Raw genomic sequence first — 99673 nt, 5'->3', positions numbered from 1 at the left:
CGGAAGCTAAGACTCGCAGCGCCGATGGTACTGCAGGGGGGACCCTGTGGGAGAGTAGGACACCGCCGGACAAACATTACGAAGAGCCGCCCACCACGTGGGCGGCTCTTCGCCTTTAACACGAACCGCGTTCAACGCGAACCGCGTTCGACACGAGCCGCGCAGCGCCCATCCCGGGCAGCTGGGCGGCTCTTCGCCGTTAACACGTGAGCACGTACCCTGAAGGCATGGGCGTTCGTCTCGCCGACGCCGTGAGCCCCTACCTCCGGGCCCACGCGGGGAACCCCGTCGACTGGTTCCCCTGGGGAGACGCGGCCTTCGCGGAGGCCCGCCGCCGAGACGTGCCGGTTCTGATCTCGATCGGGTACGCCACCTGCCACTGGTGCCACGTGATGGCCCGCGAGAGCTTCAGCGATGCGTCGACGGCGCACGAGCTCAACGCGCACTTCGTCGCGATCAAGGTCGATCGCGAGGAGCATCCCGATGTCGACGCGAGCTACCTCGCCGCGGCCTCCGCCTTCACCCGCGAGCTCGGATGGCCACTCACCGTCTTCGCGACCCCCGACGGCCGCGCGTTCTACGCCGGCACGTACTTCCCGCCGCTCCCGCAGCGGGGGATCCCGTCATTCCGGCAGGTGCTGGCCGCGGTCGGCGAGGCGTGGCGCGATCGACGCGGGCAGCTCGAAGAGATGGCGGCGGCCGTGTCGACGGCTCTTGCCGCGGCCTCGGTCGCGCAGACGGCCGGGCCGTTGCCGGGCGACGATGAGCTGCGCTCTGCGTTCGCCGGCCTCGCAGCCGGCGAGGACCACGTGCACGGTGGATTCGGCGGGGCGCCGAAGTTTCCGATCGCTCCGGTGCTCGGCTTCCTGGCGCAGCTGCCCGGCGAGGGTCGCGCGCTGGCACGCCGCACCCTCCTCACCATGGCGGCCTCGCCGCTGCGCGATGCCGTCGACGGCGGCTTCTTCCGCTATTCGACGCAGAGCGACTGGAGCGAGCCGCACTACGAGCGGATGTTGACCGACAACGCGCTGCTGCTCGACGTCGCGGTCGACCTGGTGCGAGGGGCGAGCGCCGGCGACGAGGTCGTCGCGGTCGGTCGTGGCATCGCCGGCTTCCTCGTCGAGACGATGCAGCTGCCCGGTGGCGGCTTCGCCTCGGCGCAGGACTCCGAGAGCATGGTCGACGGAGTGCGCACCGAAGGCGGTTACGCCACCGCCGACGCCGAGCGGCGACGCACGCTCGAGCCCCCGCCGCTCGACGAGAAGGTGATCACCGGCTGGAACGGGCTCGCGATCGGTGCCCTGGCGCGGGCATCCGCAGCATTCGACACACCCGATGCGCTCGTCGCGGCTCGACGTTCCGCGGGCTTCGTGCTCGCCGAGCATCTCGCCCCCGGCGGCATCGTGCGCCGGGCCTCGCGGGAGGGGATCGTCTCGTCGGCGCACGCCGCGCTCGAGGACGTCGGGATGCTGGCCGAGGGGCTTCTCGACCTCGCACTCGTGACCGGTGCGGCCGAGGATGCGATCGTCGGCCGTACCCTCATCGACGCGGCACTCGACGCGGCGCCCGTCCGGCCGGGTGCCGCACCCTCGGTCTTCGCGGTGCCCGGCGGTGCCGACCCGGTGCTCGCCGCGCGGGGCCTCGCCCTGCCCACGGATCCGGCCGAGGGCGCGGCGCCGTCCGGGATCACCGCGTGCGCGACGGCGGCCTGGAAGCTCTGGCTGCTCGGAGCGGGGGACCGCTACCGCGTTGCGGCTGAACAGGCGATGCGACAGCTCGCTGGCGCTGCGATCGAACGACCCATCGCCTTCGGCGCTGCACTCGGACTCATGGCCCGGTTCGCAGCGCCGGTGGTGCAGCTGGTCGTCGTGGTGCCCGAGCGGGATGCTTCGGGTCGGCCGCGCGGCGGCGACGAGCTCGTCGGCGCGGCGCGGGCGGCAGAGGCATCCCTCACGGTGATCGTGACCGAAGCGGAGGCGACGGCCTTCGCCGACGCCGGCTTCGAGCTGTTCGCGGGTCGGCGGCTGCACGACGGGCGGGCGTCGGCGTACCGCTGCCGCGAGTTCGTCTGCGAGCTGCCGGTCGCGAGCGCGTCGGCGCTCGACGCGCTCGGGCAGTGATCCGCACTGACCGGTTACATTCGAATGCGAGTTCGAACAGGTGTGGATAAGCCTGTGGAGAACGTCAGGACGCCGACGAATCGCGCTGCGTCTCCCACTCGCGACGGAGCAGCCCGTAGATCGAGCTGTCCTGCCAGCCGTCGTCCCAGACGTCCTCGAGGAGCGTCGCCTCGAGGCGCATGCCGAGCCGTCGGCAGAGCGCCGCGGACGCGAGGTTGCGCACGTCGACGTGGGCATTCAGTCGATGGGGATTCAACACCTCGAAGGCGAACGACACGACCTCGCTCGTCGCCTCCGCGGCCAGGCCGCGCCCCTGGAACGCCGGGTGCAGCACCCAGCCGAGCTCGAGCTGGGCGTGCTGGGTGCTCGAGATGCGCAGCATGACGTCGCCGACGACGCGATCGCGGTGGCCGTACTCCTCGACCCGGGCCATCGACCGTTCGCCGCGCAGCGCCATGACGAAATGGAACGCGTCGCCGTCCTCGGCGAGTCGGCGCATGCCGGCCCGCTTCAGCGTGTGCACGTGGGCCTCTTCGCGGTCGCGCACCGGCCAGGGGATGTAGCGCAGCACCTCGGGCAGGCGCTGGTACTCCCAGATGTCGTCGCTGTCGCCGGGTTCGATGGGTCGCAGCGTCATCCGCTCGGTGCTGAGCGGGGAGGCGAGCGAATCGGCGTCGAAGGGGAGCGCCATGGCGGGCGCAAGTGTCGCGCCGGCGGCGGGATCATCGGTCATGCTCCGACGCTAGCGGCTGCGCGCGCGGCTCGGGTCGGCCCGCGAGCGAATCGTGCCGAACTCAGCCGGCGAACGGCGCGGTGCTCGCGCGGATCACGAGGGAGGCGTCGACGTCGGTCGAGGCGGGCGGCGAGCTCGGGTCGTCGATGCGGCGCAGCAGGTGCTCGACCGCGAGTGCCGCGATCACGCCGAACGGCTGGGCGACGGTCGTGAGCGCCGGGCTGCAGTACGCCGCGAGTGCGATGTCGTCGACCCCCACCACTGAGACGTCTTCTGGCACGCGCCGACCGAGCTCGTGCAGCGCGCGGATCGCGCCGAAGGCCATCTCGTCGCTCGCGACGAACACGGCGGATGCCTCGGGGATGCGGCCGAGCAGGAGGCCGGCCTGGTAGCCCGACTCGGGCGACCAGTCGCCGTGCAGCAGCGGCGGCACCTCGCGACCGGCCTCGTCGAGCGCGGCGCGCCAGCCCGCGGCGCGGCCTGTCGAGTCGAGCCATTCGTCGGGTCCGGCGATGTGCCAGACGGTCGGATGACCGAGCTCGAGCAGGTGCCGGGTGGCGAGGCGGCCGACCTCGAACTGGTCGATGGCGACGACCTCGCTCGACACGGTGCGGGAGCCGTCGATCGTGACGGTGGGGATGCGGCGGGCGATGGCCTCGACGGCGTCGGTGCCGGTCGGCACCGGGACGACGAGGACGATGCCCTCGACCGACTGCTCGTCGAGTCGTGTCATCGCCGCGGCGATCGCGGCCGGGTCGAGCGAGCTCGCGGTCGAGACGTTCACGGCGTAGCCGGCGCGGCGGGCGGCGGACTCGACGCCGTGAGTGACCGCCGCACCCGAGTAGTCGACGGTCGGCAGGACGACGACGCCGATCGTGCGGGTGCGACCCGACGAGAGCGCCCGGGCGGCGCTGTTCATGCGGTAGCCGAGCTCGTCGACGGATCGCAGGACGCGGTCGCGCGTGGCGGGCTGCACGTTCGGGTGCCCGCTCAGCACGCGCGAGACGGTCTGGGCGGAAACGCCGGCATGGTGCGCGACGTCGGCCATGCTCGGCGATCGCGTGCGGCCGCTCGCATCGAGCCGCCGGGTGTTGGTCATCTCGGGACCCTCCTACAGTGGTAGCGGAAACATGCTATCGCCAATCGTCCCGAGTTCGCAGTAGGTGGGACCGTGAAACTCGGGCTTGTTATCGGTAACAACATGTGGCACCATCGGAACACGCCCCGCGGAGCCCGCACCCGAGACCGCGACGGCCTGATTCGTTTGCACGACGCATTCCGAGCTCATTCAAAGGAGAGGCAGCAGTGAAGAAGACAGTCATGCGCACGGTAGGCATCACCGGCGCGTTGGGCCTCGGCCTGGCGCTGGCGGGATGCTCCGGAGCGGCCGAGCCCGCGGCATCCGGCCCCGCCGAGGTCACGTTCTGGGGCTGGGCCCCGGGCTACGCCGACGCCGTCGACGCGTTCAACGCCTCGCAGGACGACGTGGTCGTCACCTACGAGGAGGTCGCCCCCGGCGCGAAGGGCGGCTACGACAAGATGCTGAACGCGGTCACCGCGGGCAACGCCCCCTGCCTCGCGCAGGTCGGCTACGAGACCCTCACGAGCTTCGCCGCGCAGGGCGCCCTCGAAGACGTGTCCGAGTTCGCGAACGCGAACGAAGACGAGTTCACGCCCGCCACCTGGTCGGCCGTCTCGATCGGCGATGGTGTCTACGGAGCCCCCGTCGACCAGGGCCCGATGGCGCTGTTCTACAACAAGGCGGTGTTCGACGAGCTCGGCATCGCCGTGCCGACCACCTGGGCCGAGTACCAGGCCGCCGGCGAGAAGCTGAAGGCCGCGGGCAAGTCGCTCTCGGCGAGCTACCTCAACTACGACTACGCCGGCTTCGACTGGCAGGCCGAGGCCCCGTGGTTCTCGGTCGACGGCGACAGCTGGAAGGTCTCGATCGACTCGCCCGAGGGCCAGAAGGTCGCCGACTACTGGCAGGGCCTCACCGACGCCGGGCTCATCAGCCAGGCCCCCATGTGGGACCAGTCCTGGTACACCGGCCTCGGTGACGGCTCGATCGCGACGCATGTCGGCGCGGTCTGGATCGCCGGCGTGCTCAAGGGCAGTGCGCCCGACGGCGCGGGCAAGTGGGCCGTCGCGCCCATGCCGCAGTGGGAGGCCGGCGACGACAAGGTCGGCAACGTCGGCGGTTCGGCCACGGCCGTGCTGAAGGGGTGCGACAACCCCGAGGCCGCATGGGCCTTCGCGCACGCGATGAGCACCGACCCCGACATCTACACGGGCCTCATCGAGGCGGCGGCGCTCTACCCCGCAGCCACCGAGCTGCTCGACCTGCCGGCGCTCGGCGAGCCCGACCCCTACTTCGGCGACCAGGTCATCTTCGACGTCTTCGCCGAGGCCTCGCCGCTCGTCACCACCGGCTGGACCTGGGGTCCGAACATGCCCGAGACCGTCGGGTTCCTCGACGACGGGCTCGGCAAGGCCTGGTCGGGCAAGAGCACCTTCGCCGACGCCCTGACGAGCACTCAGCAGCAGACCGTCGACGCGCTCGAGGCGCAGGGGCTCTCGGTCGCGGAGTAGCCGCCGAGGGTCCGGTCGGGGCGGCGCATCCCGTCGCCCCGACCCGGCCCCGAGGCATCCCGCAGCCTCGTCCAGACCGGCCGCTCGCACCGGCCCAACCACCATCGCACCAAGCAGGACGACATGCACACCTCATCGACTCGGGCGGTCACCACCGCCGACAGCGGGCGCCGCGGCCTCGGCCGCACGGGCGCCGGCGCCCCGGCACCCGGCGGCACCGCGCGCCGCTCCGGCGGACGCTGGCGCACTCCGCTGCTGTTCCTGCTGCCGTTCGGCGTGCTGTTCATCGCGATGTACCTCGTGCCGATCGTCTTCGCGTTCGTGCAGAGCCTCTTCACCCTCCAGCGCTCTGGCCTCGGCCTCGAAGCCCCCACGCTCGACTTCACGCCCCTCGCGAACTACACCCGACTGCTCGGCGACACCGAGTTCCTCGCCTCGCTCGGCCGGGTGGCGCTGTTCGGCCTCGTGCAGGTGCCCGTGATGCTCGGCCTCGCACTCCTGCTCGCGCTGCTGCTCGACTCGCGCTCGGCTCGCGGCAAGGGCTTCTTCCGCCTCGCCGCCTTCCTCCCGTACGCCGTTCCCGGCGTCATCGCGGCCGTCATGTGGTCGTTCCTCTACTCGCCCGTGACGAGCCCGATCAACACCCTGCTCGAGCGGGTCGTCGGCACCGGCATCCCCTTCTTCGCCCCCGAGATCGTGCTGTGGGCCGTCGCGAACATCGTGACCTGGGGATGGACCGGGTACAACATGCTCATCATCTACTCCTCGCTGCAGACGATCCCCGCCGAGACGATCGAGGCGGCCCGGCTCGACGGGGCGGGTCCTGCCCGCATCGCGTGGAGCATCAAGATCCCGATGGTGCGCCCCGCGCTCGTGCTCACCGCCGTCTTCTCGATCATCGGCTCGGCGCAGCTCTACAACGAGCCCAAGGTGCTGCAGACGATCTCGGGCGGCGCGATCAGCAACACCTTCACCCCGCTCATGGCGGCGCAGGCGCAGGTCACCGCGCAGAACTACCCGTACGCGGCCGCGCAGTCGGTCGTGCTCGCGCTGCTCGTGGGCGTGCTCTCGTTCACCTTCTTCAAGCTCACGAATCGAGGCGAACGATGACCGCACCGACCCTGGAGTCGGCCACGCGCCTTCCGCGCAGTGACCGACCGGATGCCTCGCGCCCCCGCCGCTCGAACCGCGAGGCCAACCTCGCGAGCCGTCTGGGCGTGTTCGCCCTCCTCGGCCTGTCGGCCTTCTACTTCATCATGCCGATCTGGTGGCTCGTCGTCGCGTCGACGAAGCCCGCCGGCCACCAGTTCTCGGAGCCCGGCCTCTGGTTCGACGGCTTCGGGCTGTTCGAGAACATCGCGCTCGTCTTCGCCGAGTCCGACGGCATCTTCGGCCGTTGGATGCTCAACAGCGTCTTCTACGCGGGGGTCTCGGCCGTCATCGGCACGCTGCTCTCGGCGCTGGCCGGCTACGCCCTCGCGAAGTACGAGTTCCGCGGTCGCGGGGTCGTCTTCGGGGTCATCCTCGCCGCCGTGCTCATCCCGAAGGTGATGTTCACCCTGCCCCTGTTCCTGCTCTTCAACCAGGTGGGCCTGCTGAACAACCCGCTCGCGGTGCTGCTGCCGAGCATCGTGAGCCCCTTCGGCGTGTACCTGGCCCGGGTCTTCGCCGCCCAGTCGGTGCCCGACGAGCTCATCGAGGCGGGGCGCATCGACGGTGCGGGGGAGTTCCGCATCTTCTTCTCGATCGGCGTGCGCATCATGTCGCCGGCGCTCGTGACGATCTTCCTCTTCCAGTTCGTCGAGGTCTGGAACAACTTCCTGCTGCCGCTCATGGTGCTGAACGACAGCGCCCTGCAGCCGGTCACCGTCGGCCTCGTCGGCTGGGCGGGCAGCAACGGGCAGGTGCCCGCCGGCACCGTCGTGGTCGCCGCGCTGCTCTCGGTGGTGCCGCTGATCATCGCGTTCCTCGGCCTGCAGCGCTTCTGGCGCGCCGGCCTCACGGCGGGGGCGGTCAAGTGAGCGGGGCGACCGCGACCGCGAGCGTCGCCACCGGGGCGAGCGCGCTCTCGATCGTCGACGGCGGGTTCGTCCGTGACGGCCGGCCGCATCGCATCCTCTCGGGGTCGATGCACTACTTCCGGGTGCACCCGGCGCAGTGGCGCGACCGCCTCGAGCGCCTCGTCGCCCTCGGCCTCAACACGGTCGACACCTACGTCGCATGGAACTTCCACGAGCGTCGCCGCGGCGAGCCCGACTGGAGCGACTGGCGCGACCTCGAGCGCTTCATCGCGCTCGCCGGCGAGCTCGGGCTCGACGTCATCGTGCGCCCCGGGCCGTACATCTGCGCCGAGTGGGACAACGGCGGGTTCCCCGCGTGGCTCTCGGGCGTGCCCGGCATGCGGTTGCGGTCGAGTCATCCGGCCTATCTCGACGCGGTCGACCGCTGGTTCGACGAGCTGCTGCCGCGCCTCGTGCCGCTGCAGGCGGCGCACGGCGGGCCGATCGTCGCCGTGCAGCTCGAGAACGAGTACGGCAGCTACGGCGACGACGCCGACTACCTCGCCTGGCTGCACGAGCGCCTCGTCGCGGGGGGCATCACCGAGCTGATCTACACGGCCGACGGACCGACCGAGCTCATGCAGGACGGCGGCAGCGTGCCCGGCGTGCTCGCGACGGCGACCTTCGGCTCGCGTGCGGCGCAGGCGGCGGCGATGCTGCGCGAGCGCCGCGACGGCGAGCCGTTCGTCTGCGCCGAGCTCTGGAACGGCTGGTTCGACCACTGGGGCGACCCGCACCACGTGCGCACCCCGGCGGGCGCGGCGGGCGTCGTCGCCGACATCCTCGCCGAGGGCGGATCGCTGAGCCTCTACATGGCCCACGGCGGCACGAACTTCGGCCTCCGGTCGGGCGCGAACCACGACGGCGCGCGCCTGCAGCCGACGCAGACGAGCTACGACTCGCACGCGCCCGTCGCCGAGAACGGCGCGATCACCGAGAAGTTCCGGCTGATCCGCGAGGTGCTTGCGGATGCAACGGGGCAGGTGCCGCCCGAGGCATCCCCGACCCCGCCCGTGCTGCCGGCCGCCACGTTGCCGCTGCGCCCGATCGCCGGGCTCCTCGAGGTCGTGCGTGGCGCGGGCCGCGAGGTGCGCAGCGCGATGCCGCCGAGCTTCGAGGAGCTCGGGCTCGACGCGGGGCTCGCGCTGTACCGCGCCGAGCCGATCGTGCCGCGCGGCGGGGCGCTGCTCACCGTGCGCGGACTCCGCGACCGCGCCGTCGTCTTCGTCGACGGTGCGCGCGTCGCCGTGCTCGACGCCGAGCAGGCTGCGGCCGGCGTGCGGATCGGCGGGGAGGGGCGCGCCGTCGTGCTGGAGCTCCTCGTCGAGAACCAGGGGCGCATCAACTACGGCCCACTGCTCGGCGAGGGCAAAGGCATCCTCGGCGGGGTGCAGCTCGACCGCCGGCTCGTGCAGCGCTGGTCGACGCGGGCCCTTCCCCTCGACGAGTGGGGCGAGCGTGAACTCGCCGGCGAACCGCAGGGTTTCAGGAGATCGGACGCGATTCAGGACGGTTCGGCCGCTTCCGTCCTGACGAGCGAGCGTTCTCCTGAAACGGTCGACCGCTCGGGGCTCGCCTCGGCGACGCTGACCGTCGATGATCCGGCCGACGCCTTCCTCGCCCTTCCCGGCTCGGTCAAGGGCTTCGTGTGGGTGAACGGACTCCTGCTCGGTCGCTACTGGGAGATCGGCCCGCAGCTGACGTACTACGTGCCCGCGCCACTGCTGCGCGCGGGAGAGAACACCATCACCGTGCTCGAGCTCGAGCGCCTCGGCGACGCCGTCGAGCTGCGCGAGCAGGCCGAGCTCGGACCGGAACAGGAGTACATCGAGACCTTCGACTGAACTGCGCCGTCGGCGCGGGTCGATATGGACGCGTCGACTCGACGCGGGAATGGAGACGAAGATGCCTTCATCACGCCCACCGGGCCGCCTCTGGCGCCTCGGCATCGCGTGCGCGGTCGCGAGCGGAATGCTCGTACCGCTCGTGGCGACGCCCGCCGCCGCGGCCGAGGCCGCAACGGCCGACGGGTTCACCGCCCCCGCACCTGGCGCCTCGTTCGGCCTGCGGACGGGCGACCTCGCCGTGACCGCCGACGCCGGGTTCCCTCAGGTGATCGCGTACACCGACCGGGACTCGGGGGCCGTGATGCACGGCAACGACGTCACGATCGCCGCCGTCACGATCAACGGCACGGCCCAGCCCGTCGAGGTCGTCTCGCAGGCCGACGGGGGCAGCGCGGTCGACTACGTGCTCACGCCCACCGCGCTCGCCGGGGTCGCGATCGAGGCGCGGCTCTCGGTCAAGCGCAACGTCGTCACGATCGAGGTCACGAAGATCACCGACCCCGACGGGGTCGTGAAAACGCTGCAGATCCCCGACCACCGGCTCGTCACCGTCTCGTCGGCGGAGGCGGGCGCCGCGATCGCGGCGGCGAACCTCTCGGTCGACCGCGGCGCCTCGGGCGACGTGTTCCTGCCGGTCACCGCCGGCACGCCGCTCGACTCGGCCCCCAAGGGATCGAACACGATCATCGCCGACACGGGCGAGCTCGCCGCCGCCTTCGCGACGAACGCGCTCTACGACTCCTCGTCGGGGCCGAGCTCGAAGGACTCGGGCAACTTCTGGCGCCAGGCGGTCGCCGCAGACGGCGGCGTCGAGGTCGGCGTCGCGAGCGGACCGTGGCTCTACCGCGCGCAGGGGCAGGACGGAACGGAGGAGCTGCCCTGGGTCAAGGTCGCGATCACCCCCGACGCCAATGGCGACGAGGTCGTCGACTGGCAGGACGGCGCGATCGCGATGCGCGACATCCGCATCGCCCCCTTCAAGGGCGAGCAGACGCCCGAGAACGTCATCACCCACATCCCCTTCAACTTCGCCTCGCAGGCGACGCACCCGTTCCTGCGCACGCTCGACGACGTGAAGCGCATCGCGCTGAACACCGACGGGCTCGGCCAGGTGGCCATGCTCAAGGGCTACACGAGCGAGGGGCACGACTCGGCGAACACCGACTACGGCGACAACTTCAACGAGCGCGCCGGCGGCCCCGCCGAGCTCAACGCCGCGGTGAAGGCCGGCAAGAAGTGGAACGCCAGCTTCGGCGTGCACATGAACGCCACCGAGATCTACCCCGAGGCGAACTCGTTCAGCGACGAGATCGCGAACGAGAACGCCAAGGGCTGGAACTGGCTCGACCAGTCGTACTACATCGACCAGCGCTACGACCGTGCCTCGGGCGAGCTCGACCGGCGAATCGGCGAACTCGCGGAGGCGACCGACGACAACCTCGACTTCGCCTACATCGACGTCTACTACGAGCACGGCTGGCTCGCGCAGTCGCTGCAGGACTCGCTCGTGAAGCACGGCTTCCGCGTCGGTTCGGAGTGGGCCGACAAGCTCGCCGAGAACAACACCTGGTCGCACTGGGCCAACGACGAGAACTACGGCGGTTCGTCGAACAAGGGCGTGAACTCGCAGATCCTCCGCTTCGTGAACAACACGGAGGCCGATGTCTGGAACCCGCACCCGCTGCTCGGCACGAGCCACATCGTCGAGTTCGAGGGTTGGACGGGCCAGAACGACTTCGACGCGTTCCTCGAGAACGTGTGGACCGCGAACGTCCCGGCCAAGTTCCTCCAGCACCACGAGATCGTGCGCTGGGCGCCTGAGCGGATCGACCTCGAGGACGGGGTCAGCGTGACCGGCACCAGCGCCGCGGACCGCTCGATCACGGTCGACGGCGCCGAGGTGCTGCGCGGCGGCACCTACCTGCTGCCATGGTCGTCGAAGCCCGGCAATGACGCCGACAAGCTGTACCACGTCAATCCGGCGGGCGGGCAGACCACCTGGCAGCTCACCGACGACTTCGCGGATGCCACGTCGCTGCAGCTGTTCGCGCTGGGCGACGCCGGGCGCACGAAGGTCGCCGACCTGCCGGTCGTCGACGGTGCCGTCACGATCGACGCCGAGGCGGGTCAGCCGTACGTGCTCGCCGCGGGCACGAAGGCGACCGCCGCCTCGACGCTGCCGAAGAAGGCCTCGTTCGGCCAGGGCACGCAGGTCGTCGACCCCGGCTTCAACGGGCAGGATCTCGACGCATGGAACCCCGTGGGCGCGGCGAGCATCGAGCGCGACGATCGCGGACGCCGCGCCGCGGTGCTCGGCGCCGGCGAGTCCTCGATCAGCCAGCGGCTCGGCGAACTCGAGCCCGGCACCTACGCGGTCTCGGCCGACCTGGGGATCGCAGCCGGACAGACGCGCGCGACGACGCTCTCGGTCGACGTGCGCGGCGAAGACGGCGAGGACGCCTCGACGAGCATCGACAGCTCGGGCGCCGTCAACCTGATGGCCGCCGACGAGTGGCGCGACACGACCCTGCAGCGCCTGCGGACGTACGTCACGGTGACCGAGGACACGCGGCCGACGCTCACGATCGCTGCCGCCGAGGGCGACGCCCCGGTGCGCATCGACAACGTCCGCGTCGTCGCGAGCGACGACCCGGCCTCGGGCGACGACGTGCTCGTCGACGAGGACTTCGAGCAGGTCGACCAGGGCTGGGGCCCGTTCTTCAAGGGCGACGCCGGCGGTTCGACCGACCCGCGCACGCACATCGCGAAGCGCAACGAGCCCTTCACCCAGCAGGGCTGGAACGGCCGCAAGTTCGACATGGTGCTCGGCGGGGACTACTCGCTGATGGCCCACGAGGAGAACCGGGGTCTCGTGTACCGCACCAGCGAGTACACCGTGCCCTTCGAGGCCGGTCACCGCTATCGCGTCTCGTTCGACTACCAGAGCGGCGTCGCGGGCGCCTACTCGTTCGTGACCGGCGTCGACCAGATCGCCGCCGGCGCATCGAAGGCCGTCGACCTCACCTCGACCGAGTTCGGCGCCGTGCACGAGACGACCGAGTTCGTGCACGAGTTCGACGCACCCGCGTGCGGCGACCCGTTCGTCGGCCTCCGGCGCAACGCGGTCGGCGGCACCGGCTCGGACCTCATCCTCGACAACCTCCGCATCGTCGACCTCGGTGAGAGCGAGACCGCGGGTGCCTGCGCACGTCTCACCCTCGCGGCGCCGGTGAGCGGACTCGTGCCGGGCGAGGCGAACACCTTCACCACGAGCTTCACGAACCACGAAGCCGAGGCCGCGACGCAGGTGGAGACCACGCTCGTCGCGCCCGAGGGATGGACGGTCGCCCCGGTCGGCGCAGCCGAGTTCGCCTCGGTCGCGCCGGGCGCCACGGTGAAGACCACGTGGCGAGTGTCGGCCCCGGCCGACATCGAGCAGGGCGGCTACGAGATCTCGGCCGCCGCCGGTTACACCGTCGCGGGCGGAACGCGGAGCGTCGAGGCATCCGTCTCGGTGCCGACCCTGCCGCCGGGGCTGATCCCGCAGTCGCGACTCGCGATCGCGGGCGTGAGCGACGCCGAGCCGGGCACCGGTGACGGCAGTGCGCGCGCGGCGATCGACGGCAATGCGGCCACGATGTGGCACTCGGCCTGGTCGCAGGTGAACCCCGACACGCCGTACCCGCACTGGATCTCGCTCGACCTCGGCGACAGCTACGCCGTCGACGGATTCGACTACCAGGTGCGGCGCGGCAACGGCTCGATCAAGAAGTACGAGCTGTACCTCAGCGCCGACGGCACGAACTGGGGCACCCCGGTGAAGACCGGCGAGTTCGCGAGCACCGCCGAGGTGCAGCACCTGTCGTTCGCCGCGACGGACGCGCGCTTCGTGAAGCTCGTCGGCCTCAATGCGATCAACGGGGCGGCGTTCGCCGGCGCGAACGAGCTCAACGTCTGGGGCACCCGGGCTGCTGCACCGACGCCGTTGCCGAAGGACGCGATGACGGTCGTCGACGCCGACTCGGAGGAGACGGAGGGCGAGGACGGCGCCGCCGCGAACGTGATCGACGGCGACTCCGCGAGCTGCTGGCACAGCGAGTGGCTGAACGCCTCGCCGGCCTACCCGCACCACGTGTCGGTCGACCTCGGCGGCGCGCAGGAGCTCCGCGGCATCTCGATCCAGCAGCGTCCGGGCTCGGAGCCCAACGGCCGCATCAAGGGCTACGAGGTGTACGTGAGCGCTGACGGTACCGACTGGGGTTCCCCGGTCGCGTCCGGCGAGCTCGGAACCGGCACCGCACCGCAGCCCGTGATGTTCGACGCGCCGACCTCGGCGGGCTTCGTCAAGGTGGTCGCCACGAGCTCGCACAACGGGCAGCCGTGGGCCTCGATCGCCGAGCTGGAGTTCTTCGGCGTCGAGTGAGCGACCGGTGCCGGGCGGGCGGCCGCCCGCCCGGCGCCAACGGTGCGAGCGCCCCCGCGATCCTCACCGCGGGGGCGTTCGTGCGTCTAACCTGTGGGTCATGCACTCCGAAGGCGGATTCTTCGATCGGTTGCCCCTGCCTCCCGAGCCGGCGGCCCAACCGCCGATGCCGCCGTGGTGGCAGCCGCCGTCCGGCGAACTGCCGGGGCGGCTCGTGCTCGACGAGGTGCTCCATCGCGACGGCCGGCTCGTGATCGTGCTGCGCGAGCTGCGTCGCTTCTCGAACGGTCTCGAGGTGCGGTTCGGCTGGATGATGCGCCGCCGCGAGCTCGATCGCAGGGAGTGGAACGACCTGATGCTGCGGCGAGTGCACGAGCCCCCGGGTTCCGCGCCGACGGATTCCAGCTCGGCCTGCTCCTCGACGGCGGCACCCCCGTCTTTCCGCTCGGGTTCGCCGGAATCGAGCCGCGCGCGGATCCGACGCCGCCGACGCTCAGTGCGAACCACTCCGGCGGCGGAGGTGATGAGCAGGAGTACCGGGGAAGCTTCACCGGCTGGGTCTGGGCGCCCGCCGGGCTGCCCCGCTCGTCGCAGCTCGTGGTCGAGTGGCGGGACTTCGGGGTACCCGAGGTACGCCGGGTGCTCGAAGCTTCGCTCATCGACGCGATTCCCGAGGCACGGCGCCTCTGGCCCGACGACGAAGCGTAGCTACCGGCGGTGCCCCCTGCGGAACTGCGCAGGGCCGACGCCGACACGCTGGGTGAAGAGGCGCGAGAAGTACGCGGCGTCGTCGTAGCCGACGCTTGCGGCCACGGCCTGCACGGACAGCCCGGTGGACGCCAGCAGGCCGCAGGCGCGGTCGATCCGCGTGCCGATGACGAGCTCGTTGGGCGTGCCGCCGGTGACCTCCCGGACGTGCGCGCGGAGCGTGCTCACGCTGACGCCCGCGAGCGCGGCGCGGGCCGCGACATCCAGGTGCAGCCCGGCGTCGGCCTGCACCGCCGCGACCGTCGCCTCGCTCGCGGTCGACGAAGCGCGACCGGCGACCGAGTCGGCGAGGAGCCCCTGCGCGAGCATCGAGGCGTCGACGGCGGCCCGCCAGCCCGGGCGTCCGAGCGCATCATGCAGTGACGTGAAGCGGTCGAGCAGATCGTCGGGCAGCCGTGCACCCGGTTGCACGGGCCGGCGCCGGTCGAGCACGCCCATGCCCTCGAACGCGGCGGCCGTCGCCCCGGAGTAGAGCACCCAGTGCTCGGTCCAGCCCCGCGGCGAGGCGTAGTCGTGCGGGCGCTTCGGGAACACCTGGATCGTCGCCGGCGCCTCGACCTCGATCGTGCCGACGAACGGATCCCGGTAGACCCCCGATCCGCTCGAGACGAATACGACGGCGTAGTCGCCGAGACGACGCCGACCGCCCGAGAACCCCGGAGACGCGCCCTCGTGCCGACCGGCGCCGAGGCAGGCGAAGCCGTGCTCGACCAGGAGCGGATGCGACTGCGAGTAGATCGCCCAATCGGTCATGAAAGTCCAATTCTGTGCTGTCAGGAGTCTATTCCGCCTACTCTCGCCCGGGATCATGATGGATCCATGCTGACGTCGAACGGATACGTGCTCGAAGAAACTCCATCACGCCTGGGTGGACTCGAGCCCGTGCCGATGGATGAACGCGGCGACCGCGAGGCGCTGTGGACGCGGCTGCGGCGCGACGGCTACCTCTACCTCACCGGGCATCTCGCGCCCGAGGACGTGCTCGAGTTCCGCCGCTACTACTTCGAGGCGCTCGCCGAGGCGGGCCTCATCGCCGAGGGTTCCGACCCGGTCGACGGCATCGCCGCACCCCACGACGTCGACCGGGCCTCGTATCGGCGCATCCTCTTCGACGAGATCGTCCCGGGTGCGCAGTACGAGGCGCTCTGCCGGTCGCCGCGGATCGCCGAGTGGTTCGCCTGGCTGCTCGGCGACGACGTGCACCTGCACCGGCGCAAGATCATCCGCCACACCAAGCCGGGCGAGCAGGGGATCGGCACCGCCACGCAGGCGCACTACGACCTCGTGTACCTGCGGGAGGGCAGCGACCGGGTGCTCTCGATGTGGATCCCGCTCGGCGACATCCCGCTCGAGCGCGGCGGCCTGGCCTACCTCGAGGGCAGCCACCGGCGGGTCATGGCGCAGGAGGCGGCGGGCGAGCTCCGCCACCCGGCGGCCTCGATCACCGCGGACCTCCCCGGCCTCGCCGACGAGTACGACACGCGCTGGCTCGTCGCCGACTACGCCGCCGGCGATGTCATGGTGCACTCGGCGCACATCGTGCACGCCGGCCTCGACAACGTCGACACCGAATCGCGCATGCGTCTGTCGACCGACATCCGGTACCAGCGGATGTCGGAACCGATCGACTGGCGCTGGCAGAACCACTGGCACCTGGACGACGGGCTGTGAGCGGGCCGGGCCAGGGCTCCCGCGAGCGGTCCACGAGCCCCGCCCCGCCGCTCGTGCTCATGCCGGACTGGGGCAGCGACCTCGGGCAGTCCGAGCTCCCGGCGGCGGCCGTGGCGGCGGGATACGACGGCGTCGAACTGTGGTGGCCAGCCGGTCGCCGGGCGCAGGGCGAGCTCGCGGAGGCGGTGGCCGCGTCGGACGCCGCGCTCGCGCTGCTCGTCACGAGCGCCGCCGACGATCCGGCGGCGCACGCCGACGAGATCGAGCAGCAGATCGACGAGATCGACCGGTCGGGGCTCCCGGCCGAGCACGTCACGCTGCACCTCGGGCGGGACCACTGGGACGTCGCGCTGCATCACGAGCTCGCCGTGCGGGTCGTCGGCTGGCGGCGTCGCTTCGGGCGCAGCATCCTCGTCGAACTGCACCGTGGTCGGATGCTGCACTCGGCGCACCACTCCCTCATGCTCCTCGTCGAGCATCCCGAGCTGCGCGTCACGTTCGACATCTCGCACTGGATCGTCGTCGCCGAGTCGATGCTCGACGATCAGCAGGCCGCCGTCGACCTCGCGATCGCGCGCGCCGATCACATCCACGCGCGCATCGGGCACCCGCAGGGACCGCAGGTGACCTCGCCCGAGGCGATCGACCCGGCGATCGTCGAACGCCACTTCGCCTGGTGGGGGAGGATCGTCGATCGCATCAGGAGCGAGGGACGCAGGCCCGGGCTGCTCGCGGAGTTCGGCCCGGTGCCGTACGCGCCGGCGGGGCGCGATGGACGGGCCGTCGTCGACCCGTCGCGGTCGAACCGCTGGATCATGGGGGAGACGCGCCGCAGGTTCTGAGCCGTCGCCCCACGCCTGCTCGCGGTCGAGTGAGGCGGGTCAGTGCAGCTCGTCGGCGCGCACGCCGAAGACCGCCTCGAGCCCGTCGATCCAGGCGCGCTGCTCGCCCGAGCGCGCGTACTCGCGCGAGCGCACCATCGGGGTGTGCAGGAGCACGCCGGCCATATGGCGCAGCGCCGCCTCGACGCGCTCGTCGGTCGCGGCGTCGCCGGTGCTGCGCGAGCGCGCACGGGCGATCTCGGCGTCGAGCACGCCCTGCACGTGCGAACGCAGCGCGACGACCGAGGGGGCCAGGTCGAGCTCTTCGCCGACGGCGCCGAAGTTGCGGGCCGCCCGGTCGACGATGATGCGGGCGTCGTCGGTCGCGCCGAGCTCTTCGAGCGGGGCATGGCGGCGGATCGTCTCGAGGTCGAGGAGTTCGACGCCGTCGACCTCGACGACGTCGGTCGCGACGTTGCGCGGCATGCCGAGGTCGATGACGAGTTGGCGCGCATCGTGCGCGGCCTCGGGCGCAGGGCACCAGGCGCGGAACTCCGCGAGCACGGCCGAGGATGAGGCATCCGGTGCCGTGTGCGAGGCGGCGAGCGTCGCGCGGCCGCCCTCGAGCAGCACCCCGTCGACGACGTGGTGATCGGCCGTCGTGCACGTGATGATGACGTCGGCCGCCGCCGCGGCGACCGCGTAGCCGGCGTGCGACACCGCGGTGATGTCGTGGTTGCGGGCGAACTTCGCGGCTCGCCCCGACGGGGAGTAGACGCGCACGTCGTTCGCACCGCGGTCGCGGAGTGCGGCGAGCGTCGCACCCGCGTACTGGCCGGTGCCGACGAGCAGCACGCGCGCGGCCGACCAGTCGCTGACACGGCTCGAGGCGAGTTCGAGCGCGAGACGCACGAGCGAGCGGCCGGCGCCGCCGACGCCGGTCTGGTTCTTGACCCGGCGCGAGGTCTGCGAGGCGCGCTGGAACAGGCGCTCGAGCTCGGGGGTCGTCGTGCCCTCGGCGCGGGCGCGCTCGAGCGAGCGGCGCACCTGGCCGGCGATCTCGCCCTCGCCGACGACGACCGATTCGAGCCCGGAGGCCACCGAGAAGAGGTGGCCGGCGACGGCGTTGCCGTGCACGAAGCCGAAGGTCGCGCGCAGCTCGTCGGGCTCGAGGCCGGCGACGTCGCTCACGGCGCGGATGGCCTCGTGCACCGCGGGAACGGGGGAGTGGCCCTCGGGGGCGTCGAGGTCGAGGTAGGCCTCGAAGCGGTTGCAGGTCGCGACGACGACCGCGCCCTGGAGCGTGTCATGACGGTCGAGGATGCGCGGCGCGGCGGACTCCGCGTGCGCCGACAGACGCTCGAGTGTGTCGAACCCGGCGTTCTTGTGGCTCGCGGTCAAGCAGATGAGCACTCGTAGATTCTACCCGCGGTCGAAGGCGAGGATGACTCGTGACGTCACCGCTGCCGATCCGCCGCGCAGCGCAGCCGCTCGGGCCCTAGCGGACCCCGGCGTAGATCTGCCCCGGACGGATCACGGGGATCGCCCCCGTCACGGGCGGCGGCTCGATGCCCTCGGCGCGCAGCGCCTCGCGATGCAGGGCCTTCCAGCTGCGGAGGAGCGCGTAGAACGGTGCGTCTGTCATGGCGTACGCGCCCGGGCGCGGGTCGCTCAGGATGATGGGGAGCTCGGCGCTCGTGCCGCCGCGGCGCACCCGAAGCACGAGCACCGACACGACCGCGCCGCCGACGACCATCGAGTCGCTGCGGATGTTGCGCACCTCGCGCCAGGGGAAGAGGGCGGCACGGCTCGGGCGGCGGCCGCCGTTCCAGAACGCGACCCCGAGTTCGTCGACGACGATCGAGTAGCGCGCGGCGAGGCGGATCTGGTGCGGCTCGTCGTTCCGCAGCTCGTTGAGCTCGGCCACCAGCATGCGCGTGCGGATGCCGGAACTCACCTGCCCGCGGACGCTCGCCTCGAGGGCGCGGCGACGAGCTCGGCAGCGCGTGCCCTGCGCGATGCGGACGAGCAGCCAGACGGCCAGGCCGACCGCGACGCCGGCGGCGACCGCGACCGCGGCGTCGCCGTTCGGGACCGCGGGAAGGAGCGGCACGAGTCGTTCGAGGCGGCCGGCGCCGAGCACGAGACCGGCGACGACGAGCGCCGCGCAGAGTGCGATGAGGGCGGTGAGCTTGCCGCGATGCGGGGCGGCGGCGTTCATCGGATGCCTCGCGGGCGACGGGGGGCGCGACGGGCGGGCGAGAGGGGCATGACGGACGACAGTGTTCGGGACATGGATTCTCCGTGGGGGCGGAGGCGCATCGCCGCGCGACGCGTCGTCGTGCGTGGGTGGCGCACAACGACTCCGACCTTAGCGCGCGGCACGCGCCGGTGGGAAGCGTCTGTGAGCATTCCTTCCTCTCGGCCCCGCCACCGCCGGGCGGGAGCCCGGAGGCCCCGCTGGTGCCCTCCCACGGGAGCCGGACCGCACCGGCTACGCTCGAATGCGGGGGAATCGCACCGCATTCGGCCGGGGGCCGGGTGCCGTTCGGCGATCGCGGCGGTTCCCCGCGACGCGCATGGGGGGAATGTGAACGGGAGCACCAGTCAGCCGACCGTCTACGTACGGTCGAGCACGGTGGCCGAGGTCCATATCGACGGAGAGGTCGAGCAGGTGATCGCGTCGAGCCGCGATGCGCTGACCGATCGCATCGTCGAGGCGGTCCGACTGCGGGCGGCGTCCGCGGGGAGCCCGCTGACGGCGCAACTCGTCGACGGCGCCCGGAGTTGGCCGCTCGTCATCCACCCGGACGGCTCGGTGACGATGCCCGACGCCGCGCCGGGGCATCCGCAGCCGGCCGCGACCGTCTCGGACACGGTGCCGGACGCGATCCCGCCCGCCCCTGTCCCCGTCCCCGCGCCTGCGCCGGTTCCAGCGGCGCCCGTCCGATCCGCTGCGGCCGAGCTCGGCAAGCCGACCGTGGACGACCTGCTCAACAGCCGCAGCCGCCCGCGTCGCGACCGGGCGACGACCGGCTGGCGAGGCGCCGTGCGGAAGGCGACCCGGGGCGCGATCTCACCGGCGCCCAGCCGCGCCGAGCGGTCGCGACTCGAGCGCGAGCGCGCGGTGCAGCGTCGCTTCGGCGGGCCGCGCACGATCGTCATCCTGAACCCCAAGGGCGGCGCCCACAAGACGACGAGCACCCTGCTGCTCGCGGCGACGTTCGGAACGCTCCGCGGCGGCTCGACCCTCGCCTGGGACAACAACGAGACCCGCGGGACGCTCGGGTGGCGCGCGCAGCACGCGCCGCACCATCGCACCGCGGTGGACCTGCTGGGCGACCTGCCGAGCTTCACCGATGCGGATGCCTCGAGCCTCGCCCGCCTCGACGCGTACGTACGCACGCAGGTCGACGCCCGCTTCGACGTGCTCGCGTCCGACGAGGATGCCACCGCGTCGTCCACGATCGATGCGGCCGCGTTCGACCGGCTCCACGATGTGCTGGCGAAGTACTACCGGATCATCCTCATCGACACCGGGAACAACATGCGGGCGTCGAACTGGATCGCCTCGGTCGCCGCGGCCGACCAGCTCGTCATCGTGTCGACCGTGCGCGAGGACACGGCGGCCAGCGCCGCGTGGCTCCTCGACGGGCTTCGGGAGAAGGGCTTCGGGCAGAAGGTCGACGAGGCCGTGACGATCCTGGCTGCGCCGTCGGCCCGCCCCGACCCCGAACTCGTCGCCCGGCTCGAGTCGCACTTCTCGCAGGTCACCTCCGCCGTCACCCGGGTGCCGTTCGATCCGGCGCTGGTCGACGGCGGCCCGATCGACTTCGAGGCGCTCTCGGACAGCACTCGCGACGCGTGGCTGTCCGCGGCCGCGGTGATCGCGGAGCGGCTGTAGCCGCAAGCCGTCTCCGAGCCCGGCCACAGGGGCGCCGAGCGTCCCGAAGTTCCTCCCAGTCCGATGCGAGACAATGTCGGGCGTGATCCTCTCCCCGCAGCATCCGCTCTCCGCAGGCCTGACCTCCGACTCGCGACTCGTGCGGGCCTACCGCGGGGAACGCGCCGACACGACCCCCGTCTGGTTCATGCGTCAGGCGGGCCGCTCGCTGCCCGAGTACCGCGACCTCCGAGTCGGCACGCGCATGCTCGACGCCTGCCTCGACCCGGCGATGGCGAGCGAGATCACGCTGCAGCCGGTTCGCCGTCACCAGGTCGACGCGGGCATCTTCTTCAGCGACATCGTCGTGCCGTTGAAGCTCGTCGGCGTCGACGTCGAGATCCAGCCCGGCCGCGGCCCCGTCTTCGGCAGGGGCTACGCGGATGCCTCGGCGGTCGCCGAGTTGACGGCGATCGACCCGGCACGCCTCGACGAGGCATCCGGACCGATCGCCGAGGCGGTCGCGCAGACGATCGCCGAGCTCGCGACGACCGACAACGGCTCGGGCACCGCGACGCCGCTCATCGGCTTCGCCGGAGCGCCCTTCACCCTCGCGGCGTACCTCACCGAGGGCGGCCCCTCGAAGGACCACCTCGCGGCCCGCACCCTCATGCACGCCGACCCCGGCGCCTGGCGCGCGCTCATGGAGTGGACCGCCGAGCTCACCGGTCGGTTCCTGCGCACCCAGGTGCTCGCGGGAGCCTCCGCCGCACAGCTCTTCGACTCGTGGGCCGGCGCGCTCTCGCTCGCCGACTACGAGGCGCACGTCGCGCCCGCATCGGCGAAGGCGCTCGCGCACGTCCACGACCTCTCGTACGAGGTCACGGATGCCGCGGGGCGGACCCAGCCCGCCCGCCCGGTGCCCGTCGTGCACTTCGGCGTCGGCACCGGCGAGCTGCTCGGTGCCATGAAGGAGGTCGGGGTCGACGTGGTCGGCGTCGACTACCGGGTGCCGCTCGCGGTCGCGGCCGAGCGGGTCGGGCCGGGGGTGCCGCTGCAGGGCAACCTCGACCCCGCGCTGCTCGCGGCGCCGTGGCCGGTGCTCGAGGCCGCCGTGCGCGAGGTGCTGCGCCAGGCCGAGGCCGCCCCCGCCCACGTCTTCAACCTCGGACACGGCGTGCCGCCCGAGACCGACCCGACCGTGCTCACCCGCGTCGTCGAGCTCGTGCACGAGGCGGGCGCGGCGTGAGCGACGCGGTGCCCGCGGAGGTCGAACGGCGCTCGGCCGTCGTCGTCGTGATCGGCGGCGGCGTCGCCGGCATGGTGGCGGCACTCGAGTGCGCGAAGATCGGTCTCGCCGTCACGATCGTCGAACGCCGCGACGAGCTCGGCGGATGCGTCGGTCGCATCGAACTCGACGGGCTCACCCTCGACTCGGGCGCCGAGTCGTTCGCGACGCGCGGCGACGGCGTCGCCGAGCTGCTCACCGCACTCCGCCTCGACGACGAGGTGGTCGACCCGAACCGCGCCGGCGCATGGCTCGTCTGGGGCGATGGCAGCGGCCTCGACGCGGCACCGCTGCCGAAGACGGGCGTGCTCGGCATCCCCGCGAACCCGCTCGGCGACGACGTGCGCCGCATCATCGGCTGGAGCGGGGCGACCCGCGCCTACGCCGACCGGCTCAAGCCGATCCTGCGCATCGGCCGCGCGCACAGCCTCGGCGAGCTCGTGCGCTCGCGCATGGGCCAGGCCGTGCTCGACCGGCTCGTGGCCCCGATCTCGTCGGGCGTGTACTCGGCCGATCCCGAGCTGCTCGACCTCGACCTCGTCGCTCCGGGCCTCAACGAGGCGATGACCCGCACCGGTTCGCTCTCGGGCGGCGTCGGCCAGCTCGTGGAGCAGCGCAAGGCGGGCGGGGCCGTCCGCGGCCTGCGCGGCGGAATGCACACGCTCGTCGATGCGCTCGCCCGCGAGCTCGAGCGCTTCGGCGTGACCGTGCTGACCGGGGTCGAGGTCACCGGGCTCGAACGCGACGCCGCGGGCTGGACGGTCCGCGGCGACCGAATGATCGCCGCCGCCGACGCCGCCGCCACCGCCGTCGCCGCGGACGCCGACGCCCGGCCCGAGCGCGTCGAGCTCGGCGCGCCCGACGTCGTGATCGCCGCCGCGGCGCACACCTCGCTCGGCCTCCTCGAGGCGGCCGTCGAGGGGTGGGAGGCGACGACGGACTGGCCGCAGGGGGCATCCATCGAACTCGTGACCCTCGTGCTCGACGCGCCGGCGCTCGACGCCGCGCCCCGTGGAACCGGGGTGCTGGTCGCCGCCGACGCGCCCGGGGTCGCCGCGAAGGCGCTCACCCACTCGACCGCGAAGTGGTCGTGGCTCGCCGAGGCCGCGGGTGGACGCCACGTCGTGCGCCTCTCGTACGGTCGCGCCGGTCAGGCGAACCCGCTCGACGGGCGCGGCGACGAGGAGGTCGCGGCACTCGCGCTCGCCGATGCGAGCGCCCTGCTCGGCGTGCCGCTCGAGGCGGGGATGCTCCGTGCCGCAGGCCGCACCGTCTGGCGCGACGCCGTCTCGCACGCCGCCCTCGGGCAGCTCGACCGGGTGCGCTCGCTCGAGGAGACGATCGCGGCCGAGCCGGGCATCGAGGTCACCGGTTCCTGGGTCTCGGGCACGGGGCTCGCGTCGGTCGTCCCGCACGCGAAGGCGGCGGCGGCGCGCGTGCGGCACCGCCGCGTGGCGCCCGACGGCACTGCATAGCCGAAACGGAATATTTCGTCGCAACCCCCTTGCGCGGCTCCGTGCGGGGTCTACGCTGGAGGGGTCGCTGCATGCGCCGCAGTGCGGAAAGTCGGGGGTGCACATGAAGGGCAAGGTCCTCTTCGTCGTCGGACTCGGGGTCGGGTACGTGCTCGGCACCCGGGCGGGTCGTGAACGCTACGAGCAGATCAAGCGCGCGGCCGAGGGGGTCTGGAACACCCCGGCCGTGCAGCAGGGCGTCGACACCGTGAAGGGTTTCGCCGCAGACAAGGTCGGCGACCTCTCCGACAGCGTGCTCGACGGCGTCAAGACGCTCATCGGCAACGCGACCCGCGGCTCCGGTGCCACCAAGCGCGACGTCTCCGACGCCGCAGCCAAGGCCCGGCAGGGCGTCTCCGAGGGGGCGCGTGCGACGAAGTCGGCGGTCGACAACGTGGCCGACACGTTGAGCGAGGCGATCGACTCCGCGGCCGACGTGGCCGAGAGCGCCGCGAAGCCGTCGAAGACGACGAAGCCGACGACCAAGGCCGCTCCGAAGCGGGGCAGCACGTCGCGCGGCGCCTAGCCCGCGGCATCCGACTCACAGAATCGAGGTGACCGCGCGATGGCCGCACCGACGAACGACGAACGCTCGCTCTTCACACTGATCGGCGAACTGCCCGACACGATCTCCAACCTCGTACGCGCCGAGATCGACCAGATCAAGGCCGAGGTCAGCTACAAGGTCAAGCACTTCGGCATCGGCTCGGGCTTCTTCGTCGTCGCCCTGGTCGTCCTGCCGTTCCTGATCTTCACCCTGCTCGCCGCCGCGATCTTCGCGCTCGCACTCGTCATGCCGGCCTGGGCGGCCGCGCTCGTCGTCTCCGGGGTGCTGCTGCTGATCATCGCCGTGCTCGTGTGGATCGGCATCGTGAACTTCAAGCGGGGCTCGGAGCCCCTCGAATCGGTCGAGAGCCTGAAGGCCGACCTCGACGCCCTGAAGGGAACGGGTGACTATGACCGCCGCTACTGACGCCCCGCGCCCCTCGAAGCGCGAGGCGGCCGAACGCCGGCGCAACCTCACCCGCGTCGAGGCCCGCGCCGCCTCGGCCAGGGCGCGCGCCGAATTCGCCGGCACGCTCGACGCCCTCGAAGACAAGCTCAACGTGCCCAAGCAGGTGGGCCTCCGGGTCGACCGGGCGAAGGTGTCGCTGAAGGCGTTCTACGACGAGCAGCCGGGAGTCGCGATCGCGGCCGCGGTCGGCGTCGCGGCTGCGGTCGGCGGCCTCGTCTGGCTCATCGTGCGATCGAAGCTCGGCGACTGAGCGGCACGAGACGAGAGGATGCCCCGGTGTCGCCGCACTCCGCTGACACCGCCGTCGAACGGGTGGCGGAGGCGCTGCGCGCCGAGATCCTGAGCGGCACGGTCGCGCTCGGATCGCCGCTGCGCGAGGAGGCCGCAGCCGAACGGTTCGGGGTGTCGCGCCACACGGTGCGATCGGCGTTCCAGCGGCTCGTCGCCGAGCGGCTCGCCGTGGCCGAGGCGTACCGCGGGGTGCGGGTCGTGAGCTTCGACCCCGACGAGATCGTGGCGCTGCAGCAGTTGCGGGCGGCGCTCGAGGGCGAGGCGGTGCGGATCGCCGGCGAGCGTCACGGGACGACGTGGCCCGATGCGGCGCTGGCCCCGGCCGTCGCCGTGCTCGAACGGCTCGAGGAGATCGCCGAGGCCGCGCCCGGGGCGCGGCCGCCGGCCGTCGACGCGGGCGCGGGCACGAGCAGCGGCACGGATACCGGCGACGGTATCGACTGGCTCGAGGTGGAGCGACTGCACGCCGACTTCCACCGCGCGGTCGTCGCGGCCTCGTCGAGCCCCCGCATCGTCGAGGCGCACGACGCGCTCGGCAGCGAGCTGCTGCTGTTCCTGCTGCACGTGCGGCCGCACTACACGCTCGAGGGGCTCATCGCCGAGCATCGCGAACTGCTCGGAGCCGTGCAGCTGCGCGGCGCGGAGGCCATGCGCGAGCACCTCGCCCACTCGACCGAGCTGCTGCTCCGGAGCTGACGCTTGCCCGGTCCTCCCGGTCGAGGAGGATGCGGACCCACCGCGATTTCTCCGAATGCCTGGCGGTGCAGTGGGCGACGGGCCGGCGACGGGGCCGGTGCGGCTACGCGGTGATCGCGGCGTACCAGATGAGCAGCATCGTCACGAGGAAGCCGACGACGTAGTTGATTGCGAGGAAGCGGCGCCATCCCGCGTTCGCGCTGCCCGAGTCGTCGTCGCTCAGGGCCGAATACGGCAGCGCGGCCGCGAGATAGGGCACCACGAGGAACGCTGCGAGCGGGCCCGGCCAGTCCGTCGCGAGCATGAGCAGTCCGGCGACCGTCCAGGCCGCGATCGCGAATCGCACCGTGCGCCGCGCCCCGAGCACCGTCGCGATGGAGGCGATGCCGCCCGCCCGATCGGGCACGATGTCCTGCACGGCGCCGAAGGCGTGGCTCGCGACGCCCCACGCGAGGAACGCCGCGAGCAGCGCGACGAGCGGCGGCGTGAACGTCGCGCCCGCGAGCACGAGCCCGTAGACGGCCGGGCTCACGAAGTGCACGCTCGAGGTCAGCGAGTCGAGGAACGGCACCTCCTTGAAGCGGAGCCCCGGCACCGAATATGCCGCGACCGCGAAGAGGCTCACGGCGAGCACCGCCCAGGAGGCGGGACCGCCGAGCAGCACGAGCGCGACGACGAACGGCACGCACAGGCCGACCGCGGCGACGATCGTCAGCCGGTGCCGGCCCGGCTCGAGCAAGGCGCCCTCGACGCCGCCCTTGCGAGGGTTCGCGGCGTCGGAGGCGTAGTCGAAGACGTCGTTGATGCCGTACATGGCGAGGTTGTACGGCACGAGGAAGAAGAGCGTGCCGATGACCAGGGCGGGGTCGATCTCGCGGGTCGTCAGCAGGTAGGCGGCCGCGAACGGGAAGGCCGTGTTCACCCAGCTCAACGGGCGGGAGGCGGTGAGGAGCTCGGCGGCGACGCCGCGCCGGGTGTCAGTCGGCATGATCGGCCTCCGTGGGGGCGAGGAGGTTCCAGAGTCCGCTGAGCAGGAGCACGCCCGCGATCGGGTAGGCGAAGTCCTCGATCGGGGCGAGGCCGATGCGCACGCCCCAGATGCGGGCATCGCTGTAGCCGAAGAGCCCGGTCGCGATCATGATCGTGTCGAACACCGCGGTCAGCACGACGAGGGCGATCGCGGTGAGCACCAGAGCGCGGAGATGGCCGCGGGGAGCGCGGCGCCAGCCGAGGGCCGCGACGAGAGCCGCGACCGCGAGGAAGGGGAGCGAGAGCAGTGCGTAGCTCATCGTCGCACCTCCCGCGCGGCGGGCACGCGCAGTGCGCCCGTGTAGAGCACGAGCGTGAGATAGCCGAGGAACACGAGGAAGACGAGCTCCTCGAGCGGCAGCTCGGGTGCGAGCAGCACTCCCGTGCTCACGGGGTTCTCGCCCCGGTGGAAGATGCCGAGTCCGATGCCCGCGAGATCCCAGAGCAGGAAGAAGGCGAGCCCCAGCGCGAGCACGAGGGCGGCGCGCCACGCCCGGCCCGGCGCCGCGAACACGAGCCGGAACCGCAGGTCGAGCAGCACCATGCAGGCGAGGCCGCCCGCCAGGATCGCGAGGTACGCGAAGCTCATGCCGGCACGCTCCGCACCGTCGGCTCGGGCAGCGGGCCGCTGCCGCGCTCGCCGCGGACGGCCTTCAGCACGAGCTCGGCGCTGATGAGGCACATCGGCAGTCCGATGCCGGGCACCGTCGTCGCCCCGGCGAAGTACAGCCCCTCGACCGTCGGTGAGGCGGTGCGGCCGCGGAAGAACGCGCTCTGCCGCAGCACGTGCGCGGGCCCGAGCACCGAGCCCCGCCATGAGTTGAAGTCGTCGGCGAAGTCGGCCGGGCCGACCGTGCGGCGCACGACGATGCGTTCGGCGAGATCGGTCTCGCCCGTCCACGCGGCGATCTGCGCGATCGCGGCATCGGCGACGCGCTCGACCACGGGGTCGCCGGCGCCGCCGGTTCCGCCGTGGCCGAGGCGGGGGTCGGCGGGCACCGGCACGAGCACGAAGAGGTTCTCGTCGCCCTCGGGAGCGACCGTGGGGTCGCTCGCGCTCGGCATGCAGACGTAGAGCGACGCCGGGTCGGGCACCGACGGCGAACGGCCGAAGATGCTCGCGAAGTTGCCCGCCCAGTCCTCGGTGAAGAGCAGGTTGTGATGCGTCAAGCGTGGGAGCCGCCCGCGCACGCCGAGCATCACGAGCACCGCGCCCGGCCCGGGATCGGCGCGTCGCCACGACGCCTCCGAGCGGCTGCGGTGTTCGGGCGGCAGCAGGGCCTGCTCGGTGTGATGCAGGTCGGCCGCGGAGACGACGAGGTCGGCCTCCGCCGTGTGCTCGGCACACGAGGCGTCGAGGTGGCGGATGCCCCGGGCCGCACCCGACTCGACGACGATGCCGGTCACCCGTGCCTTCGTGAGGATGCGCGCCCCGGCCCGTTCGGCGAGCCGGCCGATGCCGTCGATGAGCTCGCGGAAGCCGCCGAGCGGGTAGCGCACGCCGTCGTCGAGGTCGAAGTGGCTCATCAGGTGGTACATGCTCGGGGCCGCCTGCGGCGAGGTGCCGAGGAACACCGCCGGATAGCCGAGCACCTGGCGGAGCCGCTCGTCGCGGAACCCCGCCGCGACGAAGCGGTCGAGCGGCTGCAGCAGCAGGCGGGTCAGTCGCCCGAGGCGGCGGAGCACCTGCGGCGCGACGAGCGCGCCGGGCGAGGAGAAGTCGGTGTAGAGGAAGTGATCGATCGCGAGGCGCGCCGTCTCGCCCGCCGAATCGAGGTGGCGTTCGAGCGCCCGCCCCGCGCCCGGCTCGATCGTCTCGAACGTCGCGACCGAGCGTGCCCGGTCGGCGCCGAGGTCGACGGGGTCGGGCCGGCCCTCGAAGAACACCCGGTAGCCCGGATCGAGGCGCACGAGCTCGAGCTCGGCGGCGGTCGTCGTGCCCATCAGTCGATAGAAGTGCTCGAACACCTCGGGCATGAGGTACCACGACGGCCCGGTGTCGAAACGGAAGCCCGAGGCATCCCAGCGGCCCGCGCGACCGCCGATCTCGTCGCCCTGCTCGTAGACGGTGACCTCGTGGCCGTCGCGGGCCAGGAGCGCCGCGGTCGCGAGCCCCGCGATGCCCGCGCCGATCACGGCGACGCGCATCACGCCGTCACCTCGTGAGCGTGCGCGTGCGCCGGCGCGACAGGATGCGCCCGTGAGGCCGCGGCACGGACGAGCAGCAGCAGCTTGCGCGTCGTCGGCACGCTCACCCGGGTCGTCAGCAGCTCGTCGGCGGGGGTGCGCCGCAGGCGCTCGGCGAGGGCGGAGAAGAGCGCGTGCGCAGCGGCGACGGCCCGGCGGCATCCGCCCGGCAGTTCGCCGACGACCTCGCCCGCGATCGCGAGGTCGCGATCGATGTCGTCGAGGAGGCGGTGCTTCTCGGCCTCGCCGAAGTGCCGCGGGTCGACGCCGGGGAAGTACCGGCGGTCGAGGGCGCCGACGTCGTCGGCGAGATCGCGCAGGAAGTTGACCTTCTGGAAGGCGGCGCCGAGGTGGCGGGCGCCGCGCTGCCAGCGCGCGTCGCGCTCGGCGTCGGCGGGGAGCCCCTCGCTGAAGGCGCGCAGGCACATGAGGCCGACGACTTCGGCCGAGCCGTAGACGTAGTCGCGCAGCTCGGCCTCGTCGAACGAGACCTGGTCGAGGTCGCGACGCATCGAGGCGAAGAAGGGGCGCGTGAGCTCGGGGCCGAACCCGGTGGACCGCGCGGTCTGCGCGAAGGCGTGCACGACGAGGTTCGAACTGTACCCGCGGGCCGTCGCGGCCTCGGTCTCGGCCTCGAGGGCGTCGAGCAGCTCGCGGCGCTCTGCGACGTCGAGCCCGGCCTCGGCGGCGGGGCCGTCGACGATCTCATCGGCGATGCGCACGAGGGCGTAGAGGTCGGCGAGGTGCGTGCGGATCGCGGGCGAGCAGAGCCGGCTCGCGAGTCCGAACGAGGTCGAATAGCGCGAGATCACCTGCGCGGCGCTCTGCCTGGCCGTGCGGTCGTAGAGCGCGAGGCCGGTCGGTGCGGCGGCGCTCATCGCGCACGCTCCACGCAGCGGCGGGCCGTCGCCGTGAGCGACGCCGTCAGCCGTGGGGGCAGCCCCGCCCGCTCGACGGCGGCGACCGCGTCGGCGCAGCGCTCGTCGATGAGCCGTTCGACGCGGTCGCGCGCCCCGCTCGACTCGATCACGCCCCGCAGGCGGGCGGCGCCCGCCTCGTCGAGCTCGGGGAGGCCGAAGTCCGCGGCGACCGAGTCCCACGCCGCGTGCTCTCGGGCGTAGGCGATGAGCAGGGTCTCCTTGCCCTCGCGGAGGTCGCCGATCACCGACTTGCCGGTGACGGGGGCGGCGCCGAACACGCCGAGCACGTCGTCGCGCAACTGGAACGCGACGCCGAGGTGGCGGCCGATCGCGCCGAGCTCGAGCACCGCGTCGGCGGGCGCTCGACCGAGTACCGCGCCCGCCTGCAGCGGGGCGCTGAACGAGTAGGAGGCCGTCTTGTGCTCGATCATCGCGAGGATGTCGCCCTCGCCGGGCGCGGCGCCCGACTGGCCCACGTCGGCGTGCTCTCCGGCGGCCGCCAGGAACACGCACTCGTCGAGGATGCCGAGCAGCAGCTCGCGCACCCCGACGGGGGCGTCGAGCCCGGCGACGACGCGGTGCGCGCCGCTCAGCAGCAGGTCGCCCGCGAGGATCGCCGACGCCTCGCCGAGTTCGTTGGCGCGGGTGCTCGAGAGGCCGCGTGCGAGGCCCTCGATCGCGAAGCGGCCGGCGACGTTCGGTGCACCGCGGCGCACGAGATCGTGGTCGATGACGTCGTCGTGCATGAGGAAGGCGGTGTGCAGCAGTTCGAAGGCTGCGGCGAGGCGCACCGCTTCGACCGAAGTCGAACCGGTGAAGGCGGCGTGGGCCTCGAGCACGAGCGCGGGTCGGATGCGCTTGCCGCCGGCGGCGCCGTCGCGGGCGGCCTGCCACAGCAGCACGTAGTCGCGGCCGTGCCCCGTCGCCCGATCGAGACGCTCGGTGAACCATCGGTCGAGGTACTCGTCGACGGCCGCCCGGTCGTCGACGGTGCGGTCGAGCGTCGCGCCGATCATGAGGCGATCGCCTCGCGCGCGACGTGGGAGCCGCTGAGGAACGGCAGCAGTCTCGCCTGCAGGACGAACCACGGACTGAACGCCCAGGGGGCGTGCTCGATGGCGAGGGCGAGTCGCTCGAGTTCGACCCAGCGGTAGTCCATCACCTCGCCGGGGTGCGGCTGGGGCGTCGAGGTCGTGGTCGCGGTGTAGACGGGGCACAGCTCGTTCTCGACGACACCGGAGGCGTCGGTCGCGCGGTAGTGGAAGGTCGGCAGGACGGGCTCGATGCGATCGAGGGCGAGCCCGAGCTCGAACTCGCCGCGGCGTCGGATCGCATGGACCAGTGTCTCGGCGGGCGCGGGGTGGCCGCAGAACGAGTTCGTCCACACCCCGGGCCAGGCCTGCTTCGCGAGGGCGCGCCGCGTCACGAGCAGCTCGCCCCGGTCATTGAAGACGTGGCACGAGAAGGCGAGGTGCCTGGCGGTGTCGGCGCCGTGCACGCTCGATTTCGGCGCCCGCCCGATGGGGCGATCGTGCGCGTCGAGCAGCACGACCTCTTCGATGTCGTCGGGACCCATGCTCGCTCCATCCCTCGATGACCGCGCACTCGCGATCATTCACCTGCTTTGGCTAGTAATTAGCTTAGCAAGAATAACGCCGACTGCGCTAGAATCACTCCATGGCAGAAACGGGGGAGCCGGCGCACGACGTCCGAGCGGCGATGCACGACCCCCGGGTCTTCGACGCCGGCGGAGAGCTCGTCGACCGCACGGGTCTCGACGACGTCGAGATCGACCAGATCGTGCGGGTCATGCAGAGCCTGCGCGAATGGCACGACGCGGCGCGGCGGATGAGCGAGGCCTCGAGCCGCTACATGAAGCTCAACGAGACCGACATGCGGGCCCTGCGCTTCCTCATCGCCGCGCGCAACCAGGGCGAGATCGCAACGCCCGGCGCGCTCAGCGACTACCTCGGCATCTCGAGCGCCTCGATCACGAAACTCCTCGACCGTCTCGAACGCGGCGACCACATCACCCGCGCTCCGCACCCGAGCGACCGTCGCGCACTCGCCATCACCGTCACCGATGAGACCCGGGCGGTCGCCCGCGAATCGGTCGGCCGCCTGCACGCACGGCGATTCGCGGCGGCCGCGGCGCTCGCCCCCGCCGAGCGCGAGGTCGTCATCCGCTTCCTCGACGCACTCAGCGCGACCGAGCTCGAGCTCGAGCTCGAGCACGAGGGCTGAGGCCGGCCGGCGCTCAGGCTTGGGGGCGTGCCCGCTCCCACGGGGCGACCGGCCCCTCGACCACCGAGAACAGCGGATGCGGCTCGGGAGCGCCCACCACGGCCCAGCGCAGGGCGAGTTCGGGGCTGCGTGCCTCGAGCTTCGCCATGAGGTGCCGCCACTCGAGGCTCAGCTGCCCGGTCGCGACCTCGATCGTGACGGGTCCGGCGCTGCGTCGATGCACCTTGCTCGCGTCGAAGCGGTAGCCGCGCTCGCCGGCCTCATCGGCGACGCCCGCGAGATAGTCGCCGATCGCACCGAGCGGGTCGGGCAGTTCGCGGAAGCGCTCGAGCTGCGGGTGGTTCGTGTACCCGCGGGTCGCGCCCTCGAGCACCGCCTGCGCGAGCAACGTCTCGCGCCAGCAGGCGGTGAGGCCCTGCCGGTCGAGGTAACGGGGATGCACCGACCAGATCCGCATGGCAGGCAGCCTATGCCGAGCAGCCCACGACCCGCGGCCCGCCGAACGAGCGGCGCGGGCGCGAGGCATCCGCATCGCTTTTGGCCGTTCGCGCGGAAAGGGGGAGACTGGAGGCATGTCTTCCCCCGCTGCCGAAGCGGCAGCCGACGCGTTCCAGAACAACTCCGATGCTGCAGGGGCCGACGGCCAGCAGTCACCAGAGGGCTACACGGTCTTCGCGGTGCTCCGTCGTGACCCCGCCCGCCCCGACGACTTCGACGGGCACGACGTGCGCCGCGTCGTCGAGGAGCTCGACGGCGTGATCTCGCTCGTCGAGAACGAGGGCGTGACCCTCCGCGGCATCTACGACGTCTCGGGCCTCCGCGCCGACGCCGACGTCATGCTGTGGCTGCACGGCCCGACCGCCGAGGGTCTCCAGTGGGCGCTCCGCGAGCTGCGTCGCGCTCGCCTCCTGAAGACGCTGCTGCCGACGTGGAACGCGATGGGCGTGCATCGCGACGCCGAGTTCAACAAAGCGCATGTGCCCGGCTTCCTCCGCGGCCTCGAGCCGAAGACCTGGATGACGGTCTACCCCTTCGTGCGCAGCTACGACTGGTACCTGCTCGACCCGGCCGAGCGCAGCCGCATGCTCGCCGAGCACGGCCGCAAGGGCGCCTCGTTCCGCGGCGCGATCGCGAACACGGTCAGCGCCTTCGCCCTCGGCGACTACGAGTGGCTGCTGCCGATCGAATCCGACGAGCTCACAGAGCTCGTCGACATGATGCGCGAGCTCCGCGCCACCGATGCCCGCATGCACGTGCGTGAAGAGGTGCCGTTCTACACCGGTCGACGCATCACGACCGCCGAACTCGTGGAGGTGCTGCAGTAATGGCCGCCACCAACCTCGGGTCCACGGGCGCTGAGGGCGCCGCGCCCGCTCGTGGCCGCAAGCCCGGCCCCGCGGCATCCGCACCCTGCGTGCCCGGCGCGATCGTGCCCGGCGCGACCCCTGCCGCCCAGCAGGGCGCCGAGCACGTCACCGAGCCGGTCGCGTACGACGCGATCCTGCTCGCCGGCTTCGGCGGCCCCGAGGGGCAGGACGACGTGATCCCGTTCCTCCGCAATGTGACGAGCGGGCGCGGCATCCCCGATGAGCGCCTCGAGGAGGTCGCGCACCACTATCGCCACTTCGGCGGTGTCAGCCCGATCAACGAGCACAACCGCGAGCTGAAGGCGGCCCTCGAGGCCGAACTCGCGAGCCGCGGCGTCGAGCTGCCCGTGCTCTGGGGCAACCGCAACTGGGATCCGTATCTCAACGACGCGCTCGCCGAGGCGAAGGCCGCAGGTCACACGAAGCTCATCGCCATCGCAACGAGCGCGTACAGCTCGTACTCGAGCTGCCGCCAGTATCGCGAGGACTTCGCCGACGCGCTCGCCGACACCGGGCTCGGCGACGTGATCCAGATCGACAAGGTGCGCCAGTTCTTCGACCACCCCGGCTTCGTGCAGCCCTTCGTCGAAGGGGTGCGCGACGGCATCGCGACGCTGCTCGAGCAGAACCCCGACCTCGAGCGTTCCGGCATCGAGGTCCTCTTCGCCACCCACTCCATCCCCTCGACCGACGCCGCGAAGTCCGGCCCGGCCGACCGCGGCTTCGGCGAGGGCGGCGCGTACGCGGCGCAGCATCGCGCCGTCGCCGAGGTCGTCATGCGCGAAGCGGGCGCCGACGACGTCGCATGGCAGCTCGTCTACCAGTCGCGCTCGGGGCCCCCGTCGATGCCGTGGCTCGAGCCCGACATCAACGACGCGATCGCCGAACTCCCGGCGGCGGGCCGATCGGCCGTCGTGATCGTGCCGCTTGGCTTCGTGAGCGACCACATGGAGGTGCTCTGGGACCTCGACAACGAGGCACTCGAGACCGCAGGCGAGCACGGGCTCGCGGCGGTGCGCGTGCCGACCCCCGGCACGCACCCCGCGTACGTCGCCGGCCTCGTCGACCTCGTGCTCGAGCGCGTGAACGGCACCCCGGTCGCCGAGCGCCCCGCGGTCACCGAGCTCGGCCCCTGGTACGACGTGTGCCGCCCGGGCTGCTGCGAGAACGTGCGCCTCGGGTTCCGTCCCGCCCTCGCAGGGATCGCGCCGTGAGCACCGTCATCCGGGTCGGCACCCGCGGCAGCGCACTCGCGATGGCGCAGACGCGCCAGATCTCCGAGCGGATCGCGAAGGCCGCCGGGGCCGAGATCGAGCTCGTGCCGATCACGACCCAGGGCGACACCTCGCGCGCCTCGCTCGCCTCGATCGGCGGCACCGGCGTCTTCGCCGCGGCGCTCCGCGAGGCGCTGCTCGCGGGGGAGTGCGACCTCGTCGTGCACTCCCTGAAGGACCTGCCGACGGCCGAGCACGAGGGACTCCGCCTCGGCGCCGTGCCGAAGCGGGTCGACGCCCGCGACGTGCTGTGCGCCCGCGACGGGCTCACCCTTGCAACGCTGCCCGAGGGCGCGCGCGTCGGCACCGGTTCACCGCGGCGGATCGCGCAGCTCGGCGCCGCACGCCCCGACGTCGTCGCGGTCGACCTCCGCGGCAACATCGACACCCGGCTCGGCAAGGTCGAGTCGGGCGAGCTCGACGCGGTGCTGCTCGCCGCCGCCGGGCTCGGCCGCCTCGGGCGGCTGGATGCCGCGACCGACCACCTCTCGCTCGGCGACTGGCCGACCGCGCCGGGCCAGGGCGCCCTCGCCATCGAGGTGCGGCGCGAACGCGGCGACCGCGACCTCGAGCGGGCCCTCGAGGCGATCGACCACGCCGCCACCAGGGCCACCGTGCTGGCCGAGCGCCTCGTGCTCGCCGGACTCGAGGCGGGATGCGCGGCCCCCGTGGGCGCGACCGCGTTCATCGAGGACGAACTTCTGTTCCTGACGGCGAGCGTGTACAGTGCCGACGGGACGCGGCGACTCACCAGCTCGCACGCGGCCACCCCCGAAAGCCGCTCGGCCGCCGATCTGGCGGATGCGGCACGCGACGTCGCAGACCGCGCCGTCGACGAACTCCTCGGCAACGGCGCCGCAGACCTCGTTCCCCCTGAGGAGCAGCCGTGACTGAATTCGAACCGATGACGGGCGCCATCAGGCTGCCCGCGTCGGGTGGTGCCGCCAAGCCGCTCGCCGGTTGGCGTGTGCTCGTGCCCCGTGGTGGGCCCTGGGGCGACGGTGTCGCCGCCGCGCTGCGTTCGCGCGGAGCCTCGCCGATCGTCGCGCCCCTCATCAACTTCGCGCCCGCCGACGACCAGCCGGCGCTCGAGGCCGCCCTCGCGAAGCTCGCCGGGGGCGGGTTCGACTGGCTGACCATCACGAGCGCGACGACGGTCGACGTGCTCTCCTCGTACGGTGCCGTGATCCCCGAGACGACGAAGGTCGCAGCGGTCGGCGAGACCACCGCTGCCGCGCTCGTCGCCGCGGGCTACCACGCCGACATCGTGCCCGCCGAAGACAACTCGGCGCGCGGCATGCTCGAGGAGTGGGAGGCCGCGACCGACGGCGCCCCCGGCCTGCGGGTGCTCGCTCTGCGTTCGGCGATCGCGAAGCAGGTGCTCTCGATCGGGCTCGAGCGCATGGGCCACCACGTGGAGGCCGTCGTCGCCTACCGCACGGTGGGCGTGCCGGTCACCGAGAAGGTCGCCGCCGACGTGCGGGCGGGTCTCGTGCACGCCGTGCTCGTCACCTCGGGCAGCGTCGCCGAGCAGGTGCAGAACCAGCTCGGCCCCATTCCCGAGTCGACCCTCGTCGCCGCGATCGGCCCGCAGACCAAGAAGGACGCAGGCGCGGTCGGCCTCCGCGTCGACGTCGTGGCGCGCGAGCGCTCGGCCGAGTCGCTCATCGACGCGGTCGTCGACGCGGCGACCGCGCTGGCCTGACGGCGCTCTTCGCCCGCCCGACCCGGCACCCGCCCCGCCCCGCCCCGCCCCGCGCCGCGCCCGCCCCCGCCGCCCGCGCCCGCGGAGACCCATTCCGGGGGTCGAATCCCGTCACTCGCACGTGCTTGCGATGAACGGGATGTCGGAGAACGACCCCGGGAACGATCGCCTGGGCCGCGATCGCCCGGGCCGCGATCGCCTGGGCCGCGATCGCCCAGGCCGCGGCGCCGGGCGGGCTTCCAGCGACCACGCGTAGGCTGGTTCGGTGAGTTCCACGCCTGCGCCCCGCGTCCGCCCGCGCCGACTTCGCGAGACCCCGGCCATCCGCCGCCTCGTCTCCGAGACCCGCCTCGACCCCGCCGAGCTCGTGCTGCCGGTCTTCGTGCGCGAAGGCGCTGCGGCGCCCCTGCCGATCGCCTCCATGCCGGGCGTCGTGCAGCACTCGCTCGACAGCCTCCCGCAGGCGATCGACGAGGCCGCCGCCGTCGGCGTCGGCGGGGTGATGCTCTTCGGCGTGCCCGCGGTGCGCGACGCCCGCGGCTCGGGTGCGATCGACCCCGACGGAATCCTGAACCTCGCGACCCGGGTCGCGGTCGAGGCATCCGCGGGCCGGCTCGTGGTGCAGACCGACCTCTGCCTCGACGAGTTCACCGACCACGGGCACTGCGGCGTGCTCGACGAGCGCGGCCGCGTCGACAACGATGCGACGCTCGAGCGGTACACCGCGATGGCGCTCGCGCAGGCGCGCGCCGGTTCCGAACTGCTCGGCCTCAGCGGCATGATGGACGGCCAGGTCGCCGCCGTGCGCGACGCCCTCGACGACGCCGGCCACCACGACGTCTCCCTCCTGGCCTATTCGGCCAAGTACGCGAGCGCGTTCTATGGCCCGTTCCGCGACGCCGTCGAGTCGACCCTCGAGGGCGACCGGCGCACCTACCAGCTCGACCCGGGCAACCGTCGCGAGGGCCTCCGCGAGGCGATGATCGACATCGACGAAGGTGCCGACGTGGTCATGGTGAAGCCCGCGGGCAGCTACCTCGACGTGCTCGCCGACGTCGCCGCCGCGAGCGAGGTCCCCGTCTGGGCGTACCAGGTCTCGGGCGAGTACGCCATGATCGAGGCCGCCGCCGCGCACGGCTGGATCGACCGCAAGCGCGCCGTCGTCGAGTCGGTGCGCTCGATCCGCCGCGCCGGCGCCGACGTGGTGCTCACCTACTGGGCCGTCGAACTGGCCGAATGGATCCGCAACGGAGAGACCGCATGAACGCCACGAACGCCGAACTCTTCGCCCGCGCGCAGGCCGCGATCCCGGGCGGGGTGAACTCGCCGGTGCGCGCGTTCCGCTCGGTCGGCGGCACGCCGCGGTTCCTCGTCTCCGCGAAGGGCGCGTACGTCACCGACGCCGAGGGTCGCGACTACGTCGACCTCGTCGCGGGATGGGGTCCCGCGATCCTGGGTCACGCCGACCCTCGGGTCGTCGAGGCGGTGCAGGATGCTGCGGCCCGGGGCCTCTCGTTCGGTTCGTCGACCCCGGCCGAGACGGAGCTGGCCGAACTCGTCGAGGCGCGCGTCGCGCCCGTCGAGCAGCTGCGACTCGTCTCGACGGGCACCGAGGCGACCATGAGCGCCATCCGCCTCGCGCGCGGCTTCACCGGGCGAGACCTGCTCGTGAAGTTCGCCGGGCACTACCACGGCCACTCCGACGGCCTGCTCGCCGAGGCCGGCTCGGGGCTCGCGACCTTCGCCCTGCCCGGCTCGGCCGGCGTACCGGCCGACATCGCCGCGCTCACGCTCGTGGTGCCGTACAACGACCTCGACGCGCTCGCCGCGGTGTTCGCCGAGCACGGCGACCGGATCGCGGCGGTCATCGTCGAGGCGGCCGCCGCGAACATGGGCGTCGTGCCGCCCGCGCCCGGCTTCAATCGTGCGCTCGTCGAGCTCGCGCACGCGAACGGCGCGCTCGTCATCAGCGACGAGGTGCTCACCGGGTTCCGCGTCTCGGCGTCGGGCTGGTGGGGGCGCGAGGCCCGCCACGAGGCATCCGCCTACACCCCCGACCTGATGACCTTCGGCAAGGTCATCGGCGGCGGCATGCCGGTGGCCGCCCTCGGCGGTCGCGCCGAGATCATGCAGCGGCTCGCACCCCTCGGCCCCGTGTACCAGGCCGGCACCCTTTCGGGGAACCCGGTCGCCGTCGCCGCGGGCATCGCGACGCTCAGGGGCGCCGACGCCGAGGTGTACGCGAAGCTCGACGCCGCAGCCGAGACGATCAGCGAGGCGACCTCGGCCGCGCTCGCCGCCGAGGGTGTCGCCCACCGGGTGCAGCGGGCCGGCAACCTCTTCAGCTTCGTCTTCGGCGAAGCGCTCGCCACCGCTGAGGTGCGCGACTACGCGACCGTGCTGCGGCAGGAGTCGTGGCGCTATGCCCCGTTCTTCCACGCGATGCTCGACCAGGGCGTCTCGCTGCCGCCGTCGGTCTTCGAGGCCTGGTTCGTCACCGCGGCCCACGATGACGCCGCGATCGCCCGCATCGTCGACGCCCTGCCCGCCGCGGCCAGGGCCGCCGCCGCCGCAACCCCCTCCTGAAGGCAGGTGGGCGAGCGGGGGATGGGGCAGTATTGAGGGCATGGCGAAGCTCCGAGTGCACAGCGACCGGGTCGAGGTCCACCTCACCGCGGCCGAGAAGTCGCTCGCGCTCCGTGCCGACGACCTCGTGGTGCAGCGCGACGACATCCGATCGGCGACCATCACCGACGACCCGTGGATCTGGATCCGCGGCATCCGGCGTCGCGGCACCGAGGTGCCGCTCATCGTGGCCGTCGGTGTCTGGAAGTACCACGGCGGAAGCGACTTCGTCATCGTCAAGGGCAAGCGGCAGGCCGTGGTGCTCGAGCTCGCCGACGGCGAGTTCGCCCGCATCATCCTGAGCACCAACCACGCCGCAGAGCTCATCGACCGGCTGCGACTGACCCCGCTCGACGAGTCGGACGACCCCGCGGGCGAGTAGCGCGCGGCGCATCGTTTCACAACCGATTCGGCGGCGTCATCCGCCTCGCTTAGGATGTCCCCCGGACGCCGCGGCACGGCCGCGCGCCTGTCGGGGACCCTGCGTGTCCCGACGGTGCCGGCGAGGCGTCCACGACCCGAACAGCTCCCGGCGCGCCGGTGACCCGACAGCCGGCAGGAGGCCCCGCTCGTGGCGAAGCGTCTGCCCTCCCCACCGCCCGTGCTCTCCGGGTACAGCTACGTGCGCCCGCTCGGCACCGGCGGCTTCGCCGACGTGTTCCTCTACGAGCAGGACCTGCCGCGACGCGTCACCGCCGTGAAGGTGCTGCTCGTCGACGTCGTCGACGCCGAGGCGCGGCGGGCGTTCACCGCCGAGGCCGACGCGATGGCGCGGCTGAGCGCCCACCCGTCGATCGTGACGATCCACCAGGCGTCGATCTCCGCCGACGGGCGGCCCTACCTCGTGATGGAGTACTGCCCCGAGTCGCTCGGCGCCCGTGCGAAACGCGGGCCGATGCCGGTGGGCGAGGTGCTCGACATCGGGGTGCGCATGGCCGGCGCCCTCGAGACCGCGCACCGCTCGGGCCTGCTGCACCGCGACATCAAGCCCTCGAACCTGCTCGTCAACTCGCTCGGCGCGCCCGTGCTCGCCGACTTCGGCATCGCCGGCACGATCGGCGACGGCGGCGCGAGCGACACCTTCGCGATGTCCATCCCGTGGAGCGCGCCCGAGGTGCTCGGCGAACGCACGACCGGCACCGTCGCCACCGAGGTGTGGGGGCTCGGCGCGACGCTCTACACGCTGCTCGCCGGCCACAGCCCGTTCGAACTCGCCGAACGCAGCCGCAACAGCGTCGACCAGCTCTCGCGCCGCGTGCTCGGCGCGAAGTACACGCCGCTCGCTCCGCGGGGGGTGCCCGCGCGCATCGACACCGTGCTCTCCACGGCGATGCAACGCGATCCCGCCCGCCGCTACACGTCGATGACCGAGTTCGGCGAGGCGCTGCGCTGGGCGCAGTACGAACTCGGCGTCGCCCCCACCGGGCTCGAGGTCGCCTCGCCCGAGTGGGCGGCGGCGGCACCGCTCGGCTTCGCGGATGCCGCGGAGCGGGGCCCGGTCGTGACCACCGTGAACGCCGACTCGCGTCGTGCCGGCCGTGCGGCGGCGGTCGCCGCGGCGAGGCCCGCCGGCCCCGTGGTCGACGACGGCGGGCTCGCACCCGCGCGTGCGCGCGGCGGGTGGCTGAAGCCCGTGCTGATCGGCGGCGGAGCGGCCGTCGCGGTGCTCGCCGTCGGTGCGGTCGGACTCATGCTCGCGGGAGTGATCTGATGGCGGCGCGGGTCGCCGAACGCGCAGGCGGCCGCCGCCGGAGCGGGCGACGCGGGGCGATCCTCGGCTCCGTCGCGGGCCTCGCGGCCGTCGCGACCGTCGTCACCCTCGCGGTCACGGCCAACGGCTACGAGGCGCAGGAGGTGCCGCGGCTCGAGACCTCGGTGTGGGTGACGCGCGACACCGGCCAGTACGCCCGGGTGAACATCGACCTCGCCGAGATCGACCTCGTGCGCGACGTCGAGGATCCGAGCGGCGTGGTGCAGTCCGGGTCCGAGACCTCGCTCTACAGCCAGGGCTTCCGTCAGCGGTGGCGCATCGATCCGGCCGACCCGGTCGACCTCGTCGCCGAGGACGGCGGCGGTTCGATTCCCACCCCGGTGGGCACGCGCGACGTCGCGACCGCCGGAGACTGGATCGCCTACCGCACCGACACCGGAACGGTGCACGCCGGGCGCATCGACGGCGACGACGCGTTCCCCGTCGACCCGTACGCCGAGGAGCGCGCGGACGACGACGAGGAGAAGACCTACGCCGCCGCCGCCGTCGGGATCTCGCCCGATGGGCTGATGGCCATGTACTCGGCGCGCGAGGAGGCGGTGCGGGTCTTCGACGTCGCGGCAGGGGAGTTCGTCGGCCGCGCCTCGGCGATCGCCGAGCCGCCCGCCGCTGACGCGCGCCTGGAGCTCACCGTCGTCGGCGAGCGCTGGGTCATGCTCGACGCGGCCGAGTCGCGGGCGTGGGTGTCGGGTCGTGACGAGGCGGTGCCCGTCGACGTCGCCGCCGACGCCCGACTGCAGCAGGGGGCGGCGTCCGGGGCATCCGTGCACATCGCCGACTCGGCCGGGCTCGTCCAACTGGCGCTCGACGGGGGCGACGCCGAGCGCGTCGTCGACGCGAGCGGCACCCCGGCCGCCCCGATCGTGGTGGGCGGCGAGCTCGCGGCGGCCTGGCTCGGCGTCGACGGCGGCACGATCTGGACGAGCGGGTCGGGCGAGACTGTGCCGCTCGAGACGCCCGACGGAGAGCGCGACGCCGAGGGCCCGCAGGCGATCACCCCCGTGCTGCGCGGCAACGGCGACCGTGCGGTGCTCAACGAGACCTCCTCCGGGCTCGTCTGGACGGTGCCCGACGGTCGCATGGTGCCGCTCGAGCAGTGGGAGCTCGACGACGAGGTCGAGGACCGCGTCGGCACCCGCGAGGTCGAGGACCTGGCTCGGCAGGAGCCGCCGGTGGCGGTCGCCGACAGCTTCGGCGTGCGCGCGGGGCAGCAGATCGAACTGCCCGTGCTGCTGAACGACCACGACCCGAACGCGAAGGACGTGCTCACCGTCGACCCGGCGTCGATCTCGGGCGGTCTCGCCGACGGCGGCTTCGGCGAGCTCGCGCTCACCTCGAACGACCAGACGCCCACGGTCAGGGTGCGGGCGAGCTCGGGGTCGACGACCTTCAGCTACGCCGTGACCGACGGATCGGCGACCTCGGCGCCGGTCACGGTCACCCTCACCGTCGTGCCCGGCGAGGTGAACAGCGCCCCCGTCTGGTGCGGTGTCGCCGATTGCGCGCAGCGCTGGCCCGAGCCGCAGCTCATGCCCGGCGGAACGGCGCTCGTGTCCGTGCTGCCCGGCTGGGTCGACCCCGAGGGCGATGCCTTCGTGCTCGCCGACGCGCAGCCGATCGACCCGAGCGCACCGGTCTCGATCGTGCCGATGTCCGACGGTCGCGTCGCGGTCAGGCACACCGACCCGAACGCCGCCGCCGAGAAGGTGCAGGTGCGGGTCACGGTCGCCGACGTGCACGGAGCGGAGACCGAGGCGACGCTCGACCTCCGCGTGACCTCGAGCGCCTCGCTCGCCGTCACCCCGGTCGCCGTCACCACCGGCGCCGGCGAGACCGCGATCGTCGAGGTCCGCGAGCATGTGAGCGGCGGGTCCGGTTCGGTGCGGCTGCTCGACGCGGTGCCGACCGCGGCAGCGGCGAGCGGCGGCCTCGCCGTCGTGCCGAACACGGCGGCGGGCGAGGTCGAGCTCTCGGCCGCCGAGCCCGGCGCCTACCTCGCGACCTTCACCGTGCAGGACGTGGTGACGCGCGCCGAGCAGACGGCGACGATCCGGGTGACCGTCGCCGCGCCGGGTGCGCCGCTCGCCCTCGCCCCGATGACGGCGTTCGTGCGCGTCGGCGAAGACGCCATGGTCGACGTGCTCGGCGCCGCGCAGAACACGAGCGGTCGCGTGCTCGTGGTGACCGACGCCGTCGCGATGACGCCCGAGCTCGGCGTCGGGGTGGTCGCGCAGTCGCAGGTGCGGGCGACCGGCGTGACGCGCGACGGTCGGCCCGGTCTCGTCGGCCGCGCGAAGGTGACCGTCGCCGACGGCGCCGGTGCGACCGCGGTCGGCGACCTCAACGTCTTCCTCGTGGCGCCCTCGGCCGGTCTCAGCCCGATCGCGATGCCCGACACCGTCACGATGCGCGTCGGCGAACTCAGCTCGATCCCGGTGACGGCGAACGATGTGAGCCCTCGGGCCGAGCGGCTCGTCGTGCACCCCGAGGTGACCTCGTCGGGCGCCGACGGCGAGCTCGCCTTCGCCTCGGGCGACGAGGTGCGCTACCTCGCTCCGACCGTGCCCGGCACCTACGAACTCGGCTACGCCGTCGGCCTCGAGCAGGCCCCCGAGCGGCTCGACCACTCGACCGTCACGGTCACGGTGCTGCCCGAGGGCGCGAACCGCGCCCCCGAGCCGCACCCGCTCGTCGCGCGGGTGCTCAGCGGCCAGAGCGTGCGCATCCCCGTCGCCGCGACCGGCATGGACCCCGACGGCGACCGCACCGTGCTGGCCTCGGTCACGCAGCCGAAGGCCGGACTCGGCATCGCGACGATCTCGGCGGAGGGCGACGCGATCGTCTACACCGCGCCGGAGGGCGCTGCGGGCGACGTGCAGCCCGCGTTCGAGTACACGGTGCGCGACGCCTCGGGCGCCGAGGGTTCGGCGCGGGTGCGCGTCGGCGTGCTCGCGGCCGCCGTCACCGATGCGGCGCCGGTCACCTTCAGCGACTACGTGCGCGTACAGCAGTCGGCCGCAGCGCCCGTGACCGTCGAGCCGGCCGGCAACGACCTCGACCCGGCGCAGGGCGAGCTCGAGCTCGTCAAGCTCGTGCCGAACGCGCCCGAGGGCAGCGCCGAGTACCGGCGGCTCGAGGCGCTCGTCGACGACGCGACCTCGCTCGACGACGGCCGAGTCGTGCTGCACCCGGGCGACGTGGTCGGGGCCAACTCGTACCGCTACACCGTGAAGTCGCTGCGCAGTTCGAGCACCGCGGAGGGGCTCGTCGTCGTGAACGTGATCGAGGGCGAATCGCCCGACGCGCCGATCGTGACCGACACCGTCGTCACCGCGCGCTCGCGGGCCGACCTCTCGACCGACGGGCTCGACGTCGTCGCCGGCCACGTCGTGTGGGCGTCGGGCGAGCTCGGCGGGCTCGAGCTCGAGCTCTGGGGCGACGCCTCGGGCGACTACCGCGTCGACGGGCACCGCATCGTCGGCCCCCTGCCCGACGGCGGCGCGCTCGTGCCGTTCCGCCTGCACGGCGAGGACCGGGCCGGCCGTGCGGCCGAGGCGTTCGGGTTCCTCGTCGTCCCGGCCTCCGACGACCTCCGCGTGCAGCTGCGCGCCGACGTCGACCAGCTCGAGGTGAAAGAGGAGGCGCAGCTCGAGTTCGAGGTGCGCGAGCTCCTCGACCTGCCGAAGGGCGACCGCGTCGAGGTCGGCGACGACGGCGCCTACGCCGTGCAGCGGGCCGCGGCGAGCTGCACGCCCGCCTCGGGCGGTCGAGCGACGTACTCGGCGGGCGCGGATGCCCCGTGGAGCGACAGTTGCCTCATCCCCGTGCGCCTCGACGGGCAGAAGACCTGGTCGTGGGTCGGGGTTCCGATCGCGATCATCCCGAAGGACCCGCAGGCGATCCTCTCCGCGGTGAGCCGGACGGTGGCGCCCGGTGCGACCGAGTCCGTGAAGCTCTACGACGAGATGACGACGTGGGAGGGCGGCCGCGAGGGCGACCGCTCGAAGCTCGACTACTCGGTCGACTACTCGGGCAGCGCGTTCACCGTCGTGCACTCGGGCGACCGCGTCAGCTTCGAGGCGCGCGCCGACGCCCGCCCCGGCACCCGCGAGACCGCGACGGTCGGGATCAGCGCGTTCGGCGGGGTCTCCTCGGCCATCACGCTCGTCGTCGGCCAGGCTCCGGCCGACGCGCCGCGAGGCGCCGTCTTCACGCAGCAGTGCTCCGTCGGCGCCGGCGCCTCGTGCACGATCGCCGTCATCGGCGTGTCGGGCGAGTACGACCCGTTCGCGGGCAAGACCGGTGCCGGCCTCAAGCTCGAGGGCCTCGGCTCCGGCGCGAACAGCTGCCAGGTCGCCACCGTGCGCGCCGCCGACGACCGCTCGATCGTCGTCACCTGGCCGAGCGGCCAGAACGCCTTCGGCGGTGAGTGCGTCGTGCCGTTCCTCGTCGCCGACGCCCAGGGCCGGCCCGGAGAGGGGCGCCTGACGGTCGACCTCCAGGGGCTCCCGCAGCCGCCCGCCTCGATCTCCACCGCCGACTTCACCGCGACGAGCGTGACGCTCGAGGTCTCGCTCGGCGAGGCGCTGCGCGCCCACCCCGCCGTCACCGGCATCGAGATCCTCGAGGGCGGACGTGCGGTGCCGGCCGACTGCTCGCCGGGTGCCCCGGGCGTCTGGTGGTGCATCGTCGGCGGGCTCACGCCCGGCGAGCGGCACGACTACGCCGCACGTGCGGTGAACAGCGTCGGCACGTCCTCGCCGACGAACGCCGTGACGACGTGGTCGTACAAGGCGCCGAGCGTGGCCGAGGTCACCGCGACCCCCGTGTACCGCGAGGGCTCGACGAGCCCCGAGGCGGGCGTCGTCGAACTCGGCATCACCGCCGCGGCCGATGCGCGGGCCTTCCGCGTCGAGGAGACCGGCCAGGTCATCGACCGCAGCGGTGCGACCACCACGGTCGATCTCGCGCTCACGCCCGGACCCCAGCTGCTCACCGTCGTGCCGATCAGCGTCTTCGAACCGCCGACGGGGCGCGGCGGCAACGAAGGCGGTGCGCGATCGGTGCCGGTGACGGCCGCGGGTGCACCCTACCTCAGCCCGAACGGCATCTCCGCGACGGCGCTGACGAACTCGTCGATCCTCGTCAGCGGGGTCGCGCTCGTCGCGAACCACAGCTCGCGCGGCAGCGAGTTCGTGTACTTCGCCTGGCGCGATGGCGGCGAGCCCCAGTGCTGGGCCGACTCGTCGGGCGCGCTCGGGTACGACGCTCGCGGGGCGACCGTGAGCACCTCGTCGACGATCTCGGGGCTCGACGAGCGCAAGCGCTACTACGTCAAGGCGTGCGGGTCGAACGGCTACGGTGCGACGAGCTCGGGCGTCTCTGAGGTGCGCGTGTACACCGACGTCGACGCGCCGACCGGGAGCGCGACGTACGCGGTCGCGGTCGATGCCGCCGGCGGCGGCAACTCCTTCCGCTATGACCTCGTGCAGGGTCCGTCGCTGCAGGCCGCCGAGGACTTCCACATCGAGTACTGGCTGTACGGCGAGTGGCGCCAGGACTTCGCGCTCTCCTCGGATGCCGCGCCGTCGGGCGTCACCGCTCGCCAGTGCCACGACTTCTGGGGCCGCACGTACTGCTCGAACGAGATCCCGGTCACCGCGACGGCCGCACCGACGACGGTCGCCGTCGACTTCGCCGACAGCTGCGTCGTCGTGCCGAAGAAGCCCGACGACGATCGCGGCGTCACCGTCTCGCCGGCGGCCGCCGGGTCGATGCGCCTCTCGGCGGTGACCGCGCCCGACGCCGCGGGCAACGTCTCGTTCACCGTGTCGTTCGTCGACGCGTTCGCCGCACTGAAGCCGATCACCCGTACCGGCGTGCCGTGTTCACCCGCTGCGGGCGAGCCGCCCGCACCCTGACCTCGGCCCGACCTCCTGCCCGAGACATCCAGCCCCCTTCGAGAGGACCACCCCACGTGACGATCGCACCGGAGCAATCCGCCTGGTTCGCCGAGACGTTCTCGCTCATCGCCGACAACGTCGAGCAGGCCGTGCTCGGCAAGCGGCACGTCGTCGAGCTCGTGCTCGCGACCGCGATCTCGGGCGGCCACGTGCTGCTCGAGGACGCCCCCGGCACGGGCAAGACCGCGCTCGCGCGGGCCATCGCCCAGACGATCCACGGCACGAGCTCGCGCATCCAGTTCACCCCCGACCTGCTGCCCGGCGACGTCACCGGCATCACGGTGTTCGACCAGAAGGCCGGACGGTTCGAGTTCCACGCCGGGCCCGTCTTCGCGAACATCGTGCTCGCCGACGAGATCAACCGCGCCAGCCCGAAGACGCAGTCGGCGCTGCTCGAGGTCATGGAGGAGGGCAACGTCACGACCGACGGCGTCACCCGCCCGGTCGGCAACCCCTTCCTCGTGATCGCGACGCAGAACCCCATCGAGCAGGGCGGCACGTACCGCCTGCCCGAGGCGCAGCTCGACCGCTTCACCGTGAAGACCTCGATCGGCTACCCCGACGAGGCCTCGACCATGCGGATCCTGCAGGCGGTCGGCGCGCCCAAGCCGAAGCTCGAGGGCATCGTCGGCACCGACACCATCGTCGCGATGACCGAGCTGTCGCGCAGCGTGTACGTGAACCCGCTCGTCTCCGACTACGTCATGCGCCTCGTCGACGCGACCCGCCGCGCGACCGAGGTGCGCCTCGGCGTGAGCGTCCGCGGGGCCATCGCGCTCTCGCGTCTCGCGATGACCTGGGCCGCGGCCGCGGGGCGCACGTACGCGACGCCCGACGACGTCCGCGAGCTGGCCGTCGCGGCGCTCGCGCACCGGCTCGTGCTCGAGCCGGAGGCCGAGTTCGATGGGGTCACGGCGGTCGCGATCGTCAACCAGATCCTGCTCGACGTGCCCGCTCCCCGGGAGAACGGGGTGGCGTGACCGGACCGACCGAGCTCCTCCGCAAGCCCGCGACCACCGACACGGTCACCTCGACCCGTGGCGCTACGGTCACGCGGCTGGCTCGCACGCGCCGCGGCCCGTTGGCCGAGGGCGCGGCGCGGCTGCGCCGTCGTGCGCGGTCGGTGGGCGGCGGATTCGCGCGCGCGGTCGCGTGGGTGCTGGAGACGGTCTCGCCGGCGGGGATGCTCCTCGTCGGCCTCGTGGGCGTGGGCGTCGCCGCCGGTGCGGCGTTCGGCTGGTTCGAGGGTTGGGTGGTCGCCGCGACGGCGGGTGCGCTCCTCCTCGTGTGCGTGCCGTTCCTCCTCGGGGCGCACGACTACCGCGTGCGACTCGAACTCGATCGCGACCGGGTGGTCGCCGGGTCCGAGATCCGCGGCACGCTCGACCTGGTGAACGGCGGCGCCCGGCCGGCGCTGCCCGGTGTCGTCGACATCCCCGTGGGACGGGGGCTCGTCGAGGCCCACGTCCCGCTGCTCCGCGGCGGGGCCCACCACCGCGAGGAGCTGCTCATCGCCGCGCAGCGTCGCGGCATCATCGACGTCGGGCCCATGACGATCTCGCGCGGCGACCCCCTGCGGATCCTTCGTCGCGAGATGAGCTGGCCCGAGGTGCAGCGGGTGCACGTGCATCCCGTCACCGTGACGCTGCCGCCGTCGAGTGCCGGGCTCATCCGCGACCTCGAGGGTGCGCCGTCGAACCAGCTCGTCGACGCCGACCTCTCGTTCCACGCGGTGCGCGAGTACGTCGTGGGCGACTCGCAGCGGCACGTGCACTGGAAGTCGACCGCCCGCACCGGACGCCTCATGGTGCGCCAGTACGAGGAGTCGCGCCATGCGCGCATCGCCGTGCTGCTCGACCTCGACCTCGACGGTTACTCGAACGACGACGAGTTCGAGCAGGCGGTGAGCGCCGCCGCCTCGCTCGGCGTGCAGGGCGTGCGCGAGGGGCGAGACGTGCTCGTCGGCGTGAGCGCCGAGCTCGACGCCGCCGATCGTGGCGCGGTGCAGTCGATGCGGGCACTGCCGACCGTGACGCCCCGGGTCCTCCTCGACGGGATGTCGGGACTCGAAGGGTCCTCCGCCGCCGGCGCGGGCGCCGGGGTGATCCGGCTCGAGTCGGTCGCCGCGCTCGTCGCCCAGTCGTTCGGCGACCTCTCGATCGCCTATCTCGTCACCGGGTCGCTCGTGCCGCTGCAGCGCCTCCGCCGTGCGGCCGTCACGCTCCCTCCCGGCATCGCGGTCGTCGCGGTGCGGTGCGAGCCGGGCGCCGAGCCCACCGCCCGTCGCTCGAAGGAGCTCACCGTGCTCACGCTCGGCGAGCTCGGCGACCTCGGCCAGCTGCTCGCGAGAGGAGCCCTGCGATGAGCGCGCCCGCCGTTCGCGGCCGCGCCGATGCGCCGGCCCCCGAGTTCGATCCGCGGCGCACGGCGCTCGGCATCGGGTACGTCGTCGTCGCCGCGGCGCTCGCGACCGTCGCCGCCTGGCCCGTGTACGCCGCCCCGCGCATGATCGTGGTCGCCGTGATCGGCATCGTCGCCGGCCTCGGGCTCGCGATCGTCACCCGGCTGCTGCGCCTGCGGGGGGCGCTCGCGGCGCTGTTCGCCATCGGGGCGACCGCCGTCGTCTACGCACTGCTCGTGGTGCCCGTGGCCGTGCCGAGCGCGGTCGGCGACGTTCCGACCTGGTTGCGCGGAATCCGCGACGGCTTCGTCGGCGTGATCGTCGGCTGGAAGCAGTTGCTGACCCTCTCGCTCCCGTTGGGCGAGTATCAGGCGGTCCTCGTGCCGTTCTTCCTCGTGATGCTCGTCGGAACGCTCGTCGCCGGGCTGCTCGTGATGCCCGACCGGCGCCGCTCCCCGTTCGCGGTCGTCGTCGGCTTCGCGATGTCGGGCTTCGGCCTCGCGTTCGGGTCGAGCTCGCTGAGCGAGCCGCTCGTCGTCGGTCCGCTCGTCGTGCCCGCTCCGCGCGAGCTCGCGGTCGGGATCGGCGGGCTCGCGGCCGCGCTCCTCTGGCTGCTGCTGCGCTCGCGCTCCATCCGTGCGGTCGCGCTGCGGCGGGCGACCGCGGGCACCGTGCAGCGCGCCGGGCTGTCGGGCTGGCCGGCCGTGCGTCGCCGCGGGCTCGCCGCGGTGCTCATCGCGGTCGCGCTCGTCGTCGGCGCGGTCGTCACTCCGGCCGCCGCCCAGCTCGCCGATCGCTCGGCGCTGCGCGATCGGATCGAACCCGCCGTCGTGCTCCGCCAGACGGCAACGCCGCTCGCGAGCTACCGCGCGGCCTTCGGTGCCGACCGGATCGACGAGCCCTGGCTGGCGATCGAGGGCGACACCGGCGGCGTCGATCGCCTCCGGCTCGCGACCCTCGACACCTACGACGGCGAGACCTTCCACGTCGCGGCCTCCCGCGACGACGCGGCGACGGGCCGATTCAGCCGACTTCCGCGCGCGGCCGCGCGGATGCCCGGCGACGTCGCCTTCGGTCTCACCGTCGACGACGGCTACTCCGGCATCTGGGTGCCCGCCCCGCTCGGGCTCCGAGCCGCCCCCGACTTCGACGGGCCGCGTCGGGCTGCGCTCGCCGACGGCTTCCACCGAGCCGACGACGGGGCGACCTCCATCAACATCGCCTCGGTGCCGGATGCCTCGGCGTCGACCTCAGGGGTCGAACGCGGCCTGCTGCCGGGCGACGCCTACTCGCTCGTCTCGGCGCCCGACGCGCCGGCGCCGCTCGGCGAGCCCGACTCGACCCCGCGCCTCGACCTCGAGGAGTACCCCGCGCTCGCCGAGTGGATCGAGATGCAGGAGCAGCCGGGCACCGCCGCCGGCTTCACCGAACTCGTCGAGCGCCTGCGCGGCCGCGGCTACCTCAGCCACTCCTCCGTCGACGGGCCCGACGCCGCGGAGTGGATCGGCCGCCTCGACGCCGGTTACACCTTCCTGCCGAGCTACTCGGGCCACTCCGCGGCCCGCATCGAGTCCCTCTTCACCCAGCTCGTCGACCAGCAGCGACTTGCGGGGCCCGAGGCATCCGATGCGGCCCTCGTCGCGGCCGTCGGCGACGACGAGCAGTTCGCGACCGCCGTCGCACTGCTCGCCCGTGCGCTCGGCTACGAGTCGCGCGTGGTGCTCGGGTTCCGGCTCGCCGGCACCGAGGAGGTGCCGGGCGCCCCCGCCTGCACGGAGGTCTGCACCGGCGGCGCGCTGGCCGTGTGGGCCGAGGTGTCGGGCGAGCGCGGTGCCTGGACGCCGATCGACGCGACGCCCCAGCACGAGGTCGCCCCGAGCCTGATCAAGGAGGGCGAGCAGCTCCCCGAGCATCCGACGACGCCCGACCGCACCGACACGGCGACCGTCGACCCGCCCGCGGCGCGGAGCGAGTCGAGCGAGACGGCCGCGACCTCGCCCGAGGAGGTCGATCTCGGCCTCGCCTCGCTGTTCGCGATCCTCAAGTGGGCCGGCCTCGGTGCCGTGGCGCTCCTGCTGCTGCTGCTGCCGTTCCTCGTGCTGGTCGTGGCGAAGGGCGCGCGTTCGCGCCGCCGCCGGCACGATCCGGTGCCCGAAGTGCGTATCGTCGGAGCATGGGACGAACTCGTCGACCTGTACGCCGACCACGGTGTGCCGGCTGCGGGCGCGGATCGCGCGGCCGCCGCGCGGGCCTCCGGTCGTCGTGCCGCCGTCGAGCTCGCGACGAGGGTCGATCGTGCGGTGTTCGCAGGTGACCCGCCGAGCGAGGCCGACGCCGAGGCGGCGTGGGCGATCGTCGACGCCGAACGCACCGAGCTGCGGGCAGGTGCCCGCGCCCGTCGCCGGCTCGCGGCGACGCTCTCATTCGCTTCCCTGACCCGCCCCCTCCGCCCAGCTCGCGCATCACTCGAGGAGCCCGCACGATGACCCCAGTCGACTCCCAGCAGCTCGTCGCCGCCACGTTCATGACGGTCGGATTCTCGTTGCTCATCGGCATCGGGCTGTACGTCTGGTACGCGGCGATGCTCGCGAAGGTGTTCGTGCGCTTCGGCCAGCCGGCGTGGTCGGCGTGGGTGCCCGTGTACAACGAGATGCAGCTCTTCAGGATCGGCCGCCAGCAGCCGTGGCTCGCCCTCCTGATGTACGTGCCGCTCGTGCAGATCGTGGGCCTCGTGTTCAAGGTGTTCGCACTGCACCGCATCAGCACCCAGAGCTGGCGGGGCGTCGGCACCACGGTGCTCGGGGTGCTGCTCCCGCCGGTCTGGGCGACCGTGCTCGCGACCGGTCCCTCGCCCGATCCCGAGCTCGGCCGCATGCCGATGCGGGCGCCGGGCACGGGCGAGATCCCGCCCGTGGCTCCCGGGGTTCCCGGAGGGCCGCTCGCTGCGGCCCCCGCGGCCGTCGCGCCGCAGCCCGCGCCGCTCATCGCGCCCTTCGTTCCCGCGGCACCGGTCGCCGCACCGGTCGCGCCGCAGTCCGCGCCTCCGGTCGCGACCCAGCCCGCGGCGCCGGCCCCGCCCGCGCACATGTCGGCTGCCGCGCAGGCGTGGGCGTCTCCGCTGAACGACGCGCCCGCGACCGGCGCGCCGACGCCCACCGCGGCGGCCGTCGCAGCGCCCGCTGCGACTCCTGCGGCATCCGCCGACGCCATCTCGTCCCTCTTCGCCCCGCCGAGCTCCCAGCCTCCGGTGGCCCCCGCCGTCGACCACGGTGCCGTGGCACCGCGGATCCCCGGGCGCATCGAACCGCTCCCGCCGATCCCGCAGGCGCCGGTCGCGGCTCCGGCTGCGCCTTCCGCGCCTCCCGCGCCTCCCGCCGACGCCGCCCCGCCGCAGCCCGGCGGCGCGGCCGCCGCCTACGCCGCACTCGCCGCCCCGCTCGCGGCGCCGGCCCCTCCCGCCCCGTCGATCCCAGCCGCTGAGCAGGCGGCAGCGCCGCGCGCCGCCGCGTTCGACGGGTTCGAGCCGGCCGATGCCCCGACGATCGTCACCGGCGAGGGCGACGACGACCCGTTCGATCGCACCATCGTCGTCGCGCGCCGTCCGCTCGTGCGCTGGCGGCTCGTGCTCGAGGACGGCAGCGTGCTCGAGCTCGACGCTCCCGTCGTCGTGCTCGGTCGCAACCCGCGTGCCGCCCTCACGGGCGAGCAGCGCCTCGTCGTCCCCGACGTCAGCCGCACGCTCTCGAAGACGCACGCGGTCCTGCGCCTCGACGGCGACGAGTGGAGCGTCACCGACCTCGACTCGACGAACGGCGTCATGGTTCCCGACGCCGCCGGCGTCGACCGACTGATCGATCCCGGCGTGCCAACGCCCGTCGCGGGGCGGCTGGTGCTCGGAACCCTCCCCGTCGCCCTCGAGCGCGACGGGCAGCAGGAGGCCCCGCGCTGATGCCGGAACACCGCGTGAAGCTCGCCGCGGCCGCCGCAAGCGACGTCGGCCTCGTCCGCCGTACCAACGAGGACTCAGCCCTCGCCGAGTGGCCGGTCTACCTCGTCGCCGACGGCATGGGCGGGTACGAGGCGGGCGACCGCGCCAGCGCGGCGGTCGTCGACGCATTCCGCGAGCACGTCGTCGGCCGGCCCGTCGCGACGGTCGTCGGCGTGCGCGAGTCCCTGGCCGGGGCGAGTGCACGGGTCGCCGCGGTGGCCGCCGAGACCGATCGGGGAGCGGGCAGCACGGTGGCCGGGGTCGCGCTGGTCGACGACGAGGGCGAGCCGGCCTGGCTCGTCTTCAACGTGGGCGACTCACGCGTCTACCGGCACCACGGCACCGAGCTCGAGCAGCTGACGGTCGACCACTCGCTCGGTCAGGAGCTCGTCGACGGCGGGGCGATGCGCGCCGAGGATCTCGCGACCTTCGAGCGCCGCAACGTCATCACGCGGGCGATCGGCGCGCCCGACAGCACCGCCGACAGCTGGCTGCTGCCCGTCGTGAACGGCGAGCGGCTGCTGATCTGCAGCGACGGCCTCACCTCCGAGGTGAGCGACGAGGGCATCCGGGCGACCCTCACGATGAGCGGCCGCCCCGAGTCGGCCGCGGCGGCCCTCGTGCAGCGTGCCCGCCAGGCGGGCGGACGCGACAACATCACGGTCGTGGTCGTCGACGTCCTCTCGGGCGGTCTCGACGAGTACGCGGATGCCACGACCGGCGTTCCCCGCAGGACGCCCGACCCGGCCGGTGCGCCCGAGGTCGACGACGAGACGACGATCCCCGTGCGGAGGCGTTCATGAGCGACGACCGGTCCGGTTCGATGCTCGACGATCTCGACGAGGCCGACCTTCACGACGAGGCGACCGTGGTCGTCTCCCGGCTCGACGAGCAGACGGTGGTCGTCGACCGCACGGTCGCGCGCTCCGACGCCGACGCCGAAGCCGCCGCCGCCGACGCGACCGTGGTCGTCCCGCGGACGTCCGCACCCGACGAGGCCACCGTCGTCGTCGACCGGGGCGACTCGTCGAAGTCGCGGCTCACCCATCAGGGCGCGCCCGTCATGCACTCGCCGACACGTCGCGATCGTCGCCGGCCGTCGCCCGCACCCGTCTCGGACGAGGTGCTGCGCACCGCCGAACCCGGTGCCGGCCCCGGAGTGCTCGACCGCTACGAGGCGCGGGCGCCCGAGGCATCCCCGCTGCAGCGCCCCCCGCGCGTCGCGGACGGGCCGCCGCCGAGCCGGGACGCGACGGCGGTGCTGCCGTCGGTCGCGCGTCGTTCGCGGCGCACGGCGGTCGCCTCGATCGGCGTGTTCGCGGGGGCGTGCCTCCTCAGCGTCGTCGGGCTCGTCGCGCTCGCCGTCACGGTGCTCGGCGAACTGTTCGGCTGAGGTCGCCCTCAGACCGGGACGACCGGCTCGGCGACGACCTCCGCGGGAACACCGAGGAACTCGGCGACCTCCGCGAGCCGCTCGTCGAGCGAGCGGCGTTCGGCCGGTGAGAACTCGCGCCACGGCACCACCTTGAGCGTCGCGCGCCCGCCCTGCACGACGGGGGCCCATCGCCCGACCATGGTGCCGCCGATGAGCATCGCGTGCAGTGGGAACTCGGGGATGATCGGCGCGGCGATGCCCGGCGGCTGCAGGTAGGCGCGGGGCATCGCGTAGCCCATCACGTACTCGTCGTAGCCCTGCAGCAGGTCGACGCGGGCGGGGTCGTCGTCGACCGCCGTCCGTTCGGCGGTTCGAGCCGACCAGGCCGCCGCGACGGCCGCGTCGTGCCAGAGCTCGGGCGTATCCGGCTCGTCGAGCTGTTCGAGCCGCCCGTCGGTGCGATCGGATGCCGCGACGAGCGCCGCACGGATGTCGCGCAAGGTGAATCCCGACCAGGTCGCGAGATCGCGGGTCGTCGCCGGCCCTCGGGTGAGCAGGGCCCGTTCGACGAGCTCGGAGAGTGCCTCGTCCCTGGGGCGGGGCGGCGCGGGCGGCACCCGCTCGTCGAAGGCCGCGTAGCTGCGCTGCCTGCCGACGCTCGCACCCGAGATCGCGACGAGTTCGAGCTCGGCGACGAGCAGCACGAACGTCAGGCCTGCTCTCGGGAGCCCGGAATCCACGAGCGCCGCCCCGAGCTCGTCGCGGGTGCGGTGGCCGTGCGCGAGTTCGCGGGCGACGACGTCGACGGCGCGGCGGCCGGCTTCGCCGTCCCATCCGGCCTTGCGGATCGTGCCCGCCATCTGCTGCCGCACCCGCGGTGCCGACAGCTCGAGCAGCCACCGGGCGTCGGCGGGCACCATGAAGTGCCAGGTGGGGCGCAGCACGTGCGTGCGGAGGACCGCCCCCTCGTCGATGCGGGCGGCGACCGCGGCCGCATCGGGGCGCGCCGGCGGCGGCAGGCGCTGGGCGAGTCCCCACTGGGCGGGCAGGTACTCCTGCGCCTGCACCGCGAGCGCCCGTGCCACGACGTCGTCGGGCGTCGCGGGCGGCGCCGTCGCCGTGGCATCCTCGCCGCCCGGAATCGCGCCGCGCAGGCCCTGCGCGAACAGCCGACGCGACCGCAGCTCGGCGGCGTCCACCTACGAGACGTCCCTCCGCCAGGTCGTCGCCGCGCCGATCGCCGTGGTCACGAGGGCGATCCCGAGCAGCACGAGTCCGCCCTGCCACCAGTCGAGCGTCTCGGTGCCGCCGAACGCGGCGACCGTGTAGAAGGACGCCCCGACGAGGGCGTCGCTCGCGGCGCCGGGCAGGTAGCGGCCGACGGTCGCGGTGACGTCGTTGAGCGACGCCGCGAACCGCAGGATCGGCTCGAGGAACTGGGTGAACGCGATCACGATAACGACGGCTGCGACCTGGTTCGTCACGAGCACGCCGAGCCCGACGCCGATGCCGCCCCAGAGCGCCATCGCGAGGATGCCCCGGCCGATGAGCGCCCAGGTGTCGCTCGAGTCGAGGCCGGTCTCGAGGCCGAATCCCGCGAGGGCCGTCGCCGCCGAGCCGACCGACACGGCGTAGCCGATGGCGCCGAGCACGGCGCCCGCGACGAGTTGCGACACGAGCTTCGCCGACAGCACCACGGTGCGATGCGGTTCGGCGAGGAAAGTGGGCGTGAGGGTCTTGTGCCGGAACTCGCTCGTCACCGCGAGGGCGCCGAGGAGCAGCGGGAACACGTAGCCGATGCTCGAGGCGAAGCTGTAGAGCAGCGGCGCGAGCTCGACGTCGGCCGGCAGCGGTGCGCTGCCCGACTCGGCCGCGGCGTCGGGGTTCGCACCGAGCCAGCTGAAGAGGGCGCCGAGGCCGCCGGCCATGAATGCGACGTAGGCGGCGAGCAGGATCGCGAGCAGCCACCACATGCGGGTGGTCAGGAGTTTCTGGAACTCGGCGCCGAGTGCGCGGAAGAAGCTCATCGCGCGTCCTCCTCGCCCGCCGGAGCCTCGTCGACGGGTGGCGCGGCGGCCGGCGCCTCGGCAGGGTCGTCGCCCGGTGACCCATTCGAAGCATCGCCCGGTGATTCGTCGGGCGCCTCGCCCACGAGCGAGAGGAACGACTCCTCGAGGCCGGACTTCAGGCGGTGCAGCGCGCTCAGCTCGACGCCGCCGACGAACGCGGCATGGCCCACCCGCCCGGGGTCGGGCTCGTCGACGATGAAGCCGCTGCGGCCCGCGTCGTACTCGAGGCCGGCCGAGTCGAGGGCCGTCGCGAGGGCCGTCCGGTCGGGCGAGTCGACGATCGTGCGCGGGGCCGAGTCGAGCTCGAGGCTCGCGAGCGTGCCGCGCTTCACGAGGCGGCCCCGCGAGATGATGACGACCTCGTCGACCGACTGCTGCACCTCGCTGAGCAGGTGCGAGGAGACCAGCACCGTGCGGCCCTCGCGGGCGAGGGTCTGCAGGAACACGCGGATCCAGCGGATGCCCTCGGGGTCGAGGCCGTTGATCGGCTCGTCGAGCACGAAGACGCCGGGGTCGCCGAGCAGCGTGTACGCGAGGGCGAGGCGCTGGCGCATGCCGAGCGAGTACCCGCCGACCCGGCGCTCGGCGAACTCGGCGAGGCCGACCTGCTCGAGCACGACCGGCACGCGCGCCGACGGGAGGCCGGCCGCGGTGGCGTACACCCGCAGGTGGTTGCGCGCGGTGCGCCCGGGGTGGAAGTTCGCGTCGAGCGCCGCGCCGACCGTCTCGAGCGGGCGCGGCAGCGCATGGTACGGGGTGCCGCCGAAGGTCGCCGTGCCGCTCGACGCGCGCACGAGCCCGAGCAGCACCCGCAGGGTCGTCGTCTTGCCCGCGCCGTTCGGCCCGAGGAACCCGGTGACCCGCCCCGGTTCGACCGTGAAGCTGAGGTCGTCGACGGCGGTGACCGCGCCGAAGTGCTTGCTGAGCCCCGTGATCTCGATGGGGATGCCGTCGGCCATGCGCGCTCCTCACGTCGGGGGCCGTCGTGAGCCGCAGGTGGGCCGCGCCCCCGCACGACCCGTGTTCGCGGCCGAGGCCGCGAACAAGCTCACCCTAGCGAGATCGGGGGCCGCGGGGCATCCGTCTCGTGGGGGATTCGCAGATCAGCGCGGGGAATCCGCGGGCCATCAGTTCAGCGGGCGGATGCCGTCGGGCAGCACGCCGCCCGCGTAGAGGTCGGCCGCCAGGTCCTGCAGGGCGCCGAGCGCGATGCGCTGGGTCGTCGGGCCGTACGAGAGGCGGGCCACCCCGAGGGCTTCGAGCCGAGCGGGCGCCGGCACGCCCGGCAGCCCGATGAGGGCGAGCTTCTGCTCGCCGATGCCGGCGACGAGTTCTTCGATCTCGGCCTCGCCGAACACGCCCGGCACGAACACGCTCGTCGCACCCGCGTCGAGGAACGCGCGACCGCGCTCGATCGTGTCGGCGAGCCACACCTCGCGCGGGCGGGCGTGGCCGCGCAGCCACGCGTCGGTGCGGGCGTTGAGTGCGAACGGCACGCCCTCGGCACCGGCCGCCGCGACGGCCGCGTCGACGACCGCGACCGATTCGGCGAGCGGCTTCAGACGGTCTTCGATGTTCGCCCCGACGATGCCCTCGCCGATCGCACGACGCACGGTCTCGCCGGCGTCGCCGTAGCCGTCGTCGAGGTCGGCGCTCACGGGCACCTCGACCGCACGCGCGATGCGACCCGCCATGTCGAGCATGAGGTCGACCGGGATCTCGCCGTCGGGGTAGCCGAACGACGCGGCGATCGAGTGGCCGGCCGTTGCGAGGGCGCGGGTCTCGGGCAGTGCGGCGACGGTGCGGGCGCTCACGACGTCCCACACGTTCACCACCTGGAGGAGCTCGGGGGCGGTGTGCAGGCGGCGGAGTTCGGCGGCGTTCTCGGCGATGGTCATGACCTCACGATACGGCCGCGGGAGCGGCCGGTCGGCGATCCGACCGCCGAAGCGGGGGTCAGGTCCGATTTCCTCGAGCGCTTCCGGGCCATCGTGCTGCCGCCGGGCCGACTCGGCCCCGCGAGGAACCGGGTCAGTGCGGCGCGTGGTACTCGGCGTCGCCGCGACGCCAGTACCCCTTGACGATCGCGCGCTCGGCGCCGAGCCCCCAGCGCTCGAGGAGTGCCCGGCAGGGCTTCACGACGGCCTGCTCGGCGGCGACGAACGCGAAGACGTCGCCCTCGGGGCGATCGTCGGCGGTGAGTGCGTCGAGCCGCGCGATGAGCGCCGCCGAGGGCGAGCCCGCGCCCCGAGCGAGCCATTCGACCCGCACGCCCTCGGGTGCCTCGAGCCCGTAGTCCGCTGCCGCCCCGTTCGCCTCGATCACGACGAGCCCGCGCGCGTCGCGAGGCATCCGCCCGGCCAGACGGCGCATCGCCGGCAGGGCCGTCTCGTCGCCCGCGAGCCGCCACCCCTCGGGTTCGCCCTCGATGACGAGCGACCCGCGCGGGCCGCCGACCCCCACGGAGGCGCCGATCGCGGCGTCCGCCGCCCAGCGCCCGGCGATGCCCTCGTCGCCGTGCACGAGGAACTCGAGATCGAGAGTGCCCGCCGAGGCATCCCAGGCGAGCGGCGTGTACTCGCGGCTCGGTGCCGCGCGCAGCTCGTCGACGGAGAGCGCGGCGCCGTCGGTGCCTGCGGAGGGGAAGAACACGCGGATGTGGTCGTCGGCGCCGGGCGAGTCGAAGCCGATGAGCGCCTCGCCCTCGAGCCGCACGCGCACGTAGTCGGCGGTGAGGAAGCGGCGCGAGGCGAGCCGTGCGGGGCGGAAGACGAGCTCGTTCGAGCGGCGGGCGAGGGTGAAGGCGGTCATCGGGTCTCACTTCTGGTCGGGTCGGATCTGGTCGGGTCGGATCGGGTCGGGTCGGGTACCGGCTCGGGCCGGTAGTACACCGCGAGGCGCTGCCCCGCGTGTTCGACGACGTCGACCGGGGTGTCGAACACACGCGACAGCACCTCGCCGCGCATGATCTCGTCGGGCGCGCCCGAGGCGACGATCCCGCCGTCGGCGAGGGCGATGATGCGGTCGGCGTAGACCGAGGCGAAGTTCACGTCGTGCACGACGAGCACGATCGTCTTGCCGAGCACGTCGGCCGCGTCGCGCAACTGCTGCATCATGCGTGCGGCGTGCCGCATGTCGAGGTTCGCGAGCGGCTCGTCGAGCAGCACGACCTCGGTGTCCTGCGCGAGCACCATCGCGACGAAGGCGCGCTGGCGCTGCCCGCCCGAGAGCTCGTCGAGGAAGCGGTGCTCGAGGTGCGCGAGATCGAGGAAGGCGATCGCCTCGTCGATCGCCTCGTGATCGGATGCCGCGAGCCGCCCCTGCGAGTGGGGGAAGCGGCCGAACGCGACGAGCTGGCGCACGGTGAGGCGGGCGACGAAGTGGTTCTCCTGCTTGAGGATCGACACGACCTTCGCGAGCTCGCGCGGCTTCGCCGTCGCGACGTCGAGGCCGCCGACCCGCACGGCGCCCGCGTCGGCGCCGAGCAGCCGGCCGATGATCGTGAGCATCGTCGACTTGCCCGCGCCGTTCGGTCCGACGAGCGCGGTGACGCCGCCGCGGGCGATCTCGAGGTCGACCGGCCCGAGGGCGCGCGTGCTGCCGTAGCCCTTGGCGACGCCGTCGAGGGTGATCACGGGGGTGGTGCTCATCTGAGCCCCTTTCGCAGGATGACGATGAGGAAGGCGAGTCCGCCGACGAACTCGATGACGACCGTCACGAGCCCGGCGGTGTAGAACACGTGCTGCAGCACGAAGTAGGCACCCGTGAGCGAGGCGAGCCCGATGAGCACGGCGAGGGGCAGCACCACGCCGTGGCGGTCGGAGCGCACGAACTGGTAGGTCAGCGTCGCCACGAGGAAGCCGAAGAAGGTCATCGGCCCGATCATCGTGGTCGAGATCGCGATGAGCGCGGCGACGACGACGAGGAGGCCGACGACCTCGCGGCGGTACGCGACGCCGAGGTTCACCGCGGTGTCGCGCCCCAGCGCGAGCACGTCGAGCACCCGCCGCCGGCGCCACACGACGACCGCGATCGCCGCGACGACGAGCTCGGCCCACGGCAGCACCTCGGGGTTCGCGTTGCCGATCGAGCCGTGCAGCCGCGAGGCGAGCACGTCGAACTCGCTCGGCGTGAGCAGGCGCTGCAGGAACGTCGACACCGAGCCGAAGCCGACGCCGAGCACGACGCCGACGAGGAGCAGCACGTGGAGGTTCTGGCGCCTCCCCGAGAACAGCCAGCCGTAGAGCAGGGTCGCGAAGAGCATCATCGCGAGGCTCTGCACGAGAATCTTCGCCGGCCCTTCGACCTGCGTCGCGGCCATGCCGAACACGAACACGAGCGCGGTCTGCATGAGCGTGTAGAGCGCATCGAAGCCGAGGATCGACGGGGTCAGGATGCGGTTGCCCGTCGCCGTGTGGAACAGGACGGTCGCCAACGCCTGGCAGACGGCCACGAGCGCGATGGTCGCGACGGCGACCGAGCGGGACTCGACGATGATCCAGAAGCCCGGCTGCCCGTAGGGCACGGGGTTGTCCCACACGAGGATGCCGACGACGAACACGAGCGCCGCCGCGCCCGCGATGATCGCCCCGAGCGGGCGCGGATGCTGCGTGCGGGCCGCCGCACGGGGCATCCGGATCATGACCTCAGCCACGCGGCCTCCGCAGGAGGAGGGCGATGAACACCGCGCTGCCGACGATGCCGAGCACCATCGACACGGGGATCTCGAACGGCATGCGGATCGTGCGGCCGATGAGGTCGCACACGGTGACGAGGGCGACGCCGCCCACGCACACCCACGGCAGGTTGCCGCGAAGATCGTCGCCGCGGATCATCGACACGATATTCGGCACGACGAGCCCGAGGAAGGGCAGGAACCCGACGACGACGGTCGTGACGCCCGTCGCGATCGCGACGAGCGAGGTGCCGACGACGAGCACGGCCTCGTAGCGCACGCCGACGGTCGTGGCGACGTCTCTGCCGAGGCCCGCGACGGTGAGGCGGTCGGCGACGAGGAAGATCAGGAACGTGACGAGGGCGACGGCCCAGAGCACCTCGTAGCGTCCGCGCACGACGCTCGTGAAGCTGCCCATGAACCAGGTGCCGAGCATCTGCAGCGAGTTGGTCGAGGCCGCGAGGTAGGTGGTGAACGCGCTCACGACCGCACCGAGCATGATGCCGATGAGCGGCACCACGAGGGTCGTGCGGATCGCGACGCGGCGGAGGATCGCGAGGAAGGCGAGCGTGCCGATGAAGGCGGCGAGGCTCGCGGCGATCATCTGCGCCTCGAGGCCGGCACCCGGCACGAGCAGCACGGTGAGCAGCAGGCCGAGCGCGGCCCATTCGGTGGTGCCCGCGGTCGTGGCGTCGACGAAGCGGTTCTGCGTGAGCATCTGCATGACCAGGCCGCTGACGGCGATCGCGCAGCCCGCGAGCATCAGGGCGATCGTGCGCGGCACGCGGGTGATGGCGAACATCTCGGCGCCGTCCTCGGCGCCGACGACGTCGTAGACGCCGACGAAGAGCGAGAGCGTGAGGAGGCCGAGCGTGGCGAGGATCGCCAGGGGGAGCGCGGCGCGGCGCGCGCGCCCGAGGCGCGCACCCGGTCGGGTGCGCGCCTCGGGCCTGGTGGCGGATGCCACGGACTGCTGCGGCACGTGAGGACTACGCGGCGTCGGCGAAGGCCTTCGCGAGCTGCTCGTAGAGGGCCGTGTAGGACTGCAGGTCCTCGGTGAGGTAGAAGGCGGGGTCGACGTAGACGACCTGCCCCTTCGCCACCGCGGTGACCTTCGCGAGCGCTTCGGAGCCCTCGATGAGTTCCTTCGCGGGCACGTAGCCCTCGGCGTCGGTCATGGCGCCCTCGCGGTCCATCACGATGATCCAGTCGGGGTTCGCCGCGGCGATCGCCTCGACGCTGATGTCGTCGCCGTGCGAGGTGTCTTCGGCGGCCTGCTCGATCGCGGGGGTGAGGCCCGCGGTCGGGTAGAGCGCGCCGAGGCTGCGGCCGGTCACGGGGGCGATATACGAGATCTCGCCGCCCGACGTCAGCAGGGTCGCGACGGTCGAGGTGCCGTCGTAGGCGTCTGCGGCTGCGGCGGTCGCGTCGTCGAAGGCGGCGATGAGCTCGGCCGCCTCGTCCTCGCGGTCGAAGATCTGGCCGAGGATCTCGATCTCGCGGGTGAGCTCGGCGTTCGGGTCCTCGCCCTCGCGCGGGGCGATCTCGATGACGGCGGCGTCGGGGTTCTGCTTCACGATCTGGTCGTACGACTCGGCGAAGCGGTAGCCGCCGATGATGAGTTCGGGCTGCGCGGCGACGATCGACTCGAGGTTCGGCTCGAAGTGGGCGCCCACGTCGAGCACCGCCTCGTCGCCGGTGTACTCGGGCCAGATGTCGGTGCCCATGATCTGCTTCGGTGCCGCTGCGAGCGGGATGTCCCAGGCTGCGAGCGTCTCGAAGACGTGGTTGTCGAGTGCGACGACCCGCTCGGGGTTCACCGGTACCTCGACCTCGCCGTGGTTGTCGACGATCGTGACGGTGCCGCTCGCGGCGGAGGCCTCGGGTTCGGCCTCGGCGGTGCTCGCGCAGCCGGCGAGTCCGAGGGCGGCGATCGTGAGGAGACCGGCGGTGGCGGTCAGCGCCGAACGGCGTCTGGGCATGGTGGAACACTCGCTTTCCGTGAGGGTGGTCGTGCCGCGACTGCGCGGCGACTTAGGGAACCCTAAGCAAGGTAAGGCTAACCTTAAATTCTCGCGGAAGGCCAACTGAGTGTTCCTCGATCGGCCCCGGGTAGCATTCCGGCATGGGGGACACCTCGGAAGCGCCGCCCGCGGGCCGTCGGCCGCGCCGGTTCTCGGCGAACGCGCTACTCGACGGGTTCTTCTTCATCTACGCGGGCATCGCGGCGGTGTGGCTGGCCTGGCTGATCCTCGAGCAGAGCTTCGACTGGGGCTGGTTCGGGCTGGTGTTCTTCGTCGCGTTCTGGCTCGTGCTCGCCTACCTCGTGCTGCCGCGCCTGCATCGGATCCTCACGACGATCTACGTGCCCGACTACTTCATCGGCCGCGCCCGCACGAGCGACGGGCTGCTCGGCGACCCGGTCAACCTCGCGTTCGACGGCGACGAGGTGCAGTTGCACGCGGCCATGCGCGCGGCCGGTTGGACCCGCGCCGACGACGTGACCGTCGCGAGCAGCTGGCGCATCGTCGCCTCGACCGTCACCGGGAGGAGCTACGACGAAGCGCCGGTCAGCCCGCTCTTCCTCTTCGGACGCCAGCAGGACTTCGCCTACCAGCAGGAGGTCGAGGGCAACCCGGCCAAGCGCCACCACGTGCGATTCTGGCGCACCCCCGACGGCTGGCTGCTGCCCGGCGGGCGCCGGGTCGGCTGGCTCGCTGCCGGCACCTTCGATCGGGCCGTCGGCTTCTCGCTCTTCACCCTGCAGATCACCCACAAGATCGACGCCGACATCGACGTCGAACGCGATCACATCGTCGCGACCGTGCTCGGCGCGAACCCGCAGGCGACCGTCGACGTGCTCGACGACTTCTCGACCGGCTACCACTCGCGCAACGGCGGCGGCGACTCGATCAGCACCGACGGCGGGCTGCCCGTGCTCGACGTGAGCGAGGTCCCCCTCGCGGCGATCGATGAGGCCCGCCCGGGAGGCGCCTCATGAGCGGCAAGCGGCCCGCCTACGAGTCGCCGGGCGATCTCGCCCGACCGCCCGACCGGCCGCCGGCCTCGATGCGTCGCCCTGCGGCGACCGCCTTCGGTGCCGTGCTCGTCGTGCTGCGGGTGGTCGCGGGCGTGGTCTGGTTGATCGCGCTCGCCGTGCAGTGGCGCCAGGTGCTCGAGGGCGACTTCGGCGTCGTGCTCGAGGGCGACGTCGACGCGCAGACCCTGTCGGACACGGGTCTCGTCGTCATCCTCGCGGGCGGCGGCGTCGTGCTCGCGGTCGAGCTCGTCTTCGCCGTGCTCGTCTACCGCGGCAGCAACTGGGCGCGCATCACGGTGATGCTCTTCGCGACGATCAGCATCACCTGGTCGGCCGTCGACTACTTCGGCGGCGACGCCGAGATCACGCTGCGCACGACGCTCGTCACCCTCGCCCTCGACATCCTCGTGCTGCTCGCGCTCTCGAGCCGCAACGCGCGGGCGTACGCCCGCCGCGGGCGCGGCTGAGTCACGCGGCGGCGTGCGCTGGGCAGGCGGCGGAGTCGCACGACGCGCACAGCACGAACTCGGCGTCGCACGAGGTATCCGTGCAGTTGGCGGTGCGATTCGTCGCGCCGCCGCAGCGCGCGCACTCGCCGATGACGGCGGCGTGGTCGGAGAAGTCGATCGAGCCGCGCCCGTCGAAGACGTAGAGCGATCCCTGCCAGAGCCCGTCGTCGCCGAAGCGCTCGCCGTACCGCACGATGCCGCCGTCGAGCTGGTACACCTCGCCGAAGCCGCGGCCGACCATGAGGCTCGAGAGCACCTCGCAGCGGATGCCGCCGGTGCAGTACGTCACCACCGGGCGCCCCTTGAGGTCGTCGTACTTCCCGGAGTCGAGTTCGGCGACGAAGTCGCGCGTCGTCTCGACGTCGGGCACGACGGCGCCGGCGAACCGTCCGATCGCCGCCTCGAGCGCGTTGCGTCCGTCGAAGAAGGCGACCTCGTCGCCGCGCTCGGCGACGAGCTCGTGCAACGCCTCGGGAGTGAGCTTCGTGCCGCCGCCGACGACGCCCTCGCCGTCGACCGCGAGCTCCTCGGGCGCCCCGAACGAGACGATCTCGTCGCGCACCTTGACGCTGAGCTTCGGGAAGTCGAGGCTCGCGCCCGACTCGTCGAGGCCGGTGCCCTCGCTCCATTTGAAGTCGATGTGCTTGAACGCGGGGTAGTCGCGCGTCGCACGTACGTAGCGCTTGAGGGCGCGGAGCTCGCCGCCGAGGGTGCCGTTCAGGCCGTCCTTCGAGATGAGGATGCGCCCCCGAAGGCCGAGCGATCCGGCGAGGTCGCGCTGCCAGAGCCGCACCGCGTCGGGGTCGGCGAGCGGGGTGAAGGCGTAGTAGAGGAGGATCTTGGCGATCGGCACCACGAGAGTCTACGAGTGGATGCTCCGCGCTCGCCGTGTGCGCCCGGCCTAGGCTGGTGGCATCCGTCGAGAGGAACGCCGATGTTCGATCACGACCCGTACGCCGCCCTCCAGACGTTGAAGCCGATGGCCGGGTTCACGCTCGTGAGCGCCGACTTCGACGACGGCGCCGAGCTGCCGCCGCCGCTCTGCGCCGCCGGGCCGGGCGCGGGCGATCGCTCGCCGCAGCTGTCGTGGTCGGGGTTCCCGCCCGGCACGCAGAGCTTCGCGCTGACGTGCTTCGACCCCGATGCGCCGACCGGCTCCGGCTGGTGGCACTGGGCCGTCGCGAACTTGCCGGCCACGGTCACGAGCCTCGAGCCCGACGCCGGCGAACCGGGTGCCCTGAAGCTGCCGGCGGGCGCACTCGTGCTGCCCAACGAAGACGGCGAGCGGCGCTACGCGGGCTCGGCGCCGCCGCCCGGCACCGGCGTGCACCGCTACATGTTCGTCGTGCACGCGCTCGACGTTCCGCGGCTGTCGATCGACCCCGAGGCGACGCCCGCGAATCTCGCGATCCAGTGCTTCTTCCACGGCGTCGGCCGCGCGGTGCTCACAGGCACGGCGGTGAATCCGGCCGACGCGTAGTCGACGCCTCGTTCTCGTTCTCGTGCGCATGTCGCGCACGCCAGCGCCGCTTGCGCATTCCGCGCATGCCCGTGTATCTCGCACAGGCCGCGTGCCGCGCACGCCGTGTGGGCCCGCGCATGTCGCGCATGTCGCGCATGTCCCGCACTTGGTGGCCCGACGCGGAGAGTATTGCGCATTCGAGCCATGCCAGTTCCGCCTCATCGGAGGCCCCGGAGTCCCCGGAGGCCACGGAGGCCACGGAGGCCGCGGAGGCCGCGGAGGCCACGGAGGCCACGGAGGCCAGGGAGGCCAGGGAGGCCAGGGAGGCCAGGGAGGCCAGGGAGGCCAGGGAGGCCACGGAGGCCACGGAGGCCACGGAGGCCAGGGAGGCCAGGGAGGCCAGGGAGGCCAGGGAGGCCAGGGAGGCGCCGCGGAGGTCACGGAGGGCACGGAGGTCACGGAGGTCACAAGCCACGGAGGCGCCGCGGAGGTCACGGAGGTCACAAGCCACGGAGGCGCCGCGGAGGTCACGGAGGTCACGGAGGCGCCGCCCGTGTGGCTGAGCCGTCCCGCCATCGTGAGGGAAGGAGGCCTGTCATTTGATGAGGCGGAACTGGCGTAGTTGGAACTGAGGCGGTGATCGCATGCCGAAGTTCGGCTGCGCTGAGACGGTGATCGCATGCCGAAATTCAGGTGGCACTGCCGTAGCTGCGCGGAGGCGGCTCGGCAGAGCCGACATGTAGGCGGAGCTGCACAGCCGAGATTGAGGCGGAACTGGCATAGCCGAGACGCGAAACACCCAGCGGGCTGGGTCGACGCTCGGCGGCATCACGTCTGGTCGTCGAGCCAGCTCCCTGGTTCGAAGCCGCGTCGTCCCTTGCGCCCGGCGCGATGTCGTCGAGCGGCACCCGGCGTCGGTGCGGGGGGCGCGGCGCCCGACGCTCGAGGAGCGCGCGAGGGGCGGGCGGGAGGTATCGGTGGGCGATCGGTGCCGAACCCGTAGCGGTGGTCCCAGAGATCGAACAGCTCGGCCACGGCCGAATCGAGCTCCTGCATGAACTCCTCCTCGAGTAGGTAGAGGCGCTCGGTGTACGCCGGGAGCACTCGCACGACCCCGTGATCGCGCAGGATGCGGAGATGATGCGACACCGCCGAGCGCGACACCTGGAACTCCATCGAGATGATGTCGTTCAGCAGCCCGACGGGATGCGAGCCGACGGCGAGCACCTCGACGATGCGGCGACGCACGGGTTCGGCGAGGATCTCGAAAGGATGCATCGCCGCAGGCTACGTCGCATGCGACGCTCGGCCGCGAATGAAGGAGCCCCGAATGGGCGGGAGTGAGCGGGCGCTCTCGTGGGGAGGACAGGACGGAAGGGGGCGCGAGGCCCGACAGGCCCGACTCAGTGCTTGTTGCCGCTGAGGGCGAGCACCCCGCCCAGACCGATCATCATGACGCCGCCCGTGGCCGAGAGGTGCTCGATGCGTCGCGGCGATCGGGCGAACCAGTTGCGGGCCGCGCTCGCGGCGAGTGCCCACACCGAGTCGCAGACGAGGGCGAGCACGATGAAGACGATGCCGAGCTCGAAGAGCTGCAGGGGGATCGCCCCGGCCTCGAACGACACGAACTGGGGCAGCACCGCGACGAAGAAGGCGATCGTCTTCGGGTTCGTGACCCCGACGACGAAGCCCTCGCCGAGCTGACGCCAGTGCGAGCGAGGGGCAACCTCGCCGTCGGCCGCGCGCGCGGCGTCCTTGCGGTGCCGGATCGCCTGGACGCCGAGGTACACGAGGTACGCGGCACCGGCGAACTTGATGATCGTGAACAGCACGACCGACTGCGCGACGATCGCGCCGACGCCGAGCGCGACCGCGATGACGAGCGGCACCATGCCGATCGCGTTGCCGACGACGCTGAGGATGCCGCCGAGGCGGCCGAGCGCGAGCGAGCGGCCGATGACGAAGAGCACGCTCGGGCCGGGGATGACGATGAGCACGACCGAGGCGAGCACGAATGCCCAGAGGTTCTCGAGGGGGACCATCTCGGAATCGTAGTCCCGTTCCCGATCGGGGCGATACGGTGGCTCACGTGAGCGAGCACATCTCCGCGAGCGTCGCCGACGGGGTCGGCCACGTCACGCTCGACCGACCGCAGGCGCTGAACGCCCTCTCCTACGAGATGATCCGCGCCCTCGCCGAGGTGTTCGAGGCCTGGCGGCACGACTCGGAGGTCGCGCTCGTCGTGCTCGACGGCGCCGGCGAACGGGGTTTCTGCGCCGGCGGCGACGTGCGCGAACTCCACCGCTACGCGGTGAACGACGACCACGCCGAGGCCCGCGAGTTCTTCCGGGCCGAGTACCGGCTCGATGCGGCGATCGCCCGCTACCCGAAGCCGGTCGTCGCGATCATGGACGGCATCACGATGGGCGGCGGCATCGGCCTCGCCGGGCACGCCTCGGTGCGCATCGTCACCGAGCGCTCGCGCATCGCGATGCCCGAGACCCGCATCGGCTTCACGCCCGACGTCGGCGGCTCGTGGCTGCTCGCGAACGCGCCGGGCGAGCTCGGCGTGCACCTCGCCCTCAACTCGCGCACGATGGACGCGGCCGACGCCCTGCATGCCGGCTTCGCCGACGCGTTCGTGCCCTCCGAGCGCATCCCGCACGTGCTGCAGGCGCTCGCCGAGCGCGCCGACCCCGGCACCCCCGCCGAGATCGTCATGCTCTTCGACGAGACGCCGGGCCCGTCGGCGCTCGCGCTCGCGCGCGACTGGGTCGACGCCTGCTACTCGGCGCCCACGGTCGCCGAGATCGTCTCGCGGCTGCGCGCCTTCGCCGAGGGGCGTCAGGATGCCTCGTCGAGCGCGTTCCCGACGCATCCCCTCGACCCGGGGGCGACGGCGTACGCCGCCGCGGCCGCCGACGAACTCGAGGCGCTCTCGCCGACTGCGCTCGCCGTGACGCTCGAGTCGGTGCGGCGGGCGCGGACCCTGCCGAACCTCGAGGCCGCGCTCGAGCAGGAGTTCCGGGCGGTGACCTGGTTCATCGAGCAGCACGATCTCCGCGAGGGCATCCGCGCCCAGGTGATCGACAAGGACCGCTCGCCCCGCTGGAACCCGCCCGAGCTCGCCGACGTGCCGCCCGGCCTCGCCGCCCGTGTGCTCGACGAGGCGCGCTTCGGCCCGGTCTTCGACTAGCCCGAGTCGCCCGCTACTCGGCGGCGGGTGCCGCCTTCGCGAGCGCCGCCTCGAGCGCGACCCACGAGAGCATCGCGCACTTCACGCGCATGACGTACTTCGAGACGCCGTGGAAGGCGATCGCGTCGCCGAGCAGCTCCTCGTCGGGTTCGCCGGCGCCCTGCGAGCGCAGCATCGTGCGGAACCCCTCGATGAGGCCCCGCACCTCCTCGACCGGCCGACCCGACGCGAGCTCGGCGAGGGTCGAGGCCGAGGCCATCGAGATGCTGCAGCCGTCGCCCTGCCACGCGAGTGCGGCGAGGCGCGTGCCGTCGTCGTCGAGCTTCACCCGCACGGTGATCTCGTCGCCGCAGGTCGGGTTGAACTCGTGGTGCTCGGCGTCGGCCCCGTCGAGCGGGCCGTCGCCGTTGCGTCGCTTCGCCTGGTCGAGGATGATCTGCTGGTACAACCCCTCGAGCCCGCTCACGCGATCACCGCCGCGGCCTCGTCGGCGCCCGAGACGCCGAAGAAGCTCCGCACCTCGCCGAGGGTCGCGACGAAGCGATCCATCTCGTCGGCCGTCGTGTAGACGTGCGCGCTCGCCCGGGTCGTCGCGGTGATGCCGAGGGCGCGGTGCAGCGGCTGCGCGCAGTGGTGGCCGACCCGCACGATGACGCCGGCGTCGTCGAGGAACTGCCCGACGTCGTGCGCATGCACCCCGTCGACGGCGACCGAGACGAGGCCGGCGCGCGGCGAGCCGGGAGGCGGGCCGATGAGACGCACGCCCGGCACCTCCGCGAGTTGCACGGCGACGCGTTCGGCGAGCGAGCGCTCGTGGGCGGCGACGGCGGCCATGCCGATCGACTCGAGGTAGCGCACCGCCTCGGCGAGGGCGACGACCTGCGATACGGGCTGCGTGCCGGCTTCGAAGCGGTGCGGTGCCGGCAGGAACTCGGCCGAGTCGATCGTCACCCGCGTGATCGTTGATCCGCCGGTGCGGGCCGGGGGCAGCGCGTCGAGCAGTTCGGCGCGGCCGTAGAGCACGCCGATGCCGTTCGGGCCGAGCATCTTGTGCCCCGAGAATGCCGCGAAGTCGACGCCGAGCGCGCCGAGGTCGCTCGGCAGGTGCGGCACCGACTGGCAGGCGTCGAGCACGACGAGCGCGCGGGGCGAGCGTTCGCGCACGGCCGCGACGACCTCGGCGACGGGCGCGAGGTGGCCGGTCACGTTCGACACCTCGGCGATGGCGACGACGCGCGTGCGCTCCGAGAGCTCGGCGGTGAGCGCGTCGATCGACCAGATCCCCCGTTCGTCGACGCGCACGGCGCGCAGCCGCGCACCCGTGCGTGCGGCGAGGCGCTGCCAGGGAATGAGGTTCGCGTGGTGCTCGGCCTCGGTCACGAGGATCTCGTCGCCCGACTCGAGGGCGAATCGGGATGCCTCGGGCCCGCCGAGTCCGGCCGAGGCGTCGGCCATGCCGAGCGCGACGATGTTGAGCGCGTCGGTGGCGTTCTCGGCCCAGACGATCTCGCGTTCGCCCGCACCGACGAATCGGGCGACGGTGGCGCGGGCGTCCTCGAAGAGGGTCGTGGAGACGCCGACGGCGGCGCTCGCGCCGCGGTGCACGGGGGCGAGGTGCTGCTCGAGGTAGTCGCGTTCGGCGTCGAGCACGCGCGCGGGGCGCTGGGCGGTCGCGGCCGAGTCGAGGTAGGCGACCGGCGTGCCGCCGTCGGGCCGGGCGCCGTAGGCGGCGCCGTCGGCGAAGGCGGGGAAGTCGCTGCGGAGGTCGGTGACCGTGCGCTGCCCGATGGTGTCGAGATCGCTGGTGCTCATCCCTTCCATCGTCCCACGTCGAACCAGGGGAGCGGCCGGTCACGGCAGATGCTCAGCCGCGGTGGCGCGCGGGAACTGCAGAGAGGGTGAACGTGAAATGTATACATCAAGGCGTTCGTGGGCGCGCAATTGCGTGTTGGTGAACTGGAGTGTATACATAAAGGCGGGGAGGGTGCATGCGAGCGAGTGAACGTGCGTACCGCGCACTGCGCGAGGAGATCCTCGACGGCGCCCTCGAGCCGGGTGCCGCGCTCGCCGAGGTCGAGCAGGCGAACCGGCTCGGCGTCTCCCGCACTCCGGTGCGCGAGGCCCTCGCCCGGCTCGAGGCCGACGGCCTCGCCACCGCCGCCTCCGCGCGCGTGCTGCAGGTCTCGGCGCTCGACGCGGCGAGCATCCGCTCGCTCTACGAGCTGCGCGAGGCGCTCGAGGGCCAGGCGTCCCGCCTCGCAGCCACCAGGCGCGAGCCCGAGCGCTTCACCGCGCTCCGCGAGCGGATCGCCGACGCCCCCGCACTGCTCGACGCCGGCGAGGAGGGCCTCCGCGCCTACTACGACGCCGTCGACGCGCTCGACGACGAGATCGAGTCGGCCGCCGCGAACCCGATGCTCGGTGCGGCGCTCCGCAGCGTCCGGCTGCACTCGGCCCGCGTCCGCCGGCTCGCGCGCCACCATCCCGAGCGGCTCCGCGCCGCGGCATCCGAGCACCTGCTCATCGTCGATGCGATCGTCGCCGGCGACGCCGCCCTCGCCGCCCATGCCACCCACGTGCACCTGCACCTGAGCCTCCGCCACGCGCTCGCCTCGATCGAGGCTCGTCACCCCGACGGCCACCGCGTAGCCTGACCGATGGAACACTTCAGAAAGGTCCGCCCCATGCATCTCCACCACGTGCGCACCCACCGCAGCGACGAGAACCTCGCCCGTGAGGGCCAGCTCGCCTGGAAGCTCGCGGGCGTCGCGACCGACCCGGTCGAGCTCGACGACGACGTCGTCGACATGGTGGTGAACCGCGTCATCGACAACGCCGCGGTCGCGGCGGCCTCCGTGGCCCGCCGTCCCGTCGTCTCCGCGCGCAGCCAGGCGCTCTCGCACCCCGTCTCGATCGGCGGCGACGGCGCGACCGTGTTCGGCGCCGACGCCGCCCGTCGCACGAGCCCCGAGTGGGCGGCCTGGGCGAACGGGGTCGCCGTGCGCGAGCTCGACTACCACGACACCTTCCTCGCCGCCGAGTACTCGCACCCCGGCGACAACATCCCCCCGATCGTCGCGGTCGCCCAGCACCTCGCCCAGAGCCGTGGCCTCACCGGACGCGACGTGGTGCGCGGCCTGGCGACGGGCTACGAGATCCAGATCGACCTCGTGAAGGCGATCTCGCTGCACAAGCACAAGATCGACCACGTCGCCCACCTCGGCCCCTCGGCGGCCGCGGGCATCGGCACCCTGCTCGGCCTCGACCAGGAGACGATCTTCCAGGCCATCGGCCAGGCGCTGCATACGACCACGGCGACCCGCCAGTCGCGCAAGGGCGAGATCTCGACGTGGAAGGCGCACGCCCCCGCCTTCGCCGGCAAGATGGCGATCGAGGCCGTCGACCGCGCGATGCGCGGCCAGACGAGCCCGGTCCCCATCTACGAGGGCGAAGACGGTGTGATCGCCTGGCTCCTCGACGGCCCGGATGCCTCGTACGACGTGCCGCTGCCCGACCAGGGCGAGGCGAAGCGCGCCATCCTCGACTCGTACACGAAGGAGCACTCGGCCGAGTACCAGGCGCAGGCCTGGATCGACCTCGCCCGCAAGCTCCACGACGAGTACCCGCTGATCCTCGACGCCGCGCACATCGAGTCGATCACCCTGCACACCTCGCACCACACGCACTACGTGATCGGCTCGGGCGCGAACGACCCGCAGAAGTACGACCCCGACGCCTCGCGCGAGACCCTCGACCACTCGATCCCCTACATCTTCACGGTCGCCCTGCAAGACGGAGCCTGGGACCACGAGACCTCGTACTCGCCCGAGCGCGCTCACCGCGCCGACACGATCGAGCTGTGGAAGAAGGTCTCGACCGTCGAAGACGCCGAGTGGACGCGCCGCTACCACTCGCTCGACATCGCCGAGAAGGCGTTCGGCGGCCGCGTCGTCATCAAGCTCGCCGACGGCGGCGAGATCGTCGACGAGATCGCCGTGGCCGACGCGCACCCGCTGGGCGCCCGGCCGTTCGCCCGCGAGCAGTACGTGCACAAGTTCCGCACGCTCGCCGAATGGGCCGTCGCGCCCGACGAGATCGAACGGTTCCTCGACCTCGCGCAGCGCCTGCCCGAGCTCTCGCCCGACGAGCTCGGCGGGCTCACCTTCACCGTCGCGCCCGGTGCGCTCACCGGCGTCGAGATCCCCGAGGGGCTGTTCTGATGCTGTACTCCCAGACCCCCGCCGCCGAGAAGCGCCGCCTGTTCCGCGAGCGGCTCGCCACCGGCGAGATCATGCGGTTCCCGGGTGCGTTCAACCCGCTCTCGGCGAAGCTGATCGGCGAACGCGGCTTCGAGGGCGTGTACATCTCGGGTGCGGTGCTGAGCGCCGACCTGGGGCTGCCCGACATCGGGCTCACGACGCTCACCGAGGTCGCCGGGCGCGGCAGGCAGATCGCCCGCATGACCGAGTTGCCGGCGATCATCGATGCCGACACCGGCTTCGGCGAGCCGATGAACGTCGCCCGCACGGTGCAGGAGATGGAGGATGCGGGCCTCGCCGGCCTCCACATCGAGGACCAGATCAACCCGAAGCGCTGCGGGCACCTCGACGGCAAGCAGGTCGTCGACGACGAGACGGCGCTGCGCCGCATCCGCGCCGCCGTCGACGCGCGTCGCGACCCGAACTTCCTCATCATGGCGCGCACCGACATCGCCGCGGTCGACGGGCTGCAGGCCGCGGTCGACCGGGCGAAGGCCCTCGTCGACGCGGGGGCCGACGCGATCTTCCCCGAGGCGATGCGCTCGCTCGAGGAGTTCGCCGCGATCCGCGCAGCGGTCGACGTGCCGCTGCTTGCGAACATGACCGAGTTCGGCAAGAGCGAGCTGTTCACGGTGCGCCAGCTCGCCGACGTCGGCATGAACATCGTCATCTGGCCGGTGTCGTTGCTGCGGCTCGCCATGGGGTCGGCGATGCGGGGGCTCGACGAGCTCGAGGCATCCGGTTCGCTCACCGCCCGGCTCGGAGAGATGCAGCACCGCTCGGAGCTCTACGAACTGATCGACTACGAGGGCTACAACCACTTCGACACCTCGATCTTCAACTTCACCGTCGCACGCTGACGCCGACCGCAGAACGCCAACGCAAAGGAGCATCCATGGCCGAGCAGGAGACCACCGCCCCCGTCATCTTCAAGGGCCTGGCCGGTGTGCCGGTCGACTACACGGCCGTCTCGAAGGTCAACCCCGAGACGAACTCGCTGCTCTACCGCGGGTACCCCGTGCAGGAGCTCGCGGCCTCCTGCACCTTCGAGGAGGTCGCCTACCTGCTCTGGTACGGCGAGCTGCCCGACGACACCCAACTGGCCGCCTTCGAGGACCGCGAGCGCGCGCTCCGCGGGCTCGACCACGAGGTGAAGCGCATCATCGACGAGCTGCCGCTCACCGCCCACCCGATGGACGTCGTGCGCACCGCGGTCAGCGTCATCGGCGCGAGCGACCCGGCGACGCCCGACGACTCGCCCGAGGCCAACCTCGACAAGGCGATCCGCCTGTTCGCGAAGCTGCCCTCGATCGTCGCCTACGACCAGCGCCGCAGGCACGAGCTCGAGTTCGTCGAGCCCCGCGACGACCTCGGCTACTCGGCGAACTTCCTCTGGCAGGCCTTCGGCGAGGCGCCCGAGCTCGAGGTCGTCACCGCCTTCGACGTCTCGATGATCCTCTACGCCGAGCACTCGTTCAATGCCTCGACGTTCACGGCGCGCGTCATCACCTCGACGCTCTCCGACCTGTACTCGGCCGTGACGGGTGCGATCGGCGCGCTCAAGGGCCCGCTGCACGGCGGCGCGAACGAGGCCGTCATGCACACCTTCGACGAGATCGGCGCGGGCCCCGGCGGGGCCGAGCGGGCCGTCGCCTGGCTCGACGAGGCGCTCGCCTCGAAGCGCAAGATCATGGGCTTCGGGCACCGCGTCTACAAGAACGGCGATTCGCGCGTGCCGACCATGCGCGACTCGATGGAGCGCATGGTCGAGCACTACGACCGCCCCGACCTGCTCGAGCTCTACGTCGCCCTCGAGCAGGCGATGGGCGAGCGCAAGAATATCAAGCCGAACCTCGACTACCCGGCCGGCCCCGCCTATCACCTGATGGGCTTCGACACCCTGACCTTCACGCCGCTGTTCGTGGCGTCGCGCATCACCGGGTGGACGGCGCACATCATGGAGCAGGCCGCCGCGAACGCGCTCATCCGCCCGCTGTCGGTCTACAGCGGCGTCGACGAACGGCACGTGCCCGCGAAGGGCTGAGCGTTCGGCACAACTCGCGCGCGAGGCATCCGCCTCTGATTGTCGCAACCCCATGATGATGGGGGAGCGACCACGAAACGGGCATACAGTCGTCGACTATGCACATGTTCTTCCGCACGATGCTGCATTTCGTGCTCGCCCGATTCCGTTCGCGGCTCGGGCACGGCGACGTCGCCCGCACGAACTTCATCACGCTGCCGACCGACCTCGACATCATCAACCACATGAACAACGGGGTCTACTTCTCGATCATGGACGTCGCGCGGTTCGAGATGCTCGTGCGCAACGGCGTGTGGCAGCTCATGCGGGATCGCGGCTGGTACCCGGTCGTCGCGAGCGAGACGATCACGTTCCGCAAGTCGCTCAACCCGTGGAACCGCTTCACGATCGAGTCGCGGATCATCGGCCACGACGACAAGGCCGTGTACATGGAGCAGCGCTTCGTGCGCCCGGATGCCACGGGGACGCCCGAGATCTACGCGACCGGCTACATCCGGGCGCGCTTCCTGCGGAAGGCGGGCGGCACCGTGCCGATGCCCGAGCTCGTCGAGGCGTTCGGCGTCGAGGGCTTCCACGGCATCCCCGAGTGGATGGAACGCTGGGGCGACGACGTCGCGCTGCCGCCGATGCGCGCGGCGGCGCCGTCGGTGTGGAGCTAGCTGCGCGCCTTCATCGGCACGACGACCTCTTTGATGATGAGCAGGATGCCGGCCGCGACGGGGATCGCGACGAGCGCACCGGGCAGTCCGGCGAGGGTGCCGCCGGCCAGCGCCGCGATCAGCACGATCGACCCCGGCACCTGCACGGCCTTGCTCATCACCTTCGGCGTGAGCACGTACGCCTCGACCTGCATGTAGATGAGCATGCCGACGAGCACGATGAGTGCGGCGGCCGGTGAGACGAAGAGCGACAGCGCGGTCATCACGGCCGTCGTCAGCACCGTGCCGATGAGCGGGATCAGCGTGATGAAGAACGCCGCGACCGAGATCACGAGCGCGAACGGCACTCCGGCGACGGTCAGCAGGATGAGGCTGTACACGGCGTTGAAGAACGCGAGCACGACCATGCCGCTGAGGTAGCGGCCGACGTTCTGCATGATGCGCTCCGCGTACCCGACCACGCGCTCGCGGTGCGAAGCGGAGATGAGCGTGTAGATCGCGGCCTTCGACGAGTCGAGCGTGGCGGTGAAGTAGATGGTCAGGATGAAGATGAAGAACGCGCTCGACAGCCCGCCGAGGAGGGCGAATCCGAAGTTGAGCGCGCCGCCGCCGATCGTCGTCCAGAACGTTGGGTCGCTGATCGTGTCGACGATCCATTGGTAGACCGAGCCGATGATGCCGCCCGAGCCGTTCTGCGCGTCCTGGTACCACTGCTGCTGCTGCAGGTTCTGATAGGCCGTCGGCAGGGAGTTGACGAAGGAGACCGCCTGGCCGATGACGAGCGGCAGCACGAGCCAGAGCATGCCGACGATGACGAGCACGAAGAGGATGATGACCGTCAGGATCGCGAAGCCGCGCTTCATGCCGCGGCGCTCGAACCAGCGCACGAGCGGGTCGAGCCCCAGCGTGATGAATGCCGCCGCGAGCACCGAGAACACGACGCTCGACATGCTCGCGAACGCCGCCGCGAGGCCGAGCGCGATGACGACACCGAGCGTCGCGACGAACGCCCATTGGAAGGGGCGGTTCGTCATGAGGTCGGCGGCGCGGCCGCGGCCGTGCGTCTCAAGGTCGGCCTCGTGCGCTCGGCGCTGAATGGGTTTCACGGCGCCAGTCTAGGGGCCGGGCGGGCCCACACCGCCGAAGCGGCCGGTCGGGTCATCCACGGCGCCGCACCGGGACGTTCAGCCCTTCGCCGTGCTCGGCACCGTGAGTTCGCGGTAGTGGGGAGAGAACCCGGGGTAGTAGCTCTCCCAGACCGGCAGTTCTGCACCCGAGCGCGAGGCGGCGAGCCGATCGAGGTAGAAGTCCCAGCCGGGGCCGATGCTCGCGGCCTCGCTCGCGTCCTTCATGCGCTGGCCCAGGGTCAGGGTGGTCATGCCGCCGCCCTCGACGAGGTGGCAGAACACCCGCACGCCCGTCGGGCCCGAGCCCGAGTCGGCCGTGAAGCTGTGCGGCGCCCGGCACTCGAGGATGGAGACGTTCATCCACTCGGCGCCCTCCTCGCTCATCTGGAAGCGGACGCCGCCGGTCGACGGACTCCCCGTGTACGTGCCGATCCAGCCCTTCATGGCGTTGGGGTTCGTCAGGCTGAACCACACGTCTTCGATCGGGGCGTGGAACAGGCGGTCGAACTGCAGGTACAGGCCGTCGGCCTTCAGCACGTAGTGTCCGGTCGGTTTCGCGGTCATCATCGCCCCCACTCGTTCGTGACTTTCAGGCTAATCCGGGCGGGTGCTGAGCACTAGAGTCGGAGGCATGAGTTCCAAGGGGTCGCAGCGCGTTGCGCACGAAGAAGCAATGGACATCACCGAGGGCAAGTCTGGGCTGTGGGGCGCCCTCGCCGGACTGATCGTGTTCGCGCTGATCGCGGTGCCGCTGTCGGCGGCGTTCGCGTTCGCGACGCACCCCCACTCGCAGCAGCTGTTCGCGGGGCGTCTCTCCGACGCCACGGCGGGCGGCTACCAGACCTTCTGGTGGCTGGTGACGATCTTCCTCTTCCTCCTGCCGTTCCTCGTCGGCTACGGCGTCGCGAAGCTCTCGGTCAAGTCGCTCGTGATCGTCGGCGCCGTCGTCGCGCTGTTCGTCATCGCGATCATGATCCTCGGGCAGGTCTTCGTCTTCTAGGCCGGCGTCTGCTCGGCCCGGCGTCTGCTCGGCCCTGCGTCTGCTCGGCCCGGCGGCGCACCCGCTGCGATCAGGCATGGCGAGCCTCCATACCATACGGTATGGTACGAAATATGGATGTCGCGTTCCCCGACCCCGTCTGGCCCGTCGTGCTCCTCGCCGTCATCTGCTTCGGCGACGCGCTGCTGTGCCTCAAGCCGGTCGCGTTCATCGCGAGGTGCTTCGAGGACGTGGGCTTTCCGAGACGATGGTGGTGGGTCATGCCGCCGATCAAGTTCGCTGCTGCAGCGGGGCTCGTCGCCGGTATCTGGATTCCCTTTCTCGGCGCCCTCACCTGCGCCGCGCTCGTCGCCTACTTCGTCGTCGCGATCGGAATGCACGTGCGGGCGCGCGACTTCGGGCGCAACCTCTTCGTCAACGCGACGGGCATGCTGGTGATCTGCGTCGCGACCGGTCTGTTCTGCTTCGTGCTCTGATCGAGCGATCAGCGCGCGTCGTCACCGCTCGGCCCGCCCGCGAGCGGGGCGATCTCGAGCAGCAGCCGGTAGACGGCGCGGAGCTCGTCGGCGCCGATCGGCGGCACCGTCGCCGCGGCGCCCACCGAGACCAGGTACGGCACGAGGGCTGCGGTGCGCGCGGCCGCATCCGACGAGGTCGCCGGCCGCCACACCGCCTGCAGCGCATCGATGATGCGCGCGTCGATGCGCGCCTGGGTCGCCCGGGCATCGCCGTCCGTGTGCGCCCAGGCGCGCACGGCGGCGTCGAGTTCGGTCGGGCGGATCGACGGCCCGGGCATGAGCGCGAGTTCGCTGAGCCACTCGAGGGTGGCGCGGGTTCCGCCGTCGCCTCGCGTCGCGATTCCCTCGTCGATCGCCGCGATCGTGCGCTGCTCGTAGTACGCGAGCAGCGCCTGCTTGTATGCGCCGGACCCGTCGAAGTGGTGGTGGAACGAGCCCTTGGTCACGCCGAGTCGCGCGGCCAGGCGGTCGATGCGCAGCGCCGGCGCCCCTTCGGTGGCGAGCACCGTCAGCCCTTCGTCGAGCCAGCGTTCCCGTGTCGTCGCCATGGAGCCACCGTACCCGACGGTATGGTCCGCAGCGCGCGACGCTCAGCCGGCGAGCTGCTCGAGCACGGCCATCGCGGCGTTGTGCCCGCCGATGCCGCTGACGGCGCCGCCGCGTACGGCGCCCGATCCGCACAGGAGCACGGCAGGATGCCGCGTGGCAACGCCCCAGCGCTCGGCCGGCGTCGTGAGCGGTGCACCAGGTTCGGCCCACGGCCACGACAGCGGCCCGTGGAAGATGTTGCCGCCCGGCATGCGCAACGCCGCCTCGAGGTCGAGCGTCGTCTTCGTCTCGATGCAGGGACGGCCGGTGGCATCCCTCATGACGACCGACTCGACGGGCTCGGCGAGCACGGAGTCGAGCGAATCGATCACCGCCTGCTGCAGCAGGGCGCGCAGCTCGTCGTTGCCGTGGCGCTCGAGCAGGCGGTGCGGCACGTGCAGGCCGAAGACGGTGAGCGTGTGCGCACCCGAGGCGGCGAGTTCGGGCGACAGGATCGACGGGTCGCTCAGGGTGTGGCAGTAGATCTCGCAGGGCAGCGGCGAGGGGATGCCTCCGCGAGCGGCCGTCGCGTACGCCGCGTCGAGCTGCGTGGCGAGCTCGTTGATGTGGAACGTGCCCGCGAAGGCCTGCTCGGGGGCGACCTCGGCGTCGCGCAGCCGGGGGAGCCGGGTGAGCAGCAGGTTGACCTTGACCTGCGCGCCCTCGGGGGCGTGCAGTGCGCGCAGCCGTTCGCGCACGACGGGCGGGACGGCTTCGGCGTTCGGGTCGCCCGCCTCGACGAGCCGCTCGAGCACGGCGGGCGCGACGTTCGCGAGCAGGGTGCCCGCCGTCGCGTGGCGCTCCTCGCCCTCGAGCCGGTAGCGCACGCGGCCGGCCGGGTCGACGCCCAGCACCTCGGCGCCCGTGACGAGCGTCGCGCCGGCCTCGCGCGCCGAACGGGCGAGCTCGCCGCTCACGGCGCCCATGCCGCCGACCGGCACATCCCAGTCGCCGGCGCCGCCGCCGATCACGTGGTAGAGGAAGCAGCGGTTCGCATCGAGTGCGGGATCGTCGAGCGCGGTGAACGTGCCGATGAGCCCGTCGGTCGCGACGATGCCGCGCACGAGGTCGCTCGTGAACCGCGCCTCGATCGCCTCGCCGAGGGGGCGTTCGACGAGGGCGTTCCACGTCTCGTCGTCGCCGATGAGGGCGCGGGCTTCGGTTCGGGTCGGCAGCGGCTCGGTGAGGGTCGGGAAGAGCCGCTCGGCGAGATGTGCGGTCCGGGCGTAGAACGCCTCCCAGGCGGCCGCGTCGGCTTCGGCGCCCACCCTGGCGAAGGCGGCGACGGATGCCCCGGCGTCGGCCTCGTTGTCGACGAGCAGTCCCCGATCGGGGTTCGTCGGGTCGGGCGTGTATGAGGAGAAGCGTCGGCGCACGAGCTCGAGGTCGAGGCCGAGGTCGTCGATGATGCGCTGCGGCAGCAGGCTCACGAGGTACGAGTAGCGGCTGAGCCGGGCGTCGACCCCCTCGAAGGCCTCGGCCGAGACCGCCGCCCCGCCCAGGTGGTCGGCGCGCTCGACGAGGAGCACGTCGAGCCCGGCCCGGGCGAGGTAGGCGGCGGCGGTGAGGCCGTTGTGGCCGCCGCCGAGGATCACGACGTCGTGCGCGGTGGTCACGGGCTCGGACTGGGGGAGTGGCATGCCTCGAGCGTAGGCGGTCGCCCGTGGGGTTGGTGCTCTCGCGGCACTACGTCACTGATACGCCGGTGGTATCAGTGCCGAAGCGGGCGCGGTCCGCGCCGCGCCCGCCTCTCGCTTCAGCCCGGCTCAGCTCGCCCGGCGCATCGCGCGCACGCCGACGACCACGCCGATCGCGCACGTCACGATCGCGGCGATGGCGCCGCCGACGACGGCCGGGTCGCCGAAGTCGCCCGCGAGCAGCGCGCGCTCGGCGCCGACGAGGTAGCTCAGCGGGTTCACGGCGGCGGCGACCTTCATCCAGTCGGGGCCGTCGTCGAGGGGCAGCAGCATGCCCGACAGGATCATCAGCGGGAACAGCAGCGTCTGGTGCACCATCCAGAACATCCAGTCGCGGTTGCGGCACGAGAGCGCGAGCGTGTAGCTCAGCGCGCCGAAGCCGATGCCGAAGACCGCCAGGATCACGAGGCCGACGGCGAGCCCCGCGACATCCACCGCGAACCCGAAGGGCACGGCGACCACGACGACGATCGTGCCCTGGATGACGAGCGGCACCACCTCTTTGAGGGCGCGGCCGACGAGCAGCGCACTGCGGGAGAGCGGCGCGACGAGGGTGCGTTCGTGCGATCCGGTCTGCATCTCGAAGAGCAGGTTCGCGCCGGTCGACGCGGTGCCGAAGAGCGCCACCATCACGAGGATGCCGGGCACGAACCACTGCAGGGTGCCGGCGACGTCGCCGCCGGCGGCGCCGATGAGCAGCGGCCCGAACAGACCGAGGAACACGAGCGGTTGCACGAGCGAGAACATGACGCTGAACGGGTCGCGCACGAGCGGCTTCGACTCGCGCACGAAGACGGCGGCGGTGTCGCGGACGAAGCCCGTCGGGCGGGTGCCGGCGGTGGTGCCCGCGGAGGCGGCGGGTGCGGTGGTGGTCATGAGAGAGGTCCTTTCATCGGGGTGGGAGGTCACTGGGCGGGCGGTCAGGCGGCGACGGGCTCGGACGCCTCGCCGATCGGCGCGGCATGGGCGGCCTCGTCGCGGAGGCTGCGCCCGGTGAGCGCGAGGAAGACGTCGTCGAGGGTCGGCTGCCGGTGGGTGGCCGCGGCGACGTCGATTCCGGCGTCTGCGAGCTCGCGGATGTAGCGGGGCAGCGCCCGGTCGCCGCCGGGTGCCGTGACGGTCACGACGCGGGCGGATGCGCCGTCGGCTCCGTCGATCTCGCCGCCGAGGCGGGCGGCGGCGGCCGAGGCGTCCGTCGCGCTCTCGAAGGTGAGCGTGACCCGGTCGCCGGCGAGCGACTCCTTGAGCGCCCACGCGGTGTCGTCGGCGATGACCGAGCCGTGGTCCATCACCATGACGCGTTCGGCGAGCCGGTCGGCCTCGTCGAGGTAGTGCGTCGTGAGGAAGATGGTCGTGCCGGTCGCCCGGCGCAGCTCGACGATGTGCTGCCAGAGGTTCGCCCGGCTGTGCGGGTCGAGGCCCGTCGACGGCTCGTCGAGGAAGAGCAGCTCGGGGCGGTGGATCAGCCCGAGGGCGATGTCGAGCCGGCGCTTCTGCCCGCCCGAGAGCGACTGCACCGTGCGGTTCGCGACCTGCCCGAGCTCGAGCGACTCGATCAGCTCGGCGGCCCTGGTGCGCGTCTCGCGACGGCCGAGCCCGTAGAACGCGCCCTGGGCGTGCAGTTCGTCGCGCACGCGCTGGGTGTGCCCGCCCGAGCTGCCCTGGCCGACGTAGCCGATACGACGGCGCACCCCCGCGGGGTCGCGGCGGACGTCGCATCCGGCGACGACCGCGTCGCCGCTCGTCGGAGGGAGCAGGGTGGTGAGCATGCGGAGGGTCGTCGACTTGCCGGCGCCGTTCGGGCCGAGGAAGGCGACGAGTTCGCCCTCGCCGACGGCGAGGTCGAGTGAACGGACGGCCTCGACGGTCTGCCCCTTCGAGCGGAACGTCTTCGTGAGGCCCTGTGCGGTGATCATCTGGTTCGTCATGAGGCCAGCTTCTCGAGGCATCCGGTCACTTCCTGTCCGCTTTGGGAGGAGAATCTGAACATGGCCGCAACCACCTCGAGAACCCTCGAACTGCTCTCGCTGCTGCAGAGCCACCGCCACTGGTCGGCGCGCGAACTCACGGGGCGCCTCGGTGTGAGTGACCGCACCCTGCGTCGCGACGTCGAGCGGCTGCGCGAGCTCGGCTACGGCATCGAGTCGCTCCGCGGCAGCGCGGGCGGCTACCGGCTCGAGGCCGGCACGGGCCTGCCGCCGCTGCTGCTGAGCGACGACGAAGGGGTCGCGATCGCTCTGGGTCTCCGCTCGCAGGCGACCGCGGGCCTGCGCGGCGCCGAGCACACGACGCTCTCGGCGCTGGCCAAGATCGAGCAGGTGCTGCCGCCGGCGCTGCGTCGACGCATCGAGGCGCTGCAGTCGCACACCGCGGTCGGCGCGGGCGGCGCCTGGAACCGCTCAGGCCGACCCACGCCCGAGGTCGACACCGAGCTCCTCGGCGTCCTCGCACTCGCGTGCCGAGACAGCGAGCGGCTGCGATTCAGGTACACGGATGCCACGGGCGCGGCCTCGGCGCGCATCGTCGAGCCGTACCGGCTCGTGCCCGTCGCGCGCCGCTGGTACCTGCTCGCGTGGGACCGCGAGCGACTCGACTGGCGCACCTTCAGGCTCGATCGCATCAGCGAGGTGTTCTCGACGCGCGTGCGCTTCGAGCCGCAGGAGATGACCGAGGAGTCCGCGCGCGAGCGGGTCGAACGGGCCGTGCGGCACCGGCGCCGCAGCATCCGCGCCCGTGTCGTCGTCGAGCTGTCGCAGGCCGAACTCGTCGAGCACCTCGGCTGGTACGGCCGCGAGGTCGAGGCGGTCGATGCGTCGCACTGCGCCTGGCCGATCGAGGCGGAATCGGTCGAGGCCCTCGGGGTAGCGCTCATCTGGCTGCCCGCGGGCGTCGCGTACCGAATCGAGGGCTCGCCCGAGCTGCGCGAGTTCCTCGTGGTGCAGGCCGAACGTTTCTCCGCGGTGGCGAGGGCCTCGGCGCCGACGAGGTGAACGCTCAGTCGCCGCCGGTGCCGAACGCGGCGAAGAAGACCTCGAGCGCCGAATCGACCTGGGCCTCGATCTCGGGGGCCGACGGGATCGCCGTATCGCCGAGCAGCATCGCCCGGTTGACCGGCTCGCCCATCACCAGCCAGTTGAGCTGGGAGGCGGCGCGCTCGGGGTCGTCGATGCGCAGGGCCCCGGCGTCCCGGAGTTCGGCGATGAGCTCGGCGAGCTTCACGATCGCCCGCCGCGGCCCCTGTTCGTAGAGGGCGGCGGCGAGCTCGGGAGAGCGGGTGAGTTCGCCGATGACGAGCCGCCGCAGGCTGAGGACGCTCGGCGACATGACCGTCGTGAGCTGGGCGATCAGGAGGGCGCGCAGCAGCGGTCGGGGGTCGCCGGCGGAGTCGAGGGCCGGTGGCGACGGCACCGCGCGTCTGGTGGCGACGGTCTTGGCGGTGACGAGTTCGAGGAAGAGCGCGCGCTTCGAGCCGAAGTGGCTGTACAGCGTCTGCTTGGCGACGCCGCACTCCTTCGCGATGGAGTCCATCGTCACCGACTCGTACCCGGTCGACAGGAACTGGCGTTCGGCCGCGAGGAGGGCGGCCTCGCGCTTCTGCAGTGAACTCGGGCGCATCTGAGGACCTCCTTGCGACATCATACCGATGAGTCTATATTCTCAAGGAGAACAAGACTCATCAGTCCAGAAACGAGGCGACCATGTCATCTCCAACGCTCGAGTCCGTGCTGACGCGCACGGGCGATCGTGTCGTGTTCGACCGTCACGGCACGGCCGGCGGTCCCGCAGCGCTCTTCATCCAGGGGGCCGGGCCGACCCGGGCCGACGACCCCGTGACCACCGAGACGGCTCGGCTGCTCGCCGAGCGGGGGTTTCAGGCGCTCGTCTACGACCGGGTCGGCCGCGGTGATTCGGCCGCGGCCGGGCCGATCCCGCTCGAGCGCGAGCTCGACGCGATCGCGGCGCTCGCCGAATCGGCGGCAGGCCCGGTCGTGCTCGTCGGGCACTCCTCGGGCTGCGCGATCGCCATGCTCGCAGCGTCGCGCGTCGAGCGCCTCGCGGGGCTCGTGCTGTGGGAGGCGCCCCTCGGCCAGTTCGCCGACGGGGCTCCCGCCTGGTGGGCCGAGGTCGAGCGGCACCTCGACGCCGGCGAGCTCGAGCAGGCGGTCGCGGCCTACATGGTCGACATGCCGCCCGAGTGGCTCGAGCAGCTCAAGGGGTCGCCCGACTACCCCGCGCTCGTGCTGAGCTGGATCCCCGACGGCCGGGCGCTCGCTGCCGTCGAATCGAGCGGGGCGGCCGCATCGCTCGGTGCACTGGAGGTGCCCGTGCTCGCTGTGGTCGGCACCGAGACGTTCCCGGGCATGTCGGCGGCGGCCGACGCGATCGCCGCGGCGGCCCCGCGCGGCATCAGCGAGGAGCTCGCCGGGGCGTGGCACAGCTGGGATCCGGAGGCGATGGCCGCGCGGCTCGCCGTGCTGCTCGACGCCTGAGGCGTGCGCCCGGCGTCGTCCTCATGGGGTGAGCGTCGCCCTCGGGGCTAGTAGCCGCCGCCGTCGTCGCCACCGGACGTGTGCTCGAGCGTGCCGATCTCGGCGCCGTCCGAGCCGAGCACGGTCATGGTGTCGTCGGCGATCGTCGCCTCGCTCAACCCCGCCAGCCAGGTGTCGACGCCCTCGCACGCCATTTCGGTGGCGGTGAGATCCTCGAACTGCACGTGGTCGGACTCGTCGACCGTCCAGGTGCCGGTGAGCGTGTTGCAGCCGTCGGTGCCGCTGAAGCCGCCGTCGTCGTCGAGCGTGAGCGACGGCGCGCCGGCGTCGTCGGCATCGCCCCACGTGCCGGTCGGATCGATCGAGCCGCCCCGCACCGATCCCTCCTCGCCGAGGCAGCCGGCCAGCAGGATCAGCAGTGCCGCGGCAGCCGCTGCGGCGCCGACGCCGCGCGAGACCCGGCGACGCGTGACCCGTTGAATCGTGGTCATGCCCGCGAGGGTAGTCCTCCGGCGCGCCGGCCGCCACGCCCGGAACGGGAACGGGAACGGGGGATCAGGGCGACCCGGCCGCAGCGGGTGCCGCCGGGGGCGCGGTCGCCGCCGGGGTCGCGGTCGCCCTGACGGCGCGGGCGAGGGCATCGCGGCAGGCGACGACGGCCGGCCGGGCCGCGGCGGCGAGCCGCGTCGAGGTGAAGACCTCGCGCTCGGGATGCCCCGGCAGGTCGACGAGCCGCACGCTCGGCGCCTCGCCCGCCCACACCAGGTCGGGCAGCAGCCCCACCGCGTTGCCCGATCGGATCAGGCGGATGTGCGCCATGAGGTCGGCCGTCTCGAACCGCACGTCGGGTTCGAACCCTGCCTCGCGGCAGAGCTGCTCGGCCCACTCGCGCGAGGCCGTGCCCTCGGGTTCGAGCACCCACGGCATGCCCGCCGCGGCCGGGAGGCCGGCCGAACGCGCGGCGGGATGCGGAGGCAGCGCGAGACGGATGGCGTCGGCGGCGAGGTGCACGCGATCGAGCTCGGCGCGGTGCGCGCGGGTGTGGCCGGGGTACTGCTCGGCGACGACGAGGTCGAAGTCGCGCGCCGCGACCTCGAAGAGGCCGACGTCGGGTTCGCGCTCGGTGATCTCGACCCGGAGTGCCGGGTGCTCGGCGCGCAGCAGCGTGAGCGCCTGCGGCACGACCGCGTGGGCGGCCGACTGGAAGACCGCGATGCGCACGGTTCCGCCGACTGCGGTGAGCGAGCGCGCCACCTCGGACTCGGCCTCTTCGAGCCGGTCGAGGATCGCCCGGGCGTGCTCGACGAGCACGAGCGCCTGCGGGGTGAGCTGCACCCGCCGGCCGACCTGCACGAGCAGCGGCACGCCGGCCTCGCGCTCGAGCAGGCTGAGCTGCTGCGACACCGAGGAGGGGCTGTACGAGAGGGCTTCGGCGACCGCGGTGAGCGTGCCGCGCTGGCTCAGTTCGACGAGCAGCCGCAGGCGGCGGACATCGAGCATGGGGGCCTCCGTGACATCCGATCGATCTTTCGGTTCTTCCGAACAGTATTCATCAGAATCATTCGCTGTACCGAATGGATGTCCCGGGCGCACACTTGATCCGACAGGCGCGCGAACCCCCGGCGTGCCCGAAGAAAAGGACACTACCCTCGTGACCATGTCGAACGCCGCCACGGATGCCCGGCCGGATACCGATCACGTCGTCGCCCTCGTGCGCCGCTGGCTCGAAGAGAGCGCGAAGCACCCCGTCGAGCCCGCCGCCCAGCGCCTCGCCGGCGTGCTGAAGGACCCCAACGGTCTCGCCTTCACCGTGGGCTTCGTCGACGGCGTCATGCGCCCCGAAGACCTCGGCGTCGCCGGCCGCAACCTCGAGCAGGTCGCGAAGCTCACCCCGAAGTTCCTGCCCTGGTACCTGAAGGCCGCGATCCGCCTCGGCGGCGTCGTCGCCCCCGTGCTGCCCTGGGCCGTCATCCCGATCGCGCGCCGGGTGCTGCGCGCCATGGTCGGCCACCTCGTGCTCGACGCGACCCCCGACAAGCTCGGCCCCGCGATTGCGAAGCTCCGCCAGGGGAGTGGGACTCAGTCGGGCAACCGCCTGAACCTGAACCTGCTCGGCGAGGCCGTGCTCGGCGAGCAGGAGGCCGACCGCCGCCTCACGGGCACCTTCGAGTTCCTCGCCCGCGACGACGTCGACTACGTCTCGATCAAGGTGTCGTCGGTCGTCAGCCAGCTCTCGATGTGGTCGTTCGACGAGGCCGTCGCGAAGGTCGTCGAGAAGCTCACGCCCCTCTACGAGCTCGCCGCGTCGAGCGAAGCGCGCGGCAAGCCGAAGTTCATCAACCTCGACATGGAGGAGTACCGCGACCTCGACCTCACGATCGCGGTGTTCACGACCCTCCTCGACCAGCCGCAGCTGCGCGGCCTCGAGGCGGGCATCGTGCTGCAGACCTACCTGCCCGACGCGCTCGGCGCCATGCAGGAGCTCACGACCTGGGCGACCGCGCGCCGCGCGGGCGGCGGCGCCCCGATCAAGGTGCGCGTCGTCAAGGGTGCGAACCTCGCCATGGAGCACGTCGACGCCGCCGTGCACGGCTGGCCGGTGGCGACCTACGGCACCAAGCAGGACTCCGACACGAACTACAAGCGCGTGCTCGACTGGTCGATGACGCCCGAGCGCACGCACGCCGTGAAGCTCGGCGTCGCCGGCCACAACCTCTTCGACGTCGCCCACGCCTGGCTCACGGCGCGCGAGCGCGGGGTCGAGAGCCGCGTCGAGTTCGAGATGCTGCTCGGCATGGCGACCGGCCAGGCCGAGGCGGTGCGCGGCGACGTCGGCAAGCTGCTGCTCTACACGCCCGTTGTGAACCCGTCGGAGTTCGACGTCGCGATCGCCTACCTGATCCGCCGCCTCGAAGAGAACGCGAGCGACGACAACTTCATGTCGGCCGTGTTCGAGCTCGCCGCGAACGAGGGCCTGTTCGAACGCGAACGCGCCCGCTACGAGCGCTCGCTCGCCGCCCTGCTCGCCGAGCCGGATGCCACGGTGCCGACCCCGAACCGCACGCAGAACCGCCGCACCGAGTGGGACGGCGACGCGCTCGCCGCCGCGATCGCCGTGCCGGAGGCCCCGGCGCCGGGCGCCGAGCACGACGACGACGCCTCGCTCACGAGCGTCGTGCTCGGCATCACGCGCGGCTCGGGCGGAACCCAGCTGACCGACGCCGTGGCATCCGGATTCGCGACCGCCGACGACGCAGCGGCCGCAGCCGGAGGCGCAGCGCTTGCGCCGGCCGCCGCCGCGCCGAGCGGACCGGGCGTGACGCCCGGCTTCCGCAACGAACCCGACACCGACCCGGCGCTCGCGCCGAATCGCGAGTGGGGTCGCCGCATCCTCGCCCGCGTGCCCGACACGACGCTCGGCCTCGCCACCATCGAGGCCGCCCGCGTCGACGACGCGGCCGAGCTCGAGCAGATCATCGCGACGGTCGCGGCCCGGGGCAAGGCCTGGGGCGAGCTTCCGGGCGCCGAGCGCGCCGCCGTGCTGCACCGTGCCGGTCTCGCGCTCGCCGCGAACCGCGACCGCCTGATCGAGGTGATGGCCGCCGAGACCGGCAAGACCATCGCCGAGGCCGACCCCGAGATCAGCGAGGCCATCGACTTCGCGCACTACTACGCCGAGCGGGCCCGCGAGCTCGACCACGTGCAGGGCGCGACCTTCGTGCCGTCTCGCCTGACGGTCGTCACACCCCCGTGGAACTTCCCGGTCGCGATCCCGGCCGGCGGCGTGCTCGCCGCGCTCGCCGCGGGCTCGGGCGTCGTCATCAAGCCCGCGAAGCTCGCGCAGCGCTCCGGCGCCGTCATGGTCGAGGCGCTGTGGGAGGCGGGCATCCCGCGCGACCTCCTCGCGCTCGTCGACATCGGCGAACGCGAGCTCGGCAAGCAGCTGGTCTCGCACCCCGCGGTCGACCGCGTCATCCTCACCGGCGCCTACGAGACGGCCGAGCTGTTCCGCTCGTTCCGCCAGGACCTGCCCCTGCTCGCCGAGACGAGCGGCAAGAACGCCATCATCGTGACGCCGTCGGCAGACCTCGACCTCGCGGCCTCCGACGTCGTGAAGAGCGCCTTCGGCCACGCCGGCCAGAAGTGCTCAGCGGCTTCGCTCGTGATCCTCGTCGGCTCGGTCGCGAAGTCCGAGCGCTTCCATCGTCAGCTCGTCGACGCGGCGACCTCGCTGCGGGTCGGCTACCCGGCCGACGCGCAGAGCCAGATGGGCCCGATCATCGAGCCCGCGAACGGCAAGCTGCTGCACGCCCTCACCCAGCTCGGCATCGGCGAGGAGTGGCTCGTCGAGCCGAAGCAGCTCGACGCCACCGGCAAGCTTTGGTCGCCCGGGGTGCGAACGGGCGTCGCGCCCGGCTCGTACTTCCACCTCACCGAGTTCTTCGGTCCCGTGCTCGGCATCATTCACGCGAAGGACCTCGACGAGGCGATCCGCATCCAGAACGCGGTCGACTACGGTCTCACCGCGGGGCTCCACTCACTCGATGCGGGCGAGCTCGCGACGTGGCTCGACAAGGTGGAGGCGGGCAACCTCTACGTCAACCGCGGCATCACGGGCGCGATCGTCGAGCGGCAGCCGTTCGGCGGCTGGAAGCGGTCGGCCGTCGGCGCCGGCGCCAAGGCCGGCGGCCCGAACTACCTGTTCGGCCTCGGCGACTGGGTTCCCGCGACCGGGCACTCCTCGAAGTCGCTGCACCTGCGCGGACTCGAGCGCCGTGTCTCCGAACTCATCGAGGCCTCGCAGTCGGCGCTCGACTACGAGTCGTTCGAGGTACTGCGCCGCTCGGCGCTCTCCGACGAGGTCGCGTGGGCCGAGGAGTACGGCACCGTGAAGGACGTCTCGGGCGTCGGCGTCGAGCGCAACCTCTTCCGCTATCGCTCGCTGCCGGTGGCCGTCCGCATCGGCGAACGCGCGAGCCTCGCCGAGGGCCTGCGCGTCATCGCGGCGGGCCTGCTCGCGAAGTCGGCGTTCACCGTGTCGTCGGCCGTCGAGCTGCCGAAGGGCGTTCGCACGCTGCTCGCCGCGCGCGACGTGAAGATCGTGCGCGAGGGCGACGCCGCCTGGCTCGGCCGCGTCGCGAAGGACGCCTCGTCGGCGCTCGGCGCGAGCCGCGTGCGCCTCGTCGGCGGGGATGCCTCGGCGCTGGCCTCGGCACTCGGCGGCACGCCCGACGTCGCGGTGTGGTCGCACCCCGTGACCGCGTCGGGCCGCGTCGAGCTGCTGCCGTTCCTGCACGAGCAGGCGATCTCGATCACCAACCACCGCTTCGGCAACCCGACGACGCTCTCGGACGGGGTGATCTGAGCGCGGTTCAGGCCGCGGGCAGCTCGTGAGCAGGATGAGCCGGTCGGGACCGTCGCATGCGATGGAGTCGGCCGGCTCGTCCTGTTGAGGCTTCTGACGGTGCGGGCTCGGCTCAGGCGCGAGTGCTCGCGTCGGCGCTTGCGTCGCCGCTCGCGTCGGTGCGACGGAAGGTCAGTACCTCGTCGCGCTTCGACCGCTCGAGCTCGAATCCCAGGTCGCGGAGCCGACCGAGCACCCGCCGCGGCAGCGCGGGCAGTTCGGAGGTGAAGCCCGGCCGACTCCGCGCGGCGCCCGCGATGAGCGAGACGTCGACGCCTGCGCCGCGTACCTCGACGCGGGCGTAGTCGCTGCGGCAACGCCAGACGAGCTCGTCGAGATCGTCGAATCTCACGACCGTCGTCGAGGCGTCGGTGCGGAGCCACAACCGGTCGTCGCCGAACCCGATCGTGCAGTCGAGCGTGCGGCGGCGCACGACCGCGAGGTACGCGAAGTATGCGGGCAGGGCGAAGGCGACGCCGACGATGATGATCGCGAGACGCGCGCCGACCAGGTAGATGACGTCGCCGGCGGCGATCAGCGCTGCGGCTGCGACGGCGCCCACGACGACGACGATCACGACGATCGCGGTCGTGAGGGCGCGCATCGTCATCGGAATCGCCGCGAAGCGCACCTCCGAGCCGCGGCCATGCTCGGCTCGCTCCCACTCGGGGGTGGCCGGCGCCGGCTTCGACTTCGAGGGTCGACCGACGGCCGAGGTGATGCGTGAGAGCAGGGCGAGCCAGATCCATCCGGCGGCGGGGACGGCGGCGAACTGCACGATCACGAAGGCGATCTTGAGCGGCTCGGGCGCGGTCTCGAGCAGCGGGCGGCCGAGCTCGATCGCGAACCACAGGAACGCGGCCGCGGCGACCGCGCCGATCACGTGCAGGATCACCCCGTCGCGCTCGGGTGCGATGCGGAAGGTCAGGTTCACGAACGAGAATCCGCACAGCCACCCGCCGACGAGCATCAGCAGGTACGGGACGAACTCCATGCCCTGACCGGCGGCGAACCATGGCACGGTCAACGCGAAGCACACCGCCGCCCACACGAGCGGGCTTCGCAGCAGTCGAAGCGGCAGCGCAGCGCGGATCGCCGGGCTCTCGGCGGGGCGCTCACCCGGGTGCTCGGCCGGGAGCGTTGCCGCGCGGGTCATGCATCGCTCGGCCGTCGTCGTCGTCGTCTCCGTCGCCGTCGTCTCCGCGCTGCGCGGCGGTCGTTCGGTCATTCGGGCAGTCTAGGGGGCGGGCACGAGCGCTGATTCGACGCGGGTGTCGATCAGAACGGCGGAGGATCGGTGTAGCTGCGACCCGTGGGACTTCGCCAGGTGACGGTGTCGTCGGTGTTCTTCGTCGGCGTGAACCGGGTGGCGTGTTTGAGTCGATGATCGCCGCGACACAGCGGACAGAGGTTGTCAGGGTTGGAGCGCCCGTCGTGCTGCCACTCGGTGAGGTGGTCGACGTCGGCGCTGATCGCGAGGCGGTCGCAACCGGGTCGGGTGCAGCGGCCGTGCACGAGCGAGAGCCAGAGCCGCTGCTCTTTCGTCGGCCGGTACCGGGTGCGGTCGAGCACGAGTGGTGCCGAAGTGATCGGGTCGACCGCCAGCCGGAGGAATGACGGAGCATCGGCGAAGAGCTGACGCGCGGTCGCGTCGTCGATCGGACCGACGCCGTCGAGCACGGCGAGCGCGGTGCTGGCGGCGCGATCAGTGCCAGCAATGCTGCTGCCGGTGCCGGTGCCGGTACCCGCCCCAGAGCTGCCGCACGAGCCGGTGGCGGTCGTCTTGCCGGTCTGCGGGCCGGCCGCACGCGTCAGCGCCAGCACCGGAACGGTGACGACGACCTCGGTTCGCGCGGCCGTCGGCGTGCCGTGCCCGGAGAGCCAGCGCGCGGCGGTGTCGGCGCGCAACTGGTCGAGCGTGCGGGTCTCGTCGGGTGCGCCCGAGTCGCGCCGGGCCGTCGCATCGAGGCGGGCACTGATCTTCGCAGCCTCGAGTTGCGAGGTGTAGACGCCGACCCACGCCATGCCGTCGTCGAGGTGCTCGACCACGACGCGCCGGGTCGCGTAGGCGGCTGCGTGCCGTGCTTCGAGGTGGTCGCGTTCGATCTGCGCGAGCGCTGCACGCGCGCGTTGACGGAACCGGGTCGTGGTGACCGTGCCGATCACCGCGGCGAGGGACTGATCGAGTTCGGACAGACGGGCGTCGCCCGGGGCGAAGCCGGCGGCGGCATCGACCGCGACGCGTGCGTCGAGGTAGCTCGCGGCACCGGCGGCGAAGCGGGCCCACACCTCAGGAAGCCGAGCCTGCAGCACCGCCGCCTCATGCGCGCGATTGCGAATCGTGCCGACCGACACCTTGAGTCGCATCGAGAGTTCGGTCGCCGCGGCACGCACCGCCAGCTCGGCGGCATCGCTGGATGCCAGTTGCGCCGCTCGGAGGTAGACGGCGGGGTTGCGGGCCGCGAGTTCGAGCGCGCGGCGGGTGGCCGCGAGTTGCGCCGCCATGGCGCGGTTCGCGGCGAACTGCGCCTGCTCGGCTTCGTCGAGTGCCGAGCAGAGCTCGGCGAACGCGTCGACCGATGCGGCCACCCCGGCGAACTCGTGCGCCGCATCGAGCGCGAAGGGCATGGCGTCGACGTCGGAGCAGTCGACGGCGTCGGTCGAGCGTTCGGGCTCGATCGCGAACGACGGCACGGAGCCGAACTCGGCGAAGCGCCCGAGGGTCGCTGCCTCGGTCGAATCGAGTTCGAACGTGTGTGCCATGTATCGATGATCTCAGCACCCACCGACATCGAATGGATGTTCATCCGAGGGTGGCGGGGCGTCGACCCCGCTCAACCCAGGAACCTCGCCCGTCGTACGAGGCGGCGGACGAGGAGATGGAGGCGGCGGCGGAGGAGGGGGAAGAAGAGGAGGCGGCGGCGGCGGCGGAGGGGGCGGCGGCGGAGGAGGGGGAAGAAGAGGAGGCGGCGGCGGCGGAGGGGGATGCGGCGGAGGAGGAGGAAGAGGAGGCGGCGGAGGAGGAGAGGAGGATCCGAGGAGGCGGAAGAGGCCGCGGAAACGGTGGAGAGGCGGCGGAGGCGACGGGGGAGGCGCGGGTCGTCGCCGCTCAGCGCCCGCGGTTGCGGCGGCGGATGCCCCGGGGTGCCCGCCCGCCGACGAACGACCGGGCCGAATCGACGACGAAGCCCTGGCGCAGCGCCTCGCGGCCGATGAGCATGCGAAAGCCCATCTCGTCGCGGTTCGTGAGGGTCACCTCGGCGGTCACGGTGCGCTCCTGCAGCACGAGCTCGAGGAGCACCACGATCCGCTCCTCGGAGTGGCCCGAGGAGCTGCGCACCTGACGGCGGTCGTGCACGGGCAGTTCGACGACGACCGCGTCGTCGTCGCTCTCCTGCCAGGGGCGGATGCCGAAGCGCACGCGGCCGAGCGGCTCGCCGCCCGAGGCATCTGCTTCACCGGGCAGTTCCTCCACGTCGAAGGCGTGCAGCGACGAGGTACGCGCTCCGGTGTCGAGCTTCGCCTTGATCCAGGGCACTCCGGCATCCGGCAGGCTCACCCATTCGCGCCACCCGGCGATGGTGCTTGAATGGGATTCCTCGTTCACTCGACCATCTTGGCAGGGCTCACCCGATGAAACTCGCGATCCTCTCGCGCGCGCCGCAGGCGTACTCGACCCAGCGACTGCGTGCCGCCGCGCAGCAGCGGGGTCACCAGGTGAAGGTGCTCAACACCCTGCGTTTCGCGATCGATCTCTCTGGGCCCGAGCCCGATCTGCAGTTCCGCGGGCGTCCGCTCTCCGACTACGACGCGATCCTGCCGCGCATCGGCAACTCGATCACGTACTTCGGCACCGCCGTGGTGCGCCAGTTCGAGCAGATGGACGTCTACACGCCCAACACCGCGAACGGCATCTCGAACGCCCGCGACAAGCTGCGCGCCAACCAGATCCTCTCGCGCCACAACATCGCGCTGCCGCCCACCGCGTTCGTGCGCAACCGCGCCGACGTACGACCCGCGATCGAGCAGGTCGGCGGTGCACCCGTCGTCATCAAGCTGCTCGAGGGAACGCAGGGCATCGGCGTCATCCTCGCGCCGCAGGTGAAGGTCGCCGAGGCCATCATCGAGACGCTGCACTCGACGAAGCAGAACGTGCTCATCCAGAGGTTCATCGCCGAGAGCCGTGGTCGCGACATCCGCGCCCTCGTCGTCGGCGACCGCGTCGTCGCGGCGATGCGCCGGGTCGCGAGCGGCGACGAGTTCCGCTCGAACGTGCACCGGGGCGGCAGCGTCGAGGCCGTCGAGCTCTCGCCCGAGTACGAGCTCGCGGCCGTGCGCTCGGCGCAGATCATGGGGCTCAAGGTCGCGGGCGTCGACATGCTCGAGGGCAACGACGGCCCGCTGGTGATGGAGGTCAACTCCTCGCCCGGCCTGCAGGGCATCGAGACGGCGACGAACCTCGACGTCGCGGGCGCGATCATCGACTACATCGCGAACCAGGTCGCGTTCCCCGAGATCGACGTGCGCCAGCGGCTCACCGTCTCGACCGGATACGGCGTGGCCGAACTGCTCGTGCACGGCAACGCCGACCTCGTCGGCAAGACCCTCGGCGAGTCGGGCCTGTGGGAGCGCGACATCACGGTGCTCACCCTGCACCGCGGCACGAACGTCATCCCCAACCCGCGCAAGGGCGTCGTGCTCGAGGCCGACGACCGGCTGCTCTGCTTCGGCAAGCTCGAGGAGATGCGGTCGATGATCCCCGAGCGCCGTCGCCGCCGTGCGAAGGTGCGCAAGCTCCCGAAGCAGCCGCTGCAGCAGAGCGAGTAGCGCGTCGCGCTCACTCGCGTTCCGCTCCGGGGGTCACTTTCGGCCAATTCGCTGCGGCACGGCCCGCGGATCTGGCGGAAAATGACCCCGGGAATGGGAGTGGTGCTGCGGCAGGGTCAGCCGGCGTCGAGCGCCGCGGTCACGATGTCACGGGCGGCGGATGCCTCGACCCCGAGCCTGCTCGCAAGCGACGCGTAGTCGGCCGCCGCGACCTGCAATGCGCGCTCGGCGGGGTCGCCGTGCTCGGTCACGAAGGTGCCGTTGCGGCCGCGCCCTTCGATGACCCCGTCGGACTCGAGCGCCTTGTACGCCTTCGCGACGGTGTTCACCGCGAGGCCGAGCTCTTCCGCGAGGGCGCGCACGGTCGGCAACTTCGAGCCGGGCGCGAGCCGCCCGCTCGCGACGGCGGCGACGACGGCGGCGTGCAGCTGCTCGTAGGGGGCCGCGGACGCGTTCGCGTCGATCGCGAGGCCGAGGCCGGAGGCATCCATGTCGGGGATCGCGGGTCAGTCTCGACTGCGGTTGACGAGGCGCGAGAGCACGATCGCGCTGCGCGTGTGATCGACGTTCGGGGCGATGCGCACGCGCTCGAGGGCTTCTTCGAGCGAGGCGATGTCGCGGGCGCGGATCTGCACGATCGCGTCGGCGGAGCCGGTGACGGTGCCCGCGTAGACGACCTCGGGCACGTCCTGGAGGATGCGCTTGAGCTCGTCGGGGGCCACGGTGCCCCGGCAGAACAGCTCGACGTAGGCCTCGGTCGACATGCCGTCGACGGTGGGGTCGACCTGGATCGTGAACGAACGGATCACTCCGTCGGCGACGAGCCGGTCGACGCGGCGCTTGACCGCCGAGGCGCTGAGCCCGACGGAGGACCCGATGTCGCCGTACCCGGCCCGGGAATTCTGCCGCAGCAGGTCGAGGATGGCGCGATCGAGGTTGTCCATGGTGGGAGTGTACGCGGGTTCTTTGCGCCGTGACACCCGCTCGCGCGGGATTCGTGCGGGATGCTGCGGTGTCAGTCGGCGACCGCGAGGGTGGCGCGTCTGGCGCGGAGGCCGTCGAGGAGTGCGGAGATGCCGAGCTCGAACGCGGCTGCGGCGCTCGTGGACTCCTCGTAGCGCGGGTCGAGGGCGGCGTGCGCCCGTTCGAGCTCGGCGGGTACCGAGGCCTGATCGAGCATGTCGCTCGGCGCGACGATGTCGAGCGCCGAACCGAGCACGTGCGCCTCGACCGTGCGCATGACGGCGACCGCGTCCTGCAGGGGCCAGCCGCCGTCGATGAGCGCGCCGATGACGTCGTCGTAGATCACGAAGGTCGACACGTCGCGGATCGGGGTGGTCGCGAGCACGCGGATGAGGTTCGGGTGGGCCGCGAAGGCCGTGAGATACGAGCGCGCCCAGGCCTCGAGCGCGACGTCCCACGGGTGCTCGGCGAAGGGCGAGGTGTCGATGCCCTCGACGATGCGGGCGCGCACGAGCTCGATGAGCTCGTCGCGGCTGCCGACGTGGTTGTAGAGCGAGGAGACCTGCCGGTTCACCCGCTTCGCGAGGCTGCGCATGGTGAGCGCCTCGCTGCCGTGCTCGTCGACGAGCTCGAGGGCGGCGTGCACGAGCTGCTCGCGATTCACCGTCGACATCGATGCACCTCGACTCTTCCGTCTGCCCTGCCGAGAGTGTAGCCTCTCACCACTGATACGAACAGTGTTCGTATGAACATCGTTCGTACGACGCTCCCGGCTCACGAAGGCAACGGTGCATGACGACGATCCACTTCTCCGGCGGAACCATCTGGCGCGGCGCGGGAGCGCCCACGGCGCGGTCGCTCCTCGTTCAGGGCGGGGTGGTCGTCGCGTTCGATGACGAGGCGGATGCCGCGGCCGTCGCCGCACGCGCCGCGGGGCCGGTGGAGTCGGTCGACCTCGGCGGCGGGTTCCTCATGCCCTCCTTCGGCGACGGTCACGCCCACCCGCTGTTCGGCGGACTCGAAGCCGAAGGGCCGGCGGTGCGCGACTGCCGCACGGTCGACGAGATCGTGGCCGCCGTCGCCGAGTACGCCGCCGCGCACCCCGGCGAGGAGTGGATCGTGGGCGCCTCCTACGACCCGAGCCTCGTCGAAGAGGGGCTCTTCGACGCGCGCTGGCTCGACGCCGCGGTCGCCGACCGGCCGGTCGTGCTGCGCGCCTACGACTACCACACCGTGTGGGTGAACTCCCGGGCGCTCGAGCTCGCCGGCATCGACGCAGAGACGCCCGAGCCGGTGCTCGGCGAGATCATGCGCCGCGCCGACGGCACCCCCCTCGGCACCCTGCGCGAGTGGGGGGCGGTCGAACTCGTGCTCGACGCCGCCGGGGTCAGGCCGGCAGATGAGCGCATGCGCGCGCTGCGACGGGCGGGGGAGTACTACCTCGAGCGGGGCGTCACCTGGGTGCAGGACGCCTGGGTCGAGCCGGGCGACGTCGACAGCTATCTCGAAGCGGCGGAACGCGGCATCCTGCCGGTGCGTTTCAATCTCGCCCTGTACGCCGACCCCCGGCGCTTCGCCGAGCAGCTGCCGGTCATTCGCGAGTCGCGTCGCCGGGTCGACGCGCTCGGTTCCCCGATGCTCACCGCGAACACCGTGAAGTTCTTCGCCGACGGGGTCATCGAATCCGAGACCGGCGCCCTGCTCGAGCCCTACTGCAGCGGGCTCCACGACCACGGCGATCGCGGTCTCGGCATGACGGTCTGGGAGGGCGACTCGCTCCGCGACGCCGTGCTCGCCGTCGACGCCGCCGGGTTCCAGGTGCACATCCACGCGATCGGCGACGCCGCCGTGCGCCAGGCCCTCGACGCCGTCGAGCACGCGATCGACGCGAACGGACCGCGCGACCGTCGCCCGGTGATCGCGCACGCCCAGCTGGTCGACGAGGCCGACCTCGGCCGCTTCGCCGAGCTCGGCGCGGTCGCGTGCATGCAGCCGCTGTGGGCGCAGCTCGACCCGCTGATGACCGTGCTCACCGTGCCGCGCCTCGGGCGGGCCCGCGCCGACCGGCAGTACCGGCTCCGCACGATCGACAGCTCGGGCGCCGTGCTCTCGTTCGGCTCGGACTGGCCCGTCAGCTCGGGCGCCCCGCTCGACGGCCTCGCGATCGCCGTCTCCCGCCGCACGCCCGACGGCGTGCCCGAGGACGGCTGGACGCCCGAGGAGATCCTGCCCGTCGAGCGCGCGCTCGACGCGTACTCGACCGCCGTCGCCCACCAGGCGTTCGCCGACGAGGCATCCACCCCTTGGGGCCGCATCGAACCCGGTGCGAGCGCCGACCTCGTCCTGCTCGCGCGCGATCCGCGCGACACCCCCGCCGGCGACCTCGCCCGCGTCCCCGTCCTCGCCACCTATCTCGCAGGAAGCCCCCGATACCGCGCGGCAACGTAGCCCCGCACCCACGAAAGGATCCCCCGTCCATGTCCCACTCCCCGGCCCCCGAACCGCTGATCTCCCCGACCCGGGCCACCGCGCAGGTGACCCAGGGCCGCTTCAAGCGGGTGCTCGGCACCCCGTC

At 72.4% G+C, this 99673-nt stretch carries 91 protein-coding genes and 1 rRNA gene (1 of these 92 only partly in view); 50 read left to right on the top strand and 42 right to left on the bottom strand.

The genetic code is table 11. The annotated features are described in order from the left end of the window. Both rrf and GQQ93_RS17620 read left to right on the top strand, forming a co-directional pair. Positions 1 to 71, top strand: a 5S ribosomal RNA gene (gene rrf / locus GQQ93_RS18275); the annotation flags it as partial. 156 nt (positions 72 to 227) lie between these two features. After that, positions 228 to 2120: a thioredoxin domain-containing protein gene (locus GQQ93_RS17620; protein ID WP_157425528.1), complete on the top strand. Its 1893-nt coding sequence runs from the start codon at positions 228 to 230 to the stop codon at positions 2118 to 2120. A 64-nt stretch (positions 2121 to 2184) separates the two neighbouring features. Here GQQ93_RS17620 and GQQ93_RS17615 read toward each other — a convergent pair whose 3' ends face one another. Both GQQ93_RS17615 and GQQ93_RS17610 read right to left on the bottom strand, forming a co-directional pair. After that, positions 2185 to 2853 carry a GNAT family N-acetyltransferase gene (locus GQQ93_RS17615; RefSeq protein WP_157425527.1) on the bottom strand — a complete coding sequence of 223 codons (669 nt, stop codon included), beginning with the start codon at positions 2851 to 2853 and terminating at the stop codon, positions 2185 to 2187. 61 nt (positions 2854 to 2914) lie between these two features. Beyond that, the gene (locus GQQ93_RS17610; protein WP_246192398.1) at positions 2915 to 3952 is read right to left on the bottom strand and encodes a LacI family DNA-binding transcriptional regulator; all 1038 of its coding nucleotides are present in this window, start codon (positions 3950 to 3952) and stop codon (positions 2915 to 2917) included. Positions 3953 to 4173: 221 nt separating this feature from the next. Between GQQ93_RS17610 and GQQ93_RS17605 the strand changes: the two genes are divergently transcribed. The 6 genes from GQQ93_RS17605 to GQQ93_RS17580 all read left to right on the top strand — a co-directional run bounded on the left by GQQ93_RS17605 (position 4174) and on the right by GQQ93_RS17580 (position 14483). Next, positions 4174 to 5445, top strand: coding sequence for an ABC transporter substrate-binding protein (locus GQQ93_RS17605; RefSeq protein WP_157425526.1), 1272 nt, complete (start codon positions 4174 to 4176; stop codon positions 5443 to 5445). 123 nt (positions 5446 to 5568) lie between these two features. Then, positions 5569 to 6555 (top strand): carbohydrate ABC transporter permease, encoded by a 987-nt coding sequence (locus GQQ93_RS17600; RefSeq protein WP_157425525.1) that lies wholly within the window; start codon positions 5569 to 5571, stop codon positions 6553 to 6555. Beyond that, positions 6552 to 7466 (top strand): carbohydrate ABC transporter permease, encoded by a 915-nt coding sequence (locus GQQ93_RS17595; RefSeq protein ID WP_157425524.1) that lies wholly within the window; start codon positions 6552 to 6554, stop codon positions 7464 to 7466. The genes GQQ93_RS17600 and GQQ93_RS17595 overlap by 4 nt, the downstream gene beginning before the upstream one ends. After that, on the top strand, positions 7463 to 9349 hold the full coding sequence (locus GQQ93_RS17590; protein WP_246192397.1) for a glycoside hydrolase family 35 protein: 1887 nt from the start codon (positions 7463 to 7465) through the stop codon (positions 9347 to 9349). The genes GQQ93_RS17595 and GQQ93_RS17590 overlap by 4 nt, the downstream gene beginning before the upstream one ends. Before the next feature lie 61 nt (positions 9350 to 9410). Next, complete coding sequence (locus GQQ93_RS17585; RefSeq protein WP_157425523.1) at positions 9411 to 13775, top strand: endo-alpha-N-acetylgalactosaminidase family protein; 4365 nt, start codon at positions 9411 to 9413, stop codon at positions 13773 to 13775. Between the two features lie 342 nt (positions 13776 to 14117). Then, entirely contained in the window at positions 14118 to 14483 is a 366-nt protein-coding gene (locus GQQ93_RS17580; protein WP_157425522.1) for a hypothetical protein, read from the top strand. On the opposite strand, the gene GQQ93_RS17575 is transcribed toward GQQ93_RS17580, so the two are convergent. Then, complete coding sequence (locus GQQ93_RS17575; RefSeq protein WP_170296235.1) at positions 14484 to 15296, bottom strand: helix-turn-helix domain-containing protein; 813 nt, start codon at positions 15294 to 15296, stop codon at positions 14484 to 14486. It abuts the gene before it with no gap. A gap of 66 nt (positions 15297 to 15362) precedes the next feature. Here GQQ93_RS17575 and GQQ93_RS17570 point away from each other — a divergent pair, with 66 nt between their 5' ends. Next, a complete protein-coding gene (locus tag GQQ93_RS17570; RefSeq protein WP_157425520.1) occupies positions 15363 to 16214 on the top strand; it encodes a phytanoyl-CoA dioxygenase family protein in 852 nt (283 codons plus the stop codon). After that, complete coding sequence (locus GQQ93_RS17565) at positions 16211 to 17056, top strand: hypothetical protein (protein ID WP_157425519.1); 846 nt, start codon at positions 16211 to 16213, stop codon at positions 17054 to 17056. Before GQQ93_RS17570 ends, GQQ93_RS17565 begins: the two co-directional genes overlap by 4 nt. Before the next feature lie 39 nt (positions 17057 to 17095). On the opposite strand, the gene GQQ93_RS17560 is transcribed toward GQQ93_RS17565, so the two are convergent. Further along, a complete protein-coding gene (locus GQQ93_RS17560; protein ID WP_157425518.1) occupies positions 17096 to 18448 on the bottom strand; it encodes a glutamyl-tRNA reductase in 1353 nt (450 codons plus the stop codon). 85 nt (positions 18449 to 18533) lie between these two features. Next, positions 18534 to 19256 (bottom strand): hypothetical protein, encoded by a 723-nt coding sequence (locus tag GQQ93_RS17555; protein ID WP_157425517.1) that lies wholly within the window; start codon positions 19254 to 19256, stop codon positions 18534 to 18536. A 417-nt stretch (positions 19257 to 19673) separates the two neighbouring features. Here GQQ93_RS17555 and GQQ93_RS17550 point away from each other — a divergent pair, with 417 nt between their 5' ends. The 7 genes from GQQ93_RS17550 to GQQ93_RS17520 all read left to right on the top strand — a co-directional run bounded on the left by GQQ93_RS17550 (position 19674) and on the right by GQQ93_RS17520 (position 25722). Continuing rightward, entirely contained in the window at positions 19674 to 20939 is a 1266-nt protein-coding gene (locus GQQ93_RS17550; RefSeq protein ID WP_246192396.1) for a MinD/ParA family ATP-binding protein, read from the top strand. A gap of 73 nt (positions 20940 to 21012) precedes the next feature. Continuing rightward, complete coding sequence (gene hemE / locus GQQ93_RS17545; RefSeq protein ID WP_157425515.1) at positions 21013 to 22167, top strand: uroporphyrinogen decarboxylase; 1155 nt, start codon at positions 21013 to 21015, stop codon at positions 22165 to 22167. Next, positions 22164 to 23681 (top strand): protoporphyrinogen oxidase, encoded by a 1518-nt coding sequence (gene hemG / locus GQQ93_RS17540; protein WP_281349930.1) that lies wholly within the window; start codon positions 22164 to 22166, stop codon positions 23679 to 23681. Before hemE ends, hemG begins: the two co-directional genes overlap by 4 nt. 103 nt (positions 23682 to 23784) lie before the next feature. Beyond that, positions 23785 to 24246, top strand: coding sequence for a hypothetical protein (locus GQQ93_RS18155; protein ID WP_246192395.1), 462 nt, complete (start codon positions 23785 to 23787; stop codon positions 24244 to 24246). 39 nt (positions 24247 to 24285) lie between these two features. Further along, positions 24286 to 24693 (top strand): phage holin family protein, encoded by a 408-nt coding sequence (locus tag GQQ93_RS17530; protein WP_157425514.1) that lies wholly within the window; start codon positions 24286 to 24288, stop codon positions 24691 to 24693. After that, positions 24677 to 24985, top strand: a complete 309-nt coding sequence (locus GQQ93_RS17525; protein ID WP_157425513.1) for a DUF3618 domain-containing protein — start codon at positions 24677 to 24679, stop codon at positions 24983 to 24985. The genes GQQ93_RS17530 and GQQ93_RS17525 overlap by 17 nt, the downstream gene beginning before the upstream one ends. A gap of 26 nt (positions 24986 to 25011) precedes the next feature. Further along, positions 25012 to 25722 (top strand): GntR family transcriptional regulator, encoded by a 711-nt coding sequence (locus GQQ93_RS17520; protein ID WP_157425512.1) that lies wholly within the window; start codon positions 25012 to 25014, stop codon positions 25720 to 25722. Positions 25723 to 25825: 103 nt separating this feature from the next. On the opposite strand, the gene GQQ93_RS17515 is transcribed toward GQQ93_RS17520, so the two are convergent. The 7 genes from GQQ93_RS17515 to idi are packed head-to-tail and all read right to left on the bottom strand — an operon-like array spanning position 25826 to position 31434. Then, a complete protein-coding gene (locus GQQ93_RS17515) occupies positions 25826 to 26710 on the bottom strand; it encodes a prenyltransferase (RefSeq protein WP_157425511.1) in 885 nt (294 codons plus the stop codon). After that, entirely contained in the window at positions 26700 to 27011 is a 312-nt protein-coding gene (locus tag GQQ93_RS17510; RefSeq protein ID WP_157425510.1) for a lycopene cyclase domain-containing protein, read from the bottom strand. The genes GQQ93_RS17515 and GQQ93_RS17510 overlap by 11 nt, the downstream gene beginning before the upstream one ends. Next, a complete protein-coding gene (locus GQQ93_RS17505; protein WP_157425509.1) occupies positions 27008 to 27340 on the bottom strand; it encodes a lycopene cyclase domain-containing protein in 333 nt (110 codons plus the stop codon). Before GQQ93_RS17505 ends, GQQ93_RS17510 begins: the two co-directional genes overlap by 4 nt. After that, a complete protein-coding gene (crtI, locus tag GQQ93_RS17500; protein ID WP_157425560.1) occupies positions 27337 to 28899 on the bottom strand; it encodes a phytoene desaturase family protein in 1563 nt (520 codons plus the stop codon). The genes GQQ93_RS17505 and crtI overlap by 4 nt, the downstream gene beginning before the upstream one ends. Continuing rightward, the gene (locus GQQ93_RS17495; RefSeq protein WP_157425508.1) at positions 28899 to 29816 is read right to left on the bottom strand and encodes a phytoene/squalene synthase family protein; all 918 of its coding nucleotides are present in this window, start codon (positions 29814 to 29816) and stop codon (positions 28899 to 28901) included. The genes crtI and GQQ93_RS17495 overlap by 1 nt, the downstream gene beginning before the upstream one ends. After that, complete coding sequence (locus GQQ93_RS17490) at positions 29813 to 30874, bottom strand: polyprenyl synthetase family protein (protein WP_157425507.1); 1062 nt, start codon at positions 30872 to 30874, stop codon at positions 29813 to 29815. Before GQQ93_RS17490 ends, GQQ93_RS17495 begins: the two co-directional genes overlap by 4 nt. After that, complete coding sequence (idi, locus tag GQQ93_RS17485; protein WP_157425506.1) at positions 30871 to 31434, bottom strand: isopentenyl-diphosphate Delta-isomerase; 564 nt, start codon at positions 31432 to 31434, stop codon at positions 30871 to 30873. Before idi ends, GQQ93_RS17490 begins: the two co-directional genes overlap by 4 nt. A 101-nt stretch (positions 31435 to 31535) precedes the next feature. Here idi and GQQ93_RS17480 point away from each other — a divergent pair, with 101 nt between their 5' ends. Next, positions 31536 to 32102 carry a MarR family winged helix-turn-helix transcriptional regulator gene (locus GQQ93_RS17480; protein ID WP_246192394.1) on the top strand — a complete coding sequence of 189 codons (567 nt, stop codon included), beginning with the start codon at positions 31536 to 31538 and terminating at the stop codon, positions 32100 to 32102. Positions 32103 to 32115: 13 nt separating this feature from the next. On the opposite strand, the gene GQQ93_RS17475 is transcribed toward GQQ93_RS17480, so the two are convergent. Continuing rightward, on the bottom strand, positions 32116 to 32559 hold the full coding sequence (locus GQQ93_RS17475) for a pyrimidine dimer DNA glycosylase/endonuclease V (protein ID WP_157425505.1): 444 nt from the start codon (positions 32557 to 32559) through the stop codon (positions 32116 to 32118). A gap of 115 nt (positions 32560 to 32674) precedes the next feature. On the opposite strand from GQQ93_RS17475, the gene hemQ reads away from it, so the two are divergent. From hemQ to GQQ93_RS17400, 15 genes are all read left to right on the top strand, one after another. Then, a complete protein-coding gene (gene hemQ, locus GQQ93_RS17470; RefSeq protein ID WP_157425504.1) occupies positions 32675 to 33427 on the top strand; it encodes a hydrogen peroxide-dependent heme synthase in 753 nt (250 codons plus the stop codon). Next, positions 33427 to 34683, top strand: coding sequence for a ferrochelatase (locus GQQ93_RS17465; protein WP_157425503.1), 1257 nt, complete (start codon positions 33427 to 33429; stop codon positions 34681 to 34683). Before hemQ ends, GQQ93_RS17465 begins: the two co-directional genes overlap by 1 nt. Then, a complete protein-coding gene (gene hemC / locus GQQ93_RS17460) occupies positions 34680 to 35633 on the top strand; it encodes a hydroxymethylbilane synthase (protein ID WP_281349929.1) in 954 nt (317 codons plus the stop codon). The genes GQQ93_RS17465 and hemC overlap by 4 nt, the downstream gene beginning before the upstream one ends. A gap of 14 nt (positions 35634 to 35647) precedes the next feature. Continuing rightward, complete coding sequence (locus tag GQQ93_RS17455; protein WP_157425557.1) at positions 35648 to 36448, top strand: uroporphyrinogen-III synthase; 801 nt, start codon at positions 35648 to 35650, stop codon at positions 36446 to 36448. 265 nt (positions 36449 to 36713) lie between these two features. Further along, positions 36714 to 37712, top strand: a complete 999-nt coding sequence (gene hemB / locus GQQ93_RS17450; RefSeq protein WP_157425502.1) for a porphobilinogen synthase — start codon at positions 36714 to 36716, stop codon at positions 37710 to 37712. Beyond that, on the top strand, positions 37709 to 39034 hold the full coding sequence (gene hemL, locus GQQ93_RS17445) for a glutamate-1-semialdehyde 2,1-aminomutase (protein ID WP_157425501.1): 1326 nt from the start codon (positions 37709 to 37711) through the stop codon (positions 39032 to 39034). The genes hemB and hemL overlap by 4 nt, the downstream gene beginning before the upstream one ends. A 40-nt stretch (positions 39035 to 39074) precedes the next feature. Further along, positions 39075 to 39455 (top strand): hypothetical protein, encoded by a 381-nt coding sequence (locus GQQ93_RS17440; protein ID WP_157425500.1) that lies wholly within the window; start codon positions 39075 to 39077, stop codon positions 39453 to 39455. Positions 39456 to 39644: 189 nt separating this feature from the next. Next, entirely contained in the window at positions 39645 to 40784 is a 1140-nt protein-coding gene (locus GQQ93_RS17435; protein ID WP_157425499.1) for a serine/threonine-protein kinase, read from the top strand. Next, positions 40784 to 46765, top strand: a complete 5982-nt coding sequence (locus GQQ93_RS17430; protein WP_157425498.1) for an Ig-like domain-containing protein — start codon at positions 40784 to 40786, stop codon at positions 46763 to 46765. The genes GQQ93_RS17435 and GQQ93_RS17430 overlap by 1 nt, the downstream gene beginning before the upstream one ends. A gap of 56 nt (positions 46766 to 46821) precedes the next feature. Continuing rightward, positions 46822 to 47787 (top strand): AAA family ATPase, encoded by a 966-nt coding sequence (locus GQQ93_RS17425; protein ID WP_157425497.1) that lies wholly within the window; start codon positions 46822 to 46824, stop codon positions 47785 to 47787. Further along, positions 47784 to 49172 (top strand): DUF58 domain-containing protein, encoded by a 1389-nt coding sequence (locus GQQ93_RS17420; RefSeq protein ID WP_157425496.1) that lies wholly within the window; start codon positions 47784 to 47786, stop codon positions 49170 to 49172. The genes GQQ93_RS17425 and GQQ93_RS17420 overlap by 4 nt, the downstream gene beginning before the upstream one ends. After that, positions 49169 to 51694 carry a transglutaminase-like domain-containing protein gene (locus GQQ93_RS17415; RefSeq protein ID WP_157425495.1) on the top strand — a complete coding sequence of 842 codons (2526 nt, stop codon included), beginning with the start codon at positions 49169 to 49171 and terminating at the stop codon, positions 51692 to 51694. Before GQQ93_RS17420 ends, GQQ93_RS17415 begins: the two co-directional genes overlap by 4 nt. Then, on the top strand, positions 51691 to 53157 hold the full coding sequence (locus GQQ93_RS18210; RefSeq protein ID WP_157425494.1) for a DUF5684 domain-containing protein: 1467 nt from the start codon (positions 51691 to 51693) through the stop codon (positions 53155 to 53157). The genes GQQ93_RS17415 and GQQ93_RS18210 overlap by 4 nt, the downstream gene beginning before the upstream one ends. Then, the gene (locus GQQ93_RS17405; RefSeq protein WP_157425493.1) at positions 53157 to 53999 is read left to right on the top strand and encodes a PP2C family protein-serine/threonine phosphatase; all 843 of its coding nucleotides are present in this window, start codon (positions 53157 to 53159) and stop codon (positions 53997 to 53999) included. Before GQQ93_RS18210 ends, GQQ93_RS17405 begins: the two co-directional genes overlap by 1 nt. Further along, a complete protein-coding gene (locus GQQ93_RS17400) occupies positions 53996 to 54589 on the top strand; it encodes a hypothetical protein (RefSeq protein ID WP_157425492.1) in 594 nt (197 codons plus the stop codon). Before GQQ93_RS17405 ends, GQQ93_RS17400 begins: the two co-directional genes overlap by 4 nt. A gap of 8 nt (positions 54590 to 54597) precedes the next feature. Here GQQ93_RS17400 and GQQ93_RS17395 read toward each other — a convergent pair whose 3' ends face one another. The 9 genes from GQQ93_RS17395 to GQQ93_RS17355 all read right to left on the bottom strand — a co-directional run bounded on the left by GQQ93_RS17395 (position 54598) and on the right by GQQ93_RS17355 (position 63297). Then, positions 54598 to 55770: a winged helix DNA-binding domain-containing protein gene (locus GQQ93_RS17395; protein WP_157425491.1), complete on the bottom strand. Its 1173-nt coding sequence runs from the start codon at positions 55768 to 55770 to the stop codon at positions 54598 to 54600. Further along, positions 55771 to 56598: an ABC transporter permease gene (locus GQQ93_RS17390; RefSeq protein ID WP_157425490.1), complete on the bottom strand. Its 828-nt coding sequence runs from the start codon at positions 56596 to 56598 to the stop codon at positions 55771 to 55773. Then, entirely contained in the window at positions 56595 to 57599 is a 1005-nt protein-coding gene (locus GQQ93_RS17385) for an ABC transporter ATP-binding protein (protein WP_157425489.1), read from the bottom strand. Before GQQ93_RS17385 ends, GQQ93_RS17390 begins: the two co-directional genes overlap by 4 nt. Before the next feature lie 168 nt (positions 57600 to 57767). Beyond that, a complete protein-coding gene (locus tag GQQ93_RS17380) occupies positions 57768 to 58538 on the bottom strand; it encodes an isocitrate lyase/PEP mutase family protein (protein WP_157425488.1) in 771 nt (256 codons plus the stop codon). Between the two features lie 133 nt (positions 58539 to 58671). Continuing rightward, positions 58672 to 59451, bottom strand: coding sequence for a siderophore-interacting protein (locus GQQ93_RS17375; RefSeq protein WP_157425487.1), 780 nt, complete (start codon positions 59449 to 59451; stop codon positions 58672 to 58674). Beyond that, on the bottom strand, positions 59448 to 60275 hold the full coding sequence (locus GQQ93_RS17370) for an iron ABC transporter ATP-binding protein (protein ID WP_157425556.1): 828 nt from the start codon (positions 60273 to 60275) through the stop codon (positions 59448 to 59450). Before GQQ93_RS17370 ends, GQQ93_RS17375 begins: the two co-directional genes overlap by 4 nt. An 11-nt stretch (positions 60276 to 60286) precedes the next feature. Then, complete coding sequence (locus tag GQQ93_RS17365) at positions 60287 to 61294, bottom strand: iron chelate uptake ABC transporter family permease subunit (protein ID WP_246192393.1); 1008 nt, start codon at positions 61292 to 61294, stop codon at positions 60287 to 60289. Then, the gene (locus GQQ93_RS17360; RefSeq protein ID WP_376863881.1) at positions 61287 to 62297 is read right to left on the bottom strand and encodes an ABC transporter permease; all 1011 of its coding nucleotides are present in this window, start codon (positions 62295 to 62297) and stop codon (positions 61287 to 61289) included. Before GQQ93_RS17360 ends, GQQ93_RS17365 begins: the two co-directional genes overlap by 8 nt. A 7-nt stretch (positions 62298 to 62304) precedes the next feature. After that, positions 62305 to 63297, bottom strand: a complete 993-nt coding sequence (locus tag GQQ93_RS17355; protein WP_157425486.1) for a siderophore ABC transporter substrate-binding protein — start codon at positions 63295 to 63297, stop codon at positions 62305 to 62307. A gap of 143 nt (positions 63298 to 63440) precedes the next feature. Here GQQ93_RS17355 and GQQ93_RS17350 point away from each other — a divergent pair, with 143 nt between their 5' ends. Together GQQ93_RS17350 and GQQ93_RS17345 are read left to right on the top strand one after the other, a co-directional pair. Beyond that, positions 63441 to 64316, top strand: a complete 876-nt coding sequence (locus GQQ93_RS17350; RefSeq protein WP_157425485.1) for an LssY C-terminal domain-containing protein — start codon at positions 63441 to 63443, stop codon at positions 64314 to 64316. Beyond that, positions 64313 to 64822 (top strand): hypothetical protein, encoded by a 510-nt coding sequence (locus tag GQQ93_RS17345; RefSeq protein WP_157425484.1) that lies wholly within the window; start codon positions 64313 to 64315, stop codon positions 64820 to 64822. The genes GQQ93_RS17350 and GQQ93_RS17345 overlap by 4 nt, the downstream gene beginning before the upstream one ends. A 1-nt stretch (position 64823) precedes the next feature. Here GQQ93_RS17345 and trhO read toward each other — a convergent pair whose 3' ends face one another. Beyond that, positions 64824 to 65717 carry an oxygen-dependent tRNA uridine(34) hydroxylase TrhO gene (gene trhO, locus GQQ93_RS17340; protein ID WP_157425483.1) on the bottom strand — a complete coding sequence of 298 codons (894 nt, stop codon included), beginning with the start codon at positions 65715 to 65717 and terminating at the stop codon, positions 64824 to 64826. A gap of 81 nt (positions 65718 to 65798) precedes the next feature. Between trhO and GQQ93_RS17335 the strand changes: the two genes are divergently transcribed. Continuing rightward, positions 65799 to 66344 carry a YbhB/YbcL family Raf kinase inhibitor-like protein gene (locus tag GQQ93_RS17335; protein WP_157425482.1) on the top strand — a complete coding sequence of 182 codons (546 nt, stop codon included), beginning with the start codon at positions 65799 to 65801 and terminating at the stop codon, positions 66342 to 66344. An 810-nt stretch (positions 66345 to 67154) separates the two neighbouring features. Here GQQ93_RS17335 and GQQ93_RS17325 read toward each other — a convergent pair. Further along, a complete protein-coding gene (locus GQQ93_RS17325) occupies positions 67155 to 67604 on the bottom strand; it encodes an ArsR/SmtB family transcription factor (RefSeq protein ID WP_157425481.1) in 450 nt (149 codons plus the stop codon). A 125-nt stretch (positions 67605 to 67729) separates the two neighbouring features. Further along, positions 67730 to 68368, bottom strand: a complete 639-nt coding sequence (locus tag GQQ93_RS17320) for a LysE family translocator (protein WP_157425480.1) — start codon at positions 68366 to 68368, stop codon at positions 67730 to 67732. Positions 68369 to 68415: 47 nt separating this feature from the next. Here GQQ93_RS17320 and GQQ93_RS17315 point away from each other — a divergent pair, with 47 nt between their 5' ends. Then, positions 68416 to 69522 (top strand): enoyl-CoA hydratase/isomerase family protein, encoded by a 1107-nt coding sequence (locus GQQ93_RS17315; RefSeq protein WP_157425479.1) that lies wholly within the window; start codon positions 68416 to 68418, stop codon positions 69520 to 69522. Between the two features lie 13 nt (positions 69523 to 69535). On the opposite strand, the gene sufU is transcribed toward GQQ93_RS17315, so the two are convergent. Then, the gene (gene sufU, locus GQQ93_RS17310) at positions 69536 to 69988 is read right to left on the bottom strand and encodes a Fe-S cluster assembly sulfur transfer protein SufU (RefSeq protein WP_157425478.1); all 453 of its coding nucleotides are present in this window, start codon (positions 69986 to 69988) and stop codon (positions 69536 to 69538) included. After that, positions 69985 to 71334 carry an aminotransferase class V-fold PLP-dependent enzyme gene (locus GQQ93_RS17305; RefSeq protein ID WP_157425477.1) on the bottom strand — a complete coding sequence of 450 codons (1350 nt, stop codon included), beginning with the start codon at positions 71332 to 71334 and terminating at the stop codon, positions 69985 to 69987. The genes sufU and GQQ93_RS17305 overlap by 4 nt, the downstream gene beginning before the upstream one ends. Before the next feature lie 176 nt (positions 71335 to 71510). On the opposite strand from GQQ93_RS17305, the gene GQQ93_RS17300 reads away from it, so the two are divergent. The 5 genes from GQQ93_RS17300 (at position 71511) to GQQ93_RS17280 (ending at position 76484) form a co-directional block, all read left to right on the top strand. Then, a complete protein-coding gene (locus GQQ93_RS17300; protein WP_157425476.1) occupies positions 71511 to 72176 on the top strand; it encodes a GntR family transcriptional regulator in 666 nt (221 codons plus the stop codon). A gap of 30 nt (positions 72177 to 72206) precedes the next feature. Beyond that, positions 72207 to 73742: an MmgE/PrpD family protein gene (locus GQQ93_RS17295; protein ID WP_157425475.1), complete on the top strand. Its 1536-nt coding sequence runs from the start codon at positions 72207 to 72209 to the stop codon at positions 73740 to 73742. After that, positions 73742 to 74641: a methylisocitrate lyase gene (prpB, locus tag GQQ93_RS17290; protein ID WP_157425474.1), complete on the top strand. Its 900-nt coding sequence runs from the start codon at positions 73742 to 73744 to the stop codon at positions 74639 to 74641. The genes GQQ93_RS17295 and prpB overlap by 1 nt, the downstream gene beginning before the upstream one ends. A gap of 35 nt (positions 74642 to 74676) precedes the next feature. After that, a complete protein-coding gene (locus tag GQQ93_RS17285; protein WP_157425473.1) occupies positions 74677 to 75825 on the top strand; it encodes a bifunctional 2-methylcitrate synthase/citrate synthase in 1149 nt (382 codons plus the stop codon). A gap of 104 nt (positions 75826 to 75929) precedes the next feature. Beyond that, positions 75930 to 76484, top strand: coding sequence for a thioesterase family protein (locus tag GQQ93_RS17280; RefSeq protein WP_343032752.1), 555 nt, complete (start codon positions 75930 to 75932; stop codon positions 76482 to 76484). Here the strand turns inward: GQQ93_RS17280 and GQQ93_RS17275 are convergent. Both GQQ93_RS17275 and GQQ93_RS17270 read right to left on the bottom strand, forming a co-directional pair. Further along, positions 76481 to 77590: an AI-2E family transporter gene (locus GQQ93_RS17275; protein ID WP_157425471.1), complete on the bottom strand. Its 1110-nt coding sequence runs from the start codon at positions 77588 to 77590 to the stop codon at positions 76481 to 76483. The two genes, GQQ93_RS17280 and GQQ93_RS17275, sit on opposite strands and share 4 nt — an antisense overlap. 78 nt (positions 77591 to 77668) lie before the next feature. Next, positions 77669 to 78178: an SRPBCC family protein gene (locus tag GQQ93_RS17270; RefSeq protein WP_157425470.1), complete on the bottom strand. Its 510-nt coding sequence runs from the start codon at positions 78176 to 78178 to the stop codon at positions 77669 to 77671. A 64-nt stretch (positions 78179 to 78242) separates the two neighbouring features. On the opposite strand from GQQ93_RS17270, the gene GQQ93_RS17265 reads away from it, so the two are divergent. Next, on the top strand, positions 78243 to 78611 hold the full coding sequence (locus GQQ93_RS17265; RefSeq protein WP_157425469.1) for a hypothetical protein: 369 nt from the start codon (positions 78243 to 78245) through the stop codon (positions 78609 to 78611). A 113-nt stretch (positions 78612 to 78724) separates the two neighbouring features. Beyond that, on the top strand, positions 78725 to 79087 hold the full coding sequence (locus GQQ93_RS17260; protein WP_157425468.1) for a DoxX family protein: 363 nt from the start codon (positions 78725 to 78727) through the stop codon (positions 79085 to 79087). An 8-nt stretch (positions 79088 to 79095) separates the two neighbouring features. On the opposite strand, the gene GQQ93_RS17255 is transcribed toward GQQ93_RS17260, so the two are convergent. From GQQ93_RS17255 to GQQ93_RS17240, 4 genes are all read right to left on the bottom strand, one after another. Further along, positions 79096 to 79677, bottom strand: coding sequence for a TetR/AcrR family transcriptional regulator (locus GQQ93_RS17255; RefSeq protein WP_157425467.1), 582 nt, complete (start codon positions 79675 to 79677; stop codon positions 79096 to 79098). A gap of 42 nt (positions 79678 to 79719) precedes the next feature. Then, entirely contained in the window at positions 79720 to 81357 is a 1638-nt protein-coding gene (locus GQQ93_RS17250) for a phytoene desaturase family protein (RefSeq protein WP_157425466.1), read from the bottom strand. 126 nt (positions 81358 to 81483) lie between these two features. Beyond that, positions 81484 to 82290, bottom strand: coding sequence for an ABC transporter permease (locus GQQ93_RS17245; RefSeq protein ID WP_157425465.1), 807 nt, complete (start codon positions 82288 to 82290; stop codon positions 81484 to 81486). A 44-nt stretch (positions 82291 to 82334) separates the two neighbouring features. Next, a complete protein-coding gene (locus GQQ93_RS17240; protein ID WP_212277382.1) occupies positions 82335 to 83342 on the bottom strand; it encodes an ATP-binding cassette domain-containing protein in 1008 nt (335 codons plus the stop codon). Positions 83343 to 83402: 60 nt separating this feature from the next. Between GQQ93_RS17240 and GQQ93_RS17235 the strand changes: the two genes are divergently transcribed. Continuing rightward, a complete protein-coding gene (locus GQQ93_RS17235) occupies positions 83403 to 84404 on the top strand; it encodes a helix-turn-helix transcriptional regulator (protein ID WP_157425464.1) in 1002 nt (333 codons plus the stop codon). A 4-nt stretch (positions 84405 to 84408) separates the two neighbouring features. On the opposite strand, the gene GQQ93_RS17230 is transcribed toward GQQ93_RS17235, so the two are convergent. Further along, positions 84409 to 85029, bottom strand: coding sequence for a TetR/AcrR family transcriptional regulator (locus GQQ93_RS17230; RefSeq protein ID WP_212277381.1), 621 nt, complete (start codon positions 85027 to 85029; stop codon positions 84409 to 84411). A gap of 83 nt (positions 85030 to 85112) precedes the next feature. On the opposite strand from GQQ93_RS17230, the gene GQQ93_RS17225 reads away from it, so the two are divergent. Next, entirely contained in the window at positions 85113 to 85904 is a 792-nt protein-coding gene (locus GQQ93_RS17225; protein WP_157425463.1) for an alpha/beta fold hydrolase, read from the top strand. Between the two features lie 47 nt (positions 85905 to 85951). Here GQQ93_RS17225 and GQQ93_RS17220 read toward each other — a convergent pair whose 3' ends face one another. Together GQQ93_RS17220 and GQQ93_RS17215 are read right to left on the bottom strand one after the other, a co-directional pair. Then, positions 85952 to 86395, bottom strand: coding sequence for an META domain-containing protein (locus GQQ93_RS17220; RefSeq protein ID WP_157425462.1), 444 nt, complete (start codon positions 86393 to 86395; stop codon positions 85952 to 85954). A 64-nt stretch (positions 86396 to 86459) separates the two neighbouring features. Further along, positions 86460 to 87404, bottom strand: coding sequence for a LysR family transcriptional regulator (locus GQQ93_RS17215; protein ID WP_157425461.1), 945 nt, complete (start codon positions 87402 to 87404; stop codon positions 86460 to 86462). Positions 87405 to 87561: 157 nt separating this feature from the next. Between GQQ93_RS17215 and GQQ93_RS17210 the strand changes: the two genes are divergently transcribed. Beyond that, positions 87562 to 91269, top strand: a complete 3708-nt coding sequence (locus tag GQQ93_RS17210) for a proline dehydrogenase family protein (protein ID WP_157425460.1) — start codon at positions 87562 to 87564, stop codon at positions 91267 to 91269. 112 nt (positions 91270 to 91381) lie between these two features. Here the strand turns inward: GQQ93_RS17210 and GQQ93_RS17205 are convergent, their stop codons facing one another. The 3 genes from GQQ93_RS17205 to GQQ93_RS17195 form a co-directional block, all read right to left on the bottom strand. Then, complete coding sequence (locus GQQ93_RS17205; RefSeq protein ID WP_157425459.1) at positions 91382 to 92536, bottom strand: hypothetical protein; 1155 nt, start codon at positions 92534 to 92536, stop codon at positions 91382 to 91384. A 50-nt stretch (positions 92537 to 92586) separates the two neighbouring features. Continuing rightward, positions 92587 to 94071, bottom strand: a complete 1485-nt coding sequence (locus GQQ93_RS17200) for an HNH endonuclease signature motif containing protein (RefSeq protein ID WP_157425458.1) — start codon at positions 94069 to 94071, stop codon at positions 92587 to 92589. Between the two features lie 346 nt (positions 94072 to 94417). Further along, on the bottom strand, positions 94418 to 94915 hold the full coding sequence (locus GQQ93_RS17195; RefSeq protein ID WP_157425457.1) for an ATP-dependent zinc protease family protein: 498 nt from the start codon (positions 94913 to 94915) through the stop codon (positions 94418 to 94420). A gap of 26 nt (positions 94916 to 94941) precedes the next feature. Between GQQ93_RS17195 and GQQ93_RS17190 the strand changes: the two genes are divergently transcribed. Further along, positions 94942 to 96135: a RimK family alpha-L-glutamate ligase gene (locus GQQ93_RS17190; protein ID WP_157425456.1), complete on the top strand. Its 1194-nt coding sequence runs from the start codon at positions 94942 to 94944 to the stop codon at positions 96133 to 96135. 116 nt (positions 96136 to 96251) lie between these two features. On the opposite strand, the gene GQQ93_RS17185 is transcribed toward GQQ93_RS17190, so the two are convergent. From GQQ93_RS17185 to GQQ93_RS17175, 3 genes are all read right to left on the bottom strand, one after another. Beyond that, positions 96252 to 96626, bottom strand: coding sequence for a GntR family transcriptional regulator (locus tag GQQ93_RS17185; RefSeq protein WP_157425455.1), 375 nt, complete (start codon positions 96624 to 96626; stop codon positions 96252 to 96254). Between the two features lie 15 nt (positions 96627 to 96641). Then, on the bottom strand, positions 96642 to 97079 hold the full coding sequence (locus tag GQQ93_RS17180; RefSeq protein ID WP_157425454.1) for an Lrp/AsnC family transcriptional regulator: 438 nt from the start codon (positions 97077 to 97079) through the stop codon (positions 96642 to 96644). Positions 97080 to 97150: 71 nt separating this feature from the next. Beyond that, positions 97151 to 97771 (bottom strand): TetR/AcrR family transcriptional regulator C-terminal domain-containing protein, encoded by a 621-nt coding sequence (locus tag GQQ93_RS17175; protein ID WP_157425453.1) that lies wholly within the window; start codon positions 97769 to 97771, stop codon positions 97151 to 97153. Positions 97772 to 97890: 119 nt separating this feature from the next. Here GQQ93_RS17175 and GQQ93_RS17170 point away from each other — a divergent pair, with 119 nt between their 5' ends. Continuing rightward, entirely contained in the window at positions 97891 to 99546 is a 1656-nt protein-coding gene (locus tag GQQ93_RS17170; RefSeq protein WP_157425452.1) for an amidohydrolase, read from the top strand. Positions 99547 to 99575: 29 nt separating this feature from the next. Then, positions 99576 to 99673, top strand: the 5' end (the start) of a protein-coding gene (locus GQQ93_RS17165) for an APC family permease (protein ID WP_157425451.1). 1282 nt of this gene lie beyond the right edge of the window; 98 of the gene's 1380 nt are visible here — the first part of the coding sequence; the start codon lies at positions 99576 to 99578; its stop codon lies off the right edge, out of view.

Source organism: Agromyces lapidis, from assembly GCF_009749405.1.
In the GTDB taxonomy this organism is placed as follows: Bacteria; Actinomycetota; Actinomycetes; order Actinomycetales; family Microbacteriaceae; genus Agromyces; species Agromyces lapidis.
Note: the sequence above shows the minus strand (reverse complement) of the source record. Positions and strands in the feature narration are given on the sequence as shown.

Excerpts from the sequence above, each read along its gene's own strand:
- hemL (WP_157425501.1), top strand. The coding sequence starts at position 37,709 with ATGAACGCCACGAACGCCGAACTCTTCGCCCGCGCGCAGGCCGCGATC.
- GQQ93_RS17345 (WP_157425484.1), top strand. The coding sequence starts at position 64,313 with ATGAGCGGCAAGCGGCCCGCCTACGAGTCGCCGGGCGATCTCGCCCGA.
- GQQ93_RS17285 (WP_157425473.1), top strand. The coding sequence starts at position 74,677 with ATGGCCGAGCAGGAGACCACCGCCCCCGTCATCTTCAAGGGCCTGGCC.
- GQQ93_RS17575 (WP_170296235.1), bottom strand. The coding sequence starts at position 15,296 with ATGACCGATTGGGCGATCTACTCGCAGTCGCATCCGCTCCTGGTCGAG.
- GQQ93_RS17250 (WP_157425466.1), bottom strand. The coding sequence starts at position 81,357 with ATGCCACTCCCCCAGTCCGAGCCCGTGACCACCGCGCACGACGTCGTG.
- GQQ93_RS17430 (WP_157425498.1), top strand. The coding sequence starts at position 40,784 with ATGGCGGCGCGGGTCGCCGAACGCGCAGGCGGCCGCCGCCGGAGCGGG.
- GQQ93_RS17200 (WP_157425458.1), bottom strand. The coding sequence starts at position 94,071 with ATGGCACACACGTTCGAACTCGATTCGACCGAGGCAGCGACCCTCGGG.
- prpB (WP_157425474.1), top strand. The coding sequence starts at position 73,742 with ATGCTGTACTCCCAGACCCCCGCCGCCGAGAAGCGCCGCCTGTTCCGC.
- GQQ93_RS17225 (WP_157425463.1), top strand. The coding sequence starts at position 85,113 with ATGTCATCTCCAACGCTCGAGTCCGTGCTGACGCGCACGGGCGATCGT.
- GQQ93_RS17375 (WP_157425487.1), bottom strand. The coding sequence starts at position 59,451 with ATGACCGCCTTCACCCTCGCCCGCCGCTCGAACGAGCTCGTCTTCCGC.
- GQQ93_RS17320 (WP_157425480.1), bottom strand. The coding sequence starts at position 68,368 with ATGGTCCCCCTCGAGAACCTCTGGGCATTCGTGCTCGCCTCGGTCGTG.
- GQQ93_RS17255 (WP_157425467.1), bottom strand. The coding sequence starts at position 79,677 with ATGGCGACGACACGGGAACGCTGGCTCGACGAAGGGCTGACGGTGCTC.
- GQQ93_RS18155 (WP_246192395.1), top strand. The coding sequence starts at position 23,785 with ATGAAGGGCAAGGTCCTCTTCGTCGTCGGACTCGGGGTCGGGTACGTG.
- GQQ93_RS17440 (WP_157425500.1), top strand. The coding sequence starts at position 39,075 with ATGGCGAAGCTCCGAGTGCACAGCGACCGGGTCGAGGTCCACCTCACC.
- GQQ93_RS17595 (WP_157425524.1), top strand. The coding sequence starts at position 6,552 with ATGACCGCACCGACCCTGGAGTCGGCCACGCGCCTTCCGCGCAGTGAC.
- GQQ93_RS17185 (WP_157425455.1), bottom strand. The coding sequence starts at position 96,626 with ATGGATGCCTCCGGCCTCGGCCTCGCGATCGACGCGAACGCGTCCGCG.
- GQQ93_RS17335 (WP_157425482.1), top strand. The coding sequence starts at position 65,799 with ATGTTCGATCACGACCCGTACGCCGCCCTCCAGACGTTGAAGCCGATG.
- hemQ (WP_157425504.1), top strand. The coding sequence starts at position 32,675 with ATGTCTTCCCCCGCTGCCGAAGCGGCAGCCGACGCGTTCCAGAACAAC.
- GQQ93_RS17240 (WP_212277382.1), bottom strand. The coding sequence starts at position 83,342 with ATGACGAACCAGATGATCACCGCACAGGGCCTCACGAAGACGTTCCGC.
- GQQ93_RS17510 (WP_157425510.1), bottom strand. The coding sequence starts at position 27,011 with ATGAGCTACGCACTGCTCTCGCTCCCCTTCCTCGCGGTCGCGGCTCTC.
- GQQ93_RS17570 (WP_157425520.1), top strand. The coding sequence starts at position 15,363 with ATGCTGACGTCGAACGGATACGTGCTCGAAGAAACTCCATCACGCCTG.
- GQQ93_RS17265 (WP_157425469.1), top strand. The coding sequence starts at position 78,243 with ATGAGTTCCAAGGGGTCGCAGCGCGTTGCGCACGAAGAAGCAATGGAC.
- GQQ93_RS17280 (WP_343032752.1), top strand. The coding sequence starts at position 75,930 with ATGTTCTTCCGCACGATGCTGCATTTCGTGCTCGCCCGATTCCGTTCG.
- GQQ93_RS17390 (WP_157425490.1), bottom strand. The coding sequence starts at position 56,598 with ATGAGCTTCTTCCGCGCACTCGGCGCCGAGTTCCAGAAACTCCTGACC.
- GQQ93_RS17605 (WP_157425526.1), top strand. The coding sequence starts at position 4,174 with ATGCGCACGGTAGGCATCACCGGCGCGTTGGGCCTCGGCCTGGCGCTG.
- GQQ93_RS17385 (WP_157425489.1), bottom strand. The coding sequence starts at position 57,599 with ATGGCCGACGGCATCCCCATCGAGATCACGGGGCTCAGCAAGCACTTC.
- GQQ93_RS17350 (WP_157425485.1), top strand. The coding sequence starts at position 63,441 with ATGGGGGACACCTCGGAAGCGCCGCCCGCGGGCCGTCGGCCGCGCCGG.
- GQQ93_RS17615 (WP_157425527.1), bottom strand. The coding sequence starts at position 2,853 with ATGACCGATGATCCCGCCGCCGGCGCGACACTTGCGCCCGCCATGGCG.
- GQQ93_RS17260 (WP_157425468.1), top strand. The coding sequence starts at position 78,725 with ATGGATGTCGCGTTCCCCGACCCCGTCTGGCCCGTCGTGCTCCTCGCC.
- GQQ93_RS17170 (WP_157425452.1), top strand. The coding sequence starts at position 97,891 with ATGACGACGATCCACTTCTCCGGCGGAACCATCTGGCGCGGCGCGGGA.
- GQQ93_RS17600 (WP_157425525.1), top strand. The coding sequence starts at position 5,569 with ATGCACACCTCATCGACTCGGGCGGTCACCACCGCCGACAGCGGGCGC.
- GQQ93_RS17300 (WP_157425476.1), top strand. The coding sequence starts at position 71,511 with ATGCGAGCGAGTGAACGTGCGTACCGCGCACTGCGCGAGGAGATCCTC.
- GQQ93_RS18210 (WP_157425494.1), top strand. The coding sequence starts at position 51,691 with ATGACCCCAGTCGACTCCCAGCAGCTCGTCGCCGCCACGTTCATGACG.
- GQQ93_RS17305 (WP_157425477.1), bottom strand. The coding sequence starts at position 71,334 with ATGAGCACCAGCGATCTCGACACCATCGGGCAGCGCACGGTCACCGAC.
- GQQ93_RS17515 (WP_157425511.1), bottom strand. The coding sequence starts at position 26,710 with ATGCCGACTGACACCCGGCGCGGCGTCGCCGCCGAGCTCCTCACCGCC.
- GQQ93_RS17210 (WP_157425460.1), top strand. The coding sequence starts at position 87,562 with ATGTCGAACGCCGCCACGGATGCCCGGCCGGATACCGATCACGTCGTC.
- GQQ93_RS17480 (WP_246192394.1), top strand. The coding sequence starts at position 31,536 with ATGGCAGAAACGGGGGAGCCGGCGCACGACGTCCGAGCGGCGATGCAC.
- GQQ93_RS17270 (WP_157425470.1), bottom strand. The coding sequence starts at position 78,178 with ATGATGACCGCGAAACCGACCGGACACTACGTGCTGAAGGCCGACGGC.
- GQQ93_RS17245 (WP_157425465.1), bottom strand. The coding sequence starts at position 82,290 with ATGACCACCACCGCACCCGCCGCCTCCGCGGGCACCACCGCCGGCACC.
- GQQ93_RS17380 (WP_157425488.1), bottom strand. The coding sequence starts at position 58,538 with ATGACCATCGCCGAGAACGCCGCCGAACTCCGCCGCCTGCACACCGCC.
- GQQ93_RS17620 (WP_157425528.1), top strand. The coding sequence starts at position 228 with ATGGGCGTTCGTCTCGCCGACGCCGTGAGCCCCTACCTCCGGGCCCAC.
- GQQ93_RS17215 (WP_157425461.1), bottom strand. The coding sequence starts at position 87,404 with ATGCTCGATGTCCGCCGCCTGCGGCTGCTCGTCGAACTGAGCCAGCGC.
- GQQ93_RS17175 (WP_157425453.1), bottom strand. The coding sequence starts at position 97,771 with ATGTCGACGGTGAATCGCGAGCAGCTCGTGCACGCCGCCCTCGAGCTC.
- GQQ93_RS17325 (WP_157425481.1), bottom strand. The coding sequence starts at position 67,604 with ATGCATCCTTTCGAGATCCTCGCCGAACCCGTGCGTCGCCGCATCGTC.
- GQQ93_RS17465 (WP_157425503.1), top strand. The coding sequence starts at position 33,427 with ATGGCCGCCACCAACCTCGGGTCCACGGGCGCTGAGGGCGCCGCGCCC.
- idi (WP_157425506.1), bottom strand. The coding sequence starts at position 31,434 with ATGGGTCCCGACGACATCGAAGAGGTCGTGCTGCTCGACGCGCACGAT.
- GQQ93_RS17400 (WP_157425492.1), top strand. The coding sequence starts at position 53,996 with ATGAGCGACGACCGGTCCGGTTCGATGCTCGACGATCTCGACGAGGCC.
- GQQ93_RS17505 (WP_157425509.1), bottom strand. The coding sequence starts at position 27,340 with ATGAGCTTCGCGTACCTCGCGATCCTGGCGGGCGGCCTCGCCTGCATG.
- GQQ93_RS17585 (WP_157425523.1), top strand. The coding sequence starts at position 9,411 with ATGCCTTCATCACGCCCACCGGGCCGCCTCTGGCGCCTCGGCATCGCG.
- hemE (WP_157425515.1), top strand. The coding sequence starts at position 21,013 with ATGTCGGGCGTGATCCTCTCCCCGCAGCATCCGCTCTCCGCAGGCCTG.
- GQQ93_RS17230 (WP_212277381.1), bottom strand. The coding sequence starts at position 85,029 with ATGCGCCCGAGTTCACTGCAGAAGCGCGAGGCCGCCCTCCTCGCGGCC.
- GQQ93_RS17180 (WP_157425454.1), bottom strand. The coding sequence starts at position 97,079 with ATGGACAACCTCGATCGCGCCATCCTCGACCTGCTGCGGCAGAATTCC.
- GQQ93_RS17455 (WP_157425557.1), top strand. The coding sequence starts at position 35,648 with ATGACGGGCGCCATCAGGCTGCCCGCGTCGGGTGGTGCCGCCAAGCCG.
- GQQ93_RS17415 (WP_157425495.1), top strand. The coding sequence starts at position 49,169 with ATGAGCGCGCCCGCCGTTCGCGGCCGCGCCGATGCGCCGGCCCCCGAG.
- GQQ93_RS17205 (WP_157425459.1), bottom strand. The coding sequence starts at position 92,536 with ATGACCGAACGACCGCCGCGCAGCGCGGAGACGACGGCGACGGAGACG.
- GQQ93_RS17235 (WP_157425464.1), top strand. The coding sequence starts at position 83,403 with ATGGCCGCAACCACCTCGAGAACCCTCGAACTGCTCTCGCTGCTGCAG.
- GQQ93_RS17405 (WP_157425493.1), top strand. The coding sequence starts at position 53,157 with ATGCCGGAACACCGCGTGAAGCTCGCCGCGGCCGCCGCAAGCGACGTC.
- GQQ93_RS17610 (WP_246192398.1), bottom strand. The coding sequence starts at position 3,952 with ATGACCAACACCCGGCGGCTCGATGCGAGCGGCCGCACGCGATCGCCG.
- GQQ93_RS17355 (WP_157425486.1), bottom strand. The coding sequence starts at position 63,297 with ATGCCCAGACGCCGTTCGGCGCTGACCGCCACCGCCGGTCTCCTCACG.
- GQQ93_RS17295 (WP_157425475.1), top strand. The coding sequence starts at position 72,207 with ATGCATCTCCACCACGTGCGCACCCACCGCAGCGACGAGAACCTCGCC.
- GQQ93_RS17555 (WP_157425517.1), bottom strand. The coding sequence starts at position 19,256 with ATGAACGCCGCCGCCCCGCATCGCGGCAAGCTCACCGCCCTCATCGCA.
- GQQ93_RS17220 (WP_157425462.1), bottom strand. The coding sequence starts at position 86,395 with ATGACCACGATTCAACGGGTCACGCGTCGCCGGGTCTCGCGCGGCGTC.
- GQQ93_RS17530 (WP_157425514.1), top strand. The coding sequence starts at position 24,286 with ATGGCCGCACCGACGAACGACGAACGCTCGCTCTTCACACTGATCGGC.
- GQQ93_RS17495 (WP_157425508.1), bottom strand. The coding sequence starts at position 29,816 with ATGAGCGCCGCCGCACCGACCGGCCTCGCGCTCTACGACCGCACGGCC.
- GQQ93_RS17475 (WP_157425505.1), bottom strand. The coding sequence starts at position 32,559 with ATGCGGATCTGGTCGGTGCATCCCCGTTACCTCGACCGGCAGGGCCTC.
- GQQ93_RS17490 (WP_157425507.1), bottom strand. The coding sequence starts at position 30,874 with ATGATCGGCGCGACGCTCGACCGCACCGTCGACGACCGGGCGGCCGTC.
- GQQ93_RS17190 (WP_157425456.1), top strand. The coding sequence starts at position 94,942 with ATGAAACTCGCGATCCTCTCGCGCGCGCCGCAGGCGTACTCGACCCAG.
- GQQ93_RS17525 (WP_157425513.1), top strand. The coding sequence starts at position 24,677 with ATGACCGCCGCTACTGACGCCCCGCGCCCCTCGAAGCGCGAGGCGGCC.
- crtI (WP_157425560.1), bottom strand. The coding sequence starts at position 28,899 with ATGCGCGTCGCCGTGATCGGCGCGGGCATCGCGGGGCTCGCGACCGCG.